The 98,053-nt window shown below is 59.5% G+C and carries 81 protein-coding genes, 2 tRNA genes and 1 riboswitch (1 of these 84 only partly in view); of the genes, 37 read left to right on the top strand and 46 right to left on the bottom strand.

The genetic code is table 11. The annotated features are described in order from the left end of the window. Window positions 1-121 precede the first annotated feature (121 nt). The 4 genes from HCK86_RS02780 to HCK86_RS02765 all read left to right on the top strand — a co-directional run bounded on the left by HCK86_RS02780 (window position 122) and on the right by HCK86_RS02765 (window position 2,299). A complete protein-coding gene (locus tag HCK86_RS02780; protein WP_176082925.1) occupies window positions 122-469 on the top strand; it encodes a hypothetical protein in 348 nt (115 codons plus the stop codon). A gap of 124 nt (window positions 470-593) precedes the next feature. Beyond that, window positions 594-1,544 carry a peptidoglycan-binding protein gene (locus HCK86_RS02775; RefSeq protein ID WP_176082924.1) on the top strand — a complete coding sequence of 317 codons (951 nt, stop codon included), beginning with the start codon at window positions 594-596 and terminating at the stop codon, window positions 1,542-1,544. After that, complete coding sequence (locus HCK86_RS02770; RefSeq protein ID WP_176082923.1) at window positions 1,541-1,963, top strand: hypothetical protein; 423 nt, start codon at window positions 1,541-1,543, stop codon at window positions 1,961-1,963. Before HCK86_RS02775 ends, HCK86_RS02770 begins: the two co-directional genes overlap by 4 nt. A 12-nt stretch (window positions 1,964-1,975) precedes the next feature. After that, window positions 1,976-2,299, top strand: coding sequence for an aminoacyltransferase (locus tag HCK86_RS02765; RefSeq protein ID WP_141151226.1), 324 nt, complete (start codon window positions 1,976-1,978; stop codon window positions 2,297-2,299). A 7-nt stretch (window positions 2,300-2,306) separates the two neighbouring features. On the opposite strand, the gene HCK86_RS02760 is transcribed toward HCK86_RS02765, so the two are convergent. Both HCK86_RS02760 and HCK86_RS02755 read right to left on the bottom strand, forming a co-directional pair. After that, complete coding sequence (locus tag HCK86_RS02760; RefSeq protein WP_176082922.1) at window positions 2,307-4,619, bottom strand: UvrD-helicase domain-containing protein; 2,313 nt, start codon at window positions 4,617-4,619, stop codon at window positions 2,307-2,309. Further along, window positions 4,616-5,455, bottom strand: coding sequence for a hypothetical protein (locus tag HCK86_RS02755; RefSeq protein WP_176082921.1), 840 nt, complete (start codon window positions 5,453-5,455; stop codon window positions 4,616-4,618). The genes HCK86_RS02760 and HCK86_RS02755 overlap by 4 nt, the downstream gene beginning before the upstream one ends. 196 nt (window positions 5,456-5,651) lie before the next feature. Between HCK86_RS02755 and HCK86_RS02750 the strand changes: the two genes are divergently transcribed. Next, window positions 5,652-7,619 (top strand): AAA family ATPase, encoded by a 1,968-nt coding sequence (locus HCK86_RS02750; protein ID WP_176082920.1) that lies wholly within the window; start codon window positions 5,652-5,654, stop codon window positions 7,617-7,619. Window positions 7,620-8,252: 633 nt separating this feature from the next. Here the strand turns inward: HCK86_RS02750 and HCK86_RS02745 are convergent. The 3 genes from HCK86_RS02745 to HCK86_RS02735 form a co-directional block, all read right to left on the bottom strand. Continuing rightward, window positions 8,253-9,104: a hypothetical protein gene (locus HCK86_RS02745; protein WP_176082919.1), complete on the bottom strand. Its 852-nt coding sequence runs from the start codon at window positions 9,102-9,104 to the stop codon at window positions 8,253-8,255. Between the two features lie 237 nt (window positions 9,105-9,341). Continuing rightward, on the bottom strand, window positions 9,342-9,623 hold the full coding sequence (locus tag HCK86_RS02740) for a hypothetical protein (protein WP_176082918.1): 282 nt from the start codon (window positions 9,621-9,623) through the stop codon (window positions 9,342-9,344). Between the two features lie 144 nt (window positions 9,624-9,767). Next, the gene (locus HCK86_RS02735; protein WP_281409576.1) at window positions 9,768-11,222 is read right to left on the bottom strand and encodes a sugar porter family MFS transporter; all 1,455 of its coding nucleotides are present in this window, start codon (window positions 11,220-11,222) and stop codon (window positions 9,768-9,770) included. 173 nt (window positions 11,223-11,395) lie between these two features. Beyond that, window positions 11,396-11,500: riboswitch (TPP riboswitch) on the top strand. Between the two features lie 218 nt (window positions 11,501-11,718). On the opposite strand from HCK86_RS02735, the gene HCK86_RS02730 reads away from it, so the two are divergent. From HCK86_RS02730 to HCK86_RS02720, 3 genes are all read left to right on the top strand, one after another. Beyond that, entirely contained in the window at window positions 11,719-12,477 is a 759-nt protein-coding gene (locus HCK86_RS02730) for an ABC transporter permease (RefSeq protein WP_176082916.1), read from the top strand. A gap of 42 nt (window positions 12,478-12,519) precedes the next feature. Then, the gene (locus tag HCK86_RS02725; protein WP_176082915.1) at window positions 12,520-13,458 is read left to right on the top strand and encodes an ABC transporter substrate-binding protein; all 939 of its coding nucleotides are present in this window, start codon (window positions 12,520-12,522) and stop codon (window positions 13,456-13,458) included. Between the two features lie 187 nt (window positions 13,459-13,645). Continuing rightward, complete coding sequence (locus HCK86_RS02720; protein ID WP_176082914.1) at window positions 13,646-13,849, top strand: hypothetical protein; 204 nt, start codon at window positions 13,646-13,648, stop codon at window positions 13,847-13,849. A 77-nt stretch (window positions 13,850-13,926) separates the two neighbouring features. Here the strand turns inward: HCK86_RS02720 and HCK86_RS02715 are convergent, their stop codons facing one another. Continuing rightward, window positions 13,927-15,300, bottom strand: coding sequence for an aspartate aminotransferase family protein (locus tag HCK86_RS02715; RefSeq protein WP_176082913.1), 1,374 nt, complete (start codon window positions 15,298-15,300; stop codon window positions 13,927-13,929). A 213-nt stretch (window positions 15,301-15,513) separates the two neighbouring features. Here HCK86_RS02715 and HCK86_RS02710 point away from each other — a divergent pair, with 213 nt between their 5' ends. From HCK86_RS02710 to HCK86_RS02700, 3 genes are read left to right on the top strand one after another with little or no spacing between them, the layout of a single operon-like run. Then, window positions 15,514-16,698 (top strand): M24 family metallopeptidase, encoded by a 1,185-nt coding sequence (locus HCK86_RS02710; RefSeq protein WP_176082912.1) that lies wholly within the window; start codon window positions 15,514-15,516, stop codon window positions 16,696-16,698. Between the two features lie 3 nt (window positions 16,699-16,701). Continuing rightward, window positions 16,702-17,868, top strand: a complete 1,167-nt coding sequence (gene argE, locus HCK86_RS02705; protein WP_176082911.1) for an acetylornithine deacetylase — start codon at window positions 16,702-16,704, stop codon at window positions 17,866-17,868. Beyond that, window positions 17,853-18,524, top strand: coding sequence for a GntR family transcriptional regulator (locus HCK86_RS02700; protein WP_176082910.1), 672 nt, complete (start codon window positions 17,853-17,855; stop codon window positions 18,522-18,524). The genes argE and HCK86_RS02700 overlap by 16 nt, the downstream gene beginning before the upstream one ends. A gap of 26 nt (window positions 18,525-18,550) precedes the next feature. Here HCK86_RS02700 and HCK86_RS02695 read toward each other — a convergent pair whose 3' ends face one another. Then, on the bottom strand, window positions 18,551-19,879 hold the full coding sequence (locus HCK86_RS02695; protein ID WP_176082909.1) for a hypothetical protein: 1,329 nt from the start codon (window positions 19,877-19,879) through the stop codon (window positions 18,551-18,553). A 321-nt stretch (window positions 19,880-20,200) separates the two neighbouring features. Here HCK86_RS02695 and HCK86_RS02690 point away from each other — a divergent pair, with 321 nt between their 5' ends. Then, the gene (locus HCK86_RS02690; RefSeq protein ID WP_176082908.1) at window positions 20,201-21,556 is read left to right on the top strand and encodes a CoA transferase; all 1,356 of its coding nucleotides are present in this window, start codon (window positions 20,201-20,203) and stop codon (window positions 21,554-21,556) included. A 173-nt stretch (window positions 21,557-21,729) separates the two neighbouring features. Next, entirely contained in the window at window positions 21,730-22,950 is a 1,221-nt protein-coding gene (locus HCK86_RS02685; protein ID WP_176082907.1) for a GTP-binding protein, read from the top strand. A gap of 16 nt (window positions 22,951-22,966) precedes the next feature. Here the strand turns inward: HCK86_RS02685 and HCK86_RS02680 are convergent, their stop codons facing one another. From HCK86_RS02680 to HCK86_RS02670, 3 genes are read right to left on the bottom strand one after another with little or no spacing between them, the layout of a single operon-like run. Then, entirely contained in the window at window positions 22,967-24,256 is a 1,290-nt protein-coding gene (locus HCK86_RS02680) for a TRAP transporter large permease (protein ID WP_176082906.1), read from the bottom strand. After that, the gene (locus HCK86_RS02675; RefSeq protein ID WP_176082905.1) at window positions 24,253-24,765 is read right to left on the bottom strand and encodes a TRAP transporter small permease; all 513 of its coding nucleotides are present in this window, start codon (window positions 24,763-24,765) and stop codon (window positions 24,253-24,255) included. The genes HCK86_RS02680 and HCK86_RS02675 overlap by 4 nt, the downstream gene beginning before the upstream one ends. Beyond that, on the bottom strand, window positions 24,762-25,778 hold the full coding sequence (locus HCK86_RS02670) for a TRAP transporter substrate-binding protein (protein ID WP_176082904.1): 1,017 nt from the start codon (window positions 25,776-25,778) through the stop codon (window positions 24,762-24,764). The genes HCK86_RS02675 and HCK86_RS02670 overlap by 4 nt, the downstream gene beginning before the upstream one ends. A gap of 71 nt (window positions 25,779-25,849) precedes the next feature. Here HCK86_RS02670 and HCK86_RS02665 point away from each other — a divergent pair, with 71 nt between their 5' ends. The 3 genes from HCK86_RS02665 to HCK86_RS02655 all read left to right on the top strand — a co-directional run bounded on the left by HCK86_RS02665 (window position 25,850) and on the right by HCK86_RS02655 (window position 29,685). Next, complete coding sequence (locus HCK86_RS02665; RefSeq protein WP_176082903.1) at window positions 25,850-26,062, top strand: hypothetical protein; 213 nt, start codon at window positions 25,850-25,852, stop codon at window positions 26,060-26,062. 441 nt (window positions 26,063-26,503) lie between these two features. Then, window positions 26,504-28,948, top strand: a complete 2,445-nt coding sequence (locus tag HCK86_RS02660; RefSeq protein ID WP_176082902.1) for a glycosyl hydrolase family 65 protein — start codon at window positions 26,504-26,506, stop codon at window positions 28,946-28,948. Between the two features lie 218 nt (window positions 28,949-29,166). Next, window positions 29,167-29,685 (top strand): hypothetical protein, encoded by a 519-nt coding sequence (locus HCK86_RS02655; protein WP_176082901.1) that lies wholly within the window; start codon window positions 29,167-29,169, stop codon window positions 29,683-29,685. A gap of 75 nt (window positions 29,686-29,760) precedes the next feature. Here the strand turns inward: HCK86_RS02655 and HCK86_RS02650 are convergent, their stop codons facing one another. The 4 genes from HCK86_RS02650 to HCK86_RS02635 all read right to left on the bottom strand — a co-directional run bounded on the left by HCK86_RS02650 (window position 29,761) and on the right by HCK86_RS02635 (window position 33,930). Beyond that, window positions 29,761-31,134 (bottom strand): GH1 family beta-glucosidase, encoded by a 1,374-nt coding sequence (locus HCK86_RS02650; RefSeq protein WP_176082900.1) that lies wholly within the window; start codon window positions 31,132-31,134, stop codon window positions 29,761-29,763. A gap of 296 nt (window positions 31,135-31,430) precedes the next feature. After that, window positions 31,431-32,609 carry a Gfo/Idh/MocA family oxidoreductase gene (locus tag HCK86_RS02645; RefSeq protein ID WP_176082899.1) on the bottom strand — a complete coding sequence of 393 codons (1,179 nt, stop codon included), beginning with the start codon at window positions 32,607-32,609 and terminating at the stop codon, window positions 31,431-31,433. Window positions 32,610-32,620: 11 nt separating this feature from the next. Continuing rightward, on the bottom strand, window positions 32,621-33,673 hold the full coding sequence (locus tag HCK86_RS02640) for a sugar phosphate isomerase/epimerase (RefSeq protein ID WP_176082898.1): 1,053 nt from the start codon (window positions 33,671-33,673) through the stop codon (window positions 32,621-32,623). Further along, the gene (locus tag HCK86_RS02635; RefSeq protein WP_176082897.1) at window positions 33,670-33,930 is read right to left on the bottom strand and encodes a hypothetical protein; all 261 of its coding nucleotides are present in this window, start codon (window positions 33,928-33,930) and stop codon (window positions 33,670-33,672) included. The genes HCK86_RS02640 and HCK86_RS02635 overlap by 4 nt, the downstream gene beginning before the upstream one ends. A gap of 29 nt (window positions 33,931-33,959) precedes the next feature. Between HCK86_RS02635 and HCK86_RS02630 the strand changes: the two genes are divergently transcribed. Both HCK86_RS02630 and gltS read left to right on the top strand, forming a co-directional pair. Next, window positions 33,960-34,706, top strand: coding sequence for a sulfite exporter TauE/SafE family protein (locus tag HCK86_RS02630; RefSeq protein WP_176082896.1), 747 nt, complete (start codon window positions 33,960-33,962; stop codon window positions 34,704-34,706). 73 nt (window positions 34,707-34,779) lie between these two features. Then, complete coding sequence (gltS, locus tag HCK86_RS02625; RefSeq protein ID WP_176082895.1) at window positions 34,780-36,006, top strand: sodium/glutamate symporter; 1,227 nt, start codon at window positions 34,780-34,782, stop codon at window positions 36,004-36,006. Between the two features lie 280 nt (window positions 36,007-36,286). On the opposite strand, the gene xylA is transcribed toward gltS, so the two are convergent. The 7 genes from xylA to HCK86_RS02590 all read right to left on the bottom strand — a co-directional run bounded on the left by xylA (window position 36,287) and on the right by HCK86_RS02590 (window position 44,207). Then, the gene (xylA, locus tag HCK86_RS02620; RefSeq protein ID WP_176082894.1) at window positions 36,287-37,597 is read right to left on the bottom strand and encodes a xylose isomerase; all 1,311 of its coding nucleotides are present in this window, start codon (window positions 37,595-37,597) and stop codon (window positions 36,287-36,289) included. Between the two features lie 57 nt (window positions 37,598-37,654). After that, complete coding sequence (gene xylB / locus HCK86_RS02615; protein WP_176082893.1) at window positions 37,655-39,112, bottom strand: xylulokinase; 1,458 nt, start codon at window positions 39,110-39,112, stop codon at window positions 37,655-37,657. Window positions 39,113-39,146: 34 nt separating this feature from the next. Further along, complete coding sequence (locus HCK86_RS02610; RefSeq protein WP_176082892.1) at window positions 39,147-40,175, bottom strand: LacI family DNA-binding transcriptional regulator; 1,029 nt, start codon at window positions 40,173-40,175, stop codon at window positions 39,147-39,149. Window positions 40,176-40,410: 235 nt separating this feature from the next. Beyond that, on the bottom strand, window positions 40,411-40,857 hold the full coding sequence (locus HCK86_RS02605) for a MaoC/PaaZ C-terminal domain-containing protein (protein ID WP_176082891.1): 447 nt from the start codon (window positions 40,855-40,857) through the stop codon (window positions 40,411-40,413). After that, window positions 40,835-41,986, bottom strand: coding sequence for an extracellular solute-binding protein (locus HCK86_RS02600; protein WP_176082890.1), 1,152 nt, complete (start codon window positions 41,984-41,986; stop codon window positions 40,835-40,837). The genes HCK86_RS02605 and HCK86_RS02600 overlap by 23 nt, the downstream gene beginning before the upstream one ends. Further along, complete coding sequence (locus HCK86_RS02595; protein WP_176082889.1) at window positions 41,983-43,146, bottom strand: CaiB/BaiF CoA-transferase family protein; 1,164 nt, start codon at window positions 43,144-43,146, stop codon at window positions 41,983-41,985. The genes HCK86_RS02600 and HCK86_RS02595 overlap by 4 nt, the downstream gene beginning before the upstream one ends. Then, window positions 43,143-44,207: a Gfo/Idh/MocA family oxidoreductase gene (locus HCK86_RS02590; protein WP_176082888.1), complete on the bottom strand. Its 1,065-nt coding sequence runs from the start codon at window positions 44,205-44,207 to the stop codon at window positions 43,143-43,145. The genes HCK86_RS02595 and HCK86_RS02590 overlap by 4 nt, the downstream gene beginning before the upstream one ends. A gap of 221 nt (window positions 44,208-44,428) precedes the next feature. On the opposite strand from HCK86_RS02590, the gene HCK86_RS02585 reads away from it, so the two are divergent. Continuing rightward, on the top strand, window positions 44,429-45,118 hold the full coding sequence (locus HCK86_RS02585) for a hypothetical protein (RefSeq protein ID WP_176082887.1): 690 nt from the start codon (window positions 44,429-44,431) through the stop codon (window positions 45,116-45,118). Window positions 45,119-45,194: 76 nt separating this feature from the next. On the opposite strand, the gene HCK86_RS02580 is transcribed toward HCK86_RS02585, so the two are convergent. The 3 genes from HCK86_RS02580 to HCK86_RS02570 form a co-directional block, all read right to left on the bottom strand. Continuing rightward, window positions 45,195-46,628 carry an FAD-binding oxidoreductase gene (locus HCK86_RS02580; RefSeq protein WP_176082886.1) on the bottom strand — a complete coding sequence of 478 codons (1,434 nt, stop codon included), beginning with the start codon at window positions 46,626-46,628 and terminating at the stop codon, window positions 45,195-45,197. A gap of 17 nt (window positions 46,629-46,645) precedes the next feature. Beyond that, entirely contained in the window at window positions 46,646-47,617 is a 972-nt protein-coding gene (locus HCK86_RS02575; protein ID WP_176082885.1) for an L-threonylcarbamoyladenylate synthase, read from the bottom strand. A 130-nt stretch (window positions 47,618-47,747) separates the two neighbouring features. Then, complete coding sequence (locus tag HCK86_RS02570; RefSeq protein ID WP_176082884.1) at window positions 47,748-49,328, bottom strand: hypothetical protein; 1,581 nt, start codon at window positions 49,326-49,328, stop codon at window positions 47,748-47,750. 344 nt (window positions 49,329-49,672) lie between these two features. Between HCK86_RS02570 and HCK86_RS02565 the strand changes: the two genes are divergently transcribed. The 4 genes from HCK86_RS02565 (at window position 49,673) to HCK86_RS02550 (ending at window position 55,554) form a co-directional block, all read left to right on the top strand. Next, the gene (locus HCK86_RS02565) at window positions 49,673-50,917 is read left to right on the top strand and encodes an aromatic ring-hydroxylating dioxygenase subunit alpha (protein WP_176082966.1); all 1,245 of its coding nucleotides are present in this window, start codon (window positions 49,673-49,675) and stop codon (window positions 50,915-50,917) included. 31 nt (window positions 50,918-50,948) lie between these two features. Continuing rightward, window positions 50,949-52,034, top strand: coding sequence for a hybrid-cluster NAD(P)-dependent oxidoreductase (locus HCK86_RS02560; RefSeq protein WP_176082883.1), 1,086 nt, complete (start codon window positions 50,949-50,951; stop codon window positions 52,032-52,034). Window positions 52,035-52,173: 139 nt separating this feature from the next. Further along, on the top strand, window positions 52,174-53,157 hold the full coding sequence (gene mbfA / locus HCK86_RS02555; RefSeq protein ID WP_176082882.1) for an iron exporter MbfA: 984 nt from the start codon (window positions 52,174-52,176) through the stop codon (window positions 53,155-53,157). 177 nt (window positions 53,158-53,334) lie between these two features. Further along, window positions 53,335-55,554, top strand: coding sequence for a bifunctional diguanylate cyclase/phosphodiesterase (locus tag HCK86_RS02550; RefSeq protein WP_176082881.1), 2,220 nt, complete (start codon window positions 53,335-53,337; stop codon window positions 55,552-55,554). Window positions 55,555-55,559: 5 nt separating this feature from the next. Here HCK86_RS02550 and rocF read toward each other — a convergent pair whose 3' ends face one another. Next, entirely contained in the window at window positions 55,560-56,483 is a 924-nt protein-coding gene (gene rocF, locus HCK86_RS02545; protein ID WP_176082880.1) for an arginase, read from the bottom strand. A gap of 661 nt (window positions 56,484-57,144) precedes the next feature. Between rocF and HCK86_RS02540 the strand changes: the two genes are divergently transcribed. The 3 genes from HCK86_RS02540 to HCK86_RS02530 all read left to right on the top strand — a co-directional run bounded on the left by HCK86_RS02540 (window position 57,145) and on the right by HCK86_RS02530 (window position 60,183). Beyond that, window positions 57,145-57,756: a hypothetical protein gene (locus tag HCK86_RS02540; protein ID WP_176082879.1), complete on the top strand. Its 612-nt coding sequence runs from the start codon at window positions 57,145-57,147 to the stop codon at window positions 57,754-57,756. Beyond that, entirely contained in the window at window positions 57,719-59,506 is a 1,788-nt protein-coding gene (locus tag HCK86_RS02535) for a radical SAM protein (RefSeq protein WP_176082878.1), read from the top strand. The genes HCK86_RS02540 and HCK86_RS02535 overlap by 38 nt, the downstream gene beginning before the upstream one ends. A gap of 104 nt (window positions 59,507-59,610) precedes the next feature. Beyond that, window positions 59,611-60,183: an Arm DNA-binding domain-containing protein gene (locus HCK86_RS02530; protein WP_176082877.1), complete on the top strand. Its 573-nt coding sequence runs from the start codon at window positions 59,611-59,613 to the stop codon at window positions 60,181-60,183. A gap of 372 nt (window positions 60,184-60,555) precedes the next feature. Here the strand turns inward: HCK86_RS02530 and HCK86_RS02525 are convergent. Continuing rightward, a tRNA-Met gene (locus HCK86_RS02525) sits at window positions 60,556-60,632 on the bottom strand. Window positions 60,633-60,907: 275 nt separating this feature from the next. Between HCK86_RS02525 and HCK86_RS02520 the strand changes: the two genes are divergently transcribed. After that, on the top strand, window positions 60,908-61,345 hold the full coding sequence (locus HCK86_RS02520; protein ID WP_176082876.1) for a metallopeptidase family protein: 438 nt from the start codon (window positions 60,908-60,910) through the stop codon (window positions 61,343-61,345). Between the two features lie 157 nt (window positions 61,346-61,502). Here HCK86_RS02520 and HCK86_RS02515 read toward each other — a convergent pair whose 3' ends face one another. Beyond that, the gene (locus HCK86_RS02515) at window positions 61,503-62,141 is read right to left on the bottom strand and encodes a carbonic anhydrase (protein ID WP_176082875.1); all 639 of its coding nucleotides are present in this window, start codon (window positions 62,139-62,141) and stop codon (window positions 61,503-61,505) included. A gap of 49 nt (window positions 62,142-62,190) precedes the next feature. After that, window positions 62,191-63,069, bottom strand: coding sequence for a pyridoxal kinase PdxY (pdxY, locus tag HCK86_RS02510; protein WP_176082874.1), 879 nt, complete (start codon window positions 63,067-63,069; stop codon window positions 62,191-62,193). A gap of 208 nt (window positions 63,070-63,277) precedes the next feature. Between pdxY and HCK86_RS02505 the strand changes: the two genes are divergently transcribed. Continuing rightward, window positions 63,278-68,071: an NAD-glutamate dehydrogenase gene (locus HCK86_RS02505; protein ID WP_176082873.1), complete on the top strand. Its 4,794-nt coding sequence runs from the start codon at window positions 63,278-63,280 to the stop codon at window positions 68,069-68,071. Window positions 68,072-68,242: 171 nt separating this feature from the next. After that, window positions 68,243-69,646: an MFS transporter gene (locus HCK86_RS02500; protein ID WP_246739416.1), complete on the top strand. Its 1,404-nt coding sequence runs from the start codon at window positions 68,243-68,245 to the stop codon at window positions 69,644-69,646. Window positions 69,647-69,801: 155 nt separating this feature from the next. Here HCK86_RS02500 and purH read toward each other — a convergent pair whose 3' ends face one another. The 4 genes from purH to htpX form a co-directional block, all read right to left on the bottom strand. Continuing rightward, complete coding sequence (gene purH / locus HCK86_RS02495) at window positions 69,802-71,418, bottom strand: bifunctional phosphoribosylaminoimidazolecarboxamide formyltransferase/IMP cyclohydrolase (protein WP_176082872.1); 1,617 nt, start codon at window positions 71,416-71,418, stop codon at window positions 69,802-69,804. 191 nt (window positions 71,419-71,609) lie between these two features. After that, window positions 71,610-73,298: a heparinase II/III family protein gene (locus tag HCK86_RS02490; protein ID WP_246739415.1), complete on the bottom strand. Its 1,689-nt coding sequence runs from the start codon at window positions 73,296-73,298 to the stop codon at window positions 71,610-71,612. Between the two features lie 106 nt (window positions 73,299-73,404). Beyond that, window positions 73,405-74,709 (bottom strand): RsmB/NOP family class I SAM-dependent RNA methyltransferase, encoded by a 1,305-nt coding sequence (locus HCK86_RS02485; protein WP_210259801.1) that lies wholly within the window; start codon window positions 74,707-74,709, stop codon window positions 73,405-73,407. A gap of 71 nt (window positions 74,710-74,780) precedes the next feature. After that, a complete protein-coding gene (gene htpX, locus HCK86_RS02480) occupies window positions 74,781-75,788 on the bottom strand; it encodes a zinc metalloprotease HtpX (RefSeq protein WP_176082869.1) in 1,008 nt (335 codons plus the stop codon). 233 nt (window positions 75,789-76,021) lie between these two features. Between htpX and HCK86_RS02475 the strand changes: the two genes are divergently transcribed. After that, window positions 76,022-76,219, top strand: coding sequence for a DUF1674 domain-containing protein (locus HCK86_RS02475; protein WP_176082964.1), 198 nt, complete (start codon window positions 76,022-76,024; stop codon window positions 76,217-76,219). Window positions 76,220-76,297: 78 nt separating this feature from the next. Then, a complete protein-coding gene (locus HCK86_RS02470; RefSeq protein WP_176082868.1) occupies window positions 76,298-76,753 on the top strand; it encodes a thermonuclease family protein in 456 nt (151 codons plus the stop codon). 74 nt (window positions 76,754-76,827) lie between these two features. Here the strand turns inward: HCK86_RS02470 and yicI are convergent, their stop codons facing one another. From yicI to HCK86_RS02445, 5 genes are all read right to left on the bottom strand, one after another. Next, the gene (gene yicI / locus HCK86_RS02465) at window positions 76,828-79,149 is read right to left on the bottom strand and encodes an alpha-xylosidase (RefSeq protein ID WP_176082867.1); all 2,322 of its coding nucleotides are present in this window, start codon (window positions 79,147-79,149) and stop codon (window positions 76,828-76,830) included. Window positions 79,150-79,231: 82 nt separating this feature from the next. Then, window positions 79,232-80,299, bottom strand: a complete 1,068-nt coding sequence (locus HCK86_RS02460) for an ABC transporter ATP-binding protein (protein WP_176082866.1) — start codon at window positions 80,297-80,299, stop codon at window positions 79,232-79,234. Beyond that, window positions 80,296-81,126, bottom strand: a complete 831-nt coding sequence (locus HCK86_RS02455) for a carbohydrate ABC transporter permease (RefSeq protein WP_176082865.1) — start codon at window positions 81,124-81,126, stop codon at window positions 80,296-80,298. The genes HCK86_RS02460 and HCK86_RS02455 overlap by 4 nt, the downstream gene beginning before the upstream one ends. Next, complete coding sequence (locus HCK86_RS02450; RefSeq protein ID WP_176082864.1) at window positions 81,123-82,025, bottom strand: sugar ABC transporter permease; 903 nt, start codon at window positions 82,023-82,025, stop codon at window positions 81,123-81,125. The genes HCK86_RS02455 and HCK86_RS02450 overlap by 4 nt, the downstream gene beginning before the upstream one ends. A gap of 102 nt (window positions 82,026-82,127) precedes the next feature. Continuing rightward, on the bottom strand, window positions 82,128-83,351 hold the full coding sequence (locus HCK86_RS02445) for a sugar ABC transporter substrate-binding protein (RefSeq protein ID WP_176082863.1): 1,224 nt from the start codon (window positions 83,349-83,351) through the stop codon (window positions 82,128-82,130). Window positions 83,352-83,563: 212 nt separating this feature from the next. On the opposite strand from HCK86_RS02445, the gene HCK86_RS02440 reads away from it, so the two are divergent. Next, the gene (locus tag HCK86_RS02440; RefSeq protein ID WP_176082862.1) at window positions 83,564-84,604 is read left to right on the top strand and encodes a LacI family DNA-binding transcriptional regulator; all 1,041 of its coding nucleotides are present in this window, start codon (window positions 83,564-83,566) and stop codon (window positions 84,602-84,604) included. 17 nt (window positions 84,605-84,621) lie between these two features. Here HCK86_RS02440 and HCK86_RS02435 read toward each other — a convergent pair whose 3' ends face one another. Further along, window positions 84,622-85,164, bottom strand: coding sequence for a gluconokinase (locus tag HCK86_RS02435; protein ID WP_176082861.1), 543 nt, complete (start codon window positions 85,162-85,164; stop codon window positions 84,622-84,624). A 47-nt stretch (window positions 85,165-85,211) separates the two neighbouring features. On the opposite strand from HCK86_RS02435, the gene HCK86_RS02430 reads away from it, so the two are divergent. Next, the gene (locus HCK86_RS02430) at window positions 85,212-85,367 is read left to right on the top strand and encodes a hypothetical protein (protein WP_176082860.1); all 156 of its coding nucleotides are present in this window, start codon (window positions 85,212-85,214) and stop codon (window positions 85,365-85,367) included. A gap of 14 nt (window positions 85,368-85,381) precedes the next feature. Here the strand turns inward: HCK86_RS02430 and HCK86_RS02425 are convergent. Beyond that, window positions 85,382-85,456: transfer RNA gene (locus HCK86_RS02425), tRNA-Val, on the bottom strand. Window positions 85,457-85,551: 95 nt separating this feature from the next. Then, window positions 85,552-85,914, bottom strand: coding sequence for a response regulator (locus tag HCK86_RS02420; protein ID WP_141148985.1), 363 nt, complete (start codon window positions 85,912-85,914; stop codon window positions 85,552-85,554). A 167-nt stretch (window positions 85,915-86,081) separates the two neighbouring features. On the opposite strand from HCK86_RS02420, the gene HCK86_RS02415 reads away from it, so the two are divergent. Then, on the top strand, window positions 86,082-86,987 hold the full coding sequence (locus HCK86_RS02415) for an N-formylglutamate amidohydrolase (protein WP_176082859.1): 906 nt from the start codon (window positions 86,082-86,084) through the stop codon (window positions 86,985-86,987). Between the two features lie 488 nt (window positions 86,988-87,475). Then, window positions 87,476-88,249, top strand: a complete 774-nt coding sequence (hisN, locus tag HCK86_RS02410; protein WP_176082858.1) for a histidinol-phosphatase — start codon at window positions 87,476-87,478, stop codon at window positions 88,247-88,249. On the opposite strand, the gene HCK86_RS02405 is transcribed toward hisN, so the two are convergent. After that, on the bottom strand, window positions 88,239-89,153 hold the full coding sequence (locus tag HCK86_RS02405; protein ID WP_176082857.1) for an alpha/beta hydrolase: 915 nt from the start codon (window positions 89,151-89,153) through the stop codon (window positions 88,239-88,241). The genes hisN and HCK86_RS02405 overlap by 11 nt on opposite strands. 528 nt (window positions 89,154-89,681) lie before the next feature. On the opposite strand from HCK86_RS02405, the gene HCK86_RS02400 reads away from it, so the two are divergent. Further along, window positions 89,682-90,170, top strand: coding sequence for an Hsp20 family protein (locus tag HCK86_RS02400; protein ID WP_176082856.1), 489 nt, complete (start codon window positions 89,682-89,684; stop codon window positions 90,168-90,170). Window positions 90,171-90,211: 41 nt separating this feature from the next. On the opposite strand, the gene HCK86_RS02395 is transcribed toward HCK86_RS02400, so the two are convergent. The 5 genes from HCK86_RS02395 to HCK86_RS02375 all read right to left on the bottom strand — a co-directional run bounded on the left by HCK86_RS02395 (window position 90,212) and on the right by HCK86_RS02375 (window position 94,027). Beyond that, window positions 90,212-90,802: a DoxX family protein gene (locus HCK86_RS02395; RefSeq protein WP_176082855.1), complete on the bottom strand. Its 591-nt coding sequence runs from the start codon at window positions 90,800-90,802 to the stop codon at window positions 90,212-90,214. Then, window positions 90,799-91,572 (bottom strand): DNA-binding domain-containing protein, encoded by a 774-nt coding sequence (locus HCK86_RS02390; protein ID WP_176082854.1) that lies wholly within the window; start codon window positions 91,570-91,572, stop codon window positions 90,799-90,801. Before HCK86_RS02390 ends, HCK86_RS02395 begins: the two co-directional genes overlap by 4 nt. Further along, window positions 91,565-92,446, bottom strand: coding sequence for a DUF692 domain-containing protein (locus tag HCK86_RS02385; RefSeq protein WP_246739414.1), 882 nt, complete (start codon window positions 92,444-92,446; stop codon window positions 91,565-91,567). Before HCK86_RS02385 ends, HCK86_RS02390 begins: the two co-directional genes overlap by 8 nt. Before the next feature lie 57 nt (window positions 92,447-92,503). Then, the gene (locus tag HCK86_RS02380; protein WP_176082852.1) at window positions 92,504-92,800 is read right to left on the bottom strand and encodes a DUF2282 domain-containing protein; all 297 of its coding nucleotides are present in this window, start codon (window positions 92,798-92,800) and stop codon (window positions 92,504-92,506) included. A 177-nt stretch (window positions 92,801-92,977) separates the two neighbouring features. Next, window positions 92,978-94,027: a low specificity L-threonine aldolase gene (locus HCK86_RS02375; RefSeq protein ID WP_176082851.1), complete on the bottom strand. Its 1,050-nt coding sequence runs from the start codon at window positions 94,025-94,027 to the stop codon at window positions 92,978-92,980. Between the two features lie 621 nt (window positions 94,028-94,648). On the opposite strand from HCK86_RS02375, the gene gltB reads away from it, so the two are divergent. After that, window positions 94,649-98,053: the 5' portion of a glutamate synthase large subunit gene (gene gltB, locus HCK86_RS02370; protein ID WP_176082850.1), read on the top strand. The gene runs 1,320 nt beyond the window's last position; 3,405 of the gene's 4,725 nt are visible here — the first part of the coding sequence; the start codon lies at window positions 94,649-94,651; the stop codon falls past the right edge of the window.

The following is a 98,053-nucleotide window of genomic DNA, read 5'->3' as shown; positions in this document are numbered from 1 at the left end:
CTACGGGCCGTATTGGGGCGCAACTAGGCGGATCCAATAGCATCAACCTGCTCCGCAATGAATTCTCTGTCTACGATGGGGCCGCGACCGACGCGGCGCTCCAAGCTTTGAGTGCAATCTCATGAACGATGTTTTCCTGAAGTTTACCGATGAAGCAGCGGCCATCGCTGCGCTTGCCTCCGAGAGTATCGCCCAGGACACCGAAAGCGGAGAGCTCCCGACTATGGGCGCGCTTTCTGATGGCACCGACTTTGTGCTGCACGTCTGCGGCCAGGGATCGGGCACAGTTTACGAGCCGACTGGCAACACCATCACAGACGTCAATGCGGAAACTGGCGAAGATAATAGCCGGTCAGAGATGACGGTGGTGTCCGGCTATCACATCAATATGCGCTTTGACGGCGATGTTCCGGCAGGCCTTGCCGGTTTCGATATCGCACCGCAAACCCCAGCCGAGCGCTTCGCCTGAGGCGAGAACATGCGTTCTTATCTCTGATCTGGCGCATGTAAACGTGACCAATCCGGCAACGGAACACGAACAGACCCTGAAGGTCTGAACCTGACCATTTTACTATTCGTTGAGGACCATCAAAATGACTGTGACCACGGTTTCCAGCCGGGGCGCTGCCTTTGTGCGCCTGCATGAAGGTTGCCCGACAACCGCCTATCTCGATCCCGTCGGCGTGCCGACCATCGGGCCGGGCTTCACCATGGCCTCGCCCTACTGCAAGGCCGAGCTTCAAAAGATCGGGATCACCAGGCTTGTTCCCGGCAAGACCAAAATCGCGACGGAAGACTGCGACCGGATCCTGCAGGTCGTTCTGGGCAACGGCTATGGCAAAGAAGTTGTCGCGAACTCGCCGGATGATCGCACACAAGCCCAGATGGATGCCGGGACCTCGGCCGCCTATAACCTCGGTGGACGTGTCGTCTCGAAATGGCAGTTCGGCAAGCTCTGGCGCGCTGGCAAGCTGAAAGAAGCCGCCGCCTATCTCGGCAGCCACTACAACACCGCCGGCGGCAAGCAATTGCCCGGTCTGGTGCGCAGGCGCAAGGAAGAGGCGCTGCTATTCGAAAAGGGCATCTATACCGGTGTCGACACCGTGGCCCCGGCACCCGAAGGCGTTCCGCGTCAGGCCACGGCAAAGCCCGCCGTCACCGCTGACCCGGTGGTGAAGGAAACGCAGGAACTGCTGACGGCGCGGGGCTTTGATCCGGGTGCGATCGATGGCTGGTTCGGGCAGAAGACCAAGGCGGCGGTGCTCGCCTATCAGATGGCGCATCCGCATCTGGTCAATGACGGCATTATCGGCCCGGCCACACTCGCGCAGCTGCGCCGTGATGCAAAGGCCTTGAAAGATGCTGCCGCGAAATCCGGCGCCTCTGCCGCCGCTGCCAGTGCCGCCGCCTGGACGGCAGGCCTGCCATGGGGCTGGATTGCTGCCGGTGTCGCCGCTGCGGCCATCCTCTGGTTCGCGTGGAAATACCGCGACATTCTCGCCCGCCGCATCAACACCGTCACCGGTCATGAGGTTGAGGTATGATTGCAGCACTCCTCACGCTTCTGGTGAAGATCGGTGCTGGCGGGATCCTCGACAAGGCGGTGGCGCTTCTGGAAAGCCGCGCCGCCGAAGCGATCGACCAGAAGAAGATCGAAGCCGATCTGACGGCGGAATATCTGAAACAGGTCATCGAAGAGACCCGGACACTTGCCGATCTCAACGCGAAAAAACTTGCGGTCCCGTGGTTCTGGATCTTCGCCGCGCTCTTCCTGGTGCCGCTTGCCATCTGGTGGGCGGCAATCTGCCTCTACAACATGCTGTGGTGCCCCGACTGCGTCTATGCGCAATCCTGGACGATCGCCGCTTTCCCGGCGCCGCTCGATGAGTGGGCCGGCAACATGATCCAGTGGGTCTTCTATATCGGCTCCGGCGTTGCCGGGCTGCGGGCAATCCTGAAATAGCGGGGCATCAACATGACGGTCGATCTGGCGCGACAGCTGGGCGAAGTGCAGGGCAAGCTCGATGCCCTGATCCAGAAGGTGGACGAAAACAGCGCCAGCCATTCGGATATCCATCACCGGCTGAACACGGTCGAGCACCAGAACGAGCGCTTGCTGGAACAGAACCGGGCGCTATCCGAGCGTCTGGGCGAGACCGAGGAGTTTGTCGCCGAGTATCAGAAGATCAAGCAGATCGGCCGCGGCTACATCCTCGGCGCCGCCATGGCCGGAACCGGCTTCGGCGTGTGGCTATCCGACGGGCTTATGCAGATGCTCAGAGCGTTGAAGGGAGGGTAAACAAATATCAAATCATCGGTACTCCTTTGATAAGATCATTGTTTGCCGCATTAAGAAGCAAGTCACTTGGCCCTCGCGATTTAACTCCCAGTATTTCTAGAGCATATTTGGCTCTGGAAGCTGCAACATATAACCTGTTATGCGCGGAGTAAGCGGCATAATTTCTAGAATTGGAATCTTCCGTTTCACCCTCAAGTGGTACACGCCCCCTGTCCACTCCGACGATCAACACGACATCAAATTCCAAACCGCCGACAAAATCGACATGACCTGCAACCAAATGGCCGGACCTTTCAGCTTGTTTGACTTTCGTGAAGTCTCCACGACGCTCTAAGTATGTCACAGCTTTATTTGTCTTTATCGTATGTTCGCGGATCTTTTCCATAATTTGATCCGATAGGGTAGTAATTAATACTTGGTATCTAGCAGAATTCGTTTCTCCTCGAAGGTTTTCTGCAATCGTGAATGCTTCCTCAACCATCGAATCGTCATCGGAAAATTCTCTGTATGTGACTGGTTGAGAACGCCGTTCTTCATCAGGGGTAAAAACACTTTGCGAGCCAAGTAGTGTATTTTTAAAATGTGTAAACAACGTTGCTCCAGAAGCTAATACGGAAGCAGAAAATGCAGTTATAGCAGGAGAGCTTCTAAAGACAGCCGAGTATTCGGTAATTTCTGGCGCAGTTTTATTGTCCGAACCAAAAAGTTCTGAAAGGGATGCTGAATCATTCCATCCCCTGTCGCCAACGGCTTGAGATTCATCCATAGTGAAGGAAATCGGAAAATTACCTACTTTCCGTGTAAAATGATGAAATACATGGAGCTCATTTATATTAAATAGGTGCGTTTCATCGATACCAATAAAATCGAACCCCTCTCGGATTCTTCGTCTCCTCCAGATGGGGGTGTCTAGTTGGCCTATTGCCGAAATAACTACGTCGTCTGTATCAAATTGATTAGATTTCTCAAGTTGCTCCTGGTATCTTTTGAATACGCTAAATGCATAACCTTTGTCGGCGTCGTTGGATATATTCAATCCAAACATCAATGAAGGACAGCGTTTGTAGACTTCGAAAGAGTCTCCAGCTCGCCCCTTAATTAAGGCACTGATCTCGTGCTGAATCAATGGTGCCAGATCAGCGTCAGAAAGCGAATCGATCTGGCGCTTTAGTTCATGGCTAAGGTGTAATTTGAATGAAGGATAGTCGAGTTGTTTCGATACGGCAATCGCTTGCTCGATGTACATTTGCTGAAGTATCTTTGAATCTTGGGCGTCACGATCAACGAATTCAGTCTCGCTTATGGAACGTCCTAAGAAATCAGCGCAGAGCGATGCCAAAGTTTCCACCTTGAGGGCTACCGAATCTTGTTTCGAATCTCTTTGATGAAATCCCATTGTGTCAATGGTGGCGAGAGCATTGGCTATGGATTCCCGAGTTGCTTCGCTATGCGTGACTAGAAGTGCATGAAAGGTTTCACTTGCCCTCTCGGCTCGGTCAAGGAGGTAAAGCGCTCGCAATATCAGCGAGAGTGTTTTTCCCGTACCCGCAGCTCCGAAAAGGCGGTGGGGTGTATCTGCCGATGAGTAAATGAACCTTTTTTGAGGGGTTGTTGTAAGTGGAAACCATTCACGGAATGGCATGTGGATTGAACGACCGAGAACGGCTGTTGAGTCCAACTGAGTCGATCCTACAGCACTTGGGCTACCCGCAAGCGTTGAACCTTTTGCCGCCTCTGCTGTAGTTCGATAGATATCTGCAAGACGATCTACCACCCTCCGTATGTTGGCTTCATTCGCAACTTCGTTTGTCGAATCTGCGCCTTCGTGGCCGGATTTGTATACCAACAGGAAGGAGCCATCCATATCGCGCTTCTTTAGACGCTCGTGCAGTGGTGCTCGTTCAATGGCAATTCGGAATGGTGAGGCATTCGAGTATGGCAATGGAAATAAAACAGCTTTTGTGCTTCCGAATATTATTTTTTCAGAAGCATTAAGTACATTATTTGACCAATATTTTGTGCAAAATCTAAGAAGTTTTTGAAATGATGTAAGCGTTTCTGATGATCGAAGTTGCGTGAATAGCGATGACTGCTCGCAGTCTATTACAAGAAATTTTTTCTTTTTCCAGTTTCCGTGGGTTGTTAAAAAAGCACCTTCACCATCTTGGAATAAAGTTATTTTTCCAATTCTAGCAAGAAATTGTACTCGTCCCTTTAATGCTTGAATAAGTCGATCTCCCTCCTCAAAGTCAATCGATTGATACTCCCTGCCAGATATCAATTCGGAGATCGAGCCATCGTCTATACATATGTATTTCATTCCTCTTGTCCCCCTCTGTTATTTTTAAGACTGTCTGACAGGAAAGCAGATACGCTCTCAGGACGGGGATCTGCTACTCCTATCCTACCGAACAGATGGGAGAATGCCTGTAGTATATGTTCGATAGTTGGGGAATAAACTTCAACAATTGGCATCGCCATTTCTCCTCGAGGAATATCAAGATTGAATGCCAGAGAAATGTTTTCGCATAGATCATGGTAGGTCTCGTGATCGATCCCTTTTCCAAGTTGCGTAGAAATTGACCTGGGTAAAGTCTGTACTTCACGAAGTAGGCATACGAAACCTATTTCACGGGTATCGTCTATAGAGAGTGATTCCAAAATATAATATCCGAGAACTTCATGGCGGATGAGGCGTTTTATTAGTGTTTCGATGGATTTTGGCTTTTTGTCTCTAAACCAAGTGTAAATTAAATTAAAATCATTTTTTTCATTTAATTCTTCAAATTCTTTCATTGAAACGATATGGTCTCGAAATTGTTCGGAAATTTTATTTTTTGTTTTTTCACCCTCTTTAATAGGGAAATGGATTTCCGCTATGTCACTCAGTGGGATTGAGCCTATTAACGCATCTGAAACATCAGCACTTTTTAATATAGAGCGTAATCTTCCGTTTTGTTCGTTTCGTTCCTGGCTGACTAAAATATCCAGACCATCACGTCTTAACCAATCCTGCAATTTTACCACAGGCAGGTAATTTAAGACAGGGTATTTGTCTTGGGCGACGTCGCATCTCGCGGTGATCGTTAAACCGAAAACATCGCATTTTGAGTATCTTATGCTTTTTGCACAAGAGAACACAGTACCTTGCGTCAAGTCACCGTACCTAGCGCGGCGTAAGTGTGGGCGTGCACGCTCTAACATTGTTCCCAGCTTTATATTGATTCTTCGTAACCTATGATCTTTTTTTAATTTCTAGCAAGCCTCGACGTCAATCTTGCCGTTCGATTTCTGCTCCTTCATAGTTGGGCGTGCAATCATCATATGTTGAAGCAATAGGGGGGGGCTTTAGATGAAATTGAAGCAGTACTGGGTGCGTGAGTATCGCAGCATTTGGGATAGTGGGCCGATTGAGGTTGATGACCAAACCACCTGCTTTGTTGGCAAGAACGAGGCGGGCAAGACCACGGTCCTCACCGCGCTTTACCGCACGAACCCAATCCGCAAGGCCGATGCTGCCTTTGACGAGACCTACGACTACCCGAAGCGGGAGGTGGAAGACTACCGCTTCGCTGTTGAGAACGGTGAACGTGCGGAAGCCAGCGTTGTTGAGTGTACCTACGAACTCGAAAAGCCAGACTTGTTGGCTGTCGAAGACGTGTTCGGTCCTAAGGTGCTAAAGGGGACCGCATTCAAGCGGACGACTTATTACGGGACGGCGAACAGCCGCTATACGATGCCATGCGACGACGCAGCCGCACGCCGGTACCTTGCCAGTAACCCAGCACTTTCAGATGATCTTCGTGCAGCATTGGGAGCCACTGCGACTTGGCCGGACTTCGCAGCTGCGCTTGATGCGGAGGAAGCGACGGATGCTGTTAGTGCTATAAAGAAGCTTGTGGCTAACGTCCAGGAGCACGGTCTTAGCTATTACATTTTCAACACTTTAGTCTGGCCGCGCGCGCCCAAATTCCTGTATTTCGATGAGTACTACCAGATGGAAGGGCAAGCCAACCTCAATGCCCTCATCGAACGTGAAGATAAAAACAAACTTCTCGATTCAGACTACCCGCTCATCGGTCTCATCAATCTTGCGCGCCTCGATCACCGCAAGCTCGTGGCCACCAACAACACGGTTGAACTTAAGAATAAGCTCCAAGGTGCTGGGAACCATTTGACGCAGCGTATTGTCAAGTACTGGTCTCAGAACAGGCACATACAGATGCGATTCGACGTGCGCGACGCCAAAGCTGGAGACCCCGAAGGAATGCGGCAGGGGGTCAACGTCTGGGGGGAAGTGTACGATTCCGTGCACTGGGCTACCACGCCGTTGAATAACCGCTCGCGGGGCTTCGTATGGTTTTTCTCATTTCTTGCATGGTACGAGGATGTGAAACGCCGAGGTCAAAACGTCATCCTGCTGCTGGACGAGCCAGGACTGTCGCTGCACGGCCGTGCGCAGGCCGACTTGCTGCGGTATTTCGACGCCGAGTTGTCGGGTCACCAACTGCTGTACACCACGCACTCTCCGTTTATGATCGACCCGACCAAATTCGAGCGGGTTCGCATCGTGCAGGATTTGGGCATCGATGCACCCGAGGCCCTTGCCAAGGAGGAAGATGGTACCAAGGTGCTTGCCAATGTATTCGACGCCACCGACGATAGCTTGTTCCCCTTGCAGGGTGCGCTCGGCTACGAAATCCAGCAAACGCTTTTCATCGGGCCGAACTCTCTTGTCGTAGAGGGCGTAGCCGATATGCTATACCTACGAGCGGTTGCTGCGCAACTGTCGCGCGAAGGGCGCGAAGGATTGTCTGAGGATTGGGTGATCACGCCCGTCGGCGGTAGCGGGAAGGTGCCCACGTTCGTGGCGCTCCTCGGCTCGCAGAAGGGAATCAATGTTGCCACGTTGCTAGACATTCAGAATAGCGACAAGCAGTTCGTTGCGGATCTGTACAAGAAGAACCTGCTCACCAAGAAGCACGTGTCGACCTACGCGGACTTCACTGGCACAGCTGAAGCTGACGTAGAGGACATGTTTGACCGGTCGTTCTACCTAGAACTGGTCAACGGCGAGTACGGCAAGCAGCTTGCGTCGAAGATCACGCTTGCGAAGCTCAACCAGAATGTGCCGCGGACGCTGCGGGCGATTGATGCTTGGCTAGCCGACAATCCCATGAAGTCCGGTTCGTTCGGCCACTACAGACCAGCGCGCTACTTTACCGAGCAGCTGGCCACGCTTTGGCCGATGGTGTCGGACGAAACAAAGGATCGATTCGAGGCTGCATTCAAGCACCTGAACGGGCTCTTGCTTAAGTAGTGGCCGCTTGATCGCATCTTGGACGCGTTCTTGAGTCAGCTTGCACGACGTTTTACGCTACGAAGCAGATAGTCTACGTCTGGCCTCAAATCAGGCGTTGAAGAAAGAGATGGTAGGCGATCACTTCTTCCCTTGTTTGCAGGCAAAGGTTGTAAGTTTACGATATTCCACAGCACTTGGTCAAATAAGTGATCGTTGCCTATTCACTGTTGCGTCAAGGTATTTGGAAAGCAGCGAAATGCCCCCTGCGGAGCCGCAGAGCAATTCTCTCTTTAGCGCTTGTTCGTCCACCTGACGGGCCGGTACGCTTGTCCACAGCCCTCGATTTTAGTGGATATGATGGTCCTTCGGAAAAAAACACCGTGGGACACCGCCGCTATAAGCTATTGATTTGAAAGGAGGGGTAATCTGGCAGCGTGGTCCATCAATGCCATTGAATATATTGGATAAATTTCGCATTATTGATTCCTATCAGCGGCACCAGTCTTTTTGCGCCATGCCTGCGGTAACAGGTAAGACGCAGATCTGGAACCATATTTCACCCGCACTTTTTTCCGCCATTCCCTTCGATGAAGGCAGCCTTGCTGGCGCGTTGCCGGTTGGCAGGCCGGCATTGGCATGTGCTGGAAAGAGCTAGCCGTGACTTTTTGTCCGCCCGTCCTGCCGATCGCGAAAGAAGAAGGCGATCAGGCCGGTGGCAATCAGTACCTCAGCCGAAAACTGGAAGACCGACAGGAAGTGCGGTCCGATTGAAATGAGTGCGATCAGAAGCGTGCCGCGTGCCAGCGACAGCATCGTCATGTAGAGCAATGTTACGGCAATTGCCCCCATGCTGATGACCTGCGAAAAGGCTCTGAAATAGAGATACATGGCGAAGGTCGGGACAATATAGGTGAGATAGGCCGGGACCAGAATGGCGAACCCATAATCCTGCGGCAGCGCGACATCGTCCGGGCGCGGCGGGCGGGCCAGCTGTCTCAGATAGAGCTCAAAACCGGGACCGACCTTTTCGAAGGCGATCAGAAAGGCCGCCACGACAGCGCATCCGATGACCAGAATGCCGATGCGCCGGACGCTGTCCCTGCTCTGTTCGGCAAATTCTGCCGTCAGCACCACGATCACCGAGAACAGGAAGACTTTCAGATAGAGCGCAAACTGAGGCAGAAAGGCGTAGGCCCAGGCATTCGTGACGATCCCTTCCATGACGGGAACGCGCAGAAGCTGCTCGTAAAAGGCGGCCGAGCAGAAGAAGACGATGCCAAGCTTTGCCGGGCGTGATCTTTCGCGCAGGCTCAAAGCAAGAATGACCGAGATGGCGTAAAAGGCGAAGAAGCGGACAATCTGGAGCAGCTGCATTTGCTGCGGCAAGTCATCATAACCCGGATAGGGGACATGAAAGACCTGCTGGGCGATGACATGGGCACTCAGTCCGGCAAAGGCGGCGATGACGATATAGAGCAGGGCAAGGCTTGAACCGGGTGACATTCATCCGCGCTTTTGAAGAGATTTCTGATCGTTGGTCCTTGATACAGGCAGAGGGTTTCGCAAAAACGCGTCGTAATCAAGCCTTAGGCGGAAATGCGGCCGGTCCGGCGGCAATCGCCGGTGCATATTATCGCGCAGGACGGAATTTCAACCGGTCCGTCAATCTGTCGCCATTCATGGCAGAAAAGCCCGGGGCCTGCTGCCGGGCTTTTCCGTTTCGTTCAGATGATCTCGCGATCAGTAACCCGAAGGGCAGGCGGCGACATATTTGTTGCCATTGTGATCGCGATAATAGCACTGGTTCTTGCCCCGGTCATTGGCATGGCCGATCAGTGCACCGGCAGCAGCGCCCACGGCACCGGCTGCAACGGCCTGGCCGGTGGAGCCGCCAAGCAGCAGCGTGGTTGCTGCAGCGCCGCCGCCGCCGATGGCAGCGCCCTGCTGGGTGGAGGTGCAGGCCGCAGCCGAAAGGGCACAGCCGGAGACGAGCAGGGCGGCAATCGCGCGTTTGATGAGCATGGGGAGGAACCTCTCTTTGGTGTTTGTTCTGCCGCATCAACGCGTGGAGACGGTTTTCGGTTCCATGATCGCAACACGTCGCGGCAAACAGAAAAGCCGCCGGCTTGCACCGGCGGCTTTGAACTCTGGCTCAAACGCTGGCCTTCAGAGGCCGACGGTGCGCTGTTCCAGTTCCTCAAGCGTGATGCCCTTGGTCTCCGGCGCCACGGCAATGGCGTAGAAGATGCCGAACACACAGCAGACGGTGAAGATCGCGAATGTGCCGACAATGCCGACCTCATTCAGCAGCACCGGGAACATCAGCGCCACGACGAAATTGAAGAACCAGTTCGAGACCGAAGCGAGCGCCATGCCGCGCGGACGCAGCCGAAGCGGAAACAGCTCCGCCATGTAAAGCCAGGGCAATGGGCCAAGGCTGACGGCGAAAAAGGCGATGAAGGCAAAGATGCCGAATGTCGCGATATAGGGCGTTGCCGGGATGTCGATGATTGTGGCGCCGGTGACGATCGCCATGGAGCAGGCGGTGCCGATAAAGCCGATGATCAACAGCTTGCGGCGGCCGATCGATTCCACCAGATACATCGCCACCACGGTCAGAACGACGTTGACAACGCCGATGCCGACGGTTGCCAGAAGCTGGGTGGTGGTGCCCGAAAAGCCTGCATGTTTGAAGATTTCGGGCGCGTAATAGATGATCGCATTGATGCCCGAAAGCTGCTGCAGCACGAAGACGATCATGGCGAAACTGGTGACCGGCAGGATACCCTTTTTCAGGAAGGTATTCCAGGCGGGCTTTGCTTCCTCGTCCTTGGCCGATTCCTTGATCTCGTTGATGATCCGGTCAACATCCGCCTTGCTGGCATCGGGCTGCAGCTTGGTGATGATATCGCGCGCCTTGTCAGCATTGGAATTCAGTGTCAGCCAGCGCGGCGTCTCCGGCGACATCAGGATGCCGACCAGTGCAATGATCGACGGGAAAACGCCGACACCGATCATCCAGCGCCAGTCACCCGACTGGCCGAAGGCGGCATTGCTCATATAGGAGACCATGATGCCGATGGTGATCATCAGCTGGAAGGCGGCGACGATCGTGCCGCGGATACGGGCCGGGGCAACTTCCGCCAGAAACATCGGTGCGGTCATGGCGGAAGCGCCGATGCCAACACCGATCAAAAGCCGGGTGAGGGTCAGGAAATACTGGTTGAACGCCAGTGCGGAAATGATCGAGCCGACCAGAAAGATCACCGCACCCAGAACCAGCATCGGCTTGCGGCCGTAGCGGTCGGTGGTGACCATGGCGATAATGGTGCCGGCAACCGCCCCCAGCGGCACAGCCGACGTCACCACGCCTTCCATGAAGGGCGTGATGGTAAAGGTCTGCTTGATGAATGGCAGCGCGCCGGAAATAACGCCCTGGTCGAAACCGAAGAGCAAACCGAAAAGCGCAGCCACGATAACGATGGCAATCAGCATGTTATTCTCCTCCGTATTGCCGAAGCCCCTGAGAAACGGGATACGGTTGGTGAGAGGTTGTTGTTGTTCAGTCGCCCCTTTTTGTCTGTCTTCTATAGTGGCAGCAATAGGACGGCAAGCGGGCATCGCGCCAATTCTTAGAATGCTTTGTAGCTTGTAATATCTTGGACTTGATTGGACACAATTATTCCGTTCAACACCGCTTTCGCTTGGTGGAATCCGCCGGCCTGTCTGTCACCCGGCCCCTTGTGTGATTCGCCTGCCTGCCCTTGACCGGGCGGACTGAACTGGGCATAGATGGGCCATCCGAGGGGTGTGTCCTTTGAGGCGCTGAGATGGCCATGAGCCGAACCCTTGAACCTGATCCGGGTCATGCCGGCGTAGGAACGGAGTTTCATCTTGGCCATTGCCATCAGAAAATCTGGCTCATTTTGCGCGTCGGCTCAACCGTCAGGCGCATCGCCCGGGCACGGCTCATTGCCGGCTCATCAGGGCGGTGTTCCTTCAACATCTGCCGCGCGCTGCATCGCTGCCGCAATATCGCCTTCCCGCCTGGCCGGAGACCGCTTCCGTCAGCAGGTGCGATATTGCCAGCGCCCGGTTGTCATGCCGGGGAGAAGACGTGTTCAAATCCACGCTTGAGACATTTTATCTCGGCCTTCGCGCCGCCATTCTGGTGCTTCTTGTCTGGCAGCTGGCGATCTTCTTTCTGGTCCCGCCGCCCTATATCCTGCCGGCACCGCTTGCCGTGACGGGCAAGCTTTTGAGTGCCCATCAGACGCTTGCCGCCGCCGCGCTGATCACCCTGCGCGAAATCCTCGCCGGCTTTGCTGCTGGTGTCGGCTTCGGCGCGGCGACCGCACTCATGGTTGCTGCCTGGCCGCGGTTCGGACGGCTGGTCTGGCCGGTCTTTGTCGTGCTGCAATCCTTCCCCGTCTTCGTTATTGCGCCGATGCTGGTGCTCTGGTTCGGCTTCGGCCTTTCGTCAAAAGTGGTGATGACGGCGATCATCGTCTTTTTCCCGGTCGCGTCGTCCTTTGCCGACGGGCTGATGCGCACGGATATCAACGTCATCCGGGCGGCGCGGCTGGATGGTGCGGAAGGGCTTGATCTTCTGTTTTTCATCCGCCTGCCGCTTGCCGTGCCCGCTCTCTTTTCCGGTCTCAGGATTGCCGCACCGCTGGCGCCGCTCGGCGCGGTGGTCGGCGAATGGGTGGGGGCGGCCGGCGGGCTCGGTTTCGTCATGGTGCAGGCCAATGCCCGCATGCAAACGGACATGGTGTTTGCGGCGATGGTCATCCTGGCGGCTGAGGCCGTTCTGTTTCGCAAGGCGGTGGATCTTGCCGCCCCCCTTTTCACACGCTGGGCAGCAACCGCCTGAAGCTTGACGGTTCTTCCGGCACTCACTCTGGAGACTTCTCGAATGTTGCGTAAATTCATCCTCGCTGCCGCCCTGAGCCTTACCCTTCCGGGGCTGGCTTCCGCCAATGACAAGCTGACCGTGATGCTGGAATGGTTCGTCAATCCGGATCATGCGCCGATGGTCGTGGCGCAAAGTCTTGGCCTGTTTGAAAAAGACGGGCTTGACGTCACGCTGGTGCCGCCATCCGATCCATCCATGGTGCCGCGCATGGTGGCCTCGGGCAAGGCCGATATCGGCATCCATTATCAGCCGAACCTCTATCTCGATCATGATGCCGGCGTTGATATCGTCCGCTTCGGCACGCTGGTTTCGACACCGCTCAACACGCTGATGACCCTTGCTGACGGGCCGGTGAAGACGCTTGCCGATCTGAAGGGCAGGAAGGTCGGCTTTTCCGTTGCCGGCATTGAGGATGCACTGATTGCCACGATGCTGAAGGATGCCGGACTGACCCGCGATGATATCACGCTGGTCAATGTCAATTTCGCCCTGACCCAGTCGCTGATGTCCGGTCAGGTCGATGCCACGATCGGCGCATTCCGGAATTTCGAACTGACCCAGATGAAGCTGGACGGCGCCGAGGGCAAGGCCTTCTATCCGGAGGAAAACGGTGTTCCTGCCTATGACGAGCTGATCTATGTGACACGCCGGGACATGCTTTCCGATGACCGGCTGCCGCGCTTTCTCGATGCCGTCGAGCAGGCGACGATCTACATCACCAATCACCCGGATGCCGCCTGGCAGCTGTTTGCCAAAGCCTATCCGGATCTCGATGACGATCTCAACCATCAGGCCTTCATCGACAGCGTTGCTCGTTTTGCCAAACGGCCGGCGGCGCTGGATACGGGACGCTACCAGCGGTTCGGCGCATTCATGGTGGAAAATGGCCTGATCAAGGCGGCGCCTGCCGTCAGCGACATCGCCGTCGAACTGCCCTGAGAATTCTGCAAAAAAACTGAACCTGTCATAATGCAAGGTTTCAAAATTGCCACAAAAGCCAGTTAGGAAGATCGCAACGGATGTCCTTTAGGATGTCCTTCGGTTCTTCGCATCCTTCTTCGGAGGCGAGCCTCCGGTTCGAAGACCGGTCTCATTAACCCAGCATGTGGCAAAGGGAGATCGGGTAATGAAAATGGCAGGCCTTGCGCTTGTGGTCGTCGGCCTTGCGGCCTGGACCATCAATGTCTGCTTCTTTGGTTATGTCGATACGGTCGATCTGCTTCAGAACAGCATGTTCATTCCGGTCAGCCGTCTCGCGATCCTCATCGGGCTAGGGCTCCTGGCCCTTCATGCAGCAGTGCAGTTGCTGCGGCGGGTGATCAATCATTGAGGCGAAATGATGTGAAGGCCGGACGGTGCTCGCCGTCCGGCCTTTTTGCTGCCTGTCCCGCCGGAGCTCTTCCCCGCTTACGATCCGAGAACCGAGATCACCGCCTGTCTGGTCGCGTCGACGATCTGGTCGGCTTCCTCACGTGTCAGGCAAAGCGGCGGGGCGTAGCCAAGAATATCGCCTTCAGGCATGGCGCGGGCAATGACGCCCTTTGACAGCAGCGCTGCGGCCAGCTTGTAGCCGATCTTCTCGTCGGCATCGAAGAAGGTGCGATTGCCACGGTCCTTCACGCATTCCACGGCAAGCAGCATGCCTTCTCCGCGAATATCGCCGACATGGGGATGATCGCCCAGCGCATCGCCCATGGCGGCACGGAAATAGGCGCCGGTCTCGCGGGCATTGTCGACAAGGCCAAGTTCGTCGATCAGCTCAAGATTGGCGACACCGGCTGCCGCGCCGATCGGGTGGGCGGAATAGGTCCAGCCATGGCCGATCGGACCGTTTTCGTCGGTGCCCTTTTCCAGAACCTCCCAGACCATGTCGGAAACGATCGTGCCGGACAGTGGCGCATAGGCTGACGTCAGTCCCTTGGCGATGGTGATCAGATCGGGTTTGAGGCCGTAATGATCGGAGCCGAACATGGTGCCGAGCCGGCCGAAGCCGGTGACCACCTCATCGGCGATCAGCATGATATCGTGTTTCTGCAGCACGGCTGAAATGGCTTTCCAGTAGCCCTGAGGCGGCGGCACGATGCCGCCGGTGCCAAGCACCGGTTCGCCGATGAAGGCGGCGATTGTGTCGGCACCCTCCCGGGCGATCAGCGCTTCCAGCTCGGCGACGCAATGGGCAACGAAATCCGCCTCGCTCATAGAAAGGTCGGTACGGCGGAAGAAATAGGGCGCTTCCGTGTGGAATACCCGATCGAGCGGCAGGTCGAACTTGCGCTGGAAACCCGGCAGACCGGTGAGCGAGCCGGTCATCAGCCCGGAACCGTGATAGCCGCGGCGGCGCGAAATGATCTTCTTCTTCTCCGGCCGTCCGAGGATGTTGTTATAATACCAGACCAGCTTGATGTTGGTCTCATTGGCATCCGAGCCGGACAGGCCGAAATAGACCTTGGACATGTGCGACGGTGCCCGCTCCATCACCATCTTGGCCAGCGTGATCGAGGCTTCGGTGCCGTGGCCGGCATAGGCGTGGTAATAGGCGAGCGATTTCGCCTGGTCCGCGATAGCGTCGATGATCTTCGCGCGGCCGTAGCCGACATTGACGCAATAGAGGCCGCCAAAGGCATCGAGCAGGCGGTTACCATCGCGATCCTCGATAAAGACCCCCTTGCCGCCGGTGACGATCCGGCTTTGGCTCTCGCCGCGCGCATGCTGGGCGAGATGGGTCGAGGGATGGAAGAAGTTTTCGCGGTCAAACCGGTCGAGCTGGTCATTGGTCAGCATCGCTGCGGCTCCTCTCTTCGTGGCGGCCCGGCAGGCCTTTTCGCTTTCGCCTTCAGGCCGCTTGACGGTTGGCACAATTGGCTCCTATGTTGTGTACAACAACAGCATGAAGGCGCGGAAAGTCAACCCTGAAAGCGTTTTTCGGAACTTTGAAGCCCATTTTGATCGTGTTTTTGGAAAAATCCAGCTATGTCGTGCACAACAGGAGTCGGCATGTCTACAGTCAGGCTGCCCTTTTCGGGTGAGGAATATAGGCGGCGCCTGCTGCTCGTCAGGGCAGCCATGGCACGCGAGGGGATTGACTGTCTTTTCGTCACCGCGCCGACGGCGATGAACTGGCTGACCGGCTATGACGGCTGGTCCTTCTATGTCGATCAGGGCGTAATCATCACCGGCGAGGGCGCGCCCTACTGGTGGGGCCGGCTGATGGATGTGAACGGTGCCAAGCGCACCACGACATTGCCCGAGGATCATCTGCTTTACTATCCTGACCGCTACATCCAGGCGACCGACTGTCATCCGATGGATGATCTGGCCGGGCAGCTGGCGGGGCTTGGCTTCGAGAAGGCGCGGATCGGGGTCGAGACCGGCAATTACTATTATACCGCCAAGGGGCATCTGGCGCTGATGGCAGGGTTGCCGCTGGCCGATTTTGTCGATGCCTCAAGCCTCGTCAACTGGCAGCGTCTGGTGAAGTCGGCGGAAGAAATCGGCTTCATGCGCAAGGCGGCGTCGATCTCCGAAGCGGTGATTGCCCGCGCGATCGAGATCGCCGAACCCGGCATGGCCAAGAACCATCTCGTCGCGGAATTGCAGAAGACGGCGACAACCGGTGTCGGCGATGCCTGGGGTGACTATCCGGCAATCGTGCCGCTCTTGCCGTCAGGCGCGGATGCCTCGGCGCCGCATCTGACCTGGAATGGCGATGTGCTGAAACCGGGTGAGGCGACCTTCATCGAGCAGGCCGGATGCTTTCGCCGTTACCACGCTCCGCTTTGCCGCACGCTCTATTTCGGCAAGCCACCGCAATTCATGCGCGATGCGGCAGACGCGCTTGCCGAAGGCCTTGCCGCCGGCATCGAAGCGGCGCGTCCCGGCAACCGGGCGGGCGACGTGGCGCTGGCGCTGGAAAAGGTGCTGTGGAAGATCGGCATCGAGCGGCCGCATCGCGCCGGCTATGCGGTTGGCCTTGCCTATCCGCCGGACTGGGGCGAACACACCGTATCGATCCGCTCCAGTGACGAGACGCTGCTGGAGCCGGGCATGACCTTCCATTTCATGCCCGGATTGTGGATGGAGGACTGGGGCATGGAGACGACCGAAACCATTCTGATCCGCGAGGATGGCCCGGCAGAAGCACTGGCAAACGTGCCGCGCCAGCTTTTCGTCAAGGACTAGCCGATGGAGGGGGCGCTTTCCCGCTGCCGGTCGATCCTTGCCGACCTCGTCGCCTTTCCGACCGTCTCTTCCGACAGCAATCTTCCGGCGATCGCCTATATCGCTGAAAGGCTTGCCGACCAGGGTGCCCGCATCGAGATCATGACCGATCCAAGCGGGCAGAAGGCCAATCTGTTCGCAACGCTCGGGCCGGAGCGGGATGGCGGGCTGATGCTGGCCGGCCATACCGATGTCGTGCCGGTGAGCGACCAGAACTGGAGCAGCGATCCCTTCACGCTTTCAGAGCGGCAGGGAAAGCTGTTCGGGCGCGGCACCTGTGACATGAAGGGTTTCATCGCCGCCTGTCTCGCCCGGCTTGATCTCCTGGCGGCGATGGCGACAGAGCGGCCGATCCATTTTGCCTTTACCCATGATGAGGAGGTGGGTTGCCTCGGGGCGCGATCGCTGGTCAAGGAGCTTGGCAAACGGGCGATCCGCCCGGCTCTTGCCATTGTCGGCGAGCCGACCGGAATGCAGGTGATCGAGGGGCACAAGGGATGCTGCGAATATACCGTGACCTTTACCGGCACGTCGGGCCATTCCTCGCGGCCGGAGCTCGGCGTCAACGCGATTGAATATGCCGCCCGCTATATCGCAAGACTGATCGAGCTTCGCACCCGGCTGATCGATCGCGTGCCGGAAGGATCGCGCTTCCTGCCACCGTTTTCGACACTGAATATCGGCGGTATTGAAGGCGGGCTGTCGCATAATGTGATTGCGCCGCGCGCCGTGTTGAAATGGGAGATGCGCCCGGTGATTGCCGAGGACATGGCGCTGGTCAAGAACGACATTTCCGACTATTGCCAGCATCGGCTCTTGCCGATGATGCAGGCGGTGGCGAAGGAGAGCGCCATTGCGACGGCGGTGATCGGCGAGGCGGCGGCCCTTTTGCCGAAGCGTGAGAATGCAGCGCGTGACCTTGCCTTTGCCATGACCGGCGAGGCGGAAGCATCGCTGGTCTCCTTCGGCACCGAGGCCGGGTTCTATCAGGAGATCGGCATGGACGCGGTGGTCTGCGGTCCGGGGTCGATCAGCGAGGCGCATCAGCCGGACGAGTTCATCACGCTTGACCAGCTGAGCCGCTGCCTCACCATGTTCGAAAGGCTGGGTGGCATATGGACAAATCAGTGACGGGGGAGCACGCCCTTTCCGGGCGTGACCGCTTCGAGCAGATCCATGATGCGCTGCGCGAACGGATATTGATGCTTGATTACCCGCCCGGCATGCGGCTTTCCGAGGCTGAACTGGCGGAGGAATTCGGCGTGTCGCGCACGCCGCTGCGCCGGGCGCTGGCACGGCTTGAAGATGACGGGCTGCTGCGCTCGGTTCATGGGGTCGGCACTTTCGTCACCGATGTCGATATGGACGAGCTCGATCAGGTCTATCAGCTGCGCACCGAACTGATCATTCTGATCGGCAGGCTGGATCCGGTGGCGATCACGCCATCGGTGATCGCAGATTTTGCCGATCTTCATCATCGCGCCGAAGCGCTGAAGCATGATCCGTCTCCCCGCGCCTTTGCGGCACTCGACCGCGATATGTTTCTGGCGCTGACGGCGCTCTCGCTGAACCGGCCGCTGAAGGATATCAGCGAGCAGCTCTATTTCCGCACGGCGCGGATCTGGCTGCAGGCGGTCACCGCCGACCGGATCGACCTGAGAAGCGAAATCGAGATCTATGCCGGCGAGACGGCGGATATTCTCGCCGCGCTTGAGGCCGGCGATCTCATGTCTGTCTGCCATCTGCGCCGCGCCCATATCGCGCTCTCCATCGCGCGGATGCGCTGAAGCATCGTGCCCACCGCCAGAACGCTCTACGCGCTGCCCTGATTGTTGTCATCTCGGTCAGATCGAACAGCGACTTCGGCTGACCGTAGTATGCCGGGTTTCCGCAAGGCCTCTTTGAAATCATTCAATTTCTGATTGTAAATACGATGTCGCCGCGGTGTGATCTGAATCTCGCCTCTGGCCGTTCGCCAGAGCAGGACATGGTCAGGAATATCTTCTGGCCGGTGCCCCGTCACGCCGCGAAGGTTCAGGTGGAGTTCCGCCATCAGCGTATCAACAACGGCGCTTTGTCCGTGCGCGTTCAATAGATCAATGTGGCATTTGGCCTCCTCGATCGTCAATGGTGAGGTGGGCCCGTTCGAAAGAACGCGCCCGGCGAGCGGCACGTCCGTTTCGATTTCGGGAGCCATCTTGCTGAAGTGCCTGAACATTTCAAGTAATGGGCCTTGCTGTGCCGCATTGCGTACGTGATGGTTGATGAGCTCCAATGTCGTAAACATCAAAGTGGCGCGCAGCGGCTGTTTCAGTTGCGAAATGGCCCTTAAGAAGGCGTCAGTCTGTCGCCGTGTCCGTACATCCGGTGTGCTTCCAGCCGGGTTGAGCCGGCTTTTGTCATCGTCTGGCAAACTGCTCTCATAGGACGGATCGAGTATTATCCTTCCCATCATCTTCAAGGCCTTCCACTGCTCTTCCGGCGTCAGCAGGCTTGTCACCTTGTCGACGACATCGGTCACCAGGTCTTCCTGTCCGACGGCACAGGCGTCCTGAAACAACGGCATCAGGACGTTGGTCAGAAACGGGTACCGCTCTTCCGGCTTAAGTGCCTCAAGGCTATCAAGCCCTGCCCTGAAAGCGGTGTTCACGGCCTTGGCGAAATTTTCAACAGCCTCAAAGGAAAAATCGCCGCCGCCGCACCGGACTTCTTCCCATAAGGCCTCGAAACGAAGTTGGCGATATGGAAGGAAAAGTGCTTCAAGAAGAGGGCCGGCATCATCCGCAGCGGCAATTCTGGCAACAAGATCCGGAAACGCATTGAAATCAATCCCGCTACCGGCCGGTGCCGACGCCGTAGGCGAACTGCCAGCCACTGCCGGCAGCGAAGAGCTGGTTGCGGCCTCTGCTTTCGCCGCATCGTGATCGCGCAAACCGTCTGACAATGAGCGCGCCGGCATCCTGGCCAGAGCACTGATGCTCGCGGCATGCCGGAACGTTTCGGCAGAGCGGTCGTCGGCTCTGCCCGAAGTTTCCGTCCGTGCGCCAAGCGAGAGACTTCGTCTGCCTGCCTGCCGCACAGTGTCCTGCAAGGGTCTTTCCCTGAAAATCGGAAAGCTCTGGGTACCGAGGTCTACTTTCATGCTCCACTCCCTGGTCTTTCGCCGGAGCGATGTCCTTTGTCCTATGCCAGTGAAGCTAAATGAGGTCGCGGCAAAGAAAACTTCACTTTTTCATATAGATGCTGTTGCCGTCTTCGCTGGTGGTCCGGGGCAAGCCAGCCACACTGACCTTGCCGGCGAAATCGACATCCAAAGCCGTGCGGCCGGTGTTGCGAAGCTGCCTGCCATCCTCGCCGCGTCCCTATCGTGCTGTCCATCGCTCCGATGCGCTGATCGGCAACGGCGTTGATTAGCCTTGCCGAAGCTGCGAGGATCCGATTCCTATCGGGCGGGGAGAGCGAGATGACGGGGAGCGCTGCAGCTTTTTTTCGGGCTGAGATCGAACAGGCGCTCGGCATTCCCGACCTGCCGCTGCCGGCTGTTCACGAAAGCGGGCATTTCGGGCTTTCATCTGTTTTCCACGTTTCAGAGCTGGCACTGGCGACCATGGCTGCTGCGCTGCGCGAGCTTGCCGTCCTGATCGGCCATGATGTGATCACACTGGACCGGCGCCGGGTGGAGTTTTGGTGCGGCATGACCGTGACGCCCGAGGGCTGGACGCTGCCTGAGGCCTGGGATCCTGTTGCCGGCAATTATCGCACCAAGGACGGCTGGATCCGGCTGCACACAAATGTGCCGGCGCATCGTCAGGCGACGCTTGGTGTTCTCGGCGTCGAGGCGAGACGCTCTGCGGTGGAAAGTGCTGTTGCCGGATGGGAGGGCGATGCGCTTGCCGAAGCTGTCACGGCGGCCGGTGGCGTGGCGGCGGCGATGACCGGGCTTGCGAGCTGGTCGGCTCACCCGCAGGGGCAGGCGGTGGCAGGCGAACCGCTGATCTGCTGGGATCATTGCGACGCGGCGGAGGAGCCGCCGCTGCCTGCCTTTGCGGGTGATCTTGCCGGACTGAAGGTGCTGGATCTGACCCGCGTGCTGGCGGGGCCGGTTGCAACGCGTTTTCTTGCAGGCTTCGGTGCATCGGTGCTGAGGATCGATCCGCCCGATTGGCGGGAAGACGGTCTTGAGGCCGAGGTGACACTCGGCAAGGCCTGCGCCGGGCTGGACCTGAAGCGCTCAGAAGACCGGCGCATATTTGAACGTCTGCTCAGTGAGGCGCATGTGCTGGTGCATGGCTACCGGCCGGGCGCGCTGGACCGGCTGGGCTATGATGCAGAGCGGCGCCGGGCGCTCAATCCCGGCCTCATCGATGTGTCGCTCTCGGCCTATGGCTGGACCGGGCCATGGCGGGAAAGGCGCGGTTTTGACAGCGTGCTGCAACTGGCAACGGGGCTGGCCGAAGAGGGCATGCGGCTGAGCCATGCGGACAAGCCGGTAGCGCTGCCGGTGCAGGTGCTGGATCACGGCACGGGCTATCTGATGGCCGCCGCGGTGTTGCGCGGGCTGGCGCTGAAACGGGCGGATGGCAAAGGCCGCCGCGCCCGGCTGTCGCTGGCGCGCACGGCGCATCTGCTGGCTTCGGCCGGACGCTCTCCGCCGCTCCCTGGAAAGGCCGGGGATGACGGCGTGGCGATGCAGGCCGAAGAGACGTTCTGGGGACCTGCCCGCCGGGTGGTCTTTCCGGCAAGCCTCGATGGGCGGGGGCCAGAGTTTTCCCGGCGCGCCGGCCCGTTCCGCGCTGCACCGGCAGCATGGCCTGTCTGATGCGGTCACTGTCTCACGATCGCGACTCCCGCCTTGCGCACGCACATGGCAAACAAGGGTCTTGACCACGGGCGGTTCTGTTCGCTAAACGTAATGTTATAACGTTTTATATAGCGCGACTGGCAGTGTCGTCGCGCTTTCGACCGTTGCGACATTCATCAGAAGAGGCTGCCATGTTGCAGAACAAAAAGGATAACCGCCTGCCCGTCACCGTGCTGTCAGGCTTTCTCGGTGCGGGCAAGACGACCCTGCTCAATCACATTCTCAACAATCGCGAAGGGCGGCGGGTGGCTGTCATCGTCAATGATATGAGCGAAGTGAACATCGATGCCGATCTGGTGCGCCAGGGCGGTGCAGACCTGTCGCGCACCGAGGAAACCATGGTCGAAATGACCAATGGCTGCATCTGCTGCACGCTGCGTGACGACCTCTTGAGCGAGGTCCGGCGGCTGTCGGAAGAAAACCGCTTCGACTATCTGCTGATCGAAGGTACCGGCATTGCCGAGCCGCTGCCGGTTGCCGCCACCTTTTCCTTCCGCGACGAGATGGGGCGGAGCCTTTCAGATCTCGCCCGGCTCGACACCATGGTGACGGTGGTGGACGCGGTGAACCTGCTGCGCGAATATGGCGGTCATGAATTCCTGAGCGATCGCGGCGAGGTGGCGGGCTCAGGTGATGACCGCACGCTGGTCGACCTTCATGTCGAGCAGATCGAATTTGCCGATGTCGTCGTCGTCAACAAGATCTCTGATGTGACGCCGCAGGAACGCGAAAACGTCGTCAAGGTGGTGCGGGCGCTGAACGCCGATGCGAAGATCATCGAGACGGATTTCTCTGAAGTTGCGCTGGAAGAATTGCTCGACACCGGGCTTTTCAGCGAAGACAAGGCGAGCCAGCATCCGCTCTGGGCCAAGGAGCTTTACGGTTTTGCCGATCACGTGCCGGAGACGGAGGAATACGGCATTTCCAGCTTCGTCTATCGCGCTCGCGCGCCGTTTCACCCGGAAAAATTCGACCGCTTTACCAAGACCAGCTTTACCGGACTGATCCGCGCCAAGGGGCATTTCTGGCTGGCAACGCGCCCGGATTTCGCCGGCGAGTTCTCGCTGGCCGGTGCGATTGTCCGCTCCGGCCCGCTCGGGCGCTGGTGGGCAGCTGTGCCGGAAAGCCGTTGGCCCGACAATCCGGAACTGCGCGGCATGATCGAGGATTGCTGGCACGAGGCCTATGGCGACCGGCGTCAGGAGATCGTTTTCATCGGCACGGGCATGGATCAGGCGGCGATCCGGCAGGCGCTGGACGATTGCCTCATCGACACGGGCACCGGCTTCAACGAGCGCGACTATGAAGGATTGACCGATCCTTTCCCGTCCTGGGTCAGGCGCGCGGCCTGACCCGTAAAGTCGCGGATCACATCATCGACGGGATCAACAGCACGATGCCGGGAATGGCGATCAGAAGCGCGATGCGCAGCAGATCCATGGCGACAAAGGGCAGAAGGCCGGCAAAGATCGTCCTCAGACTGACGTCGCGCACCACGGTGTTGAGCACGAAGGCGTTCATGCCGACCGGCGGCGTGATGTAGCTGACCTCGGTGATCACGACCACGAAAATGCCGAACCAGATCAGATCGAAACCCTGCGCGGCGACGATCGGATAGAAGATCGGCACGGTGAGCGTGATCATCGACAGGCCTTCCAGCACACAGCCGAGCAGCAGATAGATCACCAGAATGGCAAGGATGGTCGGCAGCGGCCCGTCACCGAAAATGCCGAGGGCGGACTGGATGTCATTGGTCATGCCCGACAGATTGACATAATTGGTGAAGGTCATGGCGCCGAACAGGATGAAGAACATCATCGCCGAGGTTTTGGCGGTGCCATAGAGAATGTCGCCAAGCGAGGCCAGCGTCAGCTTGCGGCTCGCCAGTGCCAGAATGAAGGCGCCGAAGGCACCCATGCCGGCACTTTCCGTCGGCGTGAACACACCGAGATAGATGCCGCCCATGACGAAGACGAAGAGTGCGATGGCGCCGGCCGTGCCCTTCAGTGCCAGAAGCCGCTCCTTCAGCGGCAGGCGTTCCTCGCGCGGCAGGTCCTTTGCCGTGAAGCGGACCGAGATCATCACGGCGATGGCGTAGAACAGAATGCCGATCACGCCGGGCAGGATCCCGGCAATGAACAGTTTGCCGATATTCTGCTGGGTCATGATGCCGTAGAAAACCAGGATGACCGAGGGCGGGATCAGGATGCCCAGCGTGCCGCCGGCGGCAATCGAGGCGGTGGCAAGGCTGTCGGGATAGCCGAAGCGGCGCATCGAGGGCAGGGCGATCTTCGACATGGTGGCCGCCGTTGCCAGTGACGAGCCGCAGACGGAGGAAAAGCCGCCGCAGGCGACAACCGTTGCCAGCGCCAGGCCGCCGCGCCGGTGGCGCAGCCAGGCATGGGCGGAATTGTAGAGATCGCGGGCGATGCCGGATTGGACGACGAAATTGCCCATCAGCAGGAACAGCGGCATCACCGTCAGCGTGTAGGAGCGGCCATTGTCGAAAAAGGTCGAGCCAAGCAGGGCGAAGGAGGGTTTGAAGCCGATGATGGAGGCCGTGCCGACGACGCCGATCAGCGTCAGGGCAAAGGCGATGGGCACGCCGCTCAGCAAAAGCACGAGCAGCACGGCAATACCGACGGGCCATTCGATCATGGCTTGCGCCTCCTGAGTGCGGCAAGCGCGATGACAAGGGTGATCGCGGACGAAACTCCGGTCATGACGGCGCAGAACCAGATGAAGGGGGCGACACGGATGCGCAGGCTGTTGGTGACGAGATAGCTTGCCACCTGATCGCCATAGGCAAAGAGCCGCCAGCAGACGACGCCAAGCACGATCGCCGAGATGATGCCGGTCAGAAAGACGCGCGGCTCCTCGATGCGGGCGGGCAGCGCCTTCGTCACCAGATCGACGGTAACATGACCGCCGTCGAGACAGACAGCCGGCAGGCCGAGAAAGACGATCGAGACCAGCAGCAGTTCGGACAGTTCCGACGCCCCGGTGATCGGTGCGTTGAAGATATAGCGGCCGATGACATCACTGACGGTGAGCATCATCAGCACCATCAGCAGGATGCCGGCGACAAGACTGAGGACAATACGAATGCCGCGCACCAGAGGATGCGCGGCCCTGTCATGCAAACTATAAGATTCGGTATCGCTCATTGAGCCTGCAGTTCTTCCAGATTCTTCTTCATCATCTGGACCGCCTCGGCCGAGGAGATGCCGGTCTCGTCAATTTCAGCGAGCTTGGCATCGACGACGGGCTGCACCATGGTGGTGATTTCGGCGACCTGTTCCGGCGTTGCATCATGGATGGTGACCTTGCCCTCCATGGCGGCGCGGCCTTCGGCATCCACCTTGTCCCAGGCCTGGCCGGCAAGCCGTGCGAGCGCCTCGCCCGAAACACTGTCGATTGCCGCCTGGTCTTCCGGCGACAGGCTTTCCCACTTGGCCTTGTTCATGACGATGAAGAAGGAGGTGTTGTAAAGACCGCCCGGCACCACCAGCGCCTGGCTGACAAGATCGGTCAGGCCGAAGAAGTTGACCGATTCAAACGGGAACATGATGCCATCGGCAACGCCCTGAGACATCAGCTCATAGGTCTGCGAGGACGGGCCCTCGACCGGCACGGCGCCGAGTGCGGTGGCGATTTCATGGACAATGCCGCCGCCGACGCGGATCTTCGCGCCCTTCAGCGTATCGAGGCTGGAGAGATCGCCCTTGGTCATGAAGGTCTGGCCGGGGCCATGGGTGAAGACGGCGAGAACATGAACGTCGTCATATTCATGCGCATTCTGCAGCAGGTCGTTCCAGGTGCGCCAGTAGGCGACTGAGTTCGCTTCGGCCGTATCGCCCCAGAAGGGCAGCTCCGCCAGATTGGTGGTCTTGAAACGGCCGGGCGTATAGCCCTGCACGCCGAAGGAAATATCGGCAACGCCGTTGACGGCAAGGTCGTATTGCGCCGGTGGCGGGCCAAGCGGGGCCGGCAGAATGTTGGCGGTGACGCGGCCATCAGTCGCCTCGGCGATTTCCTTGGCATAGGGCACCATCACATCGGCAACCAGCGCATGGGTCGGCGGCAGCCAGTTGGCGATCGTCAGCACTTCTGCGCTGAAGGCCTGTCCGGCCAGCATCGTTCCCGTCAGAAAAGTTGCGATCTTCAACGTGGTCTTCATATGGAGACGTCCCCTCGTCATTGTCTGTCCTGAAAAAGGTCAAGGCTTGAAATTGGAAGTGAAGCTGGACCATGGCGGCGCGACTTGTCAATCGGGAAAGCAGGGCAAGGCCCTGTCCGTCAGCGCTTTCCGGCAATGGGGCGTGGCTTTTGCAACAGCGTCTTCGGGTTGCCGCAGCCTTTCCGGCGTTTCCGGTTTCCGAAGCGCCGGCCCGCCTCGGCCGGCTGCAGATGCGCAAGCCTCACCTCGGTGTTGCCGGAGCGGATGCGCATCGCAGCCGGTGACGTACGGCTGCAGGATGAGCATCAAGCCGCATTTTCTGTAACGTTACAGGTATCATTCTCAAACCGCTTTGAAAAAAATGAGCATGTGAAGGTTGCGCATGCGTGAATATTTAAGTGAATAAAAACAATAATATGTATCTCCAAAATTTGCGATGCGCAAAATTGAGAATTCAGTTTGACACGCAGAAGGCGACTAAATCTAAAACGTTTCACTTTTGGTGGCTGCGATTTTGTGGTAACAGGCCTTTCAGGAGGACGCGAGCCGGCCTGCCCATCAAAGCCGGGTCTGAGCCATGTGCCGATCGGGCGCATGTCCGGGCCATGTTTCCGTGCCAAACCGGACGCCAGGAGGTGCCCGTTTGCCTGGGATCTGCTCTTGGGAAGAGGCTGTCGCGCTGCCGCAGGATTTGAAGAGACAGGCACGCTGAACAGGATTGCATCATGAAATACGGTTATTTCGACGACACGGCCCGCGAATATGTGATCACCCGGCCGGATACGCCCTATCCCTGGGTCAACTATATCGGTTGCGAAGGCTATTTCGGCATTCTCTCGGCCACGGGGGGCGGCTATTCCTATTACCGTGATGCCAGGCTCCGCCGCCTCACCCGCGGGCGCTACAACAATGTGCCGCTCGATATGTCAGGCCGCTATGTCTATGTCCGTGACAATGAGACGGCCGACTTCTGGTCGCCTTCGTGGATGCCGACCCAGTCGGAGGTCGAGGATTACAGCTGCCGTCATGGCATGGGCTACTCGACGATCGGCTCCAAGCGCAATGGCATCCGCGTTTCCAACCGCTATTTCGTGCCGCTTGGCGAGACGCTGGAAATCTGGCAGCTGACCGTCACCAACGAACGGCTGGTGCCAGCCGATGTCTCGCTGTTCTCTTCGGTGGAATTCTGCCTCTGGGATGCGCTGGACGACATGACCAATTTCCAGCGCAATCTTTCCACCGGGCAGGTCGAGGTGGAAGACGAGGTCATCTATCACAAGACCGAATATCGCGAGCGCCGCAATCACTTTGCCTATTTTGCCTGCTCCGAGACGCTTGCAGGCTTTGATACGAGCCGCGAGGATTTTCTCGGTCCGTGGCGTGGCTGGGACAGGCCGGTCGCCGTTGCCGAAGGCCGGTCACGCGATTCAGTGGCCCATGGCTGGTCACCGATGGGATCACATCATGTGAAGATGGTGCTGGCTCCCGGCGAAACCCGCCAGGTGATCTTCGTGCTCGGCTATCATGAAAATGACAAGGCCGAGAAATTCGACCCGCCGGGCTCGCAGCGCCTCAACAAGAAAACCGTGGCGCCGGTGATCGAGAAATATCGTCAGATCGAAAATGTCGAGGCGGCCTTCACGGCGCTGAAGCGGCATTGGGACGATCTGCTCGGCGTCTATCAGGTGACGTCGCCCGATATCCATGCCGACCGCATGGTCAATATCTGGAACGCCTATCAGTGCATGGCGACCTTCAACATGTCGCGCTCGGCCTCATCCTTTGAAAGCGGGATCGGCCGTGGTCTGGGCTTCCGCGACAGCAATCAGGATCTGCTCGGCTTCGTCCATATGGTGCCGGCCCGTGCGCGCGAACGCATTCTCGATATCGCCGCGACCCAGCTATCCTCCGGCGGCGCCTATCACCAGTATCAGCCGCTGACCAAGAAGGGCAATAATGACATTGGCGGTGACTTCAACGACGATCCGCACTGGCTGATCATCGGTGTTGCTGCCTATCTGAAGGAAACCGGCGACTTTTCCATTCTTGAAGAGCCGGTGGTGTTCGACAATCAGCCCGGCACGGAAGAGCCGCTTTACGCCCATCTGACCCGCGCCATGCAATATGCACTCGACAGGATCGGTCCGCATGGCCTGCCGCTGATCGGCCGCGCCGACTGGAATGACTGCCTCAATCTCAACTGCTTTTCCGACACGCCCGGTGAGAGCTTCCAGACCACCACCAGCAAGGATGGCAAGGTTGCCGAAAGTGTCTTCATTGCCGGTCTGATGGTGCTCTCCGCACGTGAACTTTCCGACATCGCCCGCGAGACTGGCAAGGCTGATGATGCGGACCTTTATGCCAAGGTGGCCGCCGACATGGATGGGACGATCCGCGCCCATGGCTGGGATGGTGAGTGGTTCGTGCGCGCCTATGATGACTTCGGCCGCAAGATTGGTTCGAAGGAGAATGAGGAAGGCAAGATCTTCATCGAAAGCCAGGGCTTCTGCGTTCTGGCTGGCGTTGGCGTTGATGACGGCAAGGCGCGCAAGGCGCTCGATTCCGTTGCCAAGCATCTGGCGACCCCGCATGGCATTGTCGTGCTGCAGCCCGCTTACACCAAATACTACATCGAATATGGCGAGATCTCGACCTATCCGCCGGGTTACAAGGAGAATGCCGGCATCTTCTGCCACAACAATCCCTGGGTCATGATTGCCGAAACCGTGCTCGGCAATGGTGATGCGGCCTTCGACTATTATAACCGCATCAACCCGTCGGCGCGCGAGGCGATTTCCGATACGCACCGGCTGGAGCCCTATGTCTATGCCCAGATGATTGCCGGACGTGATGCCACCCGCCACGGTGAGGCGAAGAACTCCTGGCTGACGGGCACCGCCGCCTGGAATTACTATGCCATCACCCAGTTCATTTTCGGCATTCGCCCGGAATATGAGGGGCTGCGGGTTGCGCCGGTGATCCCGGAGCGCTGGAGCGGTTTCTCCGTCAGCCGTACATGGCGTGGCGTGACCTACGATATCACCGTAACCCGCAAGGGGCCCGGCAATGCGGTTTCGCTCGTTGTTGATGGCCATGCGATAGCGGGTGATCTTGTCTCACCGCCTGCCGCAGGCATTCATGCCGTCAAGGTCGAGGCTGTCATCGGCTGATCGGTTCCCGGAAGACATTCTCTTTCGATCGCGGATGCCCCCGTCGCATGTCAGGTTGCGGCGGAGGCATTTGCTTTTCAGACGCGCAGGCGCAGGCGCCATCTTGTCATGAATGTTAGTCTCAAAGCTCATTTAAATATCTTATTTTATTAAAATATTAGTAAAATGATATGTCGTCCTTTTCAGGAGTACAAGCCTTGCCATTCGGACATGATAGTGTGAACGCCACCCTGGAATATTTCCGGCGCGCCGAGATCGGCCGCTTTTATCCTGCTTCGGAAAGCATTGTCGATTGGAACAGCATGGCCTATGCGGTGGCCGAGGCAGAAGCGCGCGCGAGCCAGGCGTCGACCGACGAGGAGCGCGCCTATTATCGGGAGCGCAGCGAAGTCTTTGGTTTTGCGCTCGAGTGCTACTCCAATTTCGATGCGGTGGATGCCCTCAATATCTGGCCGAAGGATATTTTGCGCAGACGGCCTGCGGCAAAGGCGGCCGAGACGCCGGTTGACGGGGCGGAGCACGGCGTCTGTTCACGTGAAACATGTCAGTCAACGCAGCCATCGGCAAGGCTGGCAGATCCGGTACACGGTTCTGCCAGCGTTTCTGGCGTGGCACGGGGACAGGACACCAGAAAACGGCCGGCTGATCTGTCCGGCAAGGCGCTGGGACCCAGGCCGAAATCAAGGCCTGCACCGATGCTGAGCCTGGTGCCGGTCCAGCGGCGCAGATCGATCTGACCTGTTGATATCGGCGTTTTCCCATGTCTTTCCATCCGCCCCGCGCTTGGCGCCGGGCGGATCATGCACAAAGGCTCAGGCGGCCTTGATGTTTTCCTTGCGGAATTGCGATGCAAGCGCCGAATACCATTTGCCGGAATTCTTGACCGTGCGTTCCTGCGTCTCGTAATCGACGAAAACGATGCCAAAGCGCATTTTGTAGCCTTCGGCCCATTCGAGATTGTCCATCAGGCTCCAGGCGAAATAGCCCTTCAGCGGAATGCCCTCATCGATAAGGTCGGCCACCACCGAAATATGGTCAGCGAAATATTCCGTACGCGGCAGGTCGTCGACAACGCCGTCAACCGGTTCCATATTGTAGCAGGAACCGTTTTCGGTGATGTAGACCTCGGGAAGGTCGTAGCGCGCATAGAGCGTTCTGGTCAGGTCGCCGAGCGCCGGGGCGAAGACCTCCCAGCCGATATCGGTGAAGACCTGATTGACGGCGGGCATCTTCTTCACAGCCGGAAACTCAGCGCCTTCGCGCGGGTCATCGGCGACGCGTTCCGGCGTGTAATAGTTCAGGCCCCACCAGTCGAGCTTCTGTGAAATCAGCGCCAGATCGTCGTTCTCGATTGTCGGCATGCGATGGCCGAGTGCGGCCATGAACGCGTCCGGATATTCGCCCTTGAAGATCGGATCGAAGAAGGCGCCATTGTTGAACTGGAAGGCGCGCTCCCAGGCTGCCTGATCCGCAGCACTGTCGGAGGCAGCGACAACGGCGGTGGCATTGCAGACGATGCCGGCTTTGACATCGGGCGCTTCGCTGCGGATCGCCTCGACGCCGAGGCCATGGGCGAGATTGACCGTGTGGAGGGCGGCAAGCGCTGCATCCATATTGGCCTCACCCGGCGCATGAATGCCGTAAAGATGGCTGAGCCAGACCACGCACCAGGGCTCGTTGAAGGTGGCGGCCGTATCGATGCGGTCGCCAAGGCGCTTCATCACGGTCTGGACGTAGCGCTGATAGGCATAGGCGGTCGAGCGGGCCGTCCAGCCGCCGTCACCGGCAAGCGTCAGCGGCAGGTCCCAGTGATAGAGCGTGGCAAAGGTCTTCAGCCCGCGCGCCTTGCAGCCATCCAGCAGCCGGTCATAGAAATCCAGCCCGGCCTCGTTCACCGGTCCGCGGCCATCGGGAATGATGCGCGGCCAGGCAATGGAAAAGCGGTAGGCCTCCATGCCAAGATCGCGGATCATGTCGAGATCCTCTTCCAGGCGGTGGTAATGATCGCAGGCGACATCGCCGTTATGGCGGCCATAGACCCGGCCTGGCATGTTGCAGAATGCATCCCAGATGGATGGTTTGCGGCCATCCTCGCGCGCGGCACCCTCGATCTGGTAGGAGGCGGTGGCGACCCCGAAGAGGAAGTCGTCCGGGAAACGTCCGGCAAGGATCTTGGGATCAATCATTCTCAGCTATCCTTCTTGTCGTCCCGGCTGTGCTGAACCTTGAAGCCGGGTCTTGTCTCTGGCTTTCGGGGGAATGTGGAGCGCAAAGGCCACGCGACAAGCCATGCCGCTGTCGCGCCGGCGCACCCCATTCGCGCCCGGCAGAAGCCGCATCCTGACAATGCGTCGCGGGCCCGATCATGGTTGGAGGTCGTTTTAGGCGACAATAACATGTCTGTACAGCGGCCAGACGGACAAACTGTAACGTTACAGCAAATTGTCCGTGGCCGTTGCCGCTTTGCCGCAGGCTTCTGAAATCAGAGGACCGGGGAGGTCCAGGCGCCGTTTGCCGCTGCCGAGCGCAGGCAGGCATCGACAAAGGCAAGACCGGTAAGCCCGTCGCCAAGGGTCGGGTAGATGGCTTCAGGCGCGGTTGTGCCATCCCTGAAGGCTGCGATCGCAAGGGCTGCCTCGCTGTAGAGCGTGGCGAAGGCCTCGAGATAGCCCTCCGGGTGGCCGGCCGGAACGCGCGACACCCGTGCCGCTTCGCCGCCAGCACCGGCACCATTGCGGGTGATCAGCCGCTTTTCCGCGCCGAACGGCGTGTACCAGAGCTGGTTGGGATGTTCCTGATCGAAGGCGAGCCCGCCTTTGGTGCCGTAGACGCGCAAGGTCAGCGCATTCTCATTGCCCGGCGCCACCTGACTTGCCCACAGCATGCCCTTGGCCGAGACACCGTTCTTCTCGGCAAAGCGCAGCATTACATGGGCATTGTCATCAAGCAGCCGGCCCGGGACGAAATGGTCGAGATCGGCGGCAAGGCTGTCGAGCGTCAGCCCCGAGACGAAACTGGCGAGGTTGAAGGCGTGGGTGCCGATATCGCCAAGCGCGCCGCCGGCGCCGGCCCGCTTGGGGTCGGTGCGCCATTCGGCCTGTTTCGATCCCTGCTGTTCCACCGGTTCGGTCAGCCAGTCCTGCGCATATTCCACCTGCACCAGCCGGATCGGCCCGAGAAGCCCGTCCGCCACCATGGCGCGGGCCTGACGCACCATGGGGTAGCCGGTATAGTTATGGGTGAGGATGAACAGCGCATCGGCCTTGTCGGCGATGGCCTTCAGGGCTTTGGCCTCGTCCAGCGTCGCGGTCACCGGCTTGTCGCAGATGACATGGATGCCCTTTTCGAGGAAGGCCTTTGCCGGGGCGAAATGCATGTGGTTGGGTGTGACGATGGCGACCGCCTCGATCCCGTCTTCGCGTGCGGCCTCGGCCTCGGCCATCTCCGTAAACGTGCCGTAAACGCGGTCAAGCCCCAGTGCGTGCCCGGAGGCGATCGCCTTTTCGGGCGTCGAGGAAAGGGCGCCGGCGACGAGGGTGAAGTGGTCATCAAGCCGGGCGGCCATGCGATGCACGGCGCCGATAAAGGCGTCCGCGCCGCCGCCCACCATGCCAAGCCGGATGCGTCGGCTCGCTTCATTCCTCGATGCTTCAATGACCATCGGATTCTCCCTTAAATTCCCAGCATGCGGCGGTTGGCGGCGTCATCGGAGCCGGAACCGGCGAAATCGTCAAAAGCCTTGTCGGTGACGCGGATGATGTGGTGCCTGACGAATTCGGCCCCCTCGCGGGCGCCGTCTTCCGGGTGCTTCAGGCAGCATTCCCACTCGACCACGGCCCAGCCGTCGAAATCATTGGCGGCCAACTTGGAAAAGATTGCGGCGAAATCGACCTGGCCATCGCCGAGCGAACGGAACCGGCCCGCCCTGTCGATCCAGGACTGATAGCCGCCATAGACGCCCTGCCGCCCGGTCGGGTTGAACTCGGCATCCTTGACGTGAAACATCTTGATTCGATCCTTGTATATGTCGATATTATCAAGATAATCAAGGCATTGCAGCACGTAATGCGATGGGTCGTATAACATGTTGGCGCGGCTGTGCTGGCCGAGCCGGTCGAGAAACATCTCGAATGTGGCCCCGTCATGCAGGTCCTCGCCGGGATGGATCTCGTAGCAGAGATCGACGCCGTTTTCGTCGGCGAAATCGAGGATCGGCCGCCAGCGGCGCGCCAGCTCGTCAAAGGCGGCCTCGATGAGGCCGGCCGGGCGCTGCGGCCAGGGATAGAGAAACGGCCAGGCCAGCGCACCGGAAAAGGTGGCATGTTCCGTCAGTCCGAGATTTTTCGAGGCCTTCAGCGCCAGCTTGACCTGCTCCACCGCCCATTGCTGCCGCGCCTTCGGATTGCCGCGCACATGCGCTGCGGCAAAGCCGTCAAAAGCTTCGTCATAGGCCGGGTGCACCGCCACCAGCTGGCCCTGGAGATGGGTCGAAAGCTCGGTCACTTCGACACCGTTTTCGCGCGCCAGGCCGGCAAATTCATCACAATAGGTTTTTGAGCCGGCGGCTTTCTCCAGATCTATCAGCTGGCTTGCCCAGGTCGGCACCTGAACGCCCTTATAGCCGCAGTCGGCGGCCCATTTGGTAATAGCGTCCCAGCTGTCGAACGGGGCTTCATCGCTGGCGAACTGGCCGAGAAATATCCCCGGACCCTTGATCGTTTTCATGATTTATCTCCCTCAACCCGTATTTCCTTGGCGGGCTGTAACGTTGCCGGAGGAAAGCATGAAGTGATCGCCGGGGCAAGCCGTGCCGGTGTGGCGCGCGCAGCTGAGACACTGAAAGGCGGGTTGTTCGATATTTTCGAAAACAGCTTTGCTGAAGCGGCCTGTTCCATTTCCCGGAAAAAGGACAAGTTTGGAGGGACAGGTAAAAAGAACAGGACAGGCCCATGATGAGCCGAAACATCCCGCTGCGCATCCATGCTGCGGCGTCCGGGCGGAAGGACGGAAGGTGACACAGGATATTCTTCTTCTCGCTGCAGCGCTGATCGTTGGCATGTCGAAGGGCGGGCTGGCCTCGGCGGCGGCGATTTCAGTGCCGTTTCTGGCGCTTTACATGAACCCGGTGAAGGCCGCTGCGATCCTGCTGCCGGTCTATATCGTCACCGACTGGATCGGGGTCTATCTCTATCGCAAGAGTTTTTCGAAGCGGAATGTCCTCATTCTGACGCCGTCCATCCTGCTTGGCGTTGCCATTGCCACGCTGATCACGCCCTATACGCCGGAATGGGCACTGCTGATCTTCACCGGGTTGATCGGTGTCTGGTACTGCGCCCGTGCCTGGCTCAAGCGCAAGCAGCAGGAAAAACACCAGGCGCGGATCCTGCCGGGCATCTTCTGGGGCACGCTGACGGGCATTGCCAGCTTCATCACCCATTCCGGCGCGCCGCCCTCCCAGGCCTATCTCCTGCCGCAGCGGCTGCCGAAGCTCGAATTTGCCGGCACGGTGGCGATATCATTCGCCATCGGCAATCTGGTCAAGCTGCCTGCCTATTATGCCATCGGCCAGCTCGACGGGCTGAACTGGTGGCTGATTGCAGGCCTCGCCGCAACCGGCATTATCGGCACCTTCTTCGGCCGCGCCCTGACGAAGATCCTGCCGGAAGCCATCTACATGCGGGTGATCCAGTCTATGCTGCTGATTCTTTCCGTCATTCTGCTGGCACGCGGTGTGATGGAGATGCTTTCCGCCGGCTAGGCCGGTGCTTTTCTTTAGCGGCTGGTGGCGTTAGGCTTCCGGGCAGTTCTATTTCGGGCCGGGGGGATTGCCGATGGACGAAGTGACTGCGAGCCAGTTAGTCATTCCCGATTTTCAGGCGCTGACAATCGGCATGGTGGTGTTCTTTCTCGGTGCGCTTCTGACCCGCAGAATCGCATTTCTGCGCAATTTCAACATTCCAGAGCCGGTCGCTGGCGGACTTGCCGTCGCGCTTGTCACCTGGGCGATCTACGGCTTCTTTCATGTCGAGATTTCCTTCACACTCGACACGCGGGACGAGCTTCTGGTGGTGTTCTTCACCACGATTGGCCTCAATGCGCGGCTTTCCGATCTGGTATCGGGCGGCCGGCTGCTCGCCATCCTGCTGGCCGTCACGCTTGGCTTTATCCTCGTCCAGAATATTGTCGGGCTTATCGGCGCGCTTGCCTTCGGCCTGCCAGCCGATATCGGCGTGCTTTTGGGCTCGGCCTCGCTGATCGGCGGCCACGGCACGGCGATCGCCTGGGGGCCGACCATTGCCGAAAAGACCGGCTTCACTGCAGCGAGCGAGGTCGGTATTGCCGCCGCTACGCTCGGTCTTGTCGTCGCATCCTTCCTCGGCGGGCCTTTGGCCAAGCTGCTGATCGAGCGCAACCGACTAACGCCGGCGACGGAGGCGGTTTCTGCCGAATTGGTGGGCATTGGCTATGAGGACCGGCCGGAGCACCGTGCCATCAATCATGTCAGCCTGATCCGGGCGCTGCTGGTGACCAACATCGCCATCATGCTGGGCTATGGCCTTGACGGACTGATCGCAAGAACGGGCGTGAGACTCCCCGCCTTCGTCTCCTGCCTGCTGATGGCGATTTTTCTGTCGAACACGGTGCCGCGTTTCATGCCGAAGCTTGAATGGCCGTCCCGCACCAAGGCGCTGGCCCTGATTTCCGACTATTCGCTGTCGATCTTTCTGGCGATGTCGCTGATGAGCATGCAGCTCTGGACGCTTGCCGGTCTCGGCGGTCCGCTGATTGCTGTTCTCATGCTGCAGGTCGTCATCACCGCCCTGTTCATTCTGCTGGTCTTCTTCCGGCTTGCCGGGCGGGATTACACCGCAGCCGTGCTATCAGCCGGCGTCGCCGGTTTCACGTTGGGCGCGACGCCGACGGCGATAGCCAACATGTCATCGGTGACCAAGCATTACGGGCCCGCACCGCTGGCCTTCATCGTCCTGCCGCTGGTCTCCGCCTTCTTTGTCGACCTCGCCAATGCCCTGGTGATCGGTGTGTTCACTGCGTTTTGAGGGGGGTAAAAACGGGGCGCTGACAAAGTCATTCAGATTTTCTGTTCGGGGTGGAATAGTCCGCCCCCTCTGTCGTCATCCTCGCGTTTGTCGCGGGGATCCAGCTTCAGCAGATATTGAATAGAAAGAGCCGTTCTCCGTGCCCACGCATGTCCGCTGGATGCCTGTGGACCAAGCACAGGCATGATGTCAGAGGGGGCTGGTCGGTTCGTCAATACAGCAAACCGGGGCGTTTTCACCCCCCGGCCTGTCATTCCCACATCGATGGATGCGTCTGGTCTCAGACGTATTTGTTGACGATGTTTTCCAGATATTCCTGGCGGCCGGATTTCGGCTGCGGGTTGATGTTGTCCTTTTCAACCATGTCGGCAATGTCTGCGAGCGTCATTTCGCCAGCCAGCATCTTCTTGGCGACGGGCTTGTCCCAGCCGGCATAGCGTTCAGCGAGCGGGCCGGAAAGCGCCTTGTCCTCGATCATCTGAGCGGCAGCCTTCAGGCCGCGAGCGCAGGTGTCCATGCCGCCGATATGGCCGTAGAGCAGGTCTTCGGCATCGATCGACTGACGGCGCAGCTTGCTGTCGAAGTTGGAGCCGCCGGTGGTGAAGCCGCCAGCCATCAGAACCTGGTAATAGGCGAGAGCCAGTTCGGGAACATTGTTCGGGAACTGGTCGGTATCCCAGCCGGACTGATAGTCGTTGCGGTTCATGTCGACGGAGCCGAAAATGCCGAGCGTGCGGGCCATGGCCAGCTCATGCTCGAAGGTGTGACCGGCCAGGATGGCGTGACCCTGTTCGATATTGACCTTCACTTCGTTTTCCAGGCCGTATTTCTTCAGGAAGCCGTAAACCGTGGCGACGTCGAAGTCATACTGATGCTTGGAGGGCTCCTGCGGCTTCGGTTCCACCAGGATCGCGCCCTTGAAGCCGATCTTGTGCTTGTATTCGACAACCATGTGCAGCATGCGGGCCATCTGGTCATATTCATGGGCCAGATCGGTGTTCAGCAGCGTTTCATAGCCTTCACGACCGCCCCACAGAACATAGTTCTGACCGCCGAGCTTCATCGTGGCGTCCATGCAGGTCTTGATGGTCGCGGCCGAATAGGCAAAGACGTCCGGATCCGGATTGGTTGCAGCACCAGCCATGAAGCGGCGATTGCCGAACAGGTTGGCCGTGCCCCACAAAAGCTTGACGCCGGTTTCTTCCTGCTTCTGAGCGAAATAATCGACGATCTCGTTCAGGTTCTTCGTGCTTTCGGCGAAGGTTGCGCCTTCCGGGCGGACGTCCACATCGTGGAAGCAGTAGAAGGGGGCGCCGAGCAGGGTGAAGAGTTCGAAGGCAACGTCGGCCTTGAGCTTGGCCTTGTCCATGCCGCCGTCATACCACGGACGGTCGAAGGTGCGGCCGCCAAACGGGTCGAGACCTTCATAGGCCAGGCTGTGCCAATAGGCGATGCCGAAGCGCAGATGGTCTTCCATCCGCTTGCCAAGCACGACCTCATCAGGGTTGTAGTAACGGAAGGCCAGCGGATTGTCGCTGTCGGGGCCTTCATATTTGATCTTGGCGATATCGCCGAAAAATCCGGTGCTCATGGGTTTCTCCCTTTAAGGTTTCATTCTGTTGCGGACGTGCATTGTCACACGACAATGTCAGAGGGCAGACAGGGGTTTGATCGCCGGGTAAAGCGCCCGGTAACGCTGGTAGGCCGCCTCGAAAGCGGCTGTGAGACCCGGTTCCGGCAGGATTGTTTCTGCGGTGGCCGGTGGTGTGCAGACATCGACCGGGTCCGCGCCGGTTGCCGCGATGAGGCCCAGGCGGGCCGCACCGAAGGCGGCGCCGAAATCGCCGTCGGCGGGAAGTTCGACGGGCAGTTCCAGCGCAGTTGCGATGGCTTTCAGCCAGTAGCGCGAGCGTGAGCCGCCGCCGATGGCCGTGATGCGGGTGAGCGAAGTGCCGGCCGATTTCAGCGCTTCGAGGCTGTCACGCAGGGCAAAGGTGACGCCTTCCAGCACGGCGCGGGTCAGCGCCGCCCGGTCGCTTTCATGGGCAAGACCGATAAAGGCGCCGCGGATCGCCGCGTCATTGTGCGGCGTGCGCTCACCGGAAAGATAGGGCAGGAAGGTGATGTCGCCGGGGGCAACCAGCGTCTCGCCGATCTCGCCGGTCAGCGCCGCCGGGCTCTTGTCGGTGACGCGGGCATACCAGTTCAGCGCGTCGGTCGCCGACAGGATCACGCCCATCTGGTGCCAGGTTTCGGGCAGCGCATGGCAGAAGGCGTGAACGGCGCTTTCGGGCTTCGGCAGATAGCGGTCATTGGCGGCGAACAAGACGCCGGAAGTGCCGAGCGAGATGAAGGCCGAACCATCCCTGACCGTGCCCATGCCGCAGGCGGAGGCTGCATTGTCGCCAGCGCCGCCGGCAACCACGACCGGTCCGGTCATGCCCCATTCCGAGGCAAGGGCCGCCTTCAATATGCCACCGGGGGCGGAGCCTTCCACCAGCGCCGGCATCTGCTCGCGCTTCAGCTCGGTTGCGGCCAGCAGTTCGTCGGACCAGTCACGCTTTGCGGTGTCGAGCCAGGATGTGCCGGCCGAATCCGACATTTCGGAGATATATTCGCCGGTCAGCCAGTAGCGCAGATAGTCCTTCGGCAGCAGCACTTTGGCCAGTCTGGCAAAAAGCGCCGGCTCGTTCTTCTTCACCCAGACGAGTTTCGGCGCGGTGAAGCCCGGAAAGACGATATTGCCGGTAATCGCACGGAAGCGCGGATCGGCATCGAGTTCTGCCGCTTCGGCGAAGCTGCGGGTATCATTCCACATGATGCAGGGGCGCAGCACCGCACCGGAAGCATCCAGCAGCGTTGCACCATGCATGTGGCCGGAAAGGCCGATACCGGTGACGGCGGCAAGTTCCGCCGGGTGGCGCTGCTGCAGCCGGCTGACGGCGGCTTCGCAGGCGGCAACCCAGTCGGCCGGGTTCTGTTCGGACCAGCCATGATGGGGACGCTGGACGGTGAGCGGCGCATCGGCGCTGGCAATCACCTTCTGGGCGTCGTCGATCAGCATGGCTTTGAGGCCGGATGTGCCGAGATCGAGGCCGAGATACATGTTGTCCTCCCTTTCTGCCGGGGCTTATGGCCCGTTACGGCAGATTTTCCTTGATGAAGATATCGATACGAATGCGTTCCTGCGCGGCGATGACATCCAGTCCGTCGGCGCGCGATTTCAAAACGCGGATGGCGCTTCTGACCTCGTGGCCGGCATCCTGGTTGAGCACGGCATCGAAAATGCCGCTTTCCAGTGCCTTGCGGGCGTGGTCGGAAAGTTCATGGGCAATGGTGACGATTTCACGGCCATTGCCGCGCGCTGTCTCCAGCGCACCGATCAGACCGCGATTACCGGCGCCGAGGCTGTAAATGCCGATCATGTCCGGATCGGCGGCAATCGCCTCGCTCACCATGGCGCGGGACCGGGCGCTATCGTCCTGCGCCTCGATTGCCGGCAGGATTTCGAGATCGGGAAAGCCGGTCTCGATCACATGGCGGAAGCCCTTCAGGCGATTGGCATGGTCGCGCACGGCGAGTGAACCGGCGAGAATGCCGATCTTGCCGCTGCGCCCGGTCAGGAACCGGCCAAGAAGCGTGCCGGCCGTGCGGCCTGCAGCCTCGTTGTCGACGCCGGCATAATGGTCGCGGGCGCTGTCTTCGAGATCGGAAACCAGCGTGACGACGGGAATGTCGCGGGCGCGCAGCCGTCCAATGGCCGCAGACACCTGCGCGGCTTCGATGCCGACAAGGGCGACGCCCGCAATCTCGGTTTCGGCCACCTGGTCAATGGCGGCCGCAAGGGCTGCAGGATCAAAGGCAGGCACGCGAACGATATCGATCTGGGTGCGGTCAATGCGACCGCGCAGCCGTTCCTGCTGAACCGCCTCATCGAGCGCCTGCATGAAGGAGTTGTCATTGAGCGGCAGAATGAAGGTGAAGGGGTAGATCCGACCCTTAGCCAGATTGGCGGCAGCGACATCACGGACATAGCCGAGCTTTTCAACGGCCGCCTCGACCTTGTCCTTGGTCTTCTGGCGGACACCCGGCCGCCCGTTCAGCACGCGATCGACCGTCGCCAGGCTGACACCTGCTTCCGATGCAATATCGTGGACCGTTGGCCGCATTGTCAAAAATCCCGTCTGCCGCCAGCCTTTCGGGCCGGTACGCTGCCTCCTGATCGACGGTGCGGTTTGCCGTGTTGTGCGCGGTCTTCCGCCTTTCGTCTTTCACTCCCGACAAGGCGGTCTTCCGCCTTGAATGGGCAAGCTATAGCGTGATTTCTGATGTACGTAAATCAAAAAACGCAAGCCCGGCAATTTGGTCGCAGACGGACAAAATTATTGTTATGAAATCAAACGATTATGATTTTCTCTTTTCGACAAGGTAAACGTGATCACAGGCCATAACGACCTCGTCGCGCTGGTTGATCACACGCACCTCCTCAACCACGCGTCCGTAGCCGGGGCGCTTGGGATCATCCGCACGGCTTGCAATGGTCAACACCGTGTGGATCGTATCACCGATGAAGACCGGCTTGGGGAAGCGCAGCCGCTCATAGCCATAGGTAAAGGAAAGCGGGTTGATCTCGGAGGCCGACAGGCCGATGCCGATCGCAAAGGTCATGGTGCCATGGGCGATGCGCTGGCCGAAGGGCGTTGCCTTCATGTGCTCGGCATCCATGTGATGGGGGAAGAAATCGCCCGTATGGCCGGCATGAACGACAAAATCTGTCTCGGTAATGGTCCGGCCATAGGTCTTGCGGCTCTCGCCGGGCTCGATGTCTTCAAGATAGCGCGGCCGTTCCATTGAAACTCTCCTCATAGGCGGCATTGAGACGGGTCATCACCGCGCCTGCGGCGCGTTTCTGTGTCAGCCCGTCATTGATGATGGCGGAGGCTCTGGCCTGAAAGCCCATATAGCCGTCGTGGCGCGGGCGCAGATAGGCTTTCTCCAGCGTCTGCCGTGTCTTGCGGTAGAATTGCCCGGTCGCTGCGTTCACCGCATCGTCCTCCCAGGCCGCTGCATGGCCCGGCTGGCCGCCGGCTTTGGCGAAGCCGTCCTTCTGCACATCGCCCGAGGCCACAAAGTAGGCATAATCAAGCGCTGCTTCCGGGTTGTTCGAGAAGGCGGAAACGGCAATGCCGGTGCCGCCGAGGGCGGAGCCGCGTGATCCGTTGCCGGCGATGCCCGGCATGTCGGTAAAGGCAATCGGCCGCGCCCTGAAGCCGGGCACGGCATAGGAGACATAGCCGTAGATATAGGGTGAGGCGAGGAAGGGGCTGTCGGCCCGTGCCATTTCTTCCAGAACCGCAATCGGGTCGTGGCTGAAATTGTCTTCAGGCACCAGCCGGGCAAGTTCCGAAAGCCGCTCGAATGCCGCTTCGCCGCCCGTCGGGTCGACAAACAGGCCCGGCCCGTCATTGCGGCAGGCAAAGCCGGAATTTGCCGCAAGGGTGAAGAACGTCATCAGGCTGTGCGGCGGGCGGAGCGGCAGCAGAACGCGACCTTCCCGGGCAAGGGCAAGCACCGCATCGAAATCGGCGGGCGTGTCGCCCGCAAAAGCGGGGCTGAGCGCCATCACCTGGGCTGCCGCGTCAATCGGAAAGGCCCATTGCCGGCCGTCGAAATGATAGCTGTCGTAGGAGGCGCCGACGGACCCCTGTGCCAGTGCCTGACGTTCCGTTTCACGGCCGGTCACATCCAGCGGCTGGAGGCAGCCCTCCGCCGTCACCTGACCGACATGGGGATGATCGATGACGATCAGGTCATACCGGCGCGCCAGCTCCTCGACAGGGAAGCTTTCGAAATCCTGCAGCGATCGCTTGTCCCAACGGATCAGCACGCCGGTTTTCTGCGCCCATTGCTTGGCTGTTGCCACCATCGGGTCGTAACCGCGCGGGTGGCTCCAGGTCATGCCCTTCAGCATCGTCATCATAGGTTAAACTCCGCGCGGATCCGGTCCGATTGCTCGCCGATCAGCGGTGCTGCGCGCCCGGTGGCGCCGCGCTTGCCGTCAATCCTGAGCGGCGAGCGCGTGGTGGTGATCGATACGCCATCCTCGCGGGTGACGGTCTGCAGCATGTTCAGCACCTTGAACCCCTCATGCTCCAGGAGCGCCGGCCAGTCGAGCACGCGCGCGCACCAGATATCGGCCGGCTCCAGCAATGACAGCCAATGTTCGGTGGTCCGGGTTTTCAGTGTCTCGGCAATGATCGCCTTGATCGTGTCGCGCGCGGAAAACCAGCTGGCCGGCTGGCCGCAATAGGGCCGGAGCGCTTCGATCTGGAGCACATCCTCCAGCCGGTCGATCGGCATCATGGCAAGCGCCAGCCAGCCATCCGCCGTCTGGTAAACGCCGTAAGGCGCGGAAAGATAGGCGTGGGCCGAACGGAAGCTGGAGCGCTTGGGCGGCCGCTTGCCGTCATTCAGATGCGTGGTCAGAACCTCGAACTGGAAATCGATCAGCGCCTCGATCAGGCTGGTTTCCACATGGGCGCCGCGCCCGGTCCGGCCCTTGCGCACCAGAGCGGCCAGCACGCCCTGTGCAAGGGCTGCACCGGCCAGCATATCGGCAATGGCAAGGCCGAAGGGCACCGGGCCCTGATCCTCATCGCCGTTCAGCCACATCACGCCGGAGCGGGCCTGGGCCAGAAGGTCCTGGCCCGGACGCATCACCCACGGGCCGTCCTCGGAATAGCCGGTGATGGAGCCATAGACGATGCCGGGATTGATGGCCTTCACGGTCTCATAATCAAGGCCAAGCCGGCTGATCACGCCGGGCCGGAAATTCTGCAGCACGATATCGGCCTTGCCGATCAGGGTCTTCAGGGCGGCAAGGTCATCCGCGCTCTTCATGTCGATTGCCAGGCTCTCCTTGGAGCGGTTGATCGCATGAAAGATCGTCGAATCGCCGCCGATTTCGGTATCGGAAAGATAAAGCCGGCGGGAGAGATCACCGCCATCCGGCCGCTCGATCTTGATCACCCGGGCGCCGAGATCCTGCAGGCGCAGCGAACAATAGGGGCCGGAGAGAAACTGGCACATATCCAGCACCAGCACGCCCGAAAGCGGCAGGTCGTCATCAATGTCGCTCATGGTTTTTCCTTGATGGGCGTTGCGGGGGCAGCCGCGCTTTCATAGGCCGCCTCGACGAGGGCCATGGTGTTCCATGCATCCTCGACGCTGGTCAGAAGGGTGGCATCGTCACCAGCAACGAAGCGCTGGAGATTGCTCATCGTGCCGATGAAGGCATGCGGGAACCAGGTGCCGGTAAGCGGCAGCGACTGCCAGTCCCGGCCCTTCTCGCAGAACCACAATTCATCCGGCACGCCCTTGGGATAGTTGAGGTTGACGCCGAGCGTGGCAATCGCCACGCCTTTCGTGCCTTCCAGCCGGAAGGAGCAATCCTGAAATTTCGGGCCGAAATCATGATTGTGGTTGATCGACATGACGGCACGGACCGGCATGTCATAATCGAGAATGGCCGCGGTCCGGCTCTGTGACACGGTGGTGTCGGGATGGCCAAGGGTTCTGGCGTGGATGCCCTTCGGATTGCCGAGAAAATGGCGGAAGAGATCGAGGTAATGGATCGAGTGCAGCAGGATCTCGACCCGCTCCATCCCTTTTAGAAACGGCCATAAATGCCAGGGTGTCATCATATTGGCGTGCATTTCGGCATCAACGATCTCGCCGAGAGCGCCGCTTGCCGCAAGGTCACGGATCGCCAGCATCATCGGGGCGAAGCGCAGCTGGAAATTGACCGCAGCGGTGAGATTGCGGGCACGGCACGCCTCAAGGATCGCCGTTGCCTCGCCAAGATCACGGCCCATCGGTTTCTGGATCAGGCAGGCGGATCCCGGCGGCAGCTTTTCCAGCACCGACAGATGGGCGAAGGGCGGCAGTGCCAGATCGAAGATCGCGTCCTCAACAGCCATGGCGTCTTCAAGCGTCTTGAAGGCGGCAATGTCCCAGCTGTCAGCCACTTTCCGCGCCTGCTCACCATTGATGTCGTAGATCCCGGCGACACTGAAACCGGCCATCTGGTAGGCAGGAAGATGCGCGTCGGTGACGATGGATCCCGCGCCGATGATCACAAGCGGATGGGGATTTTCAACCGCCGGCCAGCTTTGGGCGACGGTGCTGTGCTCCTCTGACAACCTGCTCCTCCTTCAGGCTCGGGCGAAATCGCTTCGTCCGGTGTCATTCTTATGTGAATAGAGTATTCAAATTTGGATAATACGCAAGGGGCGTTTCAGGATTATTTGCCAATTATGGCTTCCTTGTGCACGACCGTCATGGGTTGCCTGAGCGGGATGTGGTGACTAGTCTTGCAGGCTAAGGGGGGCGAGCGGCAGGGCGCGCCCGGAAGAGGATGAGGATGCTGAAGTTCCCGATTGCCGTTCTGCTCTTTACCGGCACGGCCTTTTCCGCGACCGCGAAAATGCCAGCCATCGACCCGGCAAGCTATCCGCCTTCCGGTGTGTTCGGCTTTCCGGCCCTTGCGCTTTCGCCGGAGGATCAGGCCGCGCGGCAGGCGCGGATCGATGACAATAACCGCTTTCTCGCCGATCACGGCATCGCGCCGCTCAACATGTCGCCGCTCGATCCCTGTTTCGTAAAATTCTACGCCAAGGATGCGACGGGGCATTATACGGGATACGCCGTTGACGAGGCGCTGTTTGCCGAGAATGGGAGCGTATCCTACGTCAGGACCGATGACGGGCAGTGCCGCTTCGATGCCGAGACGCGCGTTGAAACCTGCGATCTGATGATGCTCGACAGCGAGCTGACCCTGACGACGCAGTTCGACAAGGACAGCTTCACCCGGCTTCTTGAATTCTTTGATCCCGATGAATTCGAGGCCTGGAAGAGCGGCGATCTGCCGGCCGATTTCTTCGATGTGCTCGATTGCGCCCCCGTCGCCGAGACGCTGTTCGCCCATATCGAGACCGGAACACCGGATCATCTCGATTATCCCGATGACGGCGACGAGGGCGCGGTGTTTCGCCGCGCCATCCTGGATCCGGATTTCGTCAGCAGGACCCGGGCCGCAGAGCAGGGTGACTAAAACACCGCTTTGGCCGCGCTCAGCCGAATGAAAAGACGCCTGACCGAATGGACGACAATCGCCTGAAGGCCTGCTGCTATTCGCTCTTCAGCACCTTGTCCGGGTTCATGATGCCTGCGGGATCGAAGGCGCGCTTGATCCGGTGCATCAGATCCATTTCAATCGCCGGGCGGATCTCGGCCAGTTCATCACGCTTCAGCCGGCCGATGCCGTGTTCGGCCGAGATCGAGCCGCCATGGGCCAGCACGATGGCGTGCACGACCTTGTTGACCTCGCCCCAGCGCCCCATGAATTCGGCCTTGTCGGCGCCGACGGGCTGGGAAATGTTATAGTGGATATTGCCGTCACCAAGATGGCCGAAGGCGCAGATGCGCGCGCCCGGCACGGTCTTCATCACCGCGGCGTCGGCTTCATGCAGGAAGGCGGGAATGGCGGAGACGGGTACGGAGACATCATGCTTGATCGATCCGCCTTCCGGTTTCTGTGCGTCCGACATGGCGTTGCGCATATGCCAGAGCTGGTCGATCTCGCCTTGCGACTTGGCAATCACCGCATCCTCGATCACCCCTTTCTCGAAGGCTTCCTCCAGGACGGCTTCCACCATGTCGTCGGCGGATTTCTGGGTATCCGGGGTCGAGACGTCGATCAGCACATACCATGGATGCGCGTCAGCCAGCGGGTCGCGCACGCCTTCGGTATGCCTGATGGTGAAACCGACCACCATGCGGGCCATGAATTCAAAGCCGGTGAGCGCCGATGCGCAGCGGCTGGTGGCGATGTTGAACAGCGCCAGCGCATTTTCCGGTGACGAGACGCCGGCAAGTGCCACCTGATGGCCGCGCGGACGTGGAAAGAGCTTCAGAACGGCCCCGGTTATGATGCCAAGCGTGCCTTCTGCGCCGATAAAGAGATCGCGCAGATCATAACCGGTATTGTCTTTCTTCAGCGAGCGCAGCCCGTTCCAGATTTCCCCGGTCGGCAGCACCACTTCAACGCCGAGGCAGAGGGCGCGCATATTGCCATAGGCAAGAACCGCCGTGCCGCCGGCATTGGTGGAGAGATTGCCGCCGATACGGCACGAGCCTTCCGAGCCGAGCGAGAGCGGAAACAGCCGGTCATGCGCTTCAGCCGCCTTCTGCACATCGGCAAGAATGGTGCCGCCGTCGCAGACGAGGAAGTTGCCCGACGGCACGACCTCGCGAATGCGGTTCAGCCGCTCCAGCGACAGCACGATATCGGTCCCTGCCTCGCGCGGGACATGGCCGCCGACATGGCCGGTGCGGCCTCCGGCGGGCACCACCGGCGTCTTCGTTTCGCTGGCAAGCTTCATGATCGCCGAGACTTCCTCGGTCGAGCCGGGTTTCAGCACCAGCACCGTGCGGCCGCGATAAAGGCCGCGATTTTCGGTGATATAGGGTTCGAGATCAGCGGCATCGGTCAGCACATGGGCCGCGCCGACAATGGTGGTGAAACGCGCGATCAGGGCGGGTTCGGGCAGATGGTCGGTCAACGGGGATCTCCTGTGCGTCAGGGGCGCGGGGCGGCGGCGCGCGAAAGCCTGTCATTGATCGCCTCGCCGAGACCCGTCTTCGGGATTGGCGAAAAGGCGATCCGCGAGGCCTTCTCCGCATCTGCCTGTTTCATGATGTCGTAAAGCCGGGAAGCGGCTTCTGCAAGGTCGCCGGTCGCGCTCAGCTGGTGGATCCGTGCGGCATTGCCGATATCGGCAATGTCTGGATGGCCGAACAGGACCAGCGTCTCGCCCGGCAGAACGAATGTGGCATTGAGCCGGACCGGAGCGTTGGGGGCGTAATGGGACGCCATCATCCCCGGCGCTTCGATGGCACCGAAACTTTCCTTGCGGGTGATGGCGATGCCGGTCAGCGCCTCAACCGCATCAAGGTCTATGCCGCCGGGACGCAGCAGGGTGATCCCGCCGTCGCCGATCTTCAGAATGGTCGATTCCACGCCGACATCGGCGGCGCCATTGTCGATCACCAGTGCGATCTTCTCGCCGAGATCGGCCGCCACATGGGCAGCCGTTGTCGGGCTGATCCGTCCGGATGTATTGGCCGACGGCGCCGCGAGCGGCCGGTCAAGGGCTGCAATCAGGCGGTTGGAAAAGCCCATCGGCACGCGGATGCCAACGGTCGGCAGACCCGCAGTCGCCGCGGCGGCAATGCCGCTGTCAGCCTTCAGCGGCAGGATCAGCGTCAGTGGGCCGGGCCAGAAGGCTTTCGCCAGCGTCAGCGCGGTTTCGTCAAAAATGGCATAGCGCATGGCCATGGCAAGATCGGCCATGTGGCAGATTAACGGATTGAAGGCAGGGCGGCCCTTGGCCGCATAGATTTTCGCGATGGCTTCAGCATTGGTGGCGTCAGCCGCCAGTCCGTAAACCGTCTCGGTCGGAATGGCGACCAGTGCCCCTTCGCCAAGTGTCCTGACACCGGCGACAAGGGCCGCGTCCATATTTTGCCTGCAATCGATGATCTGCGCCATTTTCGCATTCCTTTCGGTCTGTCCGTTTAGAACGGCGGACCGCCAAGCGAAAGGAAATTCTTGGGACGCGATCAGACAAAAGCCCGAAGGGACCGGGGCGCAGGCGCTTTGCCGGCGTCCCGGTTCTCGATCACTTGTTAATCGGGTTCAGCCATTCGGCGGTTGAAAGCGAGATCGCTCCGGCACCGGCATCGCTGGTGACGACGGCTTCCACCTTGTCCGTATCGAACAGGTTCTGCGGGGCTGGCGGTTCGCCATTGTTCCACTTGAACGGGATCGGCGGTGCTTCGGTCGGGCCAAGCGGCGTGCCGGATAGACCGCTGTCGCCCTGCCAGACGATCCATTGCGTACCGCTTTCATCGGTAATGGTGGACTGTGGTGCGGGGATCAGATTGTCATCGGCGCCGGCCAGCAGTTCCATCCTGGTGTTGAAGGCCTCGATTGCACCGGTATAGCTCGGATCTTCGGGCTTGGACTGGTTGTTGCGCAGCGGCGTCTGGACCCCCTTGTAGACGCTGTTGCGCACCATGACTGCGCCGCTCTCCGTCGAGATCGAGCCATTGGTGTAGAGCTTCAGCTTGTAGGGATCGCCGCTCAGCTTTGCCGCCTTGTCCGGGTTGTCGGCCAGAAGCTTGTCGTACCAGGCCATGGTTTCACGCACATCCGAGGCATCGGCGACAAGATTATAGACCTGAACATCGCCGGTTCTCAGCCGCGGCATGCGGTCCTGCAGATCCTTGTAATAGTTATGCGCGAGGGTGACGACAAAGCCGGGCTTTTCCTTCTTCGAGGAGGAGCCGATCAGGTGGCCCTTCTTCACCGGCATCTCGACCGCCATGATCTGGTCCTCGGTCATGAAGGAGCGCAGGAAATCATAGAAGGGATAGGCGGCGCGGTCGGCCTCGAGCGCGTCGAACTGTTCCTTCATGAAATCCGGATTGCCGCTGCCGGGCAGGATCTTGGTCCAGGAAATGGTGATTCCATTCTGCGCCTGGGTGTCCGGTCCGCTATCGGCCGGGTTCGAGGCGCCGCGCTTGATGTCGACGATCCCGTCATAGGCCTTGTAGAAGGTGCAGTGATCGATCCAGACGGCGCCGACCGAGGTCTCCTTCGAATTGCCGATCGTGATGTAATCCCAGTCATTCTCATCATAATCGCCGGCGGTTTTCTCATCCCATTCCCACATTTCGTCAAAGGTGAGGTTGCGGATGATCAGGTTCTGCCCGTCATCAATATTGAAGCCGGCATGGCGGATGGTCGCGCCGTTCTTCGAATAGATCGTCAGACCGTCAAAGCCGGTGAGATTGATCTTCGAAACGCCGGTTTTCTTCAGCACAGCGCTGGTGAGCGCGGGATTATGCGCCTTGAAGAAGGGATATTTCGCTGCCGTGGCATCGCCGCCAGCTTCATCATAGCCGAGATCAAGATCGGCAGTGATTTCGATGACGCGATAGGGCTCATTGTCCGTATCGGAGATGCTGGCAAGCGCCTTGAGGAATTCATCGGCCGTTGCGACCTTGATATAGCGCGGGTCATCCTCCGAATAGACCCCGCCACCGGTCACACCGGCAACGGCCGCATAGCCTTCAATATTGAACAGCGACGGATCGGCGCCTGCGGCAAGCGCCGAAGTGGCAAAGCCCGCTGAAAGCATTGCAAGAGCAGCAGACGCCGTCAGCCGTGCGACGGTCCGCTGTGAAAATTGTGACATCAAGAGACCTCCCAAAAGTCTTCAAAAAATCCAACTTGCAGCAACTAATATGCAAGTATGCAGAAATGATAAGCCAGAAAATTGCCGTTGCAACTGGGAAAATTGCGAATTTTCGGCGAAATCTCACGACGGCCTGCCGAAAATCATGGACAGAAAGGATGCGTCCCTGGGTGTCGTTGACGTAAAAATACGCCTATCGGGCGTATTCGCCGCGCGACCGGCATTTCCGCGTCAGCGACGGCGTGTCGTCATTCACGAAAGTCATGTCGTAGATGAGATGCAGGCCGCAACCGGGCGGTGTTTTAATGATCACAATTGCTTTCATTTCATCGCGCGAGGCCGCCATGACCATACGCCAGCAGATGCTTGAAGGGCTGAAGAACCGCAGGGACGGCTTCACCCTTGCCAGGCCCTTCTATACCGATCCGGATTTCTTTCGCGTCGACATGGAGGAATTCTATTATCGCGACTGGCTGTTTGTCGGTCATGATTGCGAGTTGCCGAAACCCGGAAACTTCCTCACCCTTCAGGTGGGTGAATATGCGGTGATCCTGACCCGCGGGCGTGATCAGCAGATCCGGGCGCTGCATAATTCCTGCCGTCATCGTGGTTCCAGGGTCTGCACCACGGAGAAGGGAACCTCGGCCAAGCTGGTCTGCCCCTATCACCAGTGGACCTATGATCTCGATGGCACCTTGCAATTTGTCCGCCATATGGGTGACGATTTCGACAAGTCGCAATTCGGACTGAAGCCCATCCATTGCGAGACGATTGCCGGCTATATCTTCATCTGTCTCGCCGATGACGCACCCGACATTGCCCCGTTGCGCGCCGCGATCGGCCCTTACATGGCGCCCCATCGCATTGCCGAGGCCAAGGTCGCCTTCAAGTCGACGATTGTGGAGAAGGGCAACTGGAAGCTCGTCTGGGAAAATAACCGCGAATGCTACCATTGTGCCGCCAATCATCCCGAGCTCTGCCGGACCTATCCCGAAGCCTCGTCCGTGACGGGGGTTCAGGGCATGATGGATGATCCCGAAATTCTCGCCCACTGGGCCCATTGCGAGGCGGGCGGTCTGCCCTCACGGTTCGAAATGGAAAAGGAAGGCCAGTATCGTGTCGCCCGCATGCCGCTGATCGAGGGGGCGGAGAGCTACACGATGTCCGGAAAGCCGGCGGTGCGGAAACTTCTGTCGCCGGATGTGACGACGCGCAATATCGGCACGCTGCTGCTGTTCCATTATCCCACGACCTGGAACCATTTCCTGATCGATCACGCGATCTCCTTCCGGGTCCTGCCGCTCGGACCGGAAGAAACCGAAGTGACCACCACCTGGCTGGTCAGCAAGGATGCCGTCGAGGGGGTTGATTATGATCTGGCTGAGCTGACCCATGTCTGGACCGAGACCAACGATCAGGACCGCCGGATCGTCGAGGAAAATGCCCGCGGCATCCGTTCGCCGGCCTATGAGCCCGGCCCCTATAGTGAAGCGGATGAGGGCGGCGTGATGCAGTTCGTTGAATGGTACACCAATATGCTCGAGCGCCGGCTTTCCGGCCCGGCGCAGCCCTTGTCCGTCGTTGCCTGAGAAAACGAGAAGTCCCGGAAGCTGAGAATTCATGGCGAAAAATCCACTGTTCAAGCATATCGATGAAATGGTGCCCTGGAATGCGCGCGAGCATATGCTGGAATGCGTGGCCTGGACGCCGGAAGCTCCGGATGTGATGACCTTCACCTTCCGCGCGGAGGCCGAGAATATCTGGTTCCGCTATCTGCCGGGGCAATTCATCACGCTTGAACTGCCGGTCGGGCCGGAACCCGTGTTGCGCACCTATACGATCTCCTCGTCGCCCTCGCGGCCGTTCACCATTGCTGTTACGGTCAAGATGCAGGCCGACAGCATCGGCACGCGCTGGATGTTCGAGCATCTGAAACCTGGCATGAAGCTGAAGGCCATCGGACCGCTCGGCGATTTTTCCTATGTGCGCCATCCGGCCGACAAATATCTGTTCATCTCCGCCGGCTCGGGCATCACGCCGATGATGTCGATGACGCGTGATCTCGGTGACCGCGATCCCGATGCCGATATCGCCTTCATCCATTGCGCCCGCTCACCCAGTGACATCATTTTCCGCTGGGAGCTGGAATACAAGGCACGCTACATGCCCTTCTTCAATCTCGGCTTCATCGTCACCGAACTGGAGCGTACCCAGCTCTGGTCCGGGCTGAAGGGCTGGATCGACAAGGCCAAGATTGCGCTTCTGGTGCCGGACTTTCTCGATCGCAAGGTATTCTGCTGCGGGCCGGAACCCTTTATGGCAACCGTTCGGGAATCGCTTGCCGGCTCCGGCTTTCCCATGGCCGAGAGCTATTTCGAGGAGAGCTTCAAGCCCGACAAGCCGGCGCCGATGGTGGTTGTCGGCGATAGCGGCGAGGCGGATGCGCGCCTTTCGGTCTCTTTCACTGAAACCGGCAAGACCGTTGAGGCTGAGCCCGGTTTCACGCTGCTGCAAACCGCGCGCGCGGCGGGGATTCGCATTCCCTCGGCCTGCGAGAGCGGTATCTGCGGCACCTGCCGGGTCAAGTGCCTCTCCGGCAAGGTCGATATGCAGCATAATGGCGGCATCCTCGATGACGAGATCGATGAGGGCTATGTGCTTGCCTGTTGCTCGCGCCCGCTGAGCGATGTTTCCGTAGAAGTCTGACCGCGCCTTCTTCTCCGTTCCGCGTTGCGCCGCATTGCGGCGGCGGAGCTGGCCGTGCCAAGCGGCGGGGTGATTGACATTTTTGCAAATTAGTTTAGAATAATTCTAAACTAATGCATGCAAGTTTTACAGGTTCTGAATGTCTCCCTCGTTTTTCCCCGGCGCCAAGCGCTCATTTGAAAGTCTGTCCGAGCAGGAAGTGCTGGCGCTTGCCATTTCCTCTGAGGAGGATGACGCCCGTATCTATCAGGCCTATGCCAGCCGGCTGAAGGTGGATTTTCCGCAATCGGCCAAGGTGTTTGAAGACATGGCGGCGGTGGAGAACCGGCATCGCCAGGTTCTGATCGACATGCATAAGCGCCGTTTCGGGGATTACATCCCGCTGATCCGGCGCGGCCATGTGCGCGGTTTTTATGATCGCCGGCCCGACTGGCTGATGGGCACGCTGTCTTTGGAAAAGATCCGCAATGCTACCATTGACATGGAGGCACAGTCGGAGCGCTTTTACCGGGCGGCGGCGCAGCGCGTCTGCGACGCCGACACGCGCAAGCTCTTGGGCGATCTGGCGGCGGCAGAAGCGGGTCACGGCGCGATTGCGCGGGAGCTCACCGAGAAACATACGCCGGCCGATGTTCAGGAGGAGGAGAATTCTCACGCCAAGCGCCAGTTCATTCTGACCTTTGTGCAGCCCGGTCTTGCCGGCCTCATGGATGGTTCCGTTTCGACGCTTGCGCCGATCTTCGCCGCAGCCTTTGCCACGCAGGACACCTGGCAGACCTTTCTGATCGGTCTCTCCGCCGCCGTCGGTGCCGGCATTTCCATGGGCTTCACCGAGGCTGCCCACGATGATGGCAAATTGTCCGGGCGTGGCTCGCCGGTCAAGCGCGGCCTTGCCTCCGGCATCATGACCGCCGTTGGCGGTCTTGGTCATGCGCTGCCCTATCTCATCCCCGATTTCTGGGTTGCGACCGCAGTCGCCATCGTTGTCGTATTCTGCGAATTGTGGGCGATCGCCTTCATTCAGAACCGCTACATGGAAACGCCCTTTCTGCGCGCGGCCTTTCAGGTCGTTCTGGGTGGCGGCCTGGTGCTGGCAGCCGGTATTCTGATTGGCGGCGGCTGAAGCCAGTTCTGACAGTTCCGGCCTTTATCTGCTGATGCGCTTGTATATCAGCAGTTCTGTTTCTTTTGCTTGTAAAGATGCCCGGCGCACCTGTATTCTCAATCCGTGTCTGTTCGGGAGGGTGGATCCGCATATATGAAGACAGGCAACGCGTCTGGGCCGACGCAAAGATTGCGCTTGCGCAAGCGCATTCATGTGCTGATCGGTCTTTTGATGTTCGCTGTTATCCTTGTCGCCTCGCTGCTTTTTGGCCGCTGGGCCGAGGGGACGCGGGTCGCGGAGCAGCGGGCGGCAACGCAGCGGGTGCTGGTTCATGTCCGCGAGCATGCGCTGCGCTCCTTTGCCAATATCGCCGCCCTGCAGCATGGCATTGCCAACGTGATTTCCGAACAGGACGGCGAGGTTTCCGCCCCGGCCTTTAGCCGGTTGATGGAGGATTTCCTTGGCCGCAACAGCGATGTCGCCGCCGAAGCACTTGTCGACAGGGACGGTATTCATTTCAGCCACGGCGTGAATGCTGCGGCCCTCGACTGGCTTCATCATGGTGCGCCGTTTCAGGATCCGCGGGCCCTGGTCGATCATCACGCATCCCTCAGCCTGATCACCTCGCAAGGCCGGGACAATGGTGAATTTTTTTTGGCGCTGGTCCAGTCGCTGGCACCGTCGCGGCTTCAGGACAAGGTCGCGCCGGAAAGACGCAGTCTGGTTTTCGTCGTCAATGTCGCAGCCCTTTTCGCCCGGCTTGCAAACGAGATCGCCCCGTTCAACGCCGTGTTCGTGGTGATCGATGCGGATGGCAAGGTCGTGCTGGGATCGCTGTCCGTTCAGGACAATGATCCGGAGCTGCTGCCGCTTGAGGCGTCTTGGCCAGGGCCGGACGAATTGCGGCTGCTGCCCGCGGACTGGGTGCTGGCCGCTGTTCCGCGGAACGGCTGGGGGTTCAGTCTTCTGGAGAGGGTCGGTGTCTATGCGGTGATCTGCATGTCTGCGGCCGTGGCTTTTTCGGCAGTGATACTGGCGCTCTATTTTTCGTGGGTGCGCGGGCGGAGCAACGACCGGCTGAGAGACAGCACGTCGGCGCTGAGCAGCCGCGACCGCCGGCTGGCCTATCTTGCCGATCATGATGAGGCCACGGGGCTGAAGAATTATGCCTATCTGGAACAGTGGCGCAACGGCCAGGTCGGGGACCGTGGTCCCTTCACGCTTTTTCTGATCGACATCCATCACTTCAAGAATGTCAATCTGACCTATGGGCCGGACACCGGGGACAGGGTTCTGGCGACGATCGGTGCACGCCTGCGCGACGTGCTTGACGAGGATGCCATTGCGGTCCGGATCGGCGGCGACAAGTTCCTTGTCATTTTCAGCGGGGCGATTGTCGAAGGCGCGTTGCCGCCCGGCTTGCAGGCCGTCGTCACGGCGGTCGAACAACCAGTCGCTGCTGGTGAGCATCTCATCCGGCTCGGCACGATCATCGGCATTGCGGTCGCCGCGGATGGTGACGAGAACCGCACTGAAATGCTGGGCCGGGCTGATATCGCCCTGGCGCGCGGCGCCATGACCGGCCGGGGCAGCATCTGCTTTTTCGACGAGGCGATGCGCATGGAATCGGCCAGGATCCGGCAGATCGCCGACGAGATTGTCGCTGCGATCGAGACAGATCAGATCGATGTCTTCTTCCAGCCTCAGGTTTCAGCCAGAGGCTATCGGGTCAGTGGCGCGGAAGCGCTGGTGCGATGGCGGCATCCCGAGCGCGGCATTCTGGCGCCGGCGGTCTTCATGCCGTCCGTCGAACTGATGAATCTGACGGCCCGCATTGACGCAATCGTCCTGCAAAAGGCACTGGCCTATCTGCGTGGCTTTGAGCAGTCAGGCCTTTTTCTGCCGCGACTTTCCGTGAATGTCTCAGGGCCGCGGCTTTCCTCTCCGGGTCTGTTTGAGGATCTCGAAATGCTCGACCTCCCAGCGGGCCGGCTCGGTTTCGAGGTGCTGGAGAGCGTCTATCTGGACGAGGGTAATGCGGTGATGGCGCGCAATCTGGCGGCCGCGCGTGCGCATGGCATCGACATTGAAGTCGATGATTTCGGGACCGGATTTGCCTCGATCATCTCGCTTTTGCGGCTGCGTCCGTCACGGCTGAAGATCGACCGCGAACTGATCGCGCCGATTGTTGACGATGAGGTGCAGCGTCAGGTGATTGCGGCAATTGTCGATATCGCCCGGGCGCGCAAGGTCGGGCTCGTGGCCGAAGGCGTTGAAACCCTGCGCCATGCCGAGATCCTGCGCGATATCGGTATTGAAACCTTCCAGGGCTTTGCCTTTTCGAAGCCCCTTCCGGCGGAGGAATTCGCCCGCTATCTTGCCGTTCACGGCACCGGGCCTGTTTTCGGCCCGTGAGGCGGTCATCCAAAGCTGCGGGTCGGGCGGTCCATCACCTGGCGGCCAAGCAGGCTTGCCGTGAGATCACATAGAAGCGTCGCCGTGCGTCCGCGCTCGTCAAGAAAAGGGTTGAGTTCGACGAGGTCGAGGCTGGTGACCAGAGCGCTGTCATGCAGCATTTCCATGACGAGATGCGCCTCGCGAAATGTCGCGCCGCCCGGAACCGTCGTGCCGACGGCAGGTGCGATCTGCGGATCGAGGAAGTCGACATCGAGGCTGACATGCAGCATGCCATTGGCGGCGGCGACCTTGTCGAGAAAGGCCGAAAGCAGCACGGCAATGCCGTTTTCATCAATGGCGCGCATATCGTTCACCGTCACGCCATTCTGGCGCAGCGCCATGCGTTCCGCCGGATCAACACTGCGAATGCCGGTCATGCAGATATTCTTCGGGTCGACCGGAGCGATAAGGTCGGGGTAGATGCCGGAAAAGCCCGGCAGGCCGGAGACATAGGCGAGAGGGGTGCCATGCAGATTGCCGCTTTCCGTCGTCGCGAGCGTATGGAAATCGGGATGGGCGTCGAGCCAGAGCACAAAGAGCGGGCGGCCGCGTTCCTGTGCGCGGCGGGCGACACCGGCAACGCTGCCGGCTGAGAGAACATGATCGCCGCCCATGAAGATCGGCAGTCCCGTCTCACTGATCGCATAGGCGCGTTCAACGATGGCATCGAGCCAGGCCACAGTCTCACCGAGCTGTTTGAGGACCGGATTGTCATGGGCGACCGGCCGTTGCGGGGCGGGCGTAAGATCGCCGAAATCGCGCACCTCATGGCCGAGCGCTGCAATCGCTTCGGCAAGGCCAGCGGTGCGCAGCGCGCTCGGTCCCATCTCGCATCCCCTGCGTCCGGCGCCGCTTTGCACCGGCAATCCCAGCAATCGGCATTCCATCAGCCGTCTCCTCTTCGTGTGGTATCGGTAGCGAAGCTGTCTTCAGCATGGCCATGATGCAGGCAGCATAACGGCACTCAGACAAAAACCGTAGACAAAGACGGCAGAAAAACCGGAAGCGACAAAGTGGTGTGTGATGGCCGGATTCACAGCGCGCGATGCAGGGAATCTGCAACATGATTTTGGGCTGATTTTCAGTTAAGTCATTGGAGTTGTTGGTAGCGGAGGAGGGATTCGAACCCCCGACACAAGGATTATGATTTGGCCAAGGTGTCTGCGCGATCTGGCTCAGGTGTGAGCAGCTTGTATCGATAGATCGTTGAATTGGTTGGGGTCGGACTTTCCGATCCGTCTCTATTGTTTCCAAATGCGTTCATTCAAGCGCGACGCTTTTGGCTCCCCCGTGACACCCCAACCGATAGCCTTTTCCTTCCTGCTAGAACTTTCAACATTTAACCTCACTAAATCCCTTCCTAGACAGTTTTGATATCTGGCCGTTTTGTAACTACACAGACAGATCAACTACAGCGTAGATATAGATACGATCAGAAGAATACCGTACAACCTTGACTTGAATATCAAGCCACAGGATTATGAGTAGATCGTCCAACACTGCAACCAGTCAATTAGGTTCTGGTCTCAGCATCGCAAGGGGGAGTTAATGCGCGAAAATGAATTGAAAGAGTTCTCTGTCAAGGTGGGCGAAGCGTTCGCCGCTCACACCCTTGAAACTGGAAGGCCATCAAGCGAAGCCCTGCCCTCATTCAACTTCGGCTTTCTCGAAGAAGGAAGTGCCTCCGAACCGATCAAACAATATACATCGAAGCTGGTTTCTCGCATTGAGGAGCTAGGCTTGAACGAGCCAAATGAAATCTATGAACTGCCAGAGTTCAGACTAGACGAAATCCCGAGAGAAGAATTTGACCGCCTGTATTCCAACAGCAGGCGTAATGGATTTGGTAATGAAGGCGGTGCGGAAAGCGGATGGGCATATGTTGCTGCAGGTGTAGTCGCGGTTATTGGAGCCAAAAAGGTACATTCAATCATTTCTAAGAAAGTTGCCGACGGTCAATTGGATGGGTGGGACCCCAACGGTCCTCCACTCGGCCCGGACGATGGACCAGTTATTTTTCCACCTAGAAGAGGAGGTGGAGGCCCGGTTGTGCCGGGACAGCCAAGATGGACCGACCCTCTCCCCCCAGACTTTGAGTCACGCGTCTTCCAGGGAATTGAGAATGCACTGGCTCAAAGGCTTCGGAATGAAATCGGATGAAACCCCAAATCTAATATTGGTAAATGCGCTTTACGACGGAATAGACTCCCGTGAACGCGGATTTCAGCTGGGCCTTCTATATATCTCTACCTATGTCGAAGAAAAAGGCTTCAGGACAAAAATCTTAGTTGGTGAAAATGTTACGAAACGCATAATATGGGAATTGGAAAGAAGCCAAGAAAAGCCACTGCTAGGTTTTTATGTATCGGCGGATAATGAACACGAAGTAATTCGATGCGCAACCGTAGTAAAGTCTATGCATCCAGACTGTCCGATCATCTTTGGCGGACCGGAAGCGAGGGTTAAACCCGAACAAATATTGAATAACAAAGTTGCAGACTATGTCTGCACAGGCGACGGCGAAGATTGCGTCTTAGACCTCATGAACGTTCTCTTCCGAAACAACGGAACTTTGGAGAAGGTTCCAAATTTGGCGTATTTGAACGGTGATAAGCTAAAATTCGGTCACTCTCCACATAGCAAAGCAAACTTGGATCTCGATCGACTTCCAATTCCAAAGCGAGAAAGCTTCGATCCAAGATACATGGACCCTTCCATGATTGCCACGGCCAGAGGATGTGTTTCGAAGTGCACATTTTGTTTTGAGGGGACTTCGGTAAAGTTGCGGCGTCACTCGGTCGCGCGTGTTATCGAAGAAATGAAATACCTGCAAAATACCTTTGCAACTAAATACTTCGCATTTACGGATGATACTTTCACTTCGGATGCGCGGAAAGTCTATGATCTATCTGCGGCTATCGCAGAAAATTTCCATCCGCACGTCGACGCAACTTGGTACTGCGAAGCGAAAGTAAGTGACCTCTGTCGCGATATTAATATGGCCAAGACAATGGTGGGCGCTGGCTTAGTTCGCGCTCAGGTGGGATCTGAATCTGGGAATCAGAATATCCTCGATTTATACAGAAAGGAAATTGAAACTTGGCAAATCGTTGAAGCCACCGAAATGCTATACGACAGTGGCATAGTTTCAATCTTCACAAATTTCATCATCGGTGGTGTATGCGAAACAATTAAAACCTTTGAAGAATCGCTGGAGCTAGCTTTGTCTTTGATGCATGCAGCGCCGGGTGTTTTGGAGTGTGCATCAACATTTCTAAGCCCCTACAGCGGTACCGACATCAGGCTGAATCCAGAACGCTACGATGTTGAGTTGGTAGATGACCAGTTCATCACCGGTTCAAGCGACTCCTACATTTTCGCTCGCTCAAAGCACCTTACAAGCGAACAGGTACTTAGCATGGGCAAAGAGTTTTATTCCGCGCACCGCAACGCGATGGATGAAATATACCCGTCTCTTAGTAGCGATATTATTAGACGACAACTAGAGATGGGGTTATTCGGACTCACGTCAAATTGGCATCAATATTTAGTTGAGGATGGAATCCTAGCTCGATGGTTTGACTTTCGTAGACGAGGCTATGACAAGCAAATCAGTCCTGAGGAAAGCAAGCTCTCTGCGATCATCCCAACACGAACGATGGCAATGGAGTCATCTTCGCAGGATAAATTCATCTGGTTGCGTCGTAAGCGTTTGTTACGTTTTTCAGCACTTGAAAAAGCATTAATAGAATTAGCCTCAGGCAAGATCACATTGCCCGAAATCGTAGAAAGGACATTCACCCAATTCGGCAATGACTATATGTCTAAGCACACATTTCAAACTGCGATTATAGATTTCTACAACCGCATGGCAGATGAATTCCTGATTTGCTTTAGACGCTTCTCGTAGGGCCTACAACCTCTGCAACGGTGTCGGATGGACAAATTCCCTCGTGCGAAAGCTTCTCAAACCATACCCTGACAATTTGACGTTGCAATCTTATTTTGCGCGTCATGAAGAAAAAACTGACGCCGAAACTGATTGAGAATTTGCCGCCTGCCTCAGGCAAGCGCTACGAGGTCCGCGATGAATTACTGACTGGGCTGCTGCTGCGTGTGTCAGCCACAGGCGCAAAGGTCTGGTATCTGGCAACACGCATCGATGGACGGTCCCGGCGCATCAAGCTCGGGTCATGGCCAGTCCTTTCGCTGAAAGATGCACGTGAGAAGGCGCAAATGATCCTGCGCGATATTCAATTGGGATTGTTTCAGCGCCACGAGGATGAGCCAGCGCCGAAATCCTTGACGCTTGGCGATGTCATCCCTCAGTTCATCGAAAAACACGCGAAACGGCACACCAAGGACTGGAAGGGAACCGAGAGCGTATTGCTGCGCATGAACAAGCTTCATGGGCTCAGGTCAATTGGCAAAGCTATCATTCTCGGAAAACGCGCGTTTTATGGCCTCGACGCCAAGTTCCCCCCAAGCCAAGAGGGCCATGCCGGCAGGCTCTTTGAACTCCCACTTGAAGGTGTGGCCACCGTAGTCATCCACAAAAAGCTTATAAACATATTCACATGCATTTGAGCTTCTATCGCGCATGCAAAAGATCAAGAACTCATAAAGAGCGTTCAAGCTCATTCCAGATTTATAGTATTTTTCCGCCGTCTCTTCTAATAAGCTAAACTAACACCGCTCTAACATCCAATAGACCTGCGCTAACATTAGCGTGTCAACCATAGCGGCGGAACAGCTCAATTACTTATTCGAGCTTAGATCGCGTGTGACCAAAGTGCCCTTAATGTAACTGCAAGCTACCTTAGACCAGAAGCGTTGAAATTCAGAAAGCTAATCTTCCCACCAAAGGCACCTGACACCCAGAATGGCACCCCGGCCCATCCGCGCGCACATTCTCCGTCGCGATTAAACACGCAAACATCTGAATTATTTAAAGATTTTTGGTAGCGGAGGAGGGATTCGAACCCCCGACACAAGGATTATGATTCCTCTGCTCTAACCTACTGAGCTACTCCGCCATACCGACTTCGCTGTTTTCGTTGCCGAAAGCTGCTGTCAGCGTGGTTCCCGGGGCGTCGGCGCCCGGAACGACGGCGTTATTAGGGCCTTGCAGGCGGGGTGTCAAGCGCAGCGCCAGCGAATTATGCGGGCTTTTTTTCCTTGGCGGCGGCAAATTTGCAGTCTCCGCCCGCAAAAGCAGCGCTCAAAGCGGCGCAATGGGTGAGAAAGCCGGCAATAACGGCTCGAAATGAAACGGGAAACGCTCTATATGAACTCCATTCAAGGAGATACAATGGGCCGCATGAACAAGAGTGAAGACTGGCGCGAACGTTATGCACCGGGTCTGGAGGCAATCGAGTCTCTGGCAATTGAGGCCTATGCCAAACTGCCGGAAACCTTTCGTGCGCTCACCGGAGACATCATTATCGAAATCGCCGACTTTCCAAGTGATGACGTGTTTGAAGACATGGCACTGGAAACCCCTTTCGACCTTCTCGGTCTTTTCGAGGGGCGCGGCGTCTCTGAGCGCTTCACCGTGGAGACCGGTGAGATGCCCAACCGGATCACGCTCTATCGCCGGCCGATCCTGGATTACTGGGCGGAGAATGAAGAAACGCTCGGCGATATCGTCACCCATGTGCTGATCCACGAAATCGGCCACCATTTCGGTCTGTCCGATGATGATATGGAACGGATCGAGGAGAACGCCGATCAGGCGCTTGGCCGCTGAGCCCCGGCCCGGGCCTTCAATGCGATTGCCGTCATGAAAAGGGCCGGTCTGACATCTGTCAGGCCGGCCTTTTGTCAATCAGGCGGATGCTTTGGCGTCTTCCCGATCGCCGCATCCTGCTTGGCGAAAACCGGGCCCGGCTTTCGGGCCGTCATCGTTATTCGGGGCGTTTGAAATCGCCGGTCTTGGCGTCCATCACCCATAATTCGCCGGTAGAAATGTCGAACCAGGCGCCGTAGACCTTCAGCTTGCCCTGCTTCTCAGCGTCAGCAATATTGGGGAAGGAGCGCAGATTGTTGACCGAATTGCGGATCGAAACGCGCTCCAGCGCGGTCTGCCGTTCACCCGGCGTCATGATCTCGTTGGAATTGATCTGCTGGGCGACGGGCCGCAGCATCGACGTCCATTTGCCGATGAAATCGCCGGGGGAGAGCGGCTCGGCCTCCGGTGAGAGCGCTGCGTGAATACCGCCGCAACGGCCGTGGCCGAGCACGACGATGTTCTTGACCTTCAGGCCTTCGACGGCGAATTCAACGGCAGCCGATGTGCCGTGATAATGTTCATCCGGCTGATAGGGCGGCACCAGATTGGCGACATTGCGCACCACGAAGAGTTCACCCGGCCGTGCATTGAAGATCATCTCCGGTCCGGCACGTGAATCACAGCAGGCGATAATCAATGTCTGCGGCTTCTGCCCTTCCTCGGCCAATGTGCGATAGCGTTCGCGCTCCTCGACATAGCGTCCGGACATGAAATTCTTGTAGCCGTCAAGAAGCGGCCTGGGGAACAGTTCCATGCGATATCATCCCTTTTATCGGAGCCGCGCGCATTTTTCCGCGACGACCTTACTGTCTTTTACGCCGCCGTGACGGATGCATCAATTGACGCAGTCCAACTTTTGCCATCGGCGTGCGCAGTGATTGCTGATCCTTTTCCAGCATCAGCTCATCCGCACCGGCGCGCACGGCATGGGCAAGTACCTCGAAAACGCTGGCGGTCGTCTTTTCAAGCGTTTCGGCAATGGGCAGACCGGCCATATGCCTGGCGAGGAACAGGCCGGAAAACAGGTCACCAAGCCCGTTGGGCGGATTTTTCGCCAAGGGATGCTCTGCCAGGATCGCCTGACGATCGTCAACAAAAAGTGTGGCGATGCTGTCGGCGATCATGGCATGGGCGGATGTGACGGCAACGGCGCCGGGTGCAAGAGCAAGGGCGGCGTCGATGATGGCGTTGTTATCGTCGACAGGCTTTTCTGTCAGCCAGGCAAGTTCGAAACGGTTCGGTGTTGCGATATCGGCAAGCGGCAGCAGTCGCTCACGGATGGCAATGGCCGTCTCCTGCGCAACGTAAAGGCCGCCGGCGTCACCGATCACCGGGTCGCAGAGATAGATGAGCGCGGGATTTTCTGCGCGCAGGGCGGTGACAAAGCCGGCAATTGCCTCAGCCTGGGCCGCATCGGCGAGATAGCCGGAGATCACGCCGCGGATCTCGCCGCGCCAGCGCGAGCCGGCAAGATCGGCAAGCGCGCCGGAAAATCCGGTTGCCTCGAAGGTCAGCCGGGTGGCGCGGCCGTGGCCCGGATGGAAGGGCAGGACGATGGTGGGCACGGCCCAGCTGGTAAAGCCGAGCGTTTCCAGCGCGAAGACGATGGCCCGGTTGCCAACCCTGCCGCGCATGACATGGCTCGATATCGAGACGATTGCGCCATCAGGCACATTTATCATAAAGTGTCCTCTTTAAGGCTATAACACCCTATGGTGGAGGGCGGACTCAATTTCATCATGTTCTCGATCTGCTCTAAACCGTGTTTGGCGCAATCCTGTCAACACAATGACGTAATGAACGCGGAAACAACGCTTTAAAATTGCAGCCGACGGCAGGCAGAGTGCTGAGACGGTCGGCGCGGCATGGCGAAAGGCGCCAGGAGGAAACATGTACACGACCAATGACACCAGGCGCCGGGAGAAGCTGGAGGCAGCCGAGGAAAGCGCCCGTAATAGTGGCTTGCGCTATATCAGCCCGGATATCATGTTCGCCCGGGCCAGTCGTGAGGATCTGGATCGTTACGAGCCGGCCATGCTTGGTGCCGTCGCCGCCCATGCGGCATCGGAGCTTTCGGCCTGGAACGGCGCCGCGCCGCGGGTCAGCATCGGCCCGGTCGCAGGCGTGGTGCCGGGTGGTGCTGCCATCGACGTGATCGCGATCACGCTCAGCAACATGCCCTTCATCTATGATTCGGTCGTGGCGGAGATTGCCGAGCACACGGCGGATATCCTGCTCGCCATCCATCCCATTCTGGTCGTCACGCCGGATGCGACGATCAGGGCTTTCACGCCGGAACATTCGCATGATGCCGACAAGCGTGTGTCCCATGTTCAGATCCATATCGCCCGCCTTGGCCCGGGGCTTGCAGACCGGCTGAAGGCACGGCTCGAACAGGTCCTGCATCATGTTGATCTGGCGGTTTCCGACTGGCCGCTGATGCTGGGCAAGCTTGAAACAGCAATGGGTGAGCTGGTGAGCCGGGTGCCGGCAAAGAAGACGGCCGAGCGTGATGAGGCTTATGCCTTTCTGGAATGGCTGCGCGATGGCAATTTCACCTTTCTCGGCATGCGTGACCTGCTTTACGTCGCCGATGAGACCGGCAGCCGTGTTGAACATGTGGAAGGCTCGAGCATCGGAATTCTTGCCGATACGGAGATGCGGGTCCTGCGCAGTGGGGCCAAGCCGGTGGTCTCGACGCCGGAAATCCTGGCCTTTCTTGAAGGCCAGGACTATCTGATCGTCACCAAGGCCAACACGATATCCACGGTGCATCGCCGGTCCCATATGGACTATATCGGCGTCAAACGTCTTGATTCCGAAGGCCGGGTGGTCGGCGAACTGCGCATCGTCGGCCTTTTCACCTTCACCGCCTATACCCAAGCCGCCCGGCGCATTCCGCTTCTGCGGGCCAAGGTCGATCAGGTGGTGGCGCGTTTCGGTTTTGAGGACAAGAGCCATGCCGGGCGTTCGCTGCAGAATATTCTCGAGACCTATCCGCGTGACGAGCTTTTCCAGACCCCGGTTGAAACACTGACGGAATTCTGCGGCCAGATCCTGGAAGTGGCCGAGCGGCCGAGGATCCGCGTCCTGGTTCGTGTCGACAGTTTCGACCGCTTCGTTTCGGTGCTGGTCTATGTGCCGCGTCAGCTTTACGATTCGCGCCTGCGCGAACAGATCGGCGATTATCTGGCCCGGGTCTATGAAGGGCGGGTGTCTGCCTATTATCCGGGCTTTCCCGAAGGCCATTCGGCGCGGGTGCATTTCATTATCGCCCGTCAAAGCGGCGAAAAGACACCGGAAATCGCGCAGACGGTGCTGGAAGAAACGGTCACCAATCTCGCATCTGACTGGTCCGAACGCTTCCGCCAGCTTGCCGGGCCCGGCACGACGCGGCTTGGCGTCTCGGAGGCCTATCGCGCTGTCTTCCGCCCGGATGAGGCCGTGGCCGATCTCGACCGCATTGTCGCTGCCGGCGAGAGCGGGGCGCCGCAGATTGCCTTCTATCGTCCGGCGGACGGGGACGGCGCTGAAGAACTGCGTCTGAAGATCTTCAAGGGCGACGGGCAGCTGGCGCTGTCGAAGCGTGTGCCGCTGCTTGAAAATCTGGGTTTTACGGTTCAGTCCGAACGCACTTTCGATCTGACGCTGGATAACGGTTTCGATCAGCCTCGCGATCTGGTGCTACATGACATGGCGCTCACGGTAGAGGCGTCAGCGCCCTTCGATCTTGCCGCCGATGCCCCGCGTCTGGAACGGGCCTTCCTGGCGGTGCTGTCCGGCGCGATCGACAATGACAGCTTCAACCGGCTGGTTCTGGTTGCTGGCCTGGAAGCCGGTGAGGCCAATGTGCTGCGTGTCTATGCCCAATATATGCGTCAGGCCGGGATCAATTATACGCAGGATTATATCGCCCAGTCGCTTTGCCTTTATCCGCAGCTGGCCCGTTCGCTGTTTGCGTTGTTTGCGGCAAGCTTCACCCCCGGTCCCGGCGAGGTCGAACGGCAAGAATGGCTCGGACGGCTTCACGACAGCATCAATGAAGGCCTATCCGGCGTGCCGAGCCTTGATGACGACCGGATCCTCAGGCTCTACGTCAAGCTGATTGATGCCACGCTGCGCACCAACTATTTCCAGCGCGGCGCAACGGGCGGAGCGCCGGCCAATCTGGCGCTGAAATTTGCCTCGCGGTCGATCTCCATCCTGCCCGCGCCGCGTCCCTTCCGCGAGATCTTCGTCTATGGTGCGGAGGTCGAGGGCGTGCATCTGCGCTTCGGCCCGGTTGCCCGCGGTGGCCTGCGCTGGTCGGATCGCGGCCAGGACTACCGCACCGAGGTTCTGGGTCTGGTCAAGGCCCAGCAGGTCAAGAATGCCGTGATTGTGCCGGTGGGTGCCAAGGGCGGCTTCTTTCCGCGCCGTCTGCCGGCAGGGGGCAGCCGCGAGGCGGTGTTTGAGGCCGGACGCGAAGCCTATAAGAGCTATATCCGCACATTGCTGTCCGTCACCGACAATATTGAAGGCCAGACGGTGCTGCCGCCGGCATCGACCGTCAGGCGCGACGGTGATGACCCCTATTTTGTTGTTGCCGCTGACAAGGGCACAGCCACCTTCTCCGATACTGCCAATGGTCTTGCCGAAGAAGCGGGTTTCTGGCTCGGCGATGCCTTTGCCTCCGGCGGCTCGGCCGGTTACGACCACAAGAAGATGGGCATTACCGCGCGCGGCGCCTGGGAAGCGGTAAAACGCCATTTCCGTGAAATGAACATGGATATCCAGACAACGCCCTTCACCGCGATCGGCGTCGGCGACATGTCCGGCGATGTTTTCGGCAATGGCATGCTGCTGTCGGAACAGACCCGGCTCGTCGCGGCCTTTGACCACCGCGATATCTTCATCGATCCGAACCCTGATCCGGCGACCGGCTTTGCCGAGCGCAAGCGGCTTTTCGAGCTGCCGCGCTCCAGTTGGCAGGATTATGATGTCACCTGCCTGTCGCAGGGCGGCACCATCATTTCGCGCCAGCTGAAATCGGCGACACTCTCGGCGGAGGCAGCGGCGGCCATCGGTCTGGCACCGGGCCAGTACACGCCTTTCGAGATCATGACGGCGATCCTCAAGGCGCCGGCGGACCTTCTCTGGTTCGGCGGCATCGGGACCTATGTGAAGGCGCCGGAGGAGAGCCATGCGGCAGCCGGCGACCGGGCCAATGACCCGATCCGCATCAATGCCGATGAGGTCGGCGCGAAAGTGATCGGTGAAGGCGCCAATCTCGGCGTGACCCAGAAGGGCCGCATCGCCTATGGGCTGAAGGGCGGCCGGTCGAATTCCGATGCGATCGACAATTCCGCCGGCGTCAATTGCTCTGATGTCGAAGTCAATATCAAGATCGCGCTGGCCGCGGCGATGCGGGCGGGCCGTCTCAACCGGGCTGACCGGGATGATCTGCTGGTGGCGATGACGGATGACGTGGCGGCCATCTGCCTTGAAAACAATTATCGCCAGACGCTGTCCATCTCGCTCACTCTGGGTGAGGGCGATAACGGCGTCCTGTCGCTTTCACGGCTGATGGATGTGCTGGAGAAGGCCGGGCAGCTTGATCGCAAGGTTGAGACCCTGCCGGACCGTGCCGGTCTGAAGGCGCGGCACCAGGCCGGGCAGCCACTGACGCGGCCGGAAATTGCCGTGCTGCTTTCCTATGCCAAGATCGTGCTGTTCGATCAGGTTCTGTCGAGCGATCTGCCGGATGAACCCTATTTCGCCGAGACGCTCTCAACCTATTTCCCGGTGCGCATGCGTGAAACCTTTGCCGCCGACATTGAAAGCCACCGGTTGCGGCGCGAGATCATTTCGACGCGGCTTGTCAACGATGTGATCAATCGTGGCGGTGCCTCCTTTGTCATCGAAGCCTGCGATGCGACGGCGATGACGCCGGAACAGGTGGTCAAGGCCGCGATCATCGTTCGGGACGGTTTCGGACTGGAGGCGCTGTGGCAGGCCGTCGACAGCCTTGACGGCCGGGTCGATGGCGCGGTTCAAAATGCGCTTTATGCACGGCTGCGCTATCTGTTCAGCGTGCTCACCCATCTTCTGCTGAAGAACGGCCTTGTCGATGGTGATATTCCAGCGGCCATCAGTCAGCTTTCGACAGCCCTTGCGATCTTCCGAGATCACGCGGATACGCTGTTGCCGGATGCGCGGGCGCAGTGGCTGTCCGATCAGCGGGCCAGCTGGGCGGAGGCGGGCGTGCCGGATGAAATCGCCGACAACATCGCCCGCCATGTCGCCATGCTGTTCGTGCCGGAAGCCCTGCAGATTGCCCGACGGGCCGATGTATCGCTGGAGAAGGCGGCGGATAGCTATTTTTCCATCACGCGAAGCTTCGGCGTCTCCGCTCTTCTGACGTCTGCCAGCCGGATCTCGCTGTCGGATTTCTACGAGAGCATGGCGCTGCTGCGCTCCATGGACCAGATCTCTGCAGCGCGCCGCGATCTGGCCGCTATTGCCTTGCTGCGTTATGGCGGGGAGGGCGAGCCGGTGGCAGCGCTGAAGGCCGCTTATGCGGTGCGGATCGAGCAGATCACCGAGCAGCTTGCCCAGCTCGCCGAGGGCGGCGATATCTCGGTTGCCCGCATCACCGTGGCGGCGGGGCTGCTTTCGGATCTGGTGCGCGAGCTCGCCGCCTGACAGGCCAAGCAGCCGATCGGCCTTGATCGGATCGGCGCGTCTTGCTGATAGCGCATTGCGGACGACGGCGGCTCCCGCCCGGTCGCCCGCAATGCCGGCTGTCTGGGATCTGGCATTTGGCAAGTAAAACGGGTAAAGCCAGAGAAAGCGAGACAAAAGCGGGAACAGATCATGGCGATGGTGGAAGACGATGCAGCAGCGTTGTCGGCGGGGGGCGGCCGGCTTGGCCTGACGGGTTGGGTGCTGTTCGACTGGGCAGCGCAACCCTTTTTCACGATGATTCTGACCTTTGTCTTCGGGCCTTATTTTGTCACCCGGCTCGGCAGTGATTCCGTTGCCGGTCAGGAGGCATGGGCCCATGCGGCAACGATTGCCGGCATTGGTCTTGCCCTCACCGCGCCCTTGGCCGGAGTACTGTCCGATCGCATCGGTGCCCATAAGCGCTGGATCGGCTTTCTGGCGATCTTTCAGTCGGCAAGTCTTGCCGCTCTCTGGTTTGCTGCGCCGGGAACGGGCTATTTCTGGCCGGCGCTGATGATTGTCATCGCCACGATGGCGGCCGAATTGTCGGTGGTGTTCAACGATTCCATGCTGCCGCGGCTGGTGCCGGCAGAGGCGGTCAACCGTGTATCCAATGCGGCCTGGGGCATTGGTTATCTCGGCGGCATGATCCCGCTGGTCTTCTTCTTTCTGTTCCTGTCGGCCGATCCGCACACCGGGGTGACGATGATCGGCCTTTCGCCGCTGTTCGGGCTCGATCCGGCCGCAGGCGCAGCGGAACGGCTGTCCGGTCCGCTGGCAGCGCTCTGGTATCTGATCTTTCTGGTACCGCTGTTTCTGTTCACGCCGGAAACGGTCAGGTCGATGCCGGTGAAAAAAGCTTTGAAAACCGGCATCGCCGATCTTCGGCACACCATCTCCGTGCTGACGGAAAGGAAGGACACATTTCGCTTCCTGATGGCGCGCATGCTCTACATGGACGGCGTCAATGCGATCTTGACGCTGGGGCCTGCCTTTGCCGCAGCGCGGTTTGGCTGGAGCATCGTCGAGATCGGACTTTTCGGTATTCTGATCAATGTGTCGGCGCTGATCGGCTGCCTGTTCGCGTCGGGTCTTTCCAGGCACCTCACGGCCCGGTCCATGGTCCTGGCATCGCTGCTGATCCTGGTCGTCGCGAATATTGGCTTCATATCGACCACAAGGGATGGCGCCCTGTTCGGACTGATCGCGGCGCCGGCGGATACGGGCGGGCTGTTCGGCTCGGGTGCGGAAAAGATCTGTGTCGGCTTTGCCCTTTTGATCGGCTTTGCCTTTGGTCCGGTGCAGTCCGCATCGCGGGCTTTTCTGGCCAGCACGGTGCCGGTTTCCGAGGCTGGACGCTATTTCGGCCTCTATTCGCTGACCGGCCGGATTACCAGTTTTCTCGGGACAGGTGCCTTTGCCATCGTCACCGGGCTGACCGGGTCCGCCAGTGCCGGCATGGCGACGATCATCATCTTTCTGCTGGGCGGGCTCGCCATTTTCCTGACCGTCAGGCGGGACGGGGGCAGGACCCCCGTCGGCCGGTCGGTCTGAGAACAGGCCATGCGGATCGGCGGCGTTTGGACCTAGCGCATCGGCTCGAAAATCGGAATCGATTTTCGAAAAGAACGATGCGTCGATTCAATAAGATAGAGCGCCGATGCATCATGCTCTGCGAAAGCCGCTATCCGGCTTCCGCCTGGCAAACCTCAGTGACGGAAGGTCCGGATGCCGGTGAAGACCATGGCGACGCCATGCTCGTTGGCTGCATCGATCACTTCCTGATCGCGGATCGAACCTCCGGGCTGGATCACCGCGGTGGCACCGGCGGCGATCGCTGAGAGAAGGCCGTCGGCGAAGGGGAAAAACGCTTCCGAGGCGACTGCTGACCCCTTGGTCATCGGTTCCGCCCAGCCGGCGGTCTTGGCGGCTTCTTCCGCCTTGATGGCGGCAATGCGGGCGGAATCGATCCGGCTCATCTGGCCGGCGCCAATCCCGGCCGTCTGGCCATCCTTGACATAGACGATGGCGTTCGACTTGACGTGCTTGGCGATGGCAAAGGCCATTCTCAGGTCTTCCAGCTCCTTCTCGCTCGGCGCGCGCTCGGTCACGACCTTCAGGTCGATAGCGTCGATCATGGCATTGTCGCGGCCCTGAAGCAGGAAACCGCCGGCAACGGTGCGCAGGTTGAAGCCCTTGGCGCGCGGATCGGGCAGGCCGCCAGTGGTCAGAAGCCGCAGATTCTTCTTTGCCGCAATGATCGCCTTCGCCTCGTCGGAAGCCTCCGGCGCGATAATCACTTCGGTGAACAGCTTGACGATTTCGGCTGCCGTTTCGGCGTCGAGGCATTGGTTGAGCGCGACGATACCGCCAAAGGCCGACTGGCTGTCGCAGGCAAGTGCGCGGCCATAGGCCTCCTTCAGCGTTTCAGCGCGGGCAACGCCGCAGGGATTGGCATGCTTGATGATGGCGCAGGCCGGTGCGAGCTTGGGATCGAACTCGGCAACCAGCTCGAAGGCGGCATCGGTATCGTTGATATTGTTGTAGGAAAGCTGCTTGCCCTGATGCTGGACCGCATTGGAAACGCCGGGGCGCTTGTCGCCTGTCACGTAGAAGGAAGCGTGCTGATGCGGGTTCTCGCCATAGCGCATTTCCTGGGCGAGCGTGCCGCCGAGCGCGAAATGACGCGGGGTTTCGATCTCCAGCGCTTCAGCAAACCAGCGCGAAATCGTTGCGTCATAGGCGGCGGTGCGGGCATAGGCACGGGCGGCGAGCTGCTGGCGCAGCTGATAGCCGATCTTGCCGTTACCGGCTTCAAGCGCGGCGGTAACCTCCGCATAATCGGCCGGATCGGTGATGACGGTCACATAGGCGTGGTTCTTGGCAGCGGCGCGGATCATCGCCGGACCGCCGATATCGATGTTTTCCACGGTCGTCGGATAGTCGCCGCCAGCCGCACGCACCTCTTCGAAGGGATAGAGATTGATGACAGCGAGATCGATTGCCTCGATACCGTGCTCCTTCATAGCCGCCTGATGTTCACCATCGTCGCGAATGGCGAGAAGGCCGCCATGGACATTGGGATGCAGCGTCTTGACGCGGCCATCCATGATTTCGGGAAAGCCGGTGACCTCGGAAACATCGGTGACGTCCAGTCCGGCTGCCGAAAGCGCCTTATGCGTGCCGCCGGTGGACAGGAGCTTGACGCCACGCGCGGAAAGCGCTCTGGCGAAGTCGACAATACCGGCCTTGTCGGAGACCGACAGAAGCGCAGTCTTTACAGTCACGAGATCCGGAGCGGGGATTTTCTTCGAGGCAACAGCCATGGCACTTTCCTTCTTCGGGCAATTCATCAGCCGACGTCAGCCTTCAAAGCCTGTCGGGAATTGCAGGACATGAGACAAATTGAGCGGTTCGGCGATCTGATCCCGGCAGCGGATATTCCACTGCCCGCCCGTCATCTTCCGGACATGGCGTTATCACGCCTTTGATGCTTTAGGAACCGCTTCTGCCAAATTCAGCTCTGTCTTTCGAAGGACCAGAGAATTTCAGACGAAATGCCGAGCCGGAAAGGCACCGCGATCTGTCGCGACGGGCGTGGTCCGGCAGAAGAGGCGAAGAAGACGTCGTCTTCAATGTCGGCAATCAGGCCCGGCGCGGCGAACAGGAAGCTCGTGCTATCGGGGGCCGTCAGCAGAATTTCGTCGTCGCTTTCCCGGGTAATCCAGATCGAGGGGTGGATGTGGAAGCGGGCGATGGCGATCGCCTGTTCGCCTTCCGGCGGGGGCCCGCCCGCCTTGCGGGTGAAGCTGTCGCGGCCGGTGATCCGTGCGCCATCCTGCGTCAGTGAAATGGAGCGGCGGCAGAACAGGCCGAAGCGGCCGAGATAGCCGTCATGGCGCATGCGCAGCTGGTCCTCGCCATCGGCATCCGTTTCGCGGGCAACATCCACGAGGCTGACGCCGCTGGTTGCGACAGGGCCAAGGAAATCGGAATGCGAAAAGCGCATCGACGAGGTGTTCTCCAGCGTCACTGCGGAATGGGCGGCTGTTGCACGCACCGCCGAACGGATTTCGGCACTGGCGAAATGCGGCAGGCCGGCATTGACGATGAAACGGCTGCTGCCTGCCGACATTTCAAATGCGGTGGCGCCGGCATGGGCGGTTTTCGACAATTCGGTCGAGAGCGGCCTGCCTGCATCGACGATCACCACGGTGGCACCGGCTTCGAGCCGGTGAAAACCGGTATGCGGCAGGGCCCGGAAGGGCTGACCGCCGCTCTCATCATAGCGCAGGATCGCCGAAAGCTCGGTCGCAAGCGTCGGCGTTGCGCCGTTGAACAGCGCCAGGTCGCCGTCGCGGTGGCGGAAGAAACGCAAGGCCGGGTAAATCCGGTCAATCGCGGGAACCAGGCGTTTGGGCAGTGGCAGGTTGAGATTGATATAGGTCTGGCGCAGCGGCAGAAGTTCAAACAGAAGCCTGAGCAAGACCTGTGGATTGCGCGATACATGGCCGCCATCGGCAAGGATCTGGCATTCGAGCTCGAAATCCAGCCGTCTGGCAGCGGCATTGCGGCGGGTCTCGGGAAGGTCGACACAGATCGAGGCCATGGCGAGAGCGATCGCCGTGTAAAGCCGTGTCTCACCGATCGGCATGGTGCGCCATTCGCTGCGCAGATGCTTTTCATGCCGGCCGATCGCTTTCAGGAAGCGACGGTAGAAACCGGTATCTGCGCCGCGCAGGATCACCGTTGAATGGGACAGAAATGCAATCAGACGCCGCGCCGTCACATCCGTTTCCCAGGCTGGCCCGGAGATGCGGCCGTGGTGGCGCAGGAAGCTCAGCACCATCTGGCGGGCATAGAGGCTGGTTTCCTCATCGCGGCGCGCGCGCAGCTGCCGGAGCCAGGAAAAGCTCAAAAGCGCCTCGGCAAAGGCCTCTGTCGGCGGATCGAGCTCGAAGGGCGAAACCCCTTCCGTTTCCAGAACGCCATCGGCAAGGGAGATCAGACCGGACAGAATATGGTCCGCCTCGATCGGGTCGGCGGCATGCAGATCTGTCGGGGCGACAAGCAGGCGGTTTGGCGACGTTCCACCAAGGCTGACCGATGTCAGCCTTCCGATGGCGCCGCGCCGCGTGGCCCGCAGCCATGTCTCGCGCGCGACAAGCCCAGCATAGCGCCATGTCTCGGCCAAGCCAGAAACCAATTGACCCATCCCTGATTATTATCGTTCTTATGCGGAACGCAAAGCGGTTCCGGAAAACCCCTTCTGGACTAAAGCAACCGTCCAAACAAGAGGTTAACAGATTATATCAGTTGCGGGTAAGGGCAACGGCATAAAAGCCGTCAAGCGCGCCTTCCGCTTCCTGTCCCGGCCGTGATGCAGGCGTGGTGCGGATGGCCCCGTCTGCATTGACAAGACCCTCGAGGCCGGCCAGGCCGTCGGCCGGAAAGGCAATCTGTACCGCACCTTCGGCGATGGCGCGGGCGGTGACATTTTCGCCTTCCCGCGGATCGAGCGAGCAGTTGGAAAAGATCAGCACGCCGCCGGGCCGGATCAGATTGAGTGCTGCCATGACCATGGTGAACTGCACGTCGGCCAGTTTTTCGATATCGGCGTCATCCTTTGTCCACAGCACATCCGGGTGGCGGCGGGTCGTGCCGGTGGATGAGCAGGGGGCATCGAGAAGGGCGCAGTCGAACAAGGCGTCCGGCCTGTAATCGAGCATGTCTGCGGCTTGCGTGACGGCGGACAGCTTCAGCCGGTCGAGATTTTCATTGAGTCGCTTCAGCCGGCTTTTCGAGCGTTCCAGCGCCGTCACATCACCGCCCTGCTGGATCAGCTGGGCTGTCTTGCCGCCGGGGGCGGCACAAAGATCAATCACGCGTTTTCCGGAGAGATCGCCGAACAGACGGGCGGGAATGGCCGCTGCTGCATCCTGAACCCACCATTCGCCATCTTCATAGCCAGGCAATTGCGGTACGGGAGCGGAAATCGTCGCCAGCCGGACGGTGCCGCCCGGAAGGACGGTGCCGCCGAGTTTTTCAGCCCAGCCTGCAGCATCCGACTTGACGGACAGATCGATGGTGGGCGGGGTCAGCTGTGCATTGGCGATAATGGCTGCGTCATTCTCGCCGTAAACCGTAACCAGCCGGTCGTAGAACCATTGCGGCATGGCCGGAACATCGGCGATGCGGGTCAGAATACGGTCCTTCTGCCGCGACAGGCGCCGCAGGACGGCATTGACGAGGCCGGCGAAGCGGCGGTTTCGCGGATCGGCGCCCGCCTGTTCCACGGCGATGTCGACGGCGGCGTGATCGGGTACATCGAGATAGAGGATCTGGGCCGCAGCGACACTCAGCACATGGGAAAGCGCGCGCGCGCCGGATGGCAGCGGGCGCTCCAGAAGCCCCTCAATGGCGACATCGATCTGCGGCTTGTGACGCAGTACCGTGTTGATGATCATGCGGGCGAGCGCACGATCCGGACCTGAAAGCGCCAGATAGGCGGCATTGCCATGATCGGCATCGAGCATGCCGTCAAGCGGCACCTTGCGGTCGAGAACGGCCGAAAGGATTTTCGATGCGGCAGCGCGAACGGCGTAGCCCGGCTTCAGTTCCGGCCTAGCATTTTCAGGAAGGGCACCCGCTTTGCGTCCGCCCTTGGCTTTTTTCGACTGTTCGGAACTCACGACCACGGCCCCTTGAACGGCGGTTCACCATCCTTGCCGCGTCCCGTCGGTGGGACAGAACGCGATGCGCGCGTTGCCCGTCCGGGCTCGACCATGGGCGAGGGCTCCGGCATTGATCCGCTGGAGGACATGGCGGTGGAAGACATGCCGGCAATGCCCATCTCCCGGGCCTGTTCGGTCAGTGCGGCGATGCGGTTTCCGGTATCGGGGTGGGTGGAGAAGAGATTGTCCCGGCCGCCGCCGGCCAGTGGATTGATGATGAACATATGGGCAGTTGCCGGATTGCGCTCGGCTTGCGGGTTATGGACCACGGCATTGCCATGGGCGATCTTCTGCAGCGCCGAGGCGAGCCAGAGCGGATTGCCGCAGATCTCGCCACCGCGCTTGTCGGCCGCATATTCGCGGGTGCGGCTGATCGCCATCTGCACGACGGCCGCCGCCATCGGTGCGACGATCATCGCCAGAAGCACGCCGACAAAGCCGAAGGGATTGTTGTTGTCGCGCCGCGCGCCGCCGAAGAAGAAGGCAAAATGGCCGAGCATGGAGATTGCACCGGCAAGCGTGGCGGTGATCGTCATGGTCAGCGTGTCGCGGTGCTGGACATGGGAAAGCTCATGCGCCATCACGCCGGCAAGCTCCTCGCGCGTCAGGATCTGCAAAATCCCGGTTGAGGCTGCTACAGCGGCGTTTTGCGGGTTTCTGCCGGTGGCAAAAGCGTTTGGCTGCGGGTTGTCGTAGAGATAGACCTTCGGCATCGGCAGGCCGGCGCGTTCTGTCAGCTCGGCGACCATGTTGTAGTATTCCGGTGCTGTCTGGGCATCGACCTCGCGGGCCGAATACATGCGAAGCACCATCTTGTCGGAGTTCCAGTAGGAGAAGACATTCATCCCGGCGGCGATGAGAAGCGCAATAAACATGCCGCTCTGTCCGCCGATCATATAGCCGATCGCCATGAAAAGGGCCGTCATGAAGGCCAGTAGCATGGCCGTTCGCACCAGATTCATCAAGGTCTCCGTGGTTCGCTTGCAGGACGGTTTACGCCGCGCGCTCGTTTGCTCTATATAGATGGTCTGCCAAGGCTGCCAGATCAATAATGTCGGGCCAGTCTTATCTGTTACCTTTCAGAAAGGTGCTTTCCATGCAGGAAAACGAGAAAGAGGCCGATCGGCGCGCTGCTGACGCCGATGTCGGGGCGCCTGATGTGGCAGCCCTTGCGGCACTGACGGCCGGCAACGACATGCCCGTCGCCGAGGAAACCTATGAGGAGCGCCGCAAACGCCTGCCGGACGCTGCCAAGCGGGCGCTCGCCGAAGCCGAGGAAAGGCGCGCTGCCGAGAATAAGGCGGCCAGTGCCAAGGAAGTCGGCGGACGCGGCGGTCTCGATCCTGCCCGGTTCGGCGACTGGGAAATCAAGGGCAGGGCAATTGATTTCTGATGGTGCAGGAAAATCTTAACCATGTTGGGAAATAAATCCCATTGACGCCGCGATTAAGCAAGGAATATATTCCTTGCCATGAAACGTCTGACTCTGATCCCTTTTCTGCTTTTTTCCGTCCTCACCACTGCGCGTGAGGGGACGGCGGCGCAGGATATCTATAGCGGTCCCGTAAGGGCCGAGGTGGTTCGTATCATTGATGGCGATACGATCCTCGTTCACGCGCGGCCCTGGCCGGGGCAGATTATCGAAACCTATGTGCGGCTGCGCGGCATTGATACGCCGGAGCTGCATTCCTCCTGTGCCGATGAGCGGCGGGCAGCCGGCGAGGCGCGCGATCTGGTTGCCTCGCTGGTTCATGACGGCGACGAGGTGGAGCTCGAGAAAATTTCCGGTGACAAATATTTCGGCCGTGTGGTCGCCGATGTCACGCTGACCGATCGCAGCGATCTGTCCACGACATTGCTGCGCGAAGGACTTGCCGTCAGCTATGACGGCGGCCGCAAGACCCCCTATCCCTGCCCCGGAAGCTGAATGACTGCATGCGACCGGACAATGGCAAAGGGGCGGGTATTCCCGCCCCTTTGTTGCATTCCTGTTGTCTGGGCTCAGAGCGTGATGACCGTATCGCCACGCCCTTCAAGGAGCGGGCCCTCTGGCTCTGCCGTTTGCGAAATGCCGGCGGCAACGGCGGCAACGGCGGCGATATTCTGCAGGCGGAGCCGCCACGGGCGGCTTCCGTCGCTGACTGTCACGCTCAGTGTCCTGTCCTTGCGGTCTATGGTGATGGACTGGGCAACTTCGCCACCTTCGGCATAGACCGTTGCTGTGGCGCTCCTGCCGTCCCCAAGGGCATAAAGCGCGAATGTCGCGCCTTCGGCATAGTCATAATCGGGCACGTCATCGCGGCCGCCCCAGATGATGAGGCTGTTCGGCCGGACAAAGAGCGGCAGGCTCATGAAGCTGTAGTGATCCAGCCGCCAGCTGCCGCCTTCGACGATCTCATTGGTGAGCAGGTGGGTCCATTGCCCCTTCGGCAAATAATATTCTGCATCGCCTGAATGATCGAGAACCGGGGCGACCAGCAGTTTTTCGCCGAGCATATACTGGCGATCAAGCGGATCGCAGGCCCTGTCTTCCGCAAATTCCAGCATCATGGCACGCATCACCGGCAGACCGGTTTTCGGTGCCTCGACGGCCGCCTCGTAGATCGTCGGCATCAGCGACAGCTTCAGCTTGGTGAAAAAGCGCAGGACGTCGACGGCCTCTTCATCATAGAGCCACGGCACGCGATAGGACTTCGAGCCATGCAGGCGCGAATGGCTCGACAGCAGCCCGAAGGCGCACCAGCGCTTGTAGACGTCGGCTTCAGCCGTTGCCTCGAAGCCGCCGATATCATGGCTCCAGAAGCCAAAGCCGCAAAGCCCGAGCGACAGGCCGCCACGCAGGGTTTCGGCCATGGATTCAAAGTCCGAATAGCAGTCGCCACCCCAGTGAACCGGGTACTGCTGACCACCGGCTGTCGCTGAGCGGGCAAACAGAACGGCCTCGCCCTTGCCCTTCACCTCTTCCAGGGCGTCGTAGACGCATTTGTTGTAGAGGTGGGTATAGTAATTATGCATCTCCTCCGGATCGGAGCCGTCGTGATAGGCGACCTCGACCGGGATGCGCTCGCCGAAGTCGGTCTTGAAGCAGTCGACCCCCTGCGCCACCAGCGCCTTGAGATAGGAGGCATACCAGTCGCAGGCGTCCGGGTTGGTGAAGTCGACGACGGCCTGCCCGGGCTGCCACATGTCCCACTGCCAGACCGAACCATCCGGACGCTTGAGCAGGTAACCGTGTTCCTTGCCTTCGTCGAACAGGCGCGAGCGCTGGGCGATATAGGGGTTGATCCAGGCACAGATGTGCAGGCCGCGTGCCTTGTAGCGGGTCAGCATGTCTTCCGGATCGGGGAAGGTCTCCGGATCCCATTCGAAATCGCACCAGTGCAGGCCGCGCATCCAGAAGCAGTCAAAATGGAACACATGCAGCGGAATATCGCGTTCCTTCATGCCATCGAGGAAACTGGTGACGGTTGCCTCGTCATATTCGGTGGTGAAGGATGTCGTGAGCCACAGACCGAACGACCATTGCTTCGGCAGTGCCGGGCGGCCGGTGAGCCGGGTATAGCGATCAATCACGGCCTTCGGGTCCGGGCCGTCGATCATGAAATATTCCAGCGTCTCGCCCGGCACGGAAAACTGGGCTTTCGACACCTTCTCCGATCCGATTTCGAATTCGACCCGGCCCGGGTGATTGACGAAAACGCCCCAACCGCGATTGGTGAGGAAGAAGGGGATATTCTTGTAGGCCTGCTCGGTGTTGGCACCGCCATCGCGGTTCCACATCTCGACGCTTTGTCCGTTCTTGACGAAGTTGGTGAAACGCTCGCCGAGCCCGTAAACCAGGCCGCCGACGCCGAGTTCAAGCCGCTCGAACAGATATTTCCGGTCATTGTCGTCACGATCAACGGCATAGCCGCCGGCCTTGTAGTCACTGCCGGAAATGACCTTGCCGTCACGCAGGAAATCAAGCCGCCACGGCCCCTTCGTCGCAATCCTGACCGTCAGATTGCCCGAGGTCAGGGATACGAAGGCATCGCCGATCTGAATGTCGGCGGCAAAGCCGTCGTCATGGCTCAGTTCGAATTTCGGGCTGCGATCGACGCCGCCGCGAAAATGCTCGGTGCGGACCCCGATCACGCCTTCCATCGGCGAAAAGAAACGCATGGTGAAGAGCCGTGCGTTGATCTGGGCGGCCCGTTCGACCAGCGGCCAGGCCGATGCATAAACGATGAGCGCACCATCGCGCGCCTCGGCCTCATAGAAGTCGACCGGATGCATCAGGTCGAGATTGTCTGGCACCTGCCAGTTGCCATCAGCAAATTTCATTGTCTCAGATCCTTGTGTTCTCTCCGGAACCGTGCGGCCATCCCCGTCGCAGCTGTTCCGGCTGTCCTCGTGGCCGGCGGCGTCAGAGCCTGACGCCGGTTTCCTGGTCAAAGAGGTGAATGCGTTCAGGGGCGATCCTCAGCCCGAGCGTTGCACCGGGCGTGACGCTCTCGCGGTCGTTGATGACAACGGCGATTTCCGGGTCGCTGTCGGTGAACAGATAGGTGGTCGCGCCGGTCGCTTCGGCCAGCCGCAGGCGCAGTTTCAGCTGCGCTTCGCCCTCCGGCACCAACATCAGATGTTCGGGGCGCAGGCCCACCGTCACCGCCCGTCCGGGCTCAAGCCGGCCGGGATAGTCCAGCAGCTGTCCGCCGGCGATCTCAAGCATCAGCGTATGACCGTTCTCCGCGACCTTTGCCGGGATGAAATTCATCGCCGGTGAACCGACAAAGCCGGCAACGAAGCGGTTGACGGGATTGTCGTAAAGGTCGAGCGGCGCACCTTCCTGCTCGATTTCGCCAGCGCGCATCAGCACCACCTTGTCGGCCATGGTCATGGCCTCGATCTGGTCATGCGTGACATAGACGGAGGTTGCCTTCAGCCGGTCATGCAGGCCACGGATCTCCTTGCGCATGTGAACGCGCAGGGCCGCGTCAAGATTGGAGAGCGGCTCGTCGAATAAAAAGGCCTTGGGGTCACGGATGATGGCCCGGCTCATCGCCACACGCTGGCGCTGGCCGCCTGACAGTTCACGCGGATAGCGCGTCAGCAGATTGGAAAGCCCGGTGGTTTCCGCCACTTCGCGGGCCTTGGCCTGTGCATCCTTCTTCTTTGCACCATGCGTTCTGAGGCTGTAGGTGAGGTTCTCCTCGACCGTCATATGCGGATAGAGGGCATAGGACTGGAATACCATGGCAATGTCGCGGCGGCGGGGCGGGGCCTCGTTCATCCGGTCACCGGCAATGCGGATCTCGCCATGGCTGATCTTTTCAAGCCCGGCCAGCGAGCGCAGCAGCGTGGACTTGCCGCAGCCTGACGGGCCGACGAGCGCGACGAAGGAGCCCTTCTCAATGCTGAGATTGATGTTCTTGAGGGCGTGGTAGCGGCCATAATATTTCTCGACCGCGTCAAATTCGATCTGGGCTGTCATTTCAAAGCTCCCGAGGTCAGGCCGGAGACGATTCTGCGTTGCAGAAGGACGAAGACGGCGAGAATGGGCGTCACATAGATCGAGGAATAGGCCATGATCTTGTCCCACTCGACCGTGTTCGGTCCCATGAAGGTGTTCAGGCCGACACTGGCCGGCTGGTAGATGGCGTCGGCAATGAAGGTCTTGGAATAGACGAATTCGCCGAAGGCCTGCATGTAGATGAGAATGCCGCTGACCAGGATGCCGTTGCGCGCAAGCGGCAGGACAATGTGGAAGAAGGCGCCGATCCGCGAATTGCCGTCGACAAGCGCCGCTTCCTCAAGTTCCATCGGCACGCTCATGAAGGTGGCACGCACCAGCACCACGAAGAAGGGCATGCTCTTTGCAGTGATGCCGAGCACGGTGGCAAAACGGGGATAGTCGAGGATACCGAGCTGCGAGAAGCCGACGAAGATCGGCGTCACCATCAGCGATGGCGGCAGCACCTGAAGCATCAGGATCAGGAACAGGCCGATATCGATCCAGGGATTGCGATAGCGGGCCAGGACATAGGCGGCGCCCGAACCGAGGATGGCGATCAGCACCACCGACCATGTGGCGATATAGAACGAATTCCAGAGGTAGCGCCCCATGCCGCGGCTGACCCAGACATCGGCGAAATTGTGCCATTGTGCCACAGTCGGGATGAAGATCGGCGGAGAGGCAAAGGCTTCCGACGACGTCTTGATCGCTGTGACATACATCCAGTAGAGCGGGAAGAGATAGATGACTGCAAGCAGCAGGGCGCAGACGATCAGGACGGTGTTGCGAAGGGTGGTATTGGTCATCCCCGAACCTCCTGGCGCGTCGAGCGGACATAGTAGACGGCCGCCGCGATCACGATCACGATCATCATGACGGAAACGGTTGCACCGCCAGCGAAATCAAACTCCTGGAACGACAGCTGCCAGGCCCAGTACTGGGCGACGTTGGACGCATTGTTCGGCCCGCCATCGGTGATCGAGGCGAACAGGTCGAACTGCTGCAGCGTGAAGATCAGCCCCAGCGACAACAGCGCGCCAATGGTTGCCCGCATCATCGGCAAGGTGATGGTGTAGAAGCGCCGGAACGGGCCCGCGCCGTCGAGGGCTGCGGCCTCATAGAGGTCCTTGGGAATACCGGCAAGGCCGACCGAGAGCAGGATCATGTTGAAGGAGGTGCCGAGCCAGACATTGGCAACGACCACGCTCCAGAGGGCAAAATCCGGATTGGAGCGCCAGAAAATCGCCTGATCGATGATGCCGAGCTGCATCAGGAAATAGTTGATGACCCCGAAATCGCCCGACAGCAGCCAGTTCCAGATGGCACCGGCAACAAGCCCGGGCATGACCCAGGACACGAGGAACAGTCCACGCAGATAGGTGGAGCCTGGAAAACGCTGCTGGAAGAAGATCGCGAGCCCGAGCCCGAGCAGAAACTGGCCGGCGATCGAGCCGACCACGAAGATCAGCGTATTGCCGAAGATCGGCCAGGTCTGGGGATCCGACAGGATCCGCTTGTAATTGTCGAGCCCGACGAAGGGGCGGATGAGCTGACCCAGGCTGAACATGTCAACATCCTGGAAACTCATCAAAATATTGTAGAGAATGGCGCTGCCGGAGATGGCGATCAGAAAGATCAGCGGAATGCCGATCAGTATGAGGTCGAATCCGCGCCCGTCCCACAATGTCGATAGTCGGTTGCGCATGGCGGTGAAACTCCTAGGGGCCGAGGGCAATACCGGTCCGTTCCCGCACCCCTTCAGGGGTACGGGTTTGCATCAAGGTGGACATCTTGTGCCCGTCTGAGATCAGTTGACGACTTTGTCGATCTTGGCCTGGGCCTGATCAAGCGCGGCCTGCGGTGTCTCTGCACCGGTCAGGGCCTGCTGCAGCGCATCCTGGATGGCCTTTGAAATGGCCGGCCATTCCGGCGACGGGCCGCGCGGCTTTGCATATTTCAGCTGCTCCTGGAAGGTCGCCAGCGCTTCATCCATGTTTGGATTGCCGGTGGAGGGAATATCGACGTTCTCTTCCGGCGGCAGCTGGCCGTAACGCTGGAACATTTCCGGGTCCTGAGAGGCGATATATTCCAGAACCTTGAAGGCTTCCTTCGGGTGCTTGGTCGATTTGAACATCACCCAGTTATAGTCGCCCATGGCTGAGGACCGTTCGGCACCTTCTTCGGGAACCGGCAGAAGGGCGACCTTCCAGTCAAACTTGGCCTCTTTCGACATGCGGTCCAGCTCCCAGGGGCCGGAAATCGACATGGCGGCATTGCCGCTGATGAAGGTGGAGGTCGAATCCCACTGGCTGCGCGAAATGGTGTCGGGTGAGGCGAGGCCTTCGTCAAGGATGGTCTTCCAGACGGTCAGCGCCTTTACGCCGCCTTCGCCATTGACCTTCTGCCAGCTGCCGCCGGCCATCTGCACCCAGGGCAGGAACTGGAACGTGCCTTCTTCCGTGGCCTCGGCAGAAAAGGCCAGACCGTAGACACCCTTGTCCTTGTCGGTCAGCTTGCGGGCGTCGTCGACCAGTTCATCCCAGGTCTTCGGCGGCTCGGCAATGCCGGCGGCTTTGAACATGTCCTCGTTATAGTAGAGCGCAATCGTGTTGGTCGATTTCGGCACGCCATAAAGCTTTCCGTCCCACGTCGCCGAGGCAACCGGTCCGGGATAATAGTCGTCGATATGGATGACGTCGGAGCCCTTCACCATGTCGGTCATGTCGTAGAGTGCGCCCTTGGAGGCCATCAGTGCATTGAAGGGCACATCAACAGCGTAGATATCGGGCGCCTTGCCGACGGCATAGGCACGCATCACGTCGCTCAACAGGTCGGAGAACTGCAGCTGACGGTATTCGACATGGATGTCGCTCTGGCTCTTGTTGAAGTCATCGACAATCTGCGGCGCCGGCTGGCCGGTGCGATCGACAGCCCAGAGCTGGATGTTGACGGGATCGGCAAAGGCCGGTGCGGCAACCGAAAGGCTGGCCAGGGCTACCGTGGTAAGGGCAATCTTGTGGAAATGCGTCATGAAGTCCTCCCGAAACTTCGATGTCAGAATTGATGGCTCGTCGGCGCAGGCTCGGGCGATTCTCCCAGTTCGCGGCCTGATTGCTTTCAAGGCAATTTCGGCTCTTCACGTTGGAAAATGCTCGTAACGGGCGCCGTAAACGTTTACGACGATAGACCTGCAGAATGCGAAGTGTCAATAGATGTACGTCACTCACGGGAGGAAAACGTGAAATGAAAGGGATTCGCCAGCTCGCTGAGCATCTCGAAATCTCGATCGGGACGGTGTCGCGGGCCCTGAACGGAAAGGCGGATGTCAATCCCGAAACGCGGCGCCGGGTGCTGGAAGCGGCAGAGCGGCTCGGCTATGTGCCCAACCAGGCCGGCCGAAGCCTGCGGCAGGGCGCGAGCCGGACGGTCGGGCTGATCCTGGAGCAGGATTCGGCGGTCGGTTCAGCGTCGGAGAATTTCTTTCCGCGCGTTATCAGTGGTCTGCAGGCGGTGCTGGCTCGCCATGGCCTTGATCTGATCCTGCTGCTCTGTCCGCGTGATGAGGCGCAGGATGCCTATCTGAAGCGCATGGTTGCGCGCCGGATTGTCGATGCGGTGATCATTTCGGCAACACGGGTTGTCGATCCGCGCTTTGCCTTTCTCAAGCGGGCCGGCATGCCCTTTGTCGCGCTCGGGCGCAGCCAGTCGGCCGGAGCCGATGCGCGTTGGATTGATCTCGATTTCGAGGGCATTGCTGAACAGGCGGTCGAGCGGCTTTATGATCGCGGCCATCGCCGGATCGCGGTTGCTGTTCCCGATACCGAGGTCAATCTCTGCCAGCTGTTCCTCAATGGCTACCGCCGTGGCCTTGCTGCACGCGGTCTCGCCTTCGATCCGGAGCTGGTCTTCCGGGCCCCGGGGCAGGAAAGTGGCGGCTATGCGGTGGCAAGCCGCATCCTTGCGCTGGAGCCGCGGCCGACCGCCATCATTCTCAATGCCGAGATGATGTCGGTCGGGCTTTATCGGCGGCTCGGCGAGGAAGGGCTTGTGCCGGGCAGGGATCTGGCCATCATCGCCGAACGCGAAAGCCCGGTCGGCCGCTTTCTGCTGCCGCGGGTCACCTGCTTCGGCCTGGATGCCGAGGCCGTGGGGACGCGGCTTGGCGAAAGCTTGCTGTCGACCCTGCCGGCCTTTGCCGAGGAATATGCCGGAACGGCGCCGCAGATCGTTTGGCCGATGGAGCTTGTCGAAGGTGAAAGCGATCCGCCGTCTGTCGGCGCTTGAGCGTTGCGGCTTGGCGCTCAGGTGAAGCGCAGTGCCGAAAGTTGCTGCAGTGCGGCCGCGCAGATCTCTTCCGGTGTGCCAGCGATCGGCACGGCAACGACGCCGGTTTCGCCCGTTGGCACTTCCAGCGTTGCGATCTGGCTTTTCAGCAGCGACAAGGGCATGAAATGGCCTTCGCGCCGGCTCATGCGGGCGGCAAGGACATCCTCCGTGCCCTCGAGATAGACAAAGGCGAGTGGTCCGCCGGTGGCCTTACGCAACCGGTCGCGATAGGCTCTTTTCAGGGCCGAGCAACTGACGATGACTGGCGTGCCGCTGGCAACCGCTTCACTGAGGACGGCACCGATTTTGTCCAGCCAGGGCCAGCGGTCATCGTCGTCAAGCGGAATGCCCTTGCGCATCTTCTCGATATTGGCACGCGGGTGCAGGGCATCCCCCTCGATGAAACGGGCGCCGATCCGCGCCGCCAGCAGCGCGGCGGTTGAAGATTTGCCGCAGCCGCTGACACCCATCACGATGATCGCGTCAGCCGCCATACCGTCGATTTCAACTTCGTCCATGATCACGCCTCTTCCTGTTTTCGTCTAAATCTCAGCAGGGGCACCGAATGGTGATGTCAGCGATTTTCTGGGGCTGTGCAGGCAGGAGAATTACTGCCAATTGCGCTGCCGTCAACTGTTCTGCCGGCAATGCCGGCGGCGTATCCGGTCTTTACGAAGCTGAAAAGCAAAAAGGCTCTCGTTTTTCCCGAAAGCCTTTTTGAAACAAAGAATTGGATGGTGGGCGTGACAAGGATCGAACTTGTGACCCCTACGATGTCAACGTAGTGCTCTCCCGCTGAGCTACACGCCCATCCGTGGCGCGGTGTATTTCAAAATCTGGCCGCCGCGTCAATAGCTTTTTGAAGCTTTTTTGTCGGTGGCCGATATTACAGGCAAAAGCGCCGTTCAGGCCGCCAGAACTTTTTCCACTTCGTCAACCAGATCGCGCAGATGGAAGGGCTTGGACAGCACCTTTGCGTCGCGCGGGGCCTGCGAATCGGCATTGAGCGCGACAGCGGCAAAGCCGGTGATGAAGATCACCCTGAGGTCCGGGTCGAGTTCGGTCGCACGGCGTGCCAGTTCGATCCCGTCCATCTCTGGCATGACGATATCGGTCAGCAGCAGCGAGAAGGGTTCTTCGCGCAGCCGGTCATAGGCGCTGGCGCCGTTATCGAACGATGCGACCTGATAGCCCGCCCGTTCCAGCGCCTTGACCAGAAAGCGGCGCATATCATTGTCATCTTCGGCAAGAAGGATCTTGAGTACCATTGAGCTTAACCATCCCCGGAATACCGGCATTTATCCCAGCCCCCTTGATAGGCCTGGCCGGGTAAACAAGCGGTGAAGACGTCGCCTCATCCTGCATCAGTGCAGGGCTTGGCAGCGTCGAATCGACCGCTTAAGATTTCATGCCGAAAACAGCGACAGAAGGCAACATGAACGACGACAATGAGGGGGGCGATGCCCCTGTGGGTGAAACTTTATATTTCGAGGTGATCCGGCCGGAGGTGCAGACCGTGCCGCTGGTCTTCAACTCGCCGCATTCGGGCCGCGTCTATCCGCCGGCCTTTCTGGCCGCCGCGCGTCTTGATGCGCATGAGGTGCGCCGATCGGAGGATGTCTTCGTTGACGAGCTCTTCGCAGCGGCACCGGCCTGTGGGGCGCCGTTGCAGCGCGCCTTCTTTCCGCGCGCCTTCCTCGATGTGAACCGGGAGCCTTACGAGCTCGATCCGCGCATGTTTGATGGCGATCTGCCGGCTCATGCCAATACGACATCGGTGCGCGTTGCCGCGGGTCTTGGCACCATTCCGCGCATTGTTGCGGAAAATATGGATATCTATGAAGACCGTCTGCCGGCGGAAGAGGCTGCATTTCGCATCGACAATATCTACAAGCCCTATCATGCCAGCCTGAAGACATTGCTGCGCGAGACAAAACGCGATTTTGGTCATGCCATTCTGGTCGATTGTCATTCCATGCCCGGTTCGGTGTCGGCCGGCAGCTATCGGCGTAAGCCGGATATCATCATCGGCGACCGGTTTGGCACCAGCGCATCGCGCGCACTATCCTATGCGGCGGTATCGATCTTCGAGCGGATGGGCTTTTCAACCGTCTACAACAAGCCCTATGCCGGCGGCTTCATCACCGAATATTACGGGCGGCCCGCCAATGACGTGCATGCCCTTCAGGTCGAGGTGTCACGAAGGCTTTATGTCGATGAGGAAACGCTTCAGCGCCGGCCGGAATTTCCTGCGCTGAAACAGGCGCTGACCCTCTTTATTGCCGAGTTCGCGCTGCAGGCCGCCGAAATTCTCGGCGCGCCGCGTCTCGCTGCCGAATAACGGGCCCTATTGCCGGTCATGTTTCGAAAAAAAACCGCGCCTCGGGCGCGGTTAAGTCTAGGGAGGAAACACCCAAGGAGGGTATTCACAGTCGAAAGACTGTAAGTTCACAATACTGTCGCCTTACAATAATGTCAAGCTTGGCTGCCTGAAATTTACGCAAAGGGCAATAGTGCTCAAAAAATAGCCTTTCTGCCGTTTCTTTGATCGGCGCAAGCCGCATTGTCGCTCGCGACAGCGGGTGAGGTTGATCTGTCTGGAAAGATCCTGTGATCGGCTGGAGCCTGCGGCAAAAATAACGCTTAGCGCGACGATCTGATTCCATCGGATCAAAAAGCTCTCTGGAGCGCCGTGCATCCTTTTGGACGCAGCAGGAAGCTCTATCTTATTGAATCTACGCATCGTTCTTTTCGAAAATCGATTCCGGTTTTCGAGCCGATGCGCTAGGATGGGCATGACCGCCGAATATTTCTGCAAGGACCCTTTTGATGTTTCCCGATCGTGATTTCTTTTTCCGCCTGGCTGACGCCGCCAGAGCTGAGACCCTTCCGCGTTTTCGCAGCCGGCTCAGCATCGACAACAAGGAGAAGGGCGGGTTCGATCCGGTGACCGAGGGCGATCGCGCAGCGGAAGCAGCCATCCGGGCATTGATTTCCGAAGTCTTTCCCGATCACGGCATATTGGGGGAGGAGCATGGCAATGTCGGCCTTGATCGCGAATATGTCTGGGTCATCGACCCGATTGACGGAACGCGCGCCTTCATCTCCGGGCTGCCGGTCTGGGGAACGCTGATCGGGCTCTATCGCAATGGCCGCGCCTTCATGGGGCTGATGGATCAGCCTTTCACCGGCGAGCGCTTTTTTGCTGACGGCGAGATGACGCATTATGCCGGGCCCGGCGGCGATGTGACCCTCAAGACGCGCGATTGCGGCGGGCTTGCCAATGCCACGCTTTTCACCACCTCTCCGCGGATCATGGAGGCTCGGGCGCTGGAGCGTTATAACCGGCTTGAGAACGAGGTCCGGCTCGCCCGCTACGGGACGGATTGCTATGCCTTTGCCATGGTCGCGGCCGGACATGTGGACCTGGCTGTCGAGAGTGGCCTGAAACCCTATGATATTGCAGCGCTTATTCCGCTGATCGAGCAGGCTGGCGGTGTCATCACCAGCTGGAGCGGCGGCCGGCCGGAACAGGGTGGTGATATCGTCGCCGCCGGAAGTGCCGGCCTGCATGCAGAAGCGCTGGCAATTCTCAACGGTTGAGATTTTCACCAAGAAAATCAACGATGGCGGTTATTGCCTTTGCCCGCAACGGATCTCTCTCCTGCAGGATTTCATGGCCCGCTCCGGGAATTTCCACCAGCCGGCATGTCTTGATCTGTCTGGCAATGCGTCGCTGGGTGGCGGGCGGGATGATCGTGTCGCGCCCGGCCGACAGCAAGAGCACAGGCAACTCGATCCGGGACAGCGCATGCGGACGGGTGATGCGGGCGATCTGCCCCAGTGCCTCGGCAACCCAGCCGAAGGTCGGGGCACCGAGAATGTAATTCGTGCCGCGGGCCGCCTCCATATTGCGCTGATAGCGGTCTTGGTCCGAGGTCAGCGATTGCTGGGCAAAGCCGGGCGGTTCTTCATGGCGGCCGACGGGGCGTGCGGCAAAGCCGATCATCGCCAGTGCGCGGGCAATCGGACGCAGCGCAGCCGCCGGCAGCTGTCGCCCGGCCAGGCCGGTAAAGGGCGCACAAAGGATCAGTCCGGCAAGTTTATGCTGCAATTGTGCGGCTGCTGAAAGTGCTATCAACCCGCCAAGCGAATGGCCCATGAGGAAGAAGGGCGCCGGCAGGCCGGCCTTTCGCACCTGATCGATGAAAGCCTTAAGATCTTCCGTATAGTCGCTGAAGCGGTTGACATGCCCGGCGCGCTGATCGGCCGTGATGCGTGTCGAGCCGCCCTGGCCGCGCAGATCAAGCACGGCACAGGCATAGCCGGCCTGGCCAAGATCAGCAGCGGTCTCGTGGTACTTCTCGATATATTCGGAGCGTCCGGTGACAATCAGGACCGTTGCCGATGCGGCGGGCGCGGGAAAGAGGCCAAAGCGCAGCCGGATCCCGTCCGGGCGGGAAAGCCAATTCGTCTCGTGGCCCCTGGGGGCGTGATTCTGGAGCATGTGATTCTGGGGCGTGTGATCTTGCAATGGCAATGCCGACAAAGTCTGAAACGGGTCACCGGCATCAAGAATGCCTGAACGGGCATATAGTCGCTGCGCCAGCTGTTTCAATCGATCATGACGAGGATCAGAAAAGAACCGGAACCGTCCGCTTATACAGGGGTAGAAGCGGGAGGTTCCGGTCAAGAAGATCGCCAATACTGGGTCAAGAGTATTGACGATGCCGGGACGGGTGCGCCGTAATCCCGGCCAGAAAGAGATGCAACAGATAAGCTGAACGCAACGACAACAGGCTATTCAGATCCGGTTCATAAACGCCAAACCGTTTTGGAAATGCCTTGATCATCAGATGCTGTTCGATCCCCCGCTCCTCTTGTCCGAGCGCAATTGTAGCCTCTTGAAATGGTTTGAGGCAATACCCAACTTTTCGATACGCGGATGCCGAATGGGTTCGCATCCGCCACCGGTCGTTGCCGCTTACGGGACACCGGTTGGTTAACATCGCAAAGTCGCTCAAAGGAGGACATCATGCGTAACGTTGATTTTTCGCCGCTCTATCGTTCCACGGTTGGTTTCGATCGCCTGTTCAATCTTCTGGACACGATGGGCCAGCCCGACCAGTCGCCTGCCTACCCCCCCTACAATATCGAACGCACCGGTGAGAATGCCTATCGCATCTCCATGGCCGTTGCCGGTTTCGGTGAAAACGAGCTTTCGATCGAAGCCCATGCCAATGTGCTGACGGTCAAGGGTGAAAAGCTCGAGGAAGAGGATGAAGGCAGCGAATATCTCTATCGCGGCATTGCCAAGCGCGCATTCGAGCGCCGCTTCCAGCTTGCCGATCACATGGAAGTGCGTGGCGCCTCACTGAAGAATGGCCTGCTGCATGTGGAATTGCTCCGCAATATTCCCGAAGCCATGAAACCGCGCCGTATCGCCATTGAGACGAGCGCCGGCGAAGGGATGAAGACCATTCCGGCCGAAGTGAAACGCGAAGAGGCCATGACGGCCGCCTGATAAGGCCATCCTGCCCTGCAGATTTTTGTGACGGCGCCCGTTCAGGGCGCCGTCTTCGTTGGTCGATGCACATGGCACAATGTCGCCAGAAGCCGATCCAGCGACACGGCACCAGCACCATAAAAGGCGAGCTGCACCAGCGGGATGGTCCACAGGAGACGCTGATCCAGAATGACTGCATCCGGGAAGCGGTCGAAAAGCGCACCGATCGTCGCCGCATCGACCTGATGAACGGTGATGTCGACCAGGCTCATCACCGCGAGAAAGCAGATCATGCCGAGCGCTGCGATCCGGGTGAAAAGCCCGAACACGATCAGCAGCGGCAAAGTGATTTCCGCATAGGTGCCGAGCAGGACGATCATCCCCCAGGGAAAGGGGCCAATCTGAGACAGATCGCCGCCGGCAGCGTCAACGGCGGGCAAGGCGATCTGGTACCAGGCCGATGCACGGATATGAAAGAAGCCGAAAAATCCGGGCTCCACCTTGGTGCGGAACGCGCTGATGAAGAAAGGCAGCAGCACGGCTGCAAAAACGAAGCGCGCGAAAAGCCCGGGAAGCCAGTCCTTCAGTCTCCTGTCAGACCATGCCACCGCACAGTTGTGCAGGCGTCTCAGAAGGTGGATCGCTGTCATGAGTGCATCTCCTGCGCGATGGCGGCAAAGGCGCCGGATGAAAGCATCACCGAGAAGCCGGCTGACGGTGCGAAGTCCGGGTCGAATTCCAGGGCCGCATCGAGGGCTTCGGCAAGGGGGCAGCGATTGAGAAGCGCGGTGACAAAAGGAATGGCGCCGCCTTCCAGTATGTCCAGTTCCACATCAAAGGCCGGGCGCGTTACCAGCACCGTTTGCCGCGGTGACGGGTCAAAGCCATCCAGACCGGTGCCGCTTCTGAAGCGTTTGACAATGGTTGCCGCCGAAGAGGAAAGGGAGATAAGGGCAGCAGCCGGGTGCGCGGCAAGCCGCAGGGCGCCAAGCTTTTCAGGGGGGATTGCCGTGAGGGTCTCTGCAGCAAGTGTCTGGCAATCCGCGGCGTGAAAGGCCGTCAGCACCGCACGTTCGACCCGGGCGACATCGGCGAGAAAGAACAAGGTTTGCGAAAGCGGACTGTGCTGGAGAAAGTCCGGGAAATCATGGCCGTATTCCGCCAGAACGGGTGAGGCCGGCGGGCTTTTGCGGATGAAGTCGCGCGCCAGTGTCGCAAATGTCGTGCTGCCGACAAGATCTGCGGTGGCCGGGAAAATGGCGCGCAGCGCCTCGGTCAGGCCGACGGTTACATTGTTGCGGTAGACGGCAAGGCGCGTGGCTGCAGCACCGCTGAACGGGTGGCGGATCGTGTCCGGCGCCACAGCTTCGGGGTCGAGCAGGGCGGTGGCAAAGGATCCCGTGCGGTAAGGTTCACCCATGTCGCACCCCCAGAAGCAGACGGTTGCCTTCTTCATTCATGATGGTTTCGGCGCGGATTGCCTCGCGCATCAGCACCGGCCATTCGGGAATGGCGTTGTCCCATTCGATCAGTGTCGGCAGCGGACCGGTGCGGGCGATGACAAAGGCGTAGAGTGCCCAGACGGGGTCTGCGACCGGACGGTCATGGGCATCGATCAGCAGCCGGTGGCCGTCGTCATCGTCTTCTTCCGCATGGCCGGCAAGATGGATCTCGCCGATCCGCTCCAAGGGAAAGGTCTTCAGATAGGCAAGCGGGTCAAAGCCGGTATTGATGGCCGAGACATAGACATTATTGACATCCAGAAGCAGTCCGCAGCCGGACCTGCGGCTCACCGCTTCGAGGAATTCGGTCTCGCTGAGTGTCGAACTGTCGAAGACGAGGTAGCTTGAGGGGTTTTCAAGCAGGATCTGCCGGCCGAGGGCGGTCTGGATCTGATCGATATGGTCGACGACGCGATCGAGCGTCTCCCGGTTATAGGGCAGCGGCAACAGATCGTTGAAATAGGCACTTTCATGGGTGGACCAGGCCAGATGTTCGGATACCAGCCCGGGCTCATAGCGGCTGACGACCTGTTTCAGCCGTCCAAGATGGGCGGAATCGAGATCGCGCCCGCCGCCGATCGACATGCCGACGCCGTGAACCGAGAGCGGAAAATCCGCGCGCATGCGCGACAGGATCCGGTGCGGATGGCCACCGGCACCCATATAATTCTCCGCATGGACCTCGAGAAAGCCAATCCGGTGCTCGGCCGCAAGAATGGCGTCGGCATGGCTGGTCTTGAAACCGGCGCCGGCGCGGGCGGGAATGGTCGCATTGTCCTGAAAATTGGGCATGGTCACCTCCTGCACCATGCGCGGACCGGCGCGGGATGCTCCGGTCCGCGGCGGGGATCACATTTCGGGCAGGTCGCGCGTCAGCGGGGTGAGCGAGCCCATGCGTTCGCCCGGCAGCATCATCTTGGTGCAGGAGCCTTCGGCGACATATTTCCAGGAATTGCCCTGATAATCGACCTTGGACGTGCCGGCGCAGGTGGTGCCGGGGCCGGCGGCGCAATCATTCTGGCCGGCAAGGGCCACGCCATAGCATTTGGCATCGGCAGCGCTGGCCGGCGCCGTGGTGGCAAGGCCGGCAGCGGCAACCATCAGGGCACCGGCAAGGGCGGTCGCGGTCAGTTTCGTATCGGTCATGGTCTTCTCCTCGTTTTCGGCCCGTCGGGGGCCGTCCCTCAGGCATCTGCCTGCGAGGAGAAGTGTGGTGCGTTCGGCCTTCAACTGGAAATCAATGCCGCGGCACTCAGGGATCACGCCGGATGACGGAGCCGTCATCCGGCGAACACGGGCGTTCACCTGCACGTGAGCGTTGTGTCACTTCATGTAGGTCAGCACCTGGTCGACTTCCTGGCTGGTCGTGGCAAAGCTAGTCACCAGCCGGACCAGCATTTCGCCGGGTTTGACGAGGTCGGGCGTATCGACGGGAACCAGCCAGTCATGGAAGCGGGCGCCGGCGCCCCAGGCCTCCTGAACACTTTTTTCCGGCAAGATGACAAACACCTCGTTGGATTGGGTGTCCCAGGCCAGCCGTGCCGTTTTTGACGCTGTGATCGCGGTGCGCAGACGGTCGGCCATGGCGTTGGAATGGCGGGCGAGGTCGAGCCAGAGGTCATTTTCGAAATAGCCGTCAAACTGCGCCGAGATGAAACGCGTCTTGGAGAAAAGCTGGGCGGCGCGCTTGCGGATATAGGGCATTTCCCGGGCCTTTTCCGGATGCATGAAGACAATCGCCTCCGCGCACCAGCAGCCATTCTTGGTGCCGCCGAAGGAAAGAATGTCGACGCCGCGCTTCCAGGTCATTTCGGCCGGCGTGCAGCCGAGCGCGACCAGCGCATTGGCAAAGCGGGCGCCGTCCATGTGCAGTGGCAATTCATGGTGGCGGGCGATGTCGGCGACGGCATCAATCTCATCCAGACTGTAGACGGTGCCGATCTCGGTGGACTGGGTCAGCGACACCGCCATGGGCTGGCCGTGATGGATGAAGCCGGCCGGATAGCGGGCGATGGTCTTTTCCAGCGCCGTCGGATCGATCTTGCCATTGGCGCCGGAGACGGTCGCCAGCCGGCCCCCGGTGGTGAAATATTCCGGCGCGCCACCCTCGTCATTGGCGATGTGGGCCTCGCGGTGGCAGAACACCACCCCGCCGGGGCGGCCGATTGCAGACAGGGACAGCGAATTGGCCGCCGTGCCCGTGCCGACGAAAAAGACGGAAACCTCGCGTTCGAAAAGCGTGTTGAAACGGTCTTCAATGCGCCGGTCCAGCGTTGAAGTGCCATAGGCTGCGGCAAAGCCCGACTGTTCGCGATTGAGGGCTTCGCCGATGGCGGGGTGGGCGCCGGCCCAGTTGTCTGAGGCAAAATACATGATCGATCCTGACTTTATATTCTATGTCCGCTCGGGAGGGCGGCGGCACTATCGGCCAAGTCCTGATCGAAGAAAAGGGCTAATGCTTGGCGCGGCCTGAAGATCGGCCGCAGGCGGAATGATGCAGGAAATTGCGCTGGCGGCGGCTTTGGGCTGAATTTCGCGCATATTTGGCCGCAATTTTCTCACTCTGTCCCGCATGGGTGGTGTTTGCGCAAGAAAGTTGCTTGATCCGGTTATGTTTGGTAATTTACGCTCGCATCGGCGACAGAATGTTTACGATTTCACTTGCCATCATCAAAACTTTCTGGCATATCAAGCGGTGATAGGACAGTTATGCTGTCCTATTTTTCTGTCTGGAGTAGCAGAATTGTCGCGCAACATTTCCGAGGGGCTGACGCAGGCCGAATTTTGCGTCTATAATCGAACCGGAAGCGGCAAGGTTGCGGCGTGGCCGAAAAAAACGGCGGGTCGTGTGACACACCGGTTCGGTTTCTGGTCGGGTCCGGTATCAGGGAAATAAGAATTACGTGCAACGTCCGGTGAGCTGCGTTTGGAACGCTGCCGAAGTCCGGGCGGTCCGGTAACGCCTGCCTGTGTCAGGCTTGAAGGAGGTCTTGAATGACGAAGATGACGCCATCCGCGCTCACTGGTGAAAACGTAGCTGCTGTTGATGTGAAAGCTGCCGCCAACAAAGCTGCCGAAGGCCGTCTGAACAAACGTCAGGGCCTTTATGATCCGCGCAACGAACATGATGCCTGCGGCGTCGGCTTCATCGCCCACATGAAGGGTGAGAAGTCGCATCAGATCGTCAAGGACGGTCTTTTCATTCTCGAAAACCTCACCCATCGCGGCGCCGTCGGCGCTGATCCGCTGATGGGTGACGGTGCCGGCATTCTGATGCAGATCCCCGATCGCTTTTTCCGTGAGGAAATGGCGGCGGAAGGCATCGTGCTGCCCAAGGTTGGCGAATATGCCGTCGGCTATTTCTTCCTGCCGCGCGACGAAGCCAAGATCGCCCATTACAAGGACGTGATCCGCAAGGTCATCGAAGACGAGGATCAGGTTTTCATCGGCTTCCGTGAAGTGCCGGTCGACAATTCGTCGCTGTCCAAGGCGCCGGATATCGCTGCGACCGAGCCCTATCACCTGCAGGTCTTCATCGGCGCCGGCAAGCGTGCCGATACCAATGCCGCCTTCGAGCGCCGGCTGTTCATCCTGCGCAAGGTCATTTCCAACGCCATCTATAATGAGGGCAATGGCGAGGAGACCGGTTTTTACGCCGTGTCGCTGTCGTCATCGACCATCGTCTACAAGGGCATGTTCCTCGCCTATCAGGTCGGCAGCTATTACAAGGATCTGTCCGATCCGCGGGTGGAAACGGCCGTGGCTCTGGTGCATCAGCGCTTCTCGACCAACACTTTCCCGTCCTGGAAGCTGTCGCATCCCTATCGCATGGTCGCTCATAACGGCGAGATCAACACGCTGCGCGGCAATGTGAACTGGATGGCGGCACGTCAGGCCTCGGTCTCCTCGCCGCTGTTCGGCGAGGACATCACCAAGCTGTGGCCGATTTCCTATGAGGGGCAGTCGGATACGGCCTGTTTCGACAACGCGCTCGAATTCCTGGTGCAGGGCGGCTATTCGCTCGCCCATGCGGTGATGATGCTGATCCCGGAAGCCTGGGCCGGAAACCAGTCGATGAGCCCGGAACGCAAGGCCTTTTACGAATATCATGCCTCGCTGATGGAGCCATGGGACGGTCCCGCCGCCGTTGCCTTCACGGATGGCCGTCAGATCGGCGCGACGCTGGACCGCAACGGCCTGCGCCCGGCCCGCTATTTGATCACCAAGGATGACCGCATCATCATGGCCTCCGAAGCCGGCGTTCTGCCGGTTGCCGAGGAAAACATTGCGGCCAAGTGGCGCCTGCAGCCCGGCAAGATGCTGCTGATCGACATGGACAAGGGCCGCATCGTCTCTGACGAGGAAATCAAGTCGGAACTGGCCGGCAAGCATCCCTATCAGGACTGGCTGGCCCGCACCCAGCTGATCCTTGAAGAGCTGAACCCGGTTGAACCGCGCGCGTTGCGCCGCGACGTGTCGCTGCTCGACCGCCAGCAGGCCTTTGGCTACAGCCAGGAAGACACCAAGCTGCTGATGTCGCCGATGGCGACCACCGGCCAGGAGGCGATCGGCTCGATGGGGACGGATACGCCGATTTCGGCGATGTCCGACAAGTCGAAGCTGCTTTACACCTATTTCAAGCAGAACTTCGCCCAGGTCACCAACCCGCCGATCGATCCGATCCGCGAAGAGCTGGTGATGAGCCTTGTCTCCTTCATCGGCCCGCGGCCCAATATTCTCGATCACGATGGCGCCTCGCGCGAAAAGCGTCTTGAAGTCCGTCAGCCGATCCTGACCAATGGCGACCTGGAAAAGATCCGCAATATCGGCCATACCGAGGATCGTTTTGACACCAAGACGCTCGATATCACCTATGATGCGAGTGAGGGCGATGCGGGCATGCCGGCGATGATCGACCGGCTGTGCGAGCGGGCGGAAGCGGCCGTGCGCGGCGGTTACAACATCATCATCCTGTCGGATCGCCAGATCGGACCGGATCGTATCGCGCTGCCCGCCCTTCTGGCGACGGCTGCCGTCCACCATCACCTGATCCGCAAGGGGCTGAGAACCTCGGTGGGTCTCGTGGTGGAATCGGGCGAGCCGCGCGAAGTGCATCATTTCTGCTGTCTGGCGGGCTATGGCGCCGAGGCCATCAACCCCTATCTCGCCTTCGATACGCTGGCAGACATGCACAGCAAGGGTCTGTTCCCCAAGGAAGTCGATTCCAGCGAAGTGATTTATCGCTATATCAAGGCGATCGGCAAGGGCATGCTCAAGGTCATGTCCAAGATGGGCATTTCGACCTATCAGTCCTATTGCGGCGCGCAGATCTTCGATGCGATCGGCCTTTCGGCGGCGTTCGTCGAACGCTTCTTCTTCGGCACGGCATCGATGATCGAAGGCGTCGGCCTCAGCGAAATCGCTGAAGAAACGGTGATGCGTCACCGCTCTGCTTTCGGCAAGGACCCGATCCTGTCCTCGACGCTCGATATTGGCGGCGAATATGCCTATCGCATGCGCGGCGAGGCGCATGCCTGGACGCCGAATGCGGTGGCCGAGCTGCAGCACGCCGTGCGCGGCAATGCGCGCGACCGTTATGACGCCTTCTCGCGGATGGAAAACGAGAGCGCGCTCCGGATGAACACCATCCGCGGCCTGTTCCGCGTCAAGTCGGCGGAAGAACTTGGCCGCAAGCCGGTGGCGATTGAAGATGTCGAGCCGGCCAGCGAAATCGTCAAGCGTTTCGCCACGGGCGCCATGTCCTTTGGCTCGATCTCGCGTGAAGCCCATACGACGCTGGCGCGGGCGATGAACCAGATCGGCGGCAAGTCGAATACGGGTGAAGGCGGCGAGGAAGCCGAGCGCTATCTGCCGCTCGCCAATGGTCAGCATCCGGCTGAACGCTCGGCGATCAAGCAGGTTGCTTCCGGCCGGTTCGGCGTGACGACGGAATATCTCGTCAATGCCGACATGATGCAGATTAAGGTCGCTCAGGGTGCCAAGCCCGGTGAGGGCGGCCAGCTGCCCGGCCACAAGGTGGATGCGACGATCGCCAAGACCCGTCACTCAACCCCGGGTGTCGGCCTGATTTCGCCGCCGCCGCATCATGACATCTATTCGATCGAGGATCTGGCACAGCTGATCTTCGACCTGAAGAACGTCAACCCGACGGCTGATGTCTCGGTCAAGCTGGTCTCCGAAGTCGGTGTCGGCACGGTTGCAGCCGGTGTCGCCAAGGCGCGGGCCGATCATATCACTGTCTCCGGTTTTGATGGCGGTACCGGCGCTTCGCCGCTGACCTCGCTGAAACATGCCGGCAGCCCCTGGGAAATCGGCCTGGCCGAAACCCAGCAGACGCTGGTGCTGAACGGCTTGCGTTCGCGCATTGCCCTGCAGGTT

Source organism: Martelella sp. HB161492, assembly GCF_013184775.1.
Classification (GTDB): Bacteria; Pseudomonadota; Alphaproteobacteria; order Rhizobiales; family Rhizobiaceae; genus Martelella.
Note: the sequence above shows the minus strand (reverse complement) of the source record. Positions and strands in the feature narration are given on the sequence as shown.

What these genes read in the sequence shown, in the direction of transcription:
- HCK86_RS02780 (WP_176082925.1), top strand. Translation starts at nt 122, where the DNA reads ATGAACGATGTTTTCCTGAAGTTTACCGATGAAGCAGCGGCCATCGCT.
- HCK86_RS02775 (WP_176082924.1), top strand. Translation starts at nt 594, where the DNA reads ATGACTGTGACCACGGTTTCCAGCCGGGGCGCTGCCTTTGTGCGCCTG.
- HCK86_RS02770 (WP_176082923.1), top strand. Translation starts at nt 1,541, where the DNA reads ATGATTGCAGCACTCCTCACGCTTCTGGTGAAGATCGGTGCTGGCGGG.
- HCK86_RS02765 (WP_141151226.1), top strand. Translation starts at nt 1,976, where the DNA reads ATGACGGTCGATCTGGCGCGACAGCTGGGCGAAGTGCAGGGCAAGCTC.
- HCK86_RS02760 (WP_176082922.1), bottom strand. Translation starts at nt 4,619, where the DNA reads ATGAAATACATATGTATAGACGATGGCTCGATCTCCGAATTGATATCT.
- HCK86_RS02750 (WP_176082920.1), top strand. Translation starts at nt 5,652, where the DNA reads ATGAAATTGAAGCAGTACTGGGTGCGTGAGTATCGCAGCATTTGGGAT.
- HCK86_RS02745 (WP_176082919.1), bottom strand. Translation starts at nt 9,104, where the DNA reads ATGTCACCCGGTTCAAGCCTTGCCCTGCTCTATATCGTCATCGCCGCC.
- HCK86_RS02740 (WP_176082918.1), bottom strand. Translation starts at nt 9,623, where the DNA reads ATGCTCATCAAACGCGCGATTGCCGCCCTGCTCGTCTCCGGCTGTGCC.
- HCK86_RS02735 (WP_281409576.1), bottom strand. Translation starts at nt 11,222, where the DNA reads ATGCCCGCTTGCCGTCCTATTGCTGCCACTATAGAAGACAGACAAAAA.
- HCK86_RS02725 (WP_176082915.1), top strand. Translation starts at nt 12,520, where the DNA reads ATGTTGCGTAAATTCATCCTCGCTGCCGCCCTGAGCCTTACCCTTCCG.
- HCK86_RS02720 (WP_176082914.1), top strand. Translation starts at nt 13,646, where the DNA reads ATGAAAATGGCAGGCCTTGCGCTTGTGGTCGTCGGCCTTGCGGCCTGG.
- HCK86_RS02715 (WP_176082913.1), bottom strand. Translation starts at nt 15,300, where the DNA reads ATGCTGACCAATGACCAGCTCGACCGGTTTGACCGCGAAAACTTCTTC.
- HCK86_RS02710 (WP_176082912.1), top strand. Translation starts at nt 15,514, where the DNA reads ATGTCTACAGTCAGGCTGCCCTTTTCGGGTGAGGAATATAGGCGGCGC.
- argE (WP_176082911.1), top strand. Translation starts at nt 16,702, where the DNA reads ATGGAGGGGGCGCTTTCCCGCTGCCGGTCGATCCTTGCCGACCTCGTC.
- HCK86_RS02700 (WP_176082910.1), top strand. Translation starts at nt 17,853, where the DNA reads ATGGACAAATCAGTGACGGGGGAGCACGCCCTTTCCGGGCGTGACCGC.
- HCK86_RS02695 (WP_176082909.1), bottom strand. Translation starts at nt 19,879, where the DNA reads ATGAAAGTAGACCTCGGTACCCAGAGCTTTCCGATTTTCAGGGAAAGA.
- HCK86_RS02690 (WP_176082908.1), top strand. Translation starts at nt 20,201, where the DNA reads ATGACGGGGAGCGCTGCAGCTTTTTTTCGGGCTGAGATCGAACAGGCG.
- HCK86_RS02685 (WP_176082907.1), top strand. Translation starts at nt 21,730, where the DNA reads ATGTTGCAGAACAAAAAGGATAACCGCCTGCCCGTCACCGTGCTGTCA.
- HCK86_RS02680 (WP_176082906.1), bottom strand. Translation starts at nt 24,256, where the DNA reads ATGATCGAATGGCCCGTCGGTATTGCCGTGCTGCTCGTGCTTTTGCTG.
- HCK86_RS02675 (WP_176082905.1), bottom strand. Translation starts at nt 24,765, where the DNA reads ATGAGCGATACCGAATCTTATAGTTTGCATGACAGGGCCGCGCATCCT.
- HCK86_RS02670 (WP_176082904.1), bottom strand. Translation starts at nt 25,778, where the DNA reads ATGAAGACCACGTTGAAGATCGCAACTTTTCTGACGGGAACGATGCTG.
- HCK86_RS02665 (WP_176082903.1), top strand. Translation starts at nt 25,850, where the DNA reads ATGGCGGCGCGACTTGTCAATCGGGAAAGCAGGGCAAGGCCCTGTCCG.
- HCK86_RS02660 (WP_176082902.1), top strand. Translation starts at nt 26,504, where the DNA reads ATGAAATACGGTTATTTCGACGACACGGCCCGCGAATATGTGATCACC.
- HCK86_RS02650 (WP_176082900.1), bottom strand. Translation starts at nt 31,134, where the DNA reads ATGATTGATCCCAAGATCCTTGCCGGACGTTTCCCGGACGACTTCCTC.
- HCK86_RS02645 (WP_176082899.1), bottom strand. Translation starts at nt 32,609, where the DNA reads ATGGTCATTGAAGCATCGAGGAATGAAGCGAGCCGACGCATCCGGCTT.
- HCK86_RS02640 (WP_176082898.1), bottom strand. Translation starts at nt 33,673, where the DNA reads ATGAAAACGATCAAGGGTCCGGGGATATTTCTCGGCCAGTTCGCCAGC.
- HCK86_RS02635 (WP_176082897.1), bottom strand. Translation starts at nt 33,930, where the DNA reads ATGGATGCGCAGCGGGATGTTTCGGCTCATCATGGGCCTGTCCTGTTC.
- gltS (WP_176082895.1), top strand. Translation starts at nt 34,780, where the DNA reads ATGGACGAAGTGACTGCGAGCCAGTTAGTCATTCCCGATTTTCAGGCG.
- xylA (WP_176082894.1), bottom strand. Translation starts at nt 37,597, where the DNA reads ATGAGCACCGGATTTTTCGGCGATATCGCCAAGATCAAATATGAAGGC.
- xylB (WP_176082893.1), bottom strand. Translation starts at nt 39,112, where the DNA reads ATGTATCTCGGCCTCGATCTCGGCACATCCGGCCTCAAAGCCATGCTG.
- HCK86_RS02610 (WP_176082892.1), bottom strand. Translation starts at nt 40,175, where the DNA reads ATGCGGCCAACGGTCCACGATATTGCATCGGAAGCAGGTGTCAGCCTG.
- HCK86_RS02605 (WP_176082891.1), bottom strand. Translation starts at nt 40,857, where the DNA reads ATGGAACGGCCGCGCTATCTTGAAGACATCGAGCCCGGCGAGAGCCGC.
- HCK86_RS02600 (WP_176082890.1), bottom strand. Translation starts at nt 41,986, where the DNA reads ATGATGACGATGCTGAAGGGCATGACCTGGAGCCACCCGCGCGGTTAC.
- HCK86_RS02595 (WP_176082889.1), bottom strand. Translation starts at nt 43,146, where the DNA reads ATGAGCGACATTGATGACGACCTGCCGCTTTCGGGCGTGCTGGTGCTG.
- HCK86_RS02585 (WP_176082887.1), top strand. Translation starts at nt 44,429, where the DNA reads ATGCTGAAGTTCCCGATTGCCGTTCTGCTCTTTACCGGCACGGCCTTT.
- HCK86_RS02575 (WP_176082885.1), bottom strand. Translation starts at nt 47,617, where the DNA reads ATGGCGCAGATCATCGATTGCAGGCAAAATATGGACGCGGCCCTTGTC.
- HCK86_RS02570 (WP_176082884.1), bottom strand. Translation starts at nt 49,328, where the DNA reads ATGTCACAATTTTCACAGCGGACCGTCGCACGGCTGACGGCGTCTGCT.
- HCK86_RS02565 (WP_176082966.1), top strand. Translation starts at nt 49,673, where the DNA reads ATGACCATACGCCAGCAGATGCTTGAAGGGCTGAAGAACCGCAGGGAC.
- HCK86_RS02560 (WP_176082883.1), top strand. Translation starts at nt 50,949, where the DNA reads ATGGCGAAAAATCCACTGTTCAAGCATATCGATGAAATGGTGCCCTGG.
- mbfA (WP_176082882.1), top strand. Translation starts at nt 52,174, where the DNA reads ATGTCTCCCTCGTTTTTCCCCGGCGCCAAGCGCTCATTTGAAAGTCTG.
- rocF (WP_176082880.1), bottom strand. Translation starts at nt 56,483, where the DNA reads ATGGAATGCCGATTGCTGGGATTGCCGGTGCAAAGCGGCGCCGGACGC.
- HCK86_RS02540 (WP_176082879.1), top strand. Translation starts at nt 57,145, where the DNA reads ATGCGCGAAAATGAATTGAAAGAGTTCTCTGTCAAGGTGGGCGAAGCG.
- HCK86_RS02535 (WP_176082878.1), top strand. Translation starts at nt 57,719, where the DNA reads ATGCACTGGCTCAAAGGCTTCGGAATGAAATCGGATGAAACCCCAAAT.
- HCK86_RS02530 (WP_176082877.1), top strand. Translation starts at nt 59,611, where the DNA reads ATGAAGAAAAAACTGACGCCGAAACTGATTGAGAATTTGCCGCCTGCC.
- HCK86_RS02520 (WP_176082876.1), top strand. Translation starts at nt 60,908, where the DNA reads ATGGGCCGCATGAACAAGAGTGAAGACTGGCGCGAACGTTATGCACCG.
- HCK86_RS02515 (WP_176082875.1), bottom strand. Translation starts at nt 62,141, where the DNA reads ATGGAACTGTTCCCCAGGCCGCTTCTTGACGGCTACAAGAATTTCATG.
- pdxY (WP_176082874.1), bottom strand. Translation starts at nt 63,069, where the DNA reads ATGATAAATGTGCCTGATGGCGCAATCGTCTCGATATCGAGCCATGTC.
- HCK86_RS02505 (WP_176082873.1), top strand. Translation starts at nt 63,278, where the DNA reads ATGTACACGACCAATGACACCAGGCGCCGGGAGAAGCTGGAGGCAGCC.
- HCK86_RS02500 (WP_246739416.1), top strand. Translation starts at nt 68,243, where the DNA reads ATGGCGATGGTGGAAGACGATGCAGCAGCGTTGTCGGCGGGGGGCGGC.
- purH (WP_176082872.1), bottom strand. Translation starts at nt 71,418, where the DNA reads ATGGCTGTTGCCTCGAAGAAAATCCCCGCTCCGGATCTCGTGACTGTA.
- htpX (WP_176082869.1), bottom strand. Translation starts at nt 75,788, where the DNA reads ATGAATCTGGTGCGAACGGCCATGCTACTGGCCTTCATGACGGCCCTT.
- HCK86_RS02475 (WP_176082964.1), top strand. Translation starts at nt 76,022, where the DNA reads ATGCCCGTCGCCGAGGAAACCTATGAGGAGCGCCGCAAACGCCTGCCG.
- HCK86_RS02470 (WP_176082868.1), top strand. Translation starts at nt 76,298, where the DNA reads ATGAAACGTCTGACTCTGATCCCTTTTCTGCTTTTTTCCGTCCTCACC.
- yicI (WP_176082867.1), bottom strand. Translation starts at nt 79,149, where the DNA reads ATGAAATTTGCTGATGGCAACTGGCAGGTGCCAGACAATCTCGACCTG.
- HCK86_RS02460 (WP_176082866.1), bottom strand. Translation starts at nt 80,299, where the DNA reads ATGACAGCCCAGATCGAATTTGACGCGGTCGAGAAATATTATGGCCGC.
- HCK86_RS02455 (WP_176082865.1), bottom strand. Translation starts at nt 81,126, where the DNA reads ATGACCAATACCACCCTTCGCAACACCGTCCTGATCGTCTGCGCCCTG.
- HCK86_RS02450 (WP_176082864.1), bottom strand. Translation starts at nt 82,025, where the DNA reads ATGCGCAACCGACTATCGACATTGTGGGACGGGCGCGGATTCGACCTC.
- HCK86_RS02445 (WP_176082863.1), bottom strand. Translation starts at nt 83,351, where the DNA reads ATGACGCATTTCCACAAGATTGCCCTTACCACGGTAGCCCTGGCCAGC.
- HCK86_RS02440 (WP_176082862.1), top strand. Translation starts at nt 83,564, where the DNA reads ATGAAAGGGATTCGCCAGCTCGCTGAGCATCTCGAAATCTCGATCGGG.
- HCK86_RS02435 (WP_176082861.1), bottom strand. Translation starts at nt 85,164, where the DNA reads ATGGACGAAGTTGAAATCGACGGTATGGCGGCTGACGCGATCATCGTG.
- HCK86_RS02430 (WP_176082860.1), top strand. Translation starts at nt 85,212, where the DNA reads ATGGTGATGTCAGCGATTTTCTGGGGCTGTGCAGGCAGGAGAATTACT.
- HCK86_RS02420 (WP_141148985.1), bottom strand. Translation starts at nt 85,914, where the DNA reads ATGGTACTCAAGATCCTTCTTGCCGAAGATGACAATGATATGCGCCGC.
- HCK86_RS02415 (WP_176082859.1), top strand. Translation starts at nt 86,082, where the DNA reads ATGAACGACGACAATGAGGGGGGCGATGCCCCTGTGGGTGAAACTTTA.
- hisN (WP_176082858.1), top strand. Translation starts at nt 87,476, where the DNA reads ATGTTTCCCGATCGTGATTTCTTTTTCCGCCTGGCTGACGCCGCCAGA.
- HCK86_RS02405 (WP_176082857.1), bottom strand. Translation starts at nt 89,153, where the DNA reads ATGCTCCAGAATCACGCCCCCAGGGGCCACGAGACGAATTGGCTTTCC.
- HCK86_RS02400 (WP_176082856.1), top strand. Translation starts at nt 89,682, where the DNA reads ATGCGTAACGTTGATTTTTCGCCGCTCTATCGTTCCACGGTTGGTTTC.
- HCK86_RS02395 (WP_176082855.1), bottom strand. Translation starts at nt 90,802, where the DNA reads ATGACAGCGATCCACCTTCTGAGACGCCTGCACAACTGTGCGGTGGCA.
- HCK86_RS02390 (WP_176082854.1), bottom strand. Translation starts at nt 91,572, where the DNA reads ATGGGTGAACCTTACCGCACGGGATCCTTTGCCACCGCCCTGCTCGAC.
- HCK86_RS02385 (WP_246739414.1), bottom strand. Translation starts at nt 92,446, where the DNA reads ATGCCCAATTTTCAGGACAATGCGACCATTCCCGCCCGCGCCGGCGCC.
- HCK86_RS02380 (WP_176082852.1), bottom strand. Translation starts at nt 92,800, where the DNA reads ATGACCGATACGAAACTGACCGCGACCGCCCTTGCCGGTGCCCTGATG.
- HCK86_RS02375 (WP_176082851.1), bottom strand. Translation starts at nt 94,027, where the DNA reads ATGTATTTTGCCTCAGACAACTGGGCCGGCGCCCACCCCGCCATCGGC.